Here is a 115,343-nt window from a genome sequence, read left to right on the forward strand (position 1 = left end):
ATGTTCCTAGCATGAGATACAAAAGAATAGTCAGTTTCAGGGAAGGTGAAAATCCTTACTGGCGGTAACAAAATGCGTATTTTATGCCTTTTTGAAGCCCGCGAGCGGCGTAAAAGCTGCTGATTCGGTTAAATTCCGAAGCCAACGGTTACAGTCCGGATGAAAGAAACGGAGGCCCATCATGGGCATTTCTAATACGAATAATCACCAAACTTATGCAAAGAACTCTAGCTGGTCTAGCGAAAAAATAGCAAAATACGCTCTATTCGTAGCACTTTCAATGGCAGTAAGTTTCATAGAATTTCCACTTATTCCAGACTTGTCGTATTTAAAATACGATCCTTCAGGAATCGTGTGCCTAGTTGCAGGATTCGCATACGGGCCTTCAGCTGCAGCAATCGTAAGCATACTCGGCTTTTCACCACACTTATTTACCAATCCACTCGGCACAGTTATGGCAGTGCTAGTTTCTTTAGGAGCTAGTGTTACAGCGGCAATCGTATACAAGAAAATGCATACCAGAAAAGGTGCAATCATTGCACTTTTGGTAGGCTCTGTTGTTGCAATTGCGCTCGCAATAGCAGGAAATCTTGTTATTACTCCTCTTTATTCACCAAAGATAACCGTTGCTACAGTTGCATCTCTTATTATTCCAGCATTGCTACCGTTTAATATTATTAAACTTGCGCTTCACGTTGTAGTAACAATGCTTGTTTATAAACCAGTTTCTAAACTACTTCACCACAGCAAGTAAATCTTCTAAACGGCATAAACTATGCAAAATACCAGCACAAGCAGTAGTATGAACGAAGCTCAAAATTGCGCAGTTGAAAACAATACTCTAGTAGTGTTGCGAAATATTTGCTTCAGCTACGATGATGGAAAAACTTGGACGCTTGAGCAACTAAATCTTACAATTCGCTCCGGCGAGCGCGTAGCGATTGTGGGCAAAAACGGTTCTGGTAAATCAACTTTGGCAAAAATTATTGCAGGTTTAACAGCTCCAGATAGCGGCTATGTTGAATTGTGCGGCGAAAAAGTTTTTGAAAATACTACTGCTTATGCTGATGCTTACAAAAATGCGCGAAAGCTTATTGGCGCTCTGTTTCAAAGTCCAGAAGATCAGATTGTTACTACTGTTACTGAAGATGATGTTGCTTTTGGACTGGAAAATTTAAACGTAGAACAGCATAAAATGCGAAAACTTGTTAACAATGCTTTAGAGGCTGTTCACATGCAAAATCATAGACTTTCTAACCCAAGTCTTATGAGTGGCGGGCAAATGCAGAAAGTTGCTTTAGCAGGATCTATTGCAATGCAGTCAAAGCTACTTGTGCTAGATGAGCCTACTTCTATGCTTGACTCTAAATCTCGCGAAAACGTTGACACATTATTTGATGATTTGCATAAAAACGGCACAAGTATTGTGCAAATTACGCACCGAATTGACGAATGCCAGCGCGCAGATCGCATACTTCTGCTAGAAAATGGGGTGCTTCACGAAATTTGTTTAGAAAAACTGGAATCATATTTCAACAATTCTAAATCTAGTTTTTCAAAAAAAGCGCAGGAAAATATTAATAATTACGCGAATCGAAACGAAAACATAAACAATAGCACGCATTCAAATAAAGCAATTTCAATATCACACTTAACAGTTAAATACGATGATAAATCTCCAGCTGTAATTAACGACTATTCACTTGACGTAAACGAAGGTGAAATAATTGCAATAATGGGCGAAAACGGCTGTGGAAAATCCACTCTTGCGAAAGCTTTGTGCGGACTGTTAAAAGCAGAATCTGGTTCTATAAGCGTAGAAAAAATACCTGTTAGTGGAAAAACTTCTAAAAAGAATCGTCAAAAACTTCGCGAAACTATTGGCTACGTAATGCAGCTTCCAGAGCAGCAGCTTTTTGCTAACACTGTGCACGAAGATGTTGCTTACGGTCCTAAAAATTTTGGTCTAAAAGGAGACGAACTTAAAGAACGTGTAGATGAAACGTTAAGGCTGCTTAATCTTGAAGATTTGGCTGAAAAATCGCCTTTTTCTCTTTCCGGCGGCCAACAGCGTCTTGTGGCGATAGCGGGCGTTCTTGCTTTTAGACCGAGAGTACTTGTGCTTGATGAACCAACAGCAGGATTAGATTTTGAAGCAGCATCGCATTTATTGCGAATTCTTTGCGAACTGAATAATCAAGGCGTAACAATTGTTGTTATTACGCATAATATTCATGACGTAAAAGCTTTAGGAGCAAGATTAGTAACATTAAAAGCAAACAATAGTGAAAGTTTAGAAGATACAAAGAAATCATCACAAGAAACGATTGCGATAGAAGAATCTTCGCAAGAAAAATCAACCTCACTACTTAGCTCTTTTGATCCCAGAATAACACTTATATCCTGCTTTATGCTCATGCTAAGCGCTTTTAGCATCACTCATTACACGCAGTTAGCTGTTCTTGCTTTTGCCACACTGTGTCTAATAATTGCCGCAAAAATACAATTCATAAAACTAATTTCTTCACTACACATGCTTATTGCAGTATTTACTTTTTCGGGATTGCTGAATATTCTTGCCGTTCGCACAGGCAAAATACTTTATAAACTCGGGCCGATTATTGTAACTTACGACGGAATTAATTGCGCAATACTATTTGCCACAAGATTCTCGCTTGTAATTATTATTGGCGCAATATTAGTTATGACAATAAGCCCAACAGTACTAACCGAAGCCTGCACGTCTTTACTGTCGCCACTTAAAACTATTGGAGTTCCGACGCAGGAAATATCGCTTATTATGAGCCTAGCATTGCGATTTTTACCAACGCTTTCTAACGAAGCAGTAGAAGTTGCGCACGCTCAAACTGCTAGAGGCGGAAGCATACGGGACGGCTCGATTTGCAAACGAATCCACGCAATATCTTCGCTTATTGTTCCTGCTTTTGCAGGCGTTATTCGCCACTCAGAAACACTTTCTTTAGCACTTGACACTCGCTGCTACACGCCAAGCGCAACAAGATCTCATTTGCACACGCTGAAAGTTAACGCAAAAGATGTGCTGTTATTAGTTGTGGCCGTTGCTTTTGTTAGCGCGATTATTGCAATGAGTTTATAAATGTTATACAGAATAAAATTATGCATAGCAAAATACGCATGTTGCAATTTTTGCGTGAAATAATTCGCAAGATACTGTATAATCCGTTAAGCACTTATGTAACTTATGCAATACTTTTGTTTAATTAAACTTGATTAAACTTGCATGCGAAAGGACGCCTTATGGCATTGACAAAGAAGCAGATTAAGCAGCTTCGCGCACTTGCTAATACGCTAAGCCCACTTTTATACGTTGGCAAGAACGACATTACTGATGCAGCCGTAAAGCAAGCAGACGAAACCATGCAGTACCACGAACTTATGAAGTGCGCTGTGCAAGATGGTTCCGGATTAAGCGCTAAAGAAGCAGCTGAAGCTCTTGCTCAAAAGCTTGGCGCCGAAGTCGTGCAAGTAATCGGCAATCGCTTTGTATTGTTCCGCGTATCTACACTCGACAACGTTGACCACATTATGCTTGTGCGTGAATAAATTATTTCATATGTTAGCGTTCAAGCATTAGGTTAAACATAACTAGCGCTTTGCAAATTTGCAAACATCTCTACTTTCAGTATTTATTTAAAGATTTTATGCAATAGGAAGCTTGCTCCAGTCGAAAGGCTTTTCAACCAAGTAGTATGCAACACTATCGTCTGGAGCAGGCTTAAACGGAACAGCCTTGTGCTTGTTCGTTGGCACAAACGGATTGTCTCCTATATCGCCTTTGTAAGGCTCAGCATCAACAGTTGTTTGGGTATACAGTTTCGGATTCCTGCGTAGAATAAACGGTCTTGTAGTATCCGGCTTTTTATTGCCTTTTCCTTCAAAATAGCCAGAAGATTCAATCTTATTAAGATTGGCATGAACTGGAACTACAAGGAAGAAGTCACGCATTCTAAACGAAGAGCCTTTCCAATAGCCAGGAATTTTATCAGGACTTCCATATTGCTTAATGTCTTCAGGAGGTTCAAATGAGTCAACCCATTTACCATTAACACAGATATTTCCAATATTGTCGTTAGTGGTTTCGCCACAATAAGGCAAACCCATTCCGCGGTAAAGTTCAAAAGCACCAGTGTCTCCACTTAAAAGGTGGTTTTTCATGCGATCTTCTCTACCACTCTCATAATCATGCGGAAGTGTGCAAGCGCCCGGGTCTTGAGAATAATTGCATAACGCTAGATATTCGTAGAAGCGAGAATCGTTAGAGTCAACTGGGTCATCTGGGAACTGTAAAAATGTGAATATTGGGTTTGTTTTTGGATAATAATGCGTCTGAAGTTCCATGCAATCACCATCATTAGTGCACCAAGTGCCAAACATTGCAGGAGCAGTATTAGTTGCCCAACGTACGCTATTGTCACTTGGACTATTCATTGTCATAATATTTTTAGTTTCAGAAGCGTCAACACCGTAATACAAGTCAATATGTCCACCCGAGAATTTCGTTCCTAAAGCAGGATTAGAAGCAATGATTTTGCCAAGATTCTTTTCTGACGAAAAATGCGGGTGCAATGAAACATCTTTCATCCCCAAATCTCGCAACTTATTTACTGCTTCGTCTTTATCCATTCCGAATAAGTCTGCAGGAACACCTTTGCCTTCAACTCCAACGGCTAGACGAATCACACTCTTATCACTACTTCCGTTTGAAACTGGGAAGCCAGGCATTGGATCTGTTGCAACAACTTTTCCAGTATTAGTAGAAATAATATTGTACACTTCAACCGGAACACCCATTGAGTTTGCTACTTTTTTAGCCTTTTCAATAGACTGACCAACCACTCCCTTTTTAGGAATTCCAGGGCCATTAGATTCTATAACGGTAATATGGGATGAACTTGGAACACTTTGACCAGGATGAACATTAGCAAAACGAACAAAACCGCCGCGCTTAACAGAAGAAAACTCTTTAGAAACAGTAACATTTAAACCTTGCTTACGAAGATTATCTACTGTTTTTTGCAAAGGAACACTTTTAAGAGCACTAGCTTTAGGAATAGAAATATTACGATTTGAGTGAGCGCCAAACTGTAGCCAGCAAAATATCATAATCGCTACAACAACTACAGAAGCAATAGCTGCAATTACTATTTTGCCTTGTTTTGAATTAAAGAATCCTTGTAAATTATTGTTTTTTACTGCACAATTCACAGCATCAGAATTTATACCAGAATTAGCAATAGTAGGATTTTCAGTAAGTTGAGAACCATAGTTTGCTGAAGTTGCATAGTTTTTAGATTCTGAATAATTTTCAACAGAGCTACCACATGAAGAACAGAATTTACTACCTTCATCTAATTTGCTTCCACAATTTACACAAAATGCCATAATTCCTTCTTTTAATTCTGTTTGTGCGTGAATAAATTATTTCATATGTTATCGCGCAGCAGGTCTCACGAACTTGCCTAATGTTGCTTATTTGTACTCATCTAAGCTAGGATCTAACTCCTGAATTATATATGAGCTACTGCTTAATACAGGCTGCGCCCATGGAAGATTGTTTACAGTATCATACATTCCATCTGTTGCAAAAGTAACTCTCTTTCCAACATAATTCATAATCTTGTCATGATTTGGATCGTGCACAAATGCATCATCTAATATTATTACGACCCTATTCATCAAATTACTTGGAGGTCTGTATCCGCACTCAGTTCCATTACAATATGACGATGCTGAGCGCGGATTATCTAATGCGAGCACTGTGGTAGTTGGGTTATTGTTAATACGTATAAAATCATCAAGACTAAAACCAGTATATGTTACTGGCGCACCAGGATAGTTGTATGCTTCTTCTGGAGTAAGCTGTTTTACTGTACCAGTATAAACTTGATACCCTTTTTCTTGCCATTGAAGAACTTGCTTATCGTACGCTTTTTGCTTATCGCTACGTTTATTTGAATTGATTAGCTTATTGATACCAGTTGCATCATTTATAGGAATAAAAACTGGAGCAACTACTTTATCCATTTCGCACGTATCGTTTTCATTTTTCTTAATAGGATAATCAACAACTGTAGTACTATCGTTCAGATTGTTTCCCGTAAGCGTATAAGATACTTCTTTCCACTTGAATGGTGTTTCCGGGTTAAAAGAAGGATTGTTATTAGAAAGATTGTTATACCACTCTTCACTTTCCGGAAGATAGAATACTAAACCTTTGTGATTCCTATAAAAGAAAAGTGTTGAATGCTCATATCTACCTAATAGAGTTTTGAGAACATTATTAGGAGCAACTAGCTTATTCCCATCGTATGAAAAAACTCGTGTTGACGACACTTCCTTAGTATCGTCTGAATCATTTTTCTTAACTTCGTACGTATCATTAACCAGCAAATCAGGTATTTTGTCATCATTAATATCCCATAAGGCGTAAGTATAATCGCCTTCTGGAGCATCATTGAATGAATACTTGTGAATATTTTCAAGCACCTTTTTGTATTCTTTACCAGCTTGAGAAAGAATATCGTCAGTACTGCGAGTATGCGGTTTTGTGATAGCACTTATGGCACTACTAGCAACATGATTCAGCGAAAAACCGCTGTTTTGTACAGTGTCTGCAACAAAGCGAACATACACAACCCATGTTGTAATCATGCAAATAAGCACAACTGTTGATACGCAATAATACAAAAAAGCGTTATTCTTTTTCATTGCCAACTTCTCTACTTTCTTTAGACTCATGAAGTATATTGCGAATTTGAGATAAGCGTTGAGTTAGCTCGTGCTCGTAGCCACGATTCGTTGGATGGTAGTATTCGCGGCCAACAAGCTCGTCTGGCATGTACTGTTGGGATGCTACAGCTCCCGGATAATCGTGCGCATACTGGTATCCTTCGTGGTTTCCCCAGCTTTTCATTAGTTTCGTTGGAGCGTTTCGCAAATGAAGAGGCACTTGACCAATATTTCCAGCATCAACATCTTGCAAAGCCTGATTTATAGCGTTGTAGCTTGCGTTTGATTTAGGCGCGGTTGCTACAGCAATCACAGCTTCGGAAAGAATAATGCGCGCTTCCGGCATTCCGATTAAAGCTACGGCTTGAGCTGCTGCAACAGTTACTTGCAAAATTTGCGGAGCTGCCATACCAACTTCTTCGGCAGCAGCAATCATAATTCGTCTGGCAATAAAACGCGGGTCTTCCCCAGCTCGAAGCATTCTCGCTAAGTAATGCAAAGAAGCGTCAACATCGCTTCCGCGCATCGACTTAATAAAAGCAGAAATCACATCGTAATGATCGTCGCCATCTTTGTCGTAGCGAACTGTGGTAGTGTCCATTACATTAGACACAATATCTGCAGTAATAACAGGTTTCTTTTTGCCATGCTGCAGCGCTAAATCTCCTGTTATTGCTCCTGCCGCAGCTTCTAAAATAGTAAGAGTTTTACGAGCGTCTCCCCCGCTTAAACGAATAATTGAATCTATTGCGTCTTCGTCGATTTTAAGCTGATTGTTTAGCCCATTTTCGCTAGTTACTGCTCGTTCTATAAGAGTATGCAAATCTTCAACACTAAGAGAGTCAAGTTTAACAACAACAGACCTACTTAAAAGCGGCTTAATGATTGAAAAACTTGGGTTTTCTGTGGTTGCTCCAATAAAAGTTACGTCACGATTTTCTACGCTTGGGAGCAGAGCATCTTGCTGCGATTTAGAAAAACGATGAACTTCGTCAATAAACAGAACCGTTTCTTGACCTTTGCTAACTAAACGCTCATGCGCGCGGTCAAGCACGGCACGAACATCTTTAACACCAGAAGTTACAGCAGAAAGCTCTTCAAACACGCGACCAGACTGGCGAGCAACAATATATGCTAACGTAGTTTTTCCAACTCCTGGAGGGCCAAAGAGCACAACAGAACTTGGAGCAGTAAGAGAACCTTTCGACTGAGGATTCGCAAGCCTTCGCAAAGGAGAGCCTTCTTTTAGAGCGTGATTTTGCCCCAACACGTCTTCAATGCGGCTCGGTCGCATGCGCACAGCTAACGGACGCGTTACATCGCTAGGCGCGCTACTTGCTGCAAATAAATCCTGCTCCATAAATACCAGCTTACAATACGTATAGAACAAACGTTCGATTCTAGTTGTTGGTTACAAACTAAAACAAGTTTACAACACTAGACGTGCGAAACTTGGTAATCGAAGAACACAACTTCGCCTTCATCTTGCGTTGTATCTAAATCAACAATGCCAGTAATAGCCCAATTATGATCCCCGTCAGAATCGTCTATAATCTGCCGCACTTTCCACGAGTGCTCACTCTTCTCTAGCGAATCGTCAAGAATAAACAAGTCGCCACTTCGAGCTTTGGCATCTATTCCAACATACTCATGCTCGTCGTAGTAATCGTCAAGCACATCATTCCACTCGTGAACGCTGTAACCCCAAGCCTTGTCAAGCTCTCCTAAAGCTTCCGCATCTTCCAAATCCATAAGTTGCACACGGCGGAACATTGCGTTTCGAATAAGTACAATAAGACCCCTGCGATCTTCAACCACAGATTCAGAAGTTGAAGGTGCAGCTGTAGTTACAGCATTAGCTTCAGCGTCCGAACCCCCTGCACTCTCCCACTCGTCAACAAGACTAGAATCAATAGAGCGCACAACAAGACGAAGCCACGAGATAATATCACGCAATTCTTCGTTAAGCATGTCTTCTGGCACAGTGCGAGCGAGCGAACGGTAAGCGTCCGAAAGGTAGCGAAGAAGCGTTCCCTCACTTCTAGCAATACCATAACGAGAAATGTAGCCAGTAAAATCGGATGCTGTTTCAACCATGTCTCGAAGCACAGATTTAGGCTTAATCCAGTAGTCGTTCGCCCACGGCACGTCTTTGCGATACTGCGCAAAAGCAGGAGTTAGCAAGTCTTCAAGAGGCTTAGGATAGCTAACTTCCGCCAAGCGTTCCATGCGCTCCTCGTAGTCAATGCCATCGTCTTTCATACCAGCCATTGCAGCATCGCGAGCTTTGCGCTCTTGAGCACGAAGAACAGGCTTAGGATCATCCAGAGTTGCTTCAACCATAGAAATTACGTCAAGCGCGTAGCTTTGAGACTCGGGATCTAACAATTCCAAAGCTGCGAGCAAGAACGGCGAAAGCGGCTGATCTAGCGCAAAGCCCTCAGGCATTGCAACGTCAAGCTCATAATCGCAAGAACCGTCCGCGCGCTCTATGCGTTCAATAACTTGAGTATCGAGCAGAGTTTGGAAAATATCGTCGCAACGTTCAAGAAGTTTTTCTTTATCTTGCGGCTTTTGCGCGCTATCTTCAATAAGTTTTTGCACACGCGCTTTAGCATCTCCACCTTGCGTAACTTCGTTCAAAATCATTGAGTGAGTTACAACCATGTGCGGATTTAAAGTTTCCGGCGCGCTTTCAATAAGCTTAGTAAACGTTGGCTCGCCCCAAACTACAAAGCCTTCTGGAGCCTTCTTACGCTTAACTTTTTTAAGCTTTTTAGGATCGTTACCAGCTTTTGCAATAGCTCGCGCGTTTTCAATCTCAAACTCTGGAGCCTCGCTAACCACTAAGCCCTCAGTATCAAATCCCATTCTGCCTGCACGGCCTGCAATTTGATGAAACTCGCGGGCGCGAAGCTTTCGACTACGGTTCCCATCAAATTTTGTAAGAGCTGTAAGCACAACAGAATGAATTGGCACATTAATACCAACTCCAAGAGTGTCTGTTCCGCAAATAACTGGTAGCAGTCCTTGCTGAGCCAGCTGTTCTACGAGCCTGCGGTAGCGTGGAAGCATGCCAGCATGATGCACTCCAACGCCGGTTCTAAGTATTCTTTGCAAAATTTTGCCAAAGCCTGTAGTAAACTTTGTGCCTTTAATTGCTTGAGCAATTTTATCTCGCTGCTCTTTGCTTGAAACTCCCGTACTTGCGAGCGCTTGCGCTGTTTCAAGAGCTGCATCTTGCGAAAAATGAACTACATAGATTGGCGTTAAACCCTTGTTAAATAAGAGTTCTACAGTTGCAGCAAGCGGCTTATCTGTGTACTCGTATTCAAGTGGGATTGGTCTTGGCGCGTTAGCAATAATATCAACGCTTCTTTTTGTTGTTTTTTCTAAGCGTTCCGCAATATCCGTTACGTCTCCAAGAGTTGCGCTCATAAGTAAGAATTGCGTATTTGGAAGCGTAAGTAGAGGCACTTGCCAAGCCCATCCGCGCTCAGGGTCACCATAGTAGTGAAATTCGTCCATTGCAACGCAATCAACTTCTGCGTTTACGCCTTCTCTTAACGCTTGGTTTGCTAAGATTTCCGCCGTGCAGCAGATTATTGGAGCATCCGCGTTAATATGCGAGTCGCCAGTAATCATACCAACATTGTCTCGCCCAAAAATAGCAACCAAGTCAAAGAATTTTTCAGACACAAGCGCTTTAATTGGCGCAGTATAGTAGGAGCGTCTGCCGGTAGCGAGTGCTGCAAAATGCATGCCTAGCGCTACTAGAGATTTCCCGGAACCTGTTGGAGTGTTTAAAATAACGTGGTCTCCTGCAAGCAAATCCATAACTGATTCTTCTTGATGCGGCCACAAATCTACATGTTTGTTATCTTTAACCCAATCAACAAATGCTTGAAAAATCTCGTCTTCGCTAGCATGATGCAAATCAAGAGCTAACTCGCCCAATTCAGTCATACTACGCTCCTACTTTACTTACGCTTTAATCGCGCTTTACTTACGACTTAATTACGCTTTATTTGCGCTTCTTTTTATCTCGCACTTTTACGGAGATTTGAATAGGAGTTCCCTCGAATCCAAACTCTTCGCGAAGAGATCTCTCAATAAAGCGACGGTATCCGTGCTCTAAGAAGCCTGTTGCGAATATTACGAAACGTGGAGGGCGAGTAGATGCCTGGGTTGCAAACAATATTCGCGCCTGCTTTCCGCCTCGCAAAGGATGCGGATGAGCAGACTGAATACGACCTAAGAAAGCGTTGAGCTTTCCTGTTGGAATGCGCTTATCCCAGCTGTCTAAAGCTGTTCGCATAGCGCGAGCAAGTCGATTCGTATGCCAGCCTGTTTTTGCAGAAAGATTTACACGCTCAGCCCAAGTAACGCGATCAAACTCAGTCTTCCACAAGCGTTCCATACGCTGCCTGGAAAACTCGTCCATCAAATCCCACTTGTTAAAAACAAGTACGATTGCGCGACCTGCGTCAACCGCTTGGCTCATAACTTTTAGATCCTGCTCCGCAATAGGAACGGAAGAATCAAAAAGAATCAAAGCAAGTTCCGAACGCTCAATAGCAGCCTGCGTTCGTAGCGAAGAATAATATTCGGCGCCAGTAAGCTTATGAGGCCTGCGCTTAATACCAGCCGTATCAATAAACAGCCAGTCTTCGCCGTCAACTCGCACAACCTCATCAACAGGATCTCGAGTAGTTCCAGCCAAATCGTTTACAACAGCACGCTCTTCGTGAGCTAAATGGTTCAAAAGCGAAGACTTACCAACGTTTGGACGCCCGACTAAAGCAACCCTACGAAGACCTTGTGGAGTTAAGAATCCTGAAGTTTTATTCGCTTTTTTCAAAGAGCTAATTGCCGCGTCAAGCAAATCTCCAACGCCTCTGCCGTGCATTGCAGAAATTCCGTACGGCTCGCCCATTCCAAGCTTCCAAAACTCTGCAGTCAAATATTCGCTTCTAGCGTCATCAACCTTGTTAACAGCCAAAGTAATAGGCTTTCCTGCAGCGCGAAGCATTGAAACAATGCGCTCGTCGGTGGCTGTTAAACCAACTTGACCATCAACAAGGAAAATTACAGCGTCGCTTAAACGCACTGCTACTTGAGCCTGCTGAGCAATAGAAGAATCAATTCCTTCAACGTCTGCTTCCCAGCCGCCAGTGTCAACAAGCTTAAAGTTAGTTCCAGCCCACTCGGCATCGTAGCTTACGCGGTCTCGAGTAACGCCCGGAGTATCTTCAACAACAGCAACTCTGTGACCTAAAATACGGTTTACAAGCGTTGATTTTCCAACGTTTGGTCGGCCTATAACAGCGATTACACCAACTGCTTTAGTGTTTTTCGCATCGTCTTGGTTTGCTACGTCACCTCGAAGAAGCGCTCGGTCTTCATCGTCAAGATCGTAGCCTTCAAGATTTGCAGCGTAACGATCGTACTCGTCCTGCTCAATAGCAGCATCGACAATCTCAACAAGCGCGTCAAGAGTCTGCTCAAAAGTCAAATCTGAATTATCGAGCGTTGTAACGCCGTCTGCAGCTTGAAGAAAATGCGTAACTTTAGCATCTTTAGCGTCGCGAGCGCGAATATCATCTTCCTCTAAAGATTGATTATTTTGCAAACTTTCTTTAGAAATCTCCTGCTTATTTCTGCGAGCTTGACGCACTTCCTCACGAGCAGTAAGAAGCACTCGAACTTGCGCATTAGGAGCTACAACAGTAGTAATATCGCGCCCTTCCGCAACAATGCCCTCACCTTTAGAGAAAGAGTCTTCTGTAGACTCTGCTGCAATATAGGCGCGCTGTGCTGCAATAAGCATGCGGCGAACTGCAGGAATTGAAGAAACGGTAGATACGTGCGAAGAAACTTCACAGCTGCGCAACTCTTCGCTAATATCCTCACCTTCGACAGTTACTACAGGATTTTTAGGATCTACACTAAAGTCCGCATTGCTTTCAGTAAATAATGCTCCAACAGCTTCAACAATTTGGTTAAAACGTTCGAAATCAGCAGGATTTACAGGCTGACCTTCATCGTCTAATTCAATCTGAGTGCTTAAATCAATACCCTGCTTTAAGCACCACCATGCAGCAGCTCGATACATAGCTCCCGTATCTAAATACGCAAAACCGTAGTATTGTGCTAAAGCGCGAGAAGTGGAAGACTTTCCTACTCCTGCTGGTCCATCAATTGCTACACAAATCACAGGCCAACCTCCTTAGAAAGAGAACGCACTTCTGTTTGAGAAAGCACTCTGTAAGATCCAGCTTTTAAGTCCCCCAATTTAATAGGGCCGATTTGCGTACGAACCAAGCGCTTTACAGGGAATCCAACAGCTCCAAAAATTCTACGCACAATACGATTCTTACCAGAGTGCAAAACGACTTTTACCATAGTTGTGTCATGATTTTGGTCGATTATTGCGCAACGGTCTAGCTTAATCCAACCGTCTTCAAGATTTACGCCTTGAGAAACCAAGCGGCGGCAAACCATGCCGTTAATTTTGCCTTCAAGCGTTGCAATATAAGTTTTTTCAACCTCATACTTTGGGTGCATAACATGCTGGCTTAACTCGCCATCGTTGGTCATTAAAATAAGACCTTCAGAATCGTAGTCCAAGCGACCCATGTGGAAGATTCGCTCGTACTTGTCACCAACAATATCCCTTAAAGTAAAACGACCTTTAGGATCGTCCATTGCGCTCAAAACTCGCTTAGGCTTATGCAATGCGAGAGTTACGAGCTTCGTGTTGAACTTTACTCTAGATCCGTCAACGCGCACTTTTTGACGTTTTGGATCTACGCGAGTACCAAGTGTTGTAACCAATTCGTCATCTACTTCAACACGCCCATCGAGAATAATCTCCTCACATTTGCGTCTTGAACCAAATCCCGCTTCAGCAAGCAGCTTCTGCAGTCGAATGGCGTTGTTGTCATCTGAATGCGCCTGATTGGCGCGGGAATATGCGTTTGGCATCGTTCTCCCAACGTGACCTCATGAATTGTTTAACAAAACATGCGCAAATAAGTTACTTTTAAGCGCTAAATCAAACAATTCGCTATTACTTATAATTTTGTATTACTTTCGCAATTTGTGATAAATAAGAAAATTACCACTTTTTCTATGCTACCGTATGGCATGGCCGTGATACTATAGCAGTTGTTTTAATAAGTTGCAAACTATACAGCAACACGTATTAAAGTAAGGAAAGCTATGATTGAAGCACCAGAAACAACTTCTAAAGAAGCTAAAAGCGACTCTCCACTTGTTATTAAAATAGCAACCGAGTTTATTGCTACAGCGTTAGTAACGTTCACAATTTACACTTTTTATTCACTCTCAACCGCAATGTACGGCATTAATTTGCTTATGATTGCAGTAGGCACAGGCGTTGCGTATGCTGCAGCAATTTCTATTGCCTCCAAAGTTTCTGGCGGACAACTTAATCCTGCTGTAACTATTGCATCCATGCTTACGGGACGCACATCGTACTTAGAAGGCCCTTGCTACATTATCGCGCAAGTTCTTGGATCCATTTTGGCAGCGGGCGCTTTTGTGTTCATTTTGCCGCAAACAAAAATGGTGAAAGATGCTAACTGGTTCGCTCCTGTTGTAAACGGTTTCGAGCAGGGCTCTATTTCTGCAACGCAGCTAAAGAGCGTAAACTCTTCCTTCGGCGTTATTACAGCCTTGTTGGTTGAAGTAATTGCAGTTGCAATAATTGTTGCTACAGCAATGAATTACATGAAAGATAACGGCAAGACAAATTGCGGCTATTCCACTCACATGGGTATTGCTTACGCAGCTGCAACGCTTATTACCTACCAGGTTACAGGTTCTGGTCTTAATCCTGCACGTTCTACAGGCATTGCGATTCTTGCAAACTTTAAAGAGCTTGAAGTTAAACCACTAACTCAGTTGTGGGTTTTCTGGATTGCTCCAATTTTTGCCGCCGCGCTTGTTGGTTTTATTATTCTTTTAACAAAGCTTCTTATTGTTTCGGAAGAGAAAACTTTAGCAGGATTTGAAAACGACACTAAGGCTTTGCATAAAAATAATGCTCTGGCCGATATTGAAGAGTCTGATGCTAATAACGGCAGCGAACATAAAATCGATATTGATCTCTATAAAACTGCTGAAACAAGCCAAAAATAATTAGCTTTTACAGCAATAGTGAGATTGAAGCATAAGTTATAAATAAACCAATGCCTAGCGCAATACTTATGAAAGAATCAAATCTAACAGATCTGACCTTCCAAGGACTGCGTTGACGCATTAATAAACGAATAACACCGAGAGTAACAGCCGTCACAGCAACAACAACTGTGGCGGCTGTTGCGTATCCAAGAAAAGCTAGTATTGCGCTTGTTGCAACAATAGCTGCAACAATCCACTCAGCGTAAGGTTTTCCTTCAGACTTTTCCGACACATACGGATGTTCAGTTTTACTATCCTTAGTCTGCTGCTCGCTATTTGTCATACTTGTATAATACATAACTTGCAATAATAAAACACAAGTTGTTTTACAGAAAAACAAAAAATGCAGCGCTTGAAGTTATCAAACGCTGCATTTTTAGAATATGAATTTACTTATTTTACTTACTTACTAAATTACGAGAATTTAGTGGAAGAAGTGACGAGTGCCAGTTACGTACATTGTTACTCCGGCAGAACGTGCAGCTTCGAACACTTCCTCGTCGCGAATAGAACCGCCTGGCTGAACAATTGCACTAACGCCCGCTTCAATAAGAATCTGAGGACCGTCAGCGAACGGGAAGAACGCGTCGGAAGCTGCAACAGCTCCCTTAGCACGCTCAACGCCGTCAGCCAAAGTGTTAGCGCGTTCAACAGCCAAATGGCAAGAATCCACGCGATTAACCTGACCCATGCCAATGCCAACAGTAGCATTGTCGTGCGCAAGCAAAATAGCGTTAGACTTTACGCAACGAAGCGAGCGCCACGCAAATTGCAAGTCGCGCAATGTATCAACGTCTGCAGGATCACCGGAAACCAAAGTCCAGTTTTCTGGATTGTCTCCAAAAGCGTCAATCTTATCTGCCGACTGCACTAAAGCACCGCCGTCAATAGGATGCACTTGCAAATCCAAAACAGGCGGAGTTGCAACCTTCAGAATGCGAAGATTCTTCTTTTTAGTGCGAAGCAATTCCAAAGCCTCTGGCTCATAGTCTGGAGCCACAATAACCTCTGTGAAAATTGGGCGAACACTTTCTGCCATTTCCAAAGTCACTTTGGTATTAGCGGCAATTACACCACCGTAAGCGCTTACAGGATCGCAAGCGTGAGCTTTTTTATGAGCCTCAGCTGCAGTAGCTCCAATTGCCAAACCGCAAGGATTATTATGCTTGCAAACAGCAACAGCAATTTGTGGAGCAAAATCCCAAACCGCACGCCAAGCAGCATCCGCATCAACATAATTGTTGTAGCTCATAGGTTTTCCGCCAAGAAGCTCAGCTTGAGCTAAACCACCCTTATGCAATGGATCAACATACAATCCAGCCTGCTGATGAGGATTCTCACCGTAGCGAAGCTCATGTTCCAAACGCCAGGTGCGCGTGTAGTTTGAAGGAAGCGAAATGCATTTCTTTGCTTCTTCAGTATTGCTTGCAACATTGTTTTCTGCGTTGCTTTCAGTATCTTCCTTAATTGCGCTAAGACTTTCTGGCTTTGGCCATGCGCTTGTAGTCCACTGAGAAATAGCAGCATCGTAAGCCGCAGTATGCTCAAAAGCTTTTGCAGCAAGATACTCACGCTCTTGCAAACTAAAACCTTCTCCGGAAATAATACGGTCTGCAAGAATCTGGTAGTCTTTAGGATCCGTAATAACTGCAACAGATTTGTGATTCTTAGCAGCAGCCCTAATCATGGAAGGTCCACCAATATCAATTTTTTCAATAATAGAATCTCGATCTGCGCCGCTCATTACCGTATCCACAAATGGGTAAAGGTTAACAACGACTGCATCAAACGGCTTTATATTAAGATTTTCAAGCTGCTTTACATGATCAGCATTATTCATATCCGCTAAAATTCCTGCATGAATATGCGGATCTAAAGTTTTTACCCTACCATCTAAGCTTTCTGGAAATCCAGTGACTGCAGAAACTTCAGTAACTTTTACACCAAGTTCTATAAGCTTTGACGCTGTTGAACCGGTTGACACTACTTGAGTACCTGCCTGAATAAATGCTTTAGCGAGAGTTTCAAGTCCTTCTTTATGAAAAACTGAAACAAGAACTCGTCGAACCGACCTTCCCCCTGTGGTTATCAGAACATTTGCATTTGATTCTTGGCTATGTGTCTGTTGCACGGCGGTCATCCTTCCTAAAATAGTAGTGAGGAATTTATTTTATTTTGGTCTTTGATGAAACTGTTCTAGGAGCGGCTTTTTTCAAAGACAAAGGTGATTTTCGTTGTATTAATTCGGTATCTGTTTTATTTGTATTATCTTCTGCAGGATCAGAAGTAGTTTCAGTTTCAACGGTAAGAGTTTTGTTTTGCGCAAAATTTTTATTAAGCAGCATAGAAAAAAGGTAACGAATTGCACAAGATAACAATATTCCAAGAGCTGCAATAAGCCACGCTGCACAAACAGCATAAAGAGTAAGATGGCCTACAGCCCTAGTGCTTTCAACAATGTCAACTCCAACAAAAGAAAGCCTGTACTCTCCTAAAGATCCGTTGGCTAAAGCAAAAACAATAGTAAAAATAACTGTTATTAAAGAAGCGATGCAAATACTTACTGCAGCTGCCTGAGCTAAACTTATAGCGAAAGCTTTAAGCTCTTCTTTATCTTTAATATTTTTCAAACGCAAGCCACAACCGCGCTTATGCAATATTGCTAAAAGTATTACAGCAAAACAAATTATTGGAATAATGCTCAATATTGCGTTTCGGTATAAAGAATCGGATACTGATTCAGGAAATATTCCAAAAACTGGCACTGGTGGCAAAGATTTGTGCGTTGAGGAAACCAAAGTAAAATGCGCAACTTTGCCAATACTAAATCCTGCTCCACAAATCCAAGACAAAGCCCAAATAGCTATATTTGGCAACCATACTATGCATGCAATTGACGTAAGAATACGCGAACCATTTTGCATACCGAGTTTTATGAAGAAAGAATTAACAGAACCAATATTCGTGCAGCACCAAACTATTACAGTTACTAAAGCTACAGTCGAGTATATTGTAAATAAAATAACTGCCGAGCGTTTAATTACGCGAATATTTTTTTGCACAAATTCAGGACACGTTTGCTTATAAAGCTGCTTAAAAGTTTTATAAACTAAGCTGCGTGGGAAAACAGCAATAAACAAAGATATTAAGTATATTAAAGCTGTTTTGAAAATAATAACAGGAACAGAATCAACCAAAGTTATATGCGTATTTTGTGAAAGAATTACGTTAATAGCAACCCAAAATACAGTACCTGTTACGTATGCTGTAGAGCCACCTTCAACTTTTCTAATTAAGCTAGCAAGGGAGGCTATTAGCAAAATTGTTAAGCCTAAAGGAGTTATTGTTAGCACACAATTGTCAAAAGTAAGACCAATTCCTTGAGCAAACATAAATACAGCCCAAGTCATAGACATTGCGGAATCAGAAAGATTACCAGTTCCTTCTTCAATAGAAACTACGAGTAAAGTAAGAGATAAGAAAAGTCCTATTGTAAGAGAAAAAACAAAAATTACAATAAACGGAGTAATTACACCTTTAGATACGCTGATTAAGGATGACTTAAGTTTTTCAACCATAGCTTCTCCTTTCAGTACTATTTCAAACGTGTAAAACTAATATTAGTAAATAATCCTACTGCTTTAAATTGTTTATATTTTGCTAAACTCTACGCAGGCATAGTCATTAAACTGCTGCACGGATAATCATCTAAATCGTTCATTCCACTAATGCCAGTAAGTTCAATCACAAAACTAAATCCTGCAACTTGACCTTTAGCTTTTTTAACAATATTTGCGGCAGCTTTTGCGGTGCCACCAGTTGCAATAAGATCATCAACAATAAGAACACGCTGGCCAGGTTTAATAGCATCATTTTCGATTTCAATACTAGCCTGACCATATTCAAGCATATAAGATTCGCTAATAACTGGAGGCGGAAGCTTACCAGCTTTACGAATAGCAAGAAAACCTTTGCCTAAACGTTCTGCTAAAAGTGGACCGAAAAGAAAGCCACGAGCTTCAAGACCTGCAATTAAGTCGATTGAATCAGGCTCAGTAGGCAAAGCGTCTACTAAAGAGTCAACAAGAATACGAGAAGCGCGTGCGTTAGAAAATATTGGTAGAAAATCGCGGAATATAATATGCGGATTTGGGAATCCCGGAACGGTACGAATTAATGAAGCAAGATAATCGGAATCATCTTTACTTACTGTTTTCAACGATTTTACTGTAATATCCGTTGTTGTCATAATCCTAACGTTCTTTTCTTCGCAAGATGTGTTACTGGAATATGGAAAAAATCTGCATATTAGCGTGATGTGCGAAGCAAAAACTTCACACATCACGACTTAAAATTTTTAATTATAAATTTTACTAAAAGCTTTATTTTTTCACTCTGCAGTATTTGCAGTATTTTCAGCTTCTACTGATTCTGAAGCTTGTGCATCTTCTGCAGATTCTGCATTAGATTCAGCTTCGTTAGCTTCATTAGCTTCATTAGCTGCAGCTTCTTCGTCGCTAATAAACGCAGGGCGCACATACAACCTGTTTACAGCTCTAAAGGACACGCGCATTAAGCTACCTTCAGAATCAATAACAATTTCTTCGTACTGCATATCTACGCTTACAATCTTGCCAATAATTCCGCCGATTGTAATAACCTCAGTACCTGGCTGCAAAGATTCATGGAATGAGCGCATTTCATTCTGACGCTTTTTAGCATTGCGAGTTTGGAACCACATCATAACAACCATTACTACGATAAGCGCAATAAGAAGACCGTACTGCTGGAAAAATTGAGGCACAATAAACTCCTTAAGTGTCCAACCATAAGACAGCCGAAATGCCGTCCAAGACAATTATTTTAAGCCATCTCGCTGACATTACTAGGAGCTTTCAAACCTAAATGCTCCCAAGCTTTAGCAGTTGCAACGCGGCCTTTAGGCGTGCGAATTAAGAATCCTTCACGAACCAAATACGGCTCGCAAACCGTTTCAACGGTTTCCGCTTCTTCACCAACCATTGCAGCCAAATTATTAAGACCAACCGGTCCTCCATTAAATTGGCAAACCATTGCTTTTAGAACCGCAATATCGAGCCTATCTAAACCCTGAGTATCAATTTGATACAATGCTAAAGCTTCAACAACAGCATCTTGATTTACACAATCCAAGTCGTGAACAATAGCCCAGTCGCGCACTCTCCTAAGTAAACGATTCGCAATACGAGGAGTTCCACGAGATCGCAAAGATAATTCTTTAGCAGCCTGATCTTTAAGATTAATTCCAAGAACTTTAGCCGAACGTTCAATAAGCTTTTCTAGCTCTTCGTGAGGATAAAAATCAAGATGAGCTGTAAAACCAAAGCGAGCACGCAATGGAGAAGGAAGCATGCCTTCGCGAGTAGTAGCACCAACTACTGTAAAACGTGGCAAAGTAAGCGGTATTGAAGATGCTCCAGGACCTTTACCAACCATAACGTCAACGCGAAAATCCTCCATCGCAATATAAAGCAACTCTTCGGCAGCACGCGGAAGACGGTGAATTTCGTCAATAAACAAAACTTCGCCAGTGTCCAAAGCGCTGAGAATAGAAGCTAAATCTCCAGCATGCTGAATAGCAGGACCGGAAGTAATACGAATAGGAACTTGAAGCTCGTTTGCAACAATCATTGCAAGAGTAGTTTTGCCCAAACCTGGAGGACCAGCCAAAAGCATGTGGTCAGGCGGAACGTCGCGCTTTTTGGCCGCATCCAAAAATAGTTGCAACTGTGCTTTAAGTAAAGGCTGACCAATAAAACCTTCTAAAGCGCGCGGACGAAGCTCCTCATCACTAAGCTGCTCATTAGCTAAAGGAGCAGAAGAAACCATGCGCAAAGAATCTTCCGAAACACCAGTATTTAGTGTAGATGCGTATTCATTACTCATTTCAACTCCCCCAATGCTTTATTGTAAAGTAGCATATCATCTACCTCTATCTAATGAAGCCAATGCCATGCGAAGAATATTAGGCATATCAGCATCTTTTATAGGAGTAGAAATATTATTCTCAGCACAAACCTGTTCAACAGCACGCTGAGAATCAGATTGTCTCCAACCAAGAGAAACAAGACCATCAATTACTGCATTAATGCCAGTATCAATAGTTTTGCTGCTTGAAGTTTCAGAAGCATCTGCAGATAAACTGTTAAGATCAATAGAGCCTTTAAGCTCCAGAATAATCTTCTGAGCACCTTTTTTACCCAATCCTGGCGCGGAAGAAAGAGCAGTAACATCTCCTTCGGAAATAGCTTTCAAAAGACGATCAACATTAAGAGTAGAAAGAATTGAAAGCGCAACTTTAGGACCAATACCACTTACTTTTTGAACCTGCAAAAACATGCGTTTAGCAGCTTGAGTTGTAAAAGCGTATAAAGTTATTGAATCCTGCGAAACCTGCATAGAAGTATAAACACGAACTTCCTGCCCCTCGTGCAAAGAAGACAAATCTTGAGAAGGCATATAAGTTTCGTAACCAACGCCTGAAACAACAATAAGAGCAGTGCGAGCATCAACAGACGCTACTTGACCAACAAGCATACCAATCATAAACGCTCACCTTCCAGCAATAAAAGCTCACAGCACAACGCAGCAAACAAGTCAAAAAACAGACAATAGAACATCTGTTCTATTGGTATCCTACATGCCTCGAGAGACAGAAGAAGCACCGCGAGCCGCGCGCTGAGCTAAAGCCCACTGTTTTTGAGCTGGAGTTAAATGCTGCTCGCGCTCGCCTCCTTGCAAAGCACCTTCCGGGCGAAGAGCGTGACAAATTGCCTGAGCTAAAGCATCAGCCGCATCAGCAGGAGTTGGAAGCATATTAAGACCAAGAAGACGAGCAACCATGCGCTCAACCTGAGGCTTTTGCGCCTTGCCGTTGCCAGCAACAGCAAGCTTAACCTCAGTAGGAGTGTGCAAAGCAACTGGAATATTGCGTTGAGCGGCAGCCAACATAGCAAGGCCTGCTACTTGAGCAGTACCTAGAACAGTATTTAGATTTTCCTGAGCAAAAACACGCTCAATAGAAACAGCATCCGGAGAAAAACGCTCAATCTTTTCAACTAAACCATTGTAAATCTTAAGCAAACGCAAATCTTGAGAAAGATTTGGATCAGATCTCAACACATCGACGTGAATAAAAGAAAGCCGACGCGAAACGCCGGCTTCAATCACGCCGACCCCGCAGCGTGTAAGCCCGGGGTCAACGCCCAAAATCAACATATGAAATTATTCTGCTTCCTCAAGCTGAGCCATAACTTCATCCGATGCAGTCCAGTTGCTGTAAATATTCTGAACATCATCAAGGTCGTCGAGATTATCAATCAAACGAGAAACCTTCTGAGCATCTTCAAAGCTTAACTCAACTTCGTTATTTGGATGCATAATAATATCTGCAGAATCGTAGTCGAAACCAGCATCCTGCAAAGCCTTACGAACGGTAACCAAATCGCTGGAATTAGTGTAAACGGAGTACACATCACCATCGTCAGCTACATCCTCAGCACCAGCTTCTGCAGCTACTTCGAAAAGCTTATCGTAATCAACACCTTCGGATGGAACTTCAATCAAGCCCTTACGCTCAAAGTTGAAGCTCACAGAACCGCTTGTTGCCAAAGAGCCGTTACCCTTAGTAAGGGTGGAACGAACGTCAGCAGCAGCACGATTACGGTTATCTGTAAGGCATTCAATAATCAAGCCAACACCTGCAGGAGCGTAACCTTCGTAAACAATCTCCTCGTAGTTAGCGCCGCCAGCTTCTTCACCAGAGCCACGCTTCACCGCGCGCTTGATGTTGTCAGCAGGCATGGAAGCCTTCTTAGCTTTAACGATGGCATCGTACAACGTAGGGTTACCATCAGGATCTCCACCGCCCAAACGAGCAGCGATTTCAATGTTCTTAATAAGCTTGGCAAAAAGCTTGCCACGCTTTGCGTCGATAGCGGCCTTCTTATGCTTGGTAGTCGCCCACTTGGAATGACCTGACATGATACTCCTAAAATGTACAATTAATCAAACGAAACGATTTTATTGCGCTTTCGCGACAATTTTACTTATCTTTTTGTTGAAGACCTTGCTTTACTTCGAGAATACGCTGAATAACAGTTACAATACCGCCGATAGAAAGCAGTATCATTGCGCAACTTAACCAGAAAAGTTGATTAGTTATACCAGATAACCCAATAGCAACAAGAATTATAGCTACACGATCTGCTCTAGTAATCAATCCACTTTTAGGATCAACCGAAATTGACTGACCGCGAGCGCGAGTGTACGAAGTTACAAAAGCTGCCATAAGCGCAATCATGCAAGTAAATAATCCAGCGTATTTTAACAACATTCCAATAATGGACGGTATCCACATGCACACGCTTTTATTATTTGCACGCCACAAGCAAATGAACACTGCCATAAATAAGGACCAGTCTGCAATACGGTCAAGAGTTGAGTCAAGAAATGCTCCGAATTTTGTGCCGCCTGTAGTTAGTGCAGCAACTGAGCCGTCTAAACCGTCTGCAAGTACGAAAATCGTAAGTAATATTGCTCCTGCAAAAAGTTGTCCTGTAAAAGCCGTTACGAAAGATATAACAACTACTGCTAATGTTCCAACAATTGTTACAGCGTTAGCGCTTACGTCTAGGCGAACCAACAATTTTGCAACCGGAGCAATAACACGCTTAAAGCTGCTGCGTAACGATTCCAACATTGAATCAACCTTCCTGCGCTCGCAAGTAAAACTTGTGTTCAATCAACATTCTTATAGTAACCGCGCGGCTGTAAGAAGATACAAGCACCGTTACTAACTCAGTCAAGGAACTGAGAAAATAACGGTAATAAGCTCAACACCGTTAAAAACTCAGTCAACAAACTGAGAAAGTAACGGCGTAGCGATTTAGATATAAAAAAGCCCACACAACGTTAAGAAGTGTGGGCTTTTTAGTTAAAGATTCAACTTACACAAAAACTTACGTTAGCGTTTAAGTTAGCTAACCTAAATCACTTAGTGTAACGTTCGAAATCTTCAGCAGTATTCACCTGAACGCGCTGCTTAATAATGGACAAAATCCACTCTTTAGCTTGTTCAACTGGAACGCCGTTCAATTGGCTGCCATCGCGGAAGCGGAAGCTCACAGCATTGTTGTTTACATCCTCTTCGCCAGCAATCAAAGTGAATGGCACCTTAGACTTAGAAGCGTTACGAATCTTCTTGCCAAAGCGATCGTCGGAGCTGTCCATTTCGCAACGAACCATGTTCTCTTCCAAATCGCTAATGAACTTTTGCAAGTGTGGAGCGAACTCGTCTGCAACAGGAACGCCAGTTACCTGAACTGGAGCCAACCATGCTGGGAACGCGCCCGCGTAATGCTCGAGCAAAATAGCGAAGAAACGCTCAATAGAGCCGAAGAGTGCGCGGTGAATCATAACCGGGCGCTGGTGACTACCGTCAGCTGCAATGTACTCCAACTTAAAGCGCTCAGGCAAGTTGAAGTCAAGCTGAATAGTAGAAACCTGCCAAGTGCGGCCGATTGCGTCTCGAGCTTGCACAGAAATCTTCGGACCGTAGAATGCAGCTCCACCTGGATCGTCCACGAGTTCCAAACCAGACTCTTTAGCAACCTCTGCCAAAGTGTTTGTTGCTTCTTCCCAAATCTCGTCGGAACCAACGAACTTGTGCTCATCCTTAGTGGAAAGCTCCAAGTAGAAGTCGTTCAAACCGAAGTCTTTAAGAAGACCAAGCACAAAGTTAAGCAAGCTCTTCAACTCATCGCGCATTTGCTCGCGAGTGCAGTAAATGTGCGAATCATCCTGAGTCAATCCGCGCACACGAGTTAAGCCATGAACAACGCCAGACTTTTCGTAGCGATACACGGTACCAAACTCGAACAAGCGCAAAGGAAGCTCGCGGTAAGAACGCTGGCGAGACTTGAAGATCAAGTTATGCATTGGGCAGTTCATTGGCTTCAAGTAGTAGTCAGCACCTTGGCGAGTTACGTTACCGTTTTCGTCGCGCTCTTCGTCAAGCTTCATTGGCGGATACATGCCATCCTTGTACCACTGCAAGTGGCCGGAAGTCTCGTACAAGCCGCCCTTAGTAATATGCGGAGTTTGTACGAAGCTGTAGTGATGCTTTCTGTGCTGCTCGCGAGAATAATCTTCCATTGCGTTAATAATTGCAGCACCCTTTGGATGGAATACGGCTAAGCCTGGGCCAATCTCGTCTGGGAAGGAGAACAAATCCATCTCTTGACCAAGCTTGCGGTGATCGCGCTTAGCAGCTTCTTCCATGCGAGTTGTGTAAGCTTTAAGCTCTTCCTTGCTAGGCCAAGCAGTTCCGTAAATGCGCTGAAGCATAGGATTCTGCTCCGAGCCACGCCAGTAAGCTGCAGCCACACGCTCAAGCTTAAAAGCCTTAATATAGCGCGTGTTTGGAAGGTGAGGTCCGCGGCACAAATCGCTCCAAACCTTGTTTCCTTCGCGATCCAAATTGTCGTACATGCTAAGCTCATGCTTGCTGATTTCGCCAGAGGCAGCCGGATCAAGAGCCGCTTCTTTATCCCCAATCAACTCCAACTTATAAGGTTGATTTGCTTCTTCAGCTCGCGCTTCATCTTCTGTTACAACGCGGCGACGGAAGCTTTGAGACTCTTTAATAATGCGCTGCATATGCTTTTCGATTTGCTTCAAATCGTCTGGCGTAAATGGAGTATCAACATCGAAATCGTAGTAGAAGCCGTCTTTAATTACAGGACCTACGCCTAACTTTGCGTCTGGTCGAATTTCTTGAACAGCTTGAGCCATCACGTGAGTAGCGGAATGACGCATGATTGCGATGCCATCTTCACTATCAAGTGCTACTGATTCCACGGTATCGCCGTCATGAAGAGGCGTGTACAAATCACGCAACTCGCCATTTAAACGCACGGCAATAATATTTTTATCTTCCGCGAAAAGTTGGGCGCCAGTGAAGCTTGCATCCACCTCCTTGCGTTCCTCGTTTACGGTGATGGAGATGGTATTTTCAGCCATAATTGTCCTTTTCTATCGGGGTCTTGCGTTACTAATGTGCAGACCTGGACTTGTTGTGGCGTCGATAAACTTACGCGATTAAACAATCAACAAAACGCGCAAAAAACGACGTCAATCGCGCGCATTTTTCACGCGCAATTCATTGATACTTTAGGACACTCGTAAGACTTCAACTATGCTGTAACAGATTTGCACTTGCAAATGCCGTAAACAATCCGCTCAACAAGTTTAGTTAGAAGGAAGAAAGCACCAGCGCAAATAGCAATAGTGCCTCCTGCTGAAAGCTTTAATATTACTGCAAGAGCTAAGCCTGTTAGCGCAATTAAAATAGACGAAAGTACGCAAGCTAGAACAAATTTATTAATAGAGGCGATTCTTGATTTTAAAGCAGCGGCAGGAGCAGCAATAAGAGATACTGAAACAACCGTTCCAACAGCTGGAATAATAACAGAAACTGTAATAATTATTAAAGCTAAAACCATGCCCTGTATAAAACCAGATTTTCCGCCAGCAGCGCGGTAATTGATTGGGTCAAAAGAGCAGTGCACAAGATTAGCAGCGTTAAAAATCCACAATCCTAAAACAAGCAAGAAAGCAACAGTTGCTGAAATCACATCTGCAGGAGTGCAATTAAGCAAAGATCCTGTTAAAAATCCTTCAATACGAAGCGGTAGAGGCGCAAACCACTTATTCAAAAAATATCCACTAGCAAAACCAACAGTAAGAGTAATTCCAGCAGCAGCCTGCGAAGAAATACCTTTAATATGAGAAAGCGCATGCATTACTAAGGAAAGAAATACGCACGCAATTGCAGCTCCAATAAACAATCCTAAAGAAAGCACATTCTGATCGATTGTATATAAAGATGTGCAGACTACTCCAAGAACAGCTCCAGGAAAAGCTGCGTGAGTAATAGATTCAGTAAAGAATATGCGCTGATTTAGAAGAGCTAAAGACCCTACGAAACCACATAATGCGCCGACTACAATCGCCTCAAAAATCGGGAGCGCAATAATTTGCCAAATACTTACCATTTAAGCTCCCTGCTTTTCTGAGATTGATTTATGAGATTCACGCACTTCATTTGATTCACGCACTTCATTTGATTCATGCGCAGGAATTATTGAGGAAACAAAGCGGAAAACACATCGCAATATAAGCACAACAACAAACATTGCGCACATGCTTAAAGCAATTGCAGCCTGAGGAGAAACAGGATGATCCAGCTCAAGATTCATAGCGTACATTCCAAGCAAAACGCCTGCAATACCAACAGCAATACCAACAGACACCATGCCAGAAACAGTGCGCGAAACTAAGCGAGCACTAGCACCCGGAATAACAAGGTATCCAATAACAAGAAGAACTCCGACAGCAGAAGATGCTGAAACAACAACTGCTGCAATTCCAACGTTTAGCACAATGTCGACAAGCAAAGTGTTAGCGCCCATAAGAGGAGCACTTACGCGATCAAAAGCAACTATAATCTGCTGCTTCCATGTGGCTAACATAACAATAATTGCAAAAATACAAATAAACATAGCTTGAGTCATGCGCTCGTCTGTGACGTCAAGAAGTCTGCCAAACATAAGCGATTCAAGCTGCCCAGACATATCGCCTTTTTTAAGCGAAATTACTACGCCGAGCGCAAAGAAAGTCGTAAGAACAGTAGCAATAACAGACTCGTTAATTCTAGCCGAGCGAGAAGCCCATACAAGAGCTGCAACTAAAAATATTGCGCAAATTGCAGCACCCGGAATAATACGATTAATGCCACCGTATAAAGCTCCGACCACAATTCCTGGGAAAATGCCGTGAACTATAGCTTCCGCATTAAATTCTGCACAACGAAGATTTACAAATACTCCAACAATTCCGCTAGCTATGGAAAGAACTATAAGAAGACAGAATGGGCGGAAAATGTAAGGAGCAGAGGCAATAAAATCAAAGCCTGGAATTGATTCTAACGATTGTCTTAATAACTCGACTAATTGGGCAAGCATTTAAATCAGCCTTCCGCAATTTCCGAAAAAGTAAGACCTGCAGAAGCGGCAGGCATGCTTCCGCCGTATGCGCAAGTAATATTTTCTTTAGTCATAACTTCTTTAAGCGGACCAAACGCAACTTGGCGACCAGCCAAAAGTAACGCTTTTTCGCAAATAGCATCCGCAATTACCAAGTCGTGAGTAGAAACAACAAAAGCTATTCCTTCTTGCTTAGCGGCTTTCATAATATTAAGAAGCTCACGACGATTTGGCTCATCTAAACCGTTAAATGGTTCGTCAAGCAAAATAAGAGTTGGGCGCGCAACAATAGCACGCGCAAGTAAAATGCGCTGGCGCTGACCGCCCGAAAGATCGCCAAAACGAACATCCGCGCGGTTAAGCAATCCAACGTGATTAAGAGCGTCCTCAACGGCTTGTTTTTGATCTTTTTTAAGCAAACCGAGGAATCCAGTTTTTCTGCTCAATCCCATGGCAACAACCTGACGAGCAGTAATCGGGAAAGTCAAGTCCAAATCAACCTGCTGAGGCACATAGCCAATAGACAAAGCTTTTGGCATGTTAAGTTCGCCGTGACTTACGCGCACAATCCCAATAATGGCTTGCAAAAACGTTGTTTTTCCAGAACCATTAGGCCCTATTAAAGCCAAAGCCTCTCCAGGCTCAACACTACCGTTAATACCTGTAACCACGGTTTTATAACCGTAAGCAAGGCTGCAATTTTTCATTGCAAGGACGCTCTTATTCACTATAATTCCAGTCTTTTCAGTTTATTAATAATAAGTATTCGTAACAGTAACTTCTTGCTTTCGCGACCAAAGTTACTGTTACGATACTGTTATTTTTACTGTTATTTGTATGTTACTTCTTCAATGCAGTTTTGACTGAATCTGGAAGTTCAGGAACCTTACCGTTCCAAGCCTTCACCAATGTTTCAACATTGTGAACAATGGAACCGATGTAGGTTTCACCAGCAGATCCGACTGGTCCAAGCGAATCTCCATAAAGCGCATCGTCGCCAATAACAGCCTTTACACCTGCAGCTGCAGCCACAGCCTTAATTGACTTGGAATTGTTAGAATTTTCAGCAAAGATTGCCACAGCACCAGACTTTTTAACATCTTCTGCAGCCTGCTTAATATGATCTGCTGTTGCATCCTGCTGGCTGTTAAAGTCAGAAAGTGCTGCACCAATAAACTTCACATTATAGTCACGAGAGAAGTAACCGAATGCGTCGTGAGAAGTAAATAGTACGCGATGCTCTTGTGGAACACTGTTCAAAGCTTTAGTTGCCCAAGCATCCAAATCCGTCAAAGCCTTAACGAACTTTTCAACATGCTCGTCGAAAATCGGCTTGCTTTTAGGAAGAGACTTGCCTAAGAATGCACCAATATTCTTAACCTGAATCATAGTATTCTTGGTACTTGTCCAAATGTGCGGATCGTACTGGAATTCAGGCTCCTTTTCGCCTTCTTCTGGCGGGAATGGCCACTTTTCTGCATGAACTTTAGCAATACCGCGGTCAACCTTATAAGGAAGATTCTTTTCTTTAGCAGCTTGCGCCTTTGGATCTTTGATTTCGTCTGCGGTAAGAATACCGGATGTGACGCCCATTGTTCCCTTAAAACCAGTTGCTTCTACAGCCTGATCCAAGAAGTGCTCAAGATCAACGCCAGAAACAAGCATCAAATCAGCCTTTGAAAGAGCCTTAGACTGCGCTGGAGTCATTTCGTGCTCGTGAGCAGAAGCATTTGGTGCAAGCAGGCAAGTCAAGTTAATTGTTGACTTTGCTTTGTTTGCTGGAGCTCCGATTACAGACTTTTTGCCCTGAGAATCGGTTTTATTAAGGCTTAAACCAGAATTTGCGTCTGCAGTTGACGCGATTTGGGTTACATAATCGCAAATTTGCGTTGTTGTTGCCACTACGTTTACCTGATTGCCTTTTGTATTGTTTTCTGCAGTTTTAGAAGAGCCGCAAGCGCTCATAGAAGTAGCTAAAAGTGCAACCGCAGCGGCAGTTGCGAAAATTCGTGAAGTTTTCACACTCGTTCCTTTCGGGAATCTTTACTGTTATTGCATGGGTTGATTGCGTAAAATAGCCATGAAAAATTGTTCATGAAAAAAATAATCATTCGCAATAACGCTTATAGCTTAAATAAAATATGCATGAGGGTCAACAATATTTCAAAAATTTCTTTATATTTTTTATAAAAGCGCGTGTCGCAAAATTTTTGTCTGTTATAATCACAATTTTTCTTGCATTCTGACGGCAAATAGTATATATAAAGCGAATATACAATCGATAAAGCATAGCGCACCAATCGCAAATACTTACTACAATCATATATATGAGCCCACTTGTAAATTTAGCAACAAAAGATGCTAGCAAATGCCTAAAAATACCGGATCAGTCGAGCAATAAGTATTCCAGAGGAGTTTTAGGCGTAATCACTGGATCTAACGAGTATCCGGGAGCCGCTGTATTAAGCACTCGCGCAGCAGCATATTCAAATATTGGAATGGTTCGTTATTCAGGACCTCTTCGCGCACAAAACTTAGTATTACAAGCATCCCCCGAAGTAGTAGCATCGCAAAATTTGCAAGGAAAAGTTGACGCAATAACAGTCGGCTCTGGCATACCAGACGAAAGCCATTGCAACAGCGAAAGCGCACAAGAGCAAAGAGAACAAATTGCGAACATACTTAAAAACTATGAAAACGAAAGCCAATTAAGCAATATTCAATCGCAATCGCAAAACGCACTCCCCCCAATATGTGTTGACGCTGGAGCTTTAGATTTACTTCCTAAAAAAGTTTGCGCAAAAGTAGTTTTAACACCGCACGCAGGCGAATTATGTTCACTTTTTAAAAGATACGATTTAGAAATAAGCGCTCAAGAAATATTGAAAAATCCTGTTGAGTACGCTCAAAAAGCAGCAGATCTTACTGGAGCAACAGTGCTTGTTAAAGGAGCTACAACAGTTGTTGCATCTGCAAGCTACACGCATACGCCAATATACATTGCTCAGTACGGCCCAACTTGGCTTGCAACTGCAGGATCTGGGGATGTGTTAGCAGGAATTTTAGGGGCGCTACTTGCACAGAGAGAAAAGCAAGACGAAAGCCGCACAAACTACGCGTTTATTGCAGCAAGCGCAGCGGTAATTCACGGAATTTGCGCAGTATTTGCTTCTAGAAGCAGCGGAGGAAATAGCTACACTCAGCTCGTGCAAGATATGATAAAAGCAAAAAAGCCGCTGGCTTTAGAACACCCAATTGTGGCAAGCGACATAATTAGCGCACTTCCCCACGTGCTTGGGATTCTTATAAATATGAAGTAACTTGCAAAGCAGAAACTACTAAAAGAAAGCGCATCTTAGTATGAACACCAAAAAACAGTTTGAAATTCACGACGTTATGTTTGATTATTGCAGAGTTCTACTCGAGTGGAATTGCCGCAATTGCTTGCAAAAACAGTTCCCTAATTTAGTTGACACAATCTGCCCTAACGGAAGCTTTGGAAAAGATGATTTGGCAGGATTCTACGAGTTTGAAGACCGCATGGACGGTGGCGAGCTTTTGAAAGACCTTATGCCAGAATATGAACGCAGATTTGGAAGCGAGCTTGCAGAAGCATTCCGTTGGTATTGCACAAATTACGATCAGGTTTTAACGCGAATGATGCCAGGAATGGTTTATTTGCTTCACGATTTAAAAAAAGCAGGCTACGGAGTGTGGGGACTTACGAATTGGTCGAGCGAAACATTCCCACTGGCACTTAGAAAATTCCAGGAACTTTCAACGCTTTTGCAGGGCACTATTATTTCTGGCGTTGAACACTTACACAAGCCACAGGCGGAAATTTTTGAGCTTGCAATGAGTAGATTTAATCTTGAGGCCGAACACACAGTATTCTTTGACGACAAGCCTGCAAATATTGACGGAGCTCATGCTGTTGGCATGCACGGTTTTGTTTTTACAACAGCCGAGCAGGCGCGTAAAGATTTAGCATCAATTGGCGTTGAGCTTTAATTTTTGCAAATTCTCATGGCGATGCCTTTTGCTAAATTCGTTATCGGCTCTTGTTTAACTCACTACTACTTAACTTACAAAAGTTTATAAAGGAAGCTCAATATGACTTTGCTACAGCTGAAATATATTGTGAAAATCGTCGACTGCGGTTCAATGAACGAAGCAGCGCGAGCACTTTATATTTCACAGCCTGCACTGAGCTCATCTGTAAAAGAGCTTGAACGTGAGCTAAATATTGAGATTTTTACAAGATCAACTCAAGGAATTGTTTTAACTTCCGACGGTGCAGAATTTTTAACATACGCACGACAAGTCATTGAGCAAGCTGATTTGCTTGAGGAACGCTACAAAAGCACAAAACCACGTCCACAATTGTGCAGCGTTGCAACACAACACTACATGTTCGCTATTGAAGCATTTGTTGATATGATTCGTAGCATAAATTCCGACGAATACGAGTTTTCTATTCGCGAAACGCGCACAAAAAATATTATTAAGCAAGTAAGCGATATGCGCGCAGATCTTGGACTTTTGTACCTTTCGGACTACAACAAGGATGTAATTGGAAAGCTGCTTCGCGAAAAACATTTGGAATTCCACCCGCTTTTCCGCGCAACTTTGCACGTTTTTCTTTCCAGAAACAATCCTCTTGCAGCTCACAAAAGCCTGAGCTTGGAAGACTTGAAACCATACCCGTTCATTCAGTACGAGCAGGGCGAAGAAGGAAGCTTCTTCTTTGCGGAGGAAGCAGTGTGGCCAACTCGTCCGCCGAAGAAAATCAACGTTTCCGACCGTGCAACAATACTGAACTTTATTATTGGTCTAAACGGCTACACAATTTGCACTGGAATTAACAACGGCGACTTGAACAACGAAAAAATCGTTACGATTCCGCTAAAATGCGACGATACTATGCTTGTTGGCTGGATTACCAACGAAAGAACTAAACTTTCTAAAGCCTCACTCGCCTACCTTACTCAGCTTAAGTCTGTAATAACAAGGCACGGCTACACGCTTATTGATTCGCAAAATTAGATATATACATTTGCATTGCGCAATCAATGCAAAACAAAGAGAAGCAACTCAAAGTAGTGTAGCGTACGCAGCGCAGGTTAAGACGCACAACACATAAATATGCGCGCAGCTAATACGTTATGCGTTAGCTGCGCGCTATTAATTTTAGCAATCAGAAATCAGCAATCAAGACCTCAAAACTTGCACACAAAAAACGCTAAAAGTTATCCACATTTCTTTAATCGAATTGACGCCCACTTTTGCTATTCATAAAATCTCTATTAATTCGCTGCAAAAAAGGAGGTGCGCGATGAGCATTATTAACGTAGCGGCAAAAATATTGGAAATTATGGGGCCAATGACAACCATGAAACTGCAGAAGCTTGTATATTATTCTCAAGCGCACAGCTTAGCCACAACCGGATTGTCGCTATTCCCGGAAGATTTTGAGGCTTGGACAAACGGTCCAGTCTCACTGGAATTATTCAACAGGCATCGAGGAAGATTTACAATTCGCAGAGAAGAACTACTGATTTCTCTTCCAGAAAGATGCGCAGATTTGGAAGATGAACAGGTGAAAATCATAGAGGAAGTGTGCGCGAAGCTTGGAAAGCTTACCGGAAATCAGCTAAGCGAAAGAACACACAGGGAAGATCCGTGGATTAGCGCAAGAATAGGCATACCTGCGAATCAAGGCAGCGAGGAAATAATTTCCAAGAAGTCTATTCACGACTATTACGTAAATCATCCTGTTGTGTAGGCGCGGTTTGGCGAGGAGCGGTTTGGTCAATTACCGTTGTTTTCTCAGTCTGCTAACTGAGTTAGTAACAGTGTTTGGGTTGTGAACGTTGTTTTCTCAGTTCGTTAGCTGAGATATTAACAGTGTTTTGCATTTGGCACATGACTCTAGATATCGCAGGAGCCGGCGCCCAAGATACTCAGGCAATTCCGGCTCCAACTTCCATATCCTCCGAAGAGATAGGCAATAAATTTATTGTATCAGTATGCGACAATATTGGGGTAAGCTGCAAAAGTAAACAATTAAGGCGAGCACGTTATGTTACGAGTGCCCGCCTTAATTATTAAAAACAGTTTTATTTATTTATAAACGCGCCTAAGTTGACCTAAATCAACTTAAATCGACCTAAAACGACACAAATTAACTCAAATCACTCTAAATCAACCTAAAGCGCGGTGCCATGCTCGTCTAGGCGCGGATTGCGTTTAGCGTTGCTAAAGCTAAAGAACAGCCCAAATACGCCCAAAGCAAACAACACAGCAATCGTTATAACAAGCACCATTGGCTGACTTGGGAACCACATAATCACCAAAAATGCGAATGCAGAAAGCAAAATCACAGCCCAAGAGCACACGCCAATAACCTTACGAACAGCGTTCCAAGTGTCGTCGCCTGATTCAGCTCTGCGAATGTTTCGGGCAATTTTTTCTTCTTCAGCCGTCACGTTAGAAGTTGGCTTCCAAGGGCCAGCACCCTTTTCTTGAAGCTTTCGTGAACGCTCTTGCAAATTATACTCGTCAATCATGCCGCCGCGAGCGCGACCTTTTGTTTCATCATACTGCGAAGGAATACCCCTACGATTCTGCTTATCCCTTGCGCGACGCTCTTTGCGGTTTGCCATGATTAAGTTCCTTTCTACGCTGAAATTTTCGCATACAACGCATCTATTGCACAAAACTTACACAATACGCACTATTTTAGCACGGTAAGACCTTCTTCACACGCGTCAACAATTTTTTCGATTAATAAATCGTTTAATAAACGCCCTTTTTGAGTGGCAATAATACGATTTTTGTTCAACACTGCCAAATCTTCATTACAAACTTCACATATAACTTTTTGCAAATGCGAATCGTCAAATCCGCGATTAGTCTTTCGCATCTTTGCACACAATTCATCAACACTAAGCCCTTCGCTAATGCGCAACCCAAGCATTACTTCTTCTATTAGCGCGTCTTCAACGTTTATGCACTCATAGTTTTGCCACGGCACGTTACCTGCGTTAATCGCCTGAGCCCAGCGTTTTGGGTGCAAAATATCCCATGCGCGCAAATTGTATTCTTGATTAGGATTCGCCTTTTTAGCATCCGAATCAACACTTTGCTTGCTAAGAGCGCTTGCCGCATTGTAGTGAGAGTGCGCTCCAGGTCCAATTCCAGCCCAATCAATGTTCTTCCAATATCCAAGATTGTGACGGGACTCAAAACCTGGGCGCGCCCAATTAGAAATCTCATACCACTCTAGGCCAGCAGAACTAAAAAGCTCGTCTGCTAACTCGTATTTTGCTGCTTCATCATCGTCGTTTGGCGCTTGAATTGTTCCAGCAGCAATTTGACGACCCATTTTTGTGCGCGGCTCTACCGTTAGCGCATATGCAGAAACGTGGTTTACGCCCAGCTTCAAAGCCATTTCTACCGACTTTCGCCAATCGTCCAAGCTCTCCCCTGGAGCGCCATAAATCAAGTCAACACTTGAACGCAAACCGCAAGCATTTGCCGCATTTACTCCTCGCGCAACATTTTCTGGAGTATGCGTGCGGTCCAAAGTTTTTAGCACGTGCGGCACTGCTGATTGCATTCCAAAAGATATTCGCGTAAATCCGCCTTCTGCAAGCTCCTGAATATAAGACTCATCTGCAGTATCCGGATTTGCTTCCGTAGTTATTTCCGCACCAGTTTTCAATCCCCACAAGTTGCGTATTTCTTGCAAAATTCGAACTAAGTCACGCGCTTTAAGAACGGTTGGAGTGCCTCCGCCGAAGAAAACAGATTGCGCTTTAGGCTCGAAAATTCCGTGAAATTCCTGCCATTTTTTTACAAGACGCATCTCTTGAATCGCAACATCAGCATAACCTTCGCGGCTCGCACCTTCACCCAAATCGCGAGCCGTATACGTGTTAAAATCGCAATAACCGCAGCGCCTTAAGCAAAACGGCACGTGCACATACACTTCAAAAGGCATGCTTTTAGTTTGCGTAGCTGATTTATTTAATTCAGCATCCAACTCTAAACTCATCCTTCAGACTTTTGCGCAGCGCGAATCTTATCTTTAGTATCGCGATCGTTTGCGCTCTCATCCGTAGCCAAAGCCGCAACGAATGCTTCCTGCGGAACTTCAACGTGTCCGAGCATCTTCATGCGCTTCTTGCCAGCCTTCTGCTTTTCCAAAAGCTTGCGCTTACGCGTAATATCGCCACCGTAGCATTTTGCTAGCACGTCTTTTCGAAGAGCGCTAATAGTTTCGCGAGCAATAATACGAGAGCCAATTGCCGCCTGAATTGGGATCTCAAACTGCTGACGAGGAATAAGCCCGCGAAGCTTCTTAGTCATCATAACGCCGTAAGAATAAGCCTTATCTCGGTGCACAATCGCACTGAAAGCGTCAACCTTATCTCCCTGAATAAGAATATCAACCTTCACAAGGTCAGCAGCCTGCTCTCCATCCTCGTGGTAGTCAAGAGAAGCGTAACCTTTTGTGCGGCTTTTAAGCTGATCGAAGAAGTCAAAAACGATTTCTGCAAGAGGAATCCTGTAGTGCATTTCCACGCGGTCGGCACTAATGTATTCCATTGTGCCCATTTCTCCGCGATGCTCCTGGCACAAATCCATTACAGCACCAATAAATTCTTTCGGCGTAATAATATCGGCCGCAACCATTGGCTCAATAATGCGCTTAATTTTGCCTTCAGGAAACTCGCTAGGATTCGTTACGTGATGCTCGCTGCCGTCTTCGCTAGTAACGTCATAAGTTACGTTTGGGGCGGTAGAAATAAGATCCAAGCCAAACTCGCGGCTTAAACGCTCGGAAACAATCTCCATGTGCAAAAGACCTAAGAATCCACAACGGAAACCGAATCCCAGCGCAACCGAGGTTTCTGGCTCGTAAATAAGAGCAGCGTCGTTAAGTTTTAGCTTGTCAAGAGCATCTCGAAGTTCTGGGAATTGAGCGTTATCAATTGGGAAAAGACCTGCGTAAACCATAGGTTTAGGGTCCCGGTAGCCATCCAAAGGCTCAGATGCAGGATTTACTGCGCTTGTAATAGTGTCGCCAACTTTAGACTGACTCACGTCTTTTGCACCTGTAATTACATAGCCTACTTCTCCGGCTCCAAGCGCCTTAGTTGGAGTCATATCTGGGCTAATAACGCCGATTTCAATAGGATCGTGCGTCATGCCGATTCCCATCATATGCAACTTTTCGCGCGACTTAAGTTCGCCATCAACCATACGAATATAGGTGACGATTCCGCGATACGAATCGTAGACGGAGTCAAAAATAAGCGCGCGAGCAGGAGAATCAGGATTTCCGCTTGGGGCTGGAACTTCCAGCACAATTTGATCAAGTAAGTCTTTAACGCCTTCGCCGGTTTTGCCAGACACGCGTAGAACATCTTCCGGCTTGCAGCCGATTAAGCCCGCGATTTCTTCAGCATGCTTGTCTGGCTCTGCGCTTGGCAAGTCGATTTTGTTAAGCACAGGAATAATCGTCAAATTGTGGTCGATTGCCATATAAAGATTAGAAAGCGTTTGCGCTTCAATGCCCTGAGTTGCGTCAACAAGCAGCACCGCACCTTCGCATGCTGCAAGCGCGCGCGAAACCTCGTAAGTAAAATCGACGTGACCAGGAGTATCAATCATGCCAAGCGAATACTCTTTGCCTTCAAAAGTCCACGGCACTCGAACAGCCTGAGATTTAATAGTAATTCCGCGCTCTTGCTCAATATCCATGCGATCCAAGAAACGGTCGCGCATTTCGCGCTCCGGCACGATTCCAGAAAGCTGCAAAATGCGGTCAGCTACAGTAGACTTGCCGTGATCGATATGCGCAATAATGCAGAAATTGCGTATCAACGACTGATCCGTAAATCCTGGCTGGTTATGCGGTGTAATCAAAGCAAGCATCTCCTTATTAAATACGCGGATAGTATTAAATTGCGCAAGCTACGCAAGTAATTAATCTTACCAACTCTACTACCCTAGTCTAGTGAAACAAACGCCGGGAAAATACACGGCAAATGTAGTCACACACAGACAAAACGACCACAAACGCCGGGAAAATAAACGGCAAATGTGGTCAAATGCAGACGAAACAACAACAAACGCCAGCGACTAGTAAAGTTATCCAATAATCATGATATGCTTACGCTTTGTATGTCCTTATATAGCAAACGTCGTTTGGAGTAACAGTGGCAAACATTAAGTCGCAGAAGAAGCGCGTGCTCACCAACGAGAAAGCACACAAGCGTAACGTAGCAGTAAAGTCTGCTTTGAAGACCGCTATTCGTGCAACTCGTGAAGCCATCACCGCTGGTGATAAGGCTGCAGCACAGGCCGCTTTCGCAGTAGCCGCTCAGAAGCTTGACAAGGCTGCAGGCCGTGGCGTGATTCACAAGAATCAGGCTGCAAACCGCAAGTCCGGTCTTGCTGTAGCGATTAACGCTCTGTGAAGTTTGTGCAGGTAACTGCATAACACAGCATGTAAGGAAAATCCCCAGTACCAACAGGCACTGGGGATTATTTTTATACGCGACTAAAACTCATTTAGATTATTCGCGCTTAAGATTTTTAAGACTATCTAAGACTATCTGCGCTTGCGATTATTTAATTTTAAGCGACGAATGCGCGGACGACGCACTTTAATCGGCTCAGTGCGATTCATTGCGCCAAATAAAGTCAAGTCAAATTTTACAGATAGCAAGCGCATTGCAACCACCAGCGCAACAATAAGCATGTCCAGAATAATCTCAACAGTTACGCCAAAGAAACCAGCATGTTTTGCTTTAACTACAAAAACCGTAAGAACGCAACCAACTGCAGCCGGAACAGCATACCAATGTTTATCTCGCACAATAACCGGAACTTGATTCAAAATCATGTCTCGAATAAGACCGCCTCCCAAAGCGGTTGCCATTCCTAAAAATACTGAAGTCGTGCCAGACATGTGAAAATCTAGGCCTTTTGCAGTTCCGTTTACAGCAAACAATCCCAACGCCAAGGCATCAAGCGTAAGCATAAACCAACGCCACTTATCGATCTCCGGATGCGCAATCGCAACAATTATGCCGGAAAGTAAACCAGCAATCACAAAACCGTGATCTGCAATTCCAACTGGCGGCAGTGCTCCAAGTAAAACATCGCGCACAATTCCGCCGCCCAACGCAGTAATCCAAGAAGTGGTAATAATGGCAAAAACATCGTACTTTTTGCGAATAGCCCACAGTCCGCCAACCATTCCGCAGCATCCAACAGCAACATATTCAACAATTAGAAAGAAGATGTTATCCCCTAATGCGCCTTCCACAAATTACCCCTTCGAAACAATAAATAGCAAAATAAATAGCGCGCCGCACCCACATATGAATCTACATACGGAGTACGACGCGCCAATTAATTAGTCACAAACCTTCCACATCCAGTTGTGCTTGTCTTCAACATCGCCAAGCTGAATGCCAAGGAGCTCGTCGCGCAAAGCCTGAGTCAACTCACCAACACCACCGTCGGAAACCTTAAGATCGAAATCATCTGACTTAAAGCGACCAATTGGAGTGATGATTGCAGCAGTACCGCAAGCAAAGACTTCAGTTACCTCACCGGAACGAATGTCGTCAAGCAGGCCTTGAAGCGGAATCATAGTTTCAACAACATCATGACCAGCCTCTTTAGCAAGCTGAATCAAAGAACGACGTGTAACGCCAGGAAGAATGCTGCCCGTAAGAGATGGAGTTTCCAAATGACCATCCTTGTGCAGCGCGAACATGTTCATGCCGCCAAGCTCTTCCAAATAAGTCTTAGTTGCAGCATCCACGAAGCAAACCTGCTCACAGCCATGCTCAATACCCTTGTATTCACCGAGCAAGGAAGCAGCGTAATTTCCGCCGCACTTAGCAAAACCGGTACCACCAGGGCCGGTGCGGAACCACTGATCTTCAACCCAAATGCTCACAGGCTTCAAACCACCCTTGAAGTATGGGCCGGATGGAGAAGCAATCACGCAATATTCAACCTCATGAGCTTCGCGAACTCCAAGGAATGGCTCGGAAGCAAACATGAATGGGCGCATGTAAAGCGTGTACTCGCGGCGGCTTGGAACCCACTCTCTATCCCGCTTTACCAAAGCTGCAACAGAACCAATAAAGTCGTCAATAGAAAGATCTGGCAAATACAAACGCTTAGCAGAATTTTGGAAACGAGCGGCGTTAATATCTGGACGGAACAGCCAAATAGAGCCGTCTGCGCGCTTGTATGCCTTCAAACCTTCAAAGCATTCCTGAGCGTAATGCAAAACGGATGCGCCTGGATCCATTTTCAATGGTCCGTAAGGCTCAACGCGACGATCCGACCAGCCTTCGCCTTTAGTCCAAGACATGTGAACCATATTGTCGGAGAAAATCTGACCGAAAGCAGGCTTATCAATAAGTTCGTTGCGCTTTGCGTCCGAAACTGGATTATCATTAGGCAGAACTTCAAAGTTGCCAGCTAATTTGTTCAACAGAGCAGGATCGCTATGATCATCGGATTCATAGGCGTCCGAAAACTCTGGAGCGATTTCTAAATCAGCCATTATGTCTCTTTTCTATCTGTAATATTTTTGATTGCCTTTTAACGCAATTAACGTATAGAATAATACGATTCTTGCGTTTAGCAAAACTTACACGCCAAAATATTTTAAGAAATATTTCAAAAAATATGGTTGAAAGTAAAATTTATTTAGCAAATTTACCGATTTTATAAGAAAAAGCCGCATAAGAACTGACTTATGCGGCTTAAAATTTTAAACTATTTATAAGTTATAAGTTAATTAGTAATTAAATACGATAACTTACTTTATAACTTACTTTATAACTTACTTTTCTTCTGCAGCTGGAGCAGCGGCAGCAGGAGCAGCAGCTGCATCAGCAGCAGGAGCAGCAGCTTCGGCTGGAGCAGCATCTTCAGGAACGGTGACGCTAACAACAGACTCTTCGCCATCCATGTCGAGTACAACGCCCTTAGGAAGCTTAACGTCCTTAGCAAACACCTTGGTGCCGTCGGTCAAGCCGTCAACGTTAACAACAACGCGCTCTGGCAAGTTGGCAACGTCTGCGCGAACCTTGAGCTCCTGAACGTCAACGAATGCAACAGCAGCACCCTTTGGAGTACCTTCAACGAAGACTGGAACTTCAACATCAATCTTTTCGCCAGCCTTAACCTCGTAGAAGTCAATGTGCTCAACAATGCGCTTAACAGGATTGCGCTGAACATCCTTAACAACTGCAATGCGAGATTCCTTGCCAAACTTAATAGTGAACAAAGCATTTGCGTGACGCAAAGCCAAAGTGGTCTCACGCATTGGAAGAGTGACGTGCACTGGATCAGCACCGCCAGCATAAAGGCTTGCTGGAATCAAATTTGCAACACGCAAGCGGCGAGCAACGCCCTTACCAAACTCGTTGCGAACTTCGCCTTCAAGAGTAATCTTTGTAGCCATATCGGTCTCCTTATGGTCTGGATAGTTTTGTTTGTTAATCCAGCTTCAGGCGCACCGACGCGCCGAAAACCATAAGTGGCCATCAGCCCAGTCGATAACGGAACTTTGCCAACAATCAGTCGGCATATTCCCTCGCCAAAGCAACTTTTCTAGTGTAACCACAGCGCAAGACTAATCTTAAATCTCAATTATTTAATAGATAAAAATATGCAAACACTTACACAACTTGAGCACACAAACGATTATTATAGATAACAGCACTAAGCGCACTTTAAAACTATGCGCTTTTAAGAGCCGCTAAGGCATGATTAAGGAGCAGATGTGTCCGTCTTTAATGCACTCCAACAGCAAGCGTTTAATCTTGCACGTAAAGCATTGCGTATTGGCAGCAATTTCGCACACCCAGTCAGCGACGATCGCGCAGGCGAACCAGGCTACCCAAATGAAGAACAAGAATCTTCAACAAATACTCTACTTTCGCAAAATAAGCGTCTTCCACTCGTAGAAGAGTGGGGCGCAGGAATGCCAACAACCACGTTTATTGACCCAGAAACAGGTTTGCTTACCACAAAAACGGAAAGCGCTGCCCCACTGGACGAAGGCACAAGTATTTACGACTTGTACGCAGACCGTGCTGCACGAATGGGAGACGACCCGCTTTACACTTACAAAGAAAACGATAAGTGGGTTACTAAAACAGCAAATCAGTTCCTTAAAGAAGTTAGGGATGCAGCAAAAGGCTTAATCCACTACGGTTTGCACAAGGGAGATGCTATTGCTCTTATGTGCAAAACGTCGTACGAGTGGGATGTTACAGATGCTGCTGTTATGGCTTGCGGCGGCGTGCTCGCCACTATTTACGACACGGATTCTGCAGAGCAGATTCGCAACATTGTTAATAATTCCGACTCGCGTTTTCTTATTGTTGGAACTACAGAAATGCGAGATAAAGCAGACGGCGCTATTGAAGAATGCCCAAGCTTGGAACGTATTATTTGCTTAGAAACCGGCGGATTGGAAGAGCTTAAAGCTTTTGGATCTACCGTTAGCGACGAAGAATTGGACGCGCGCATTGATTCCGTAAAGAAAACAGACTTGTGCTCAATTGTTTACACTTCCGGCTCCACAGCCGCGCCTAAAGGTGTTGAAATGACACACGAGCACTACTGCACAACCGCACTAAACCTGCCAATCTACCTGCCAGATTTGTTAAGCGAAAAAGACGGTTCTGTGCTTCTGTTCCTTCCGCAAGCACACTCTTTTGCGCGCGCAATCAACTACATTGTTGTGGCAAGTACATTGCGAATTTACATTGCTCAAGGAATTTCTACTTTAATTTCTGATTTGCAGGTTGCAAAACCTACGGTTATGATTGTTGTTCCTCGAGTTCTTGAAAAAGTGTATAACGCGGCTTCGCAGAAGGCCGGTCACGGCGCTAAAGGCTTGGCTTTCCAGGGTGCTGTTGTGACGGCTCAGCAGTATATGAAGGAAGTTCAAGAGTTTGGTGATGCTAAAGCGCTTACCAAGGCTCGCCGAACTGCTTACGATCCGCTTGTTTACCGCCCGCTTCGCCAGGCTCTTGGCGGACGCGCGCACTGGATTGTTGCCGGCGGCGCTCCACTCGACCCTGAACTACTTTCATTCTTCCGCGGCGCAGGAGTTCCAGTGTACGAAGGCTACGGTCTTACTGAAACCACTGCCCCATGCGCATTTACACCAATTGGAGTTCCTTTCCGAGAAGGCTCTGTTGGAATTGCATTCCCAGCCTTTACTTTGCGAATTGCAGAAGACGGCGAAGTGCAAATTAAGGGCACATGTGTGTTCCATAAGTACCATAAGAACGACGAAGCAACTGAAACTTCGTTCACCAAAGACGGCTGGTACGCAACAGGCGATTTGGGAAGAATTGACGACGAAGGCATGCTTTATATTACCGGCCGCAAAAAGGATTTGATTATTACGGCTGGCGGTAAAAACGTTGCGCCTGGACCTATTGAAGAGATGATTAAGAGATGCGAGATTGTGTCTCAAGCATTAGTACTTGGAGATAAGCGTCCATTTATTTCCGCACTTGTTACTTTAGACGAGGAAATTTTGCGCAACTGGCTTAAGCTTAAGGGATTAGACGAAACCATGAGCATGAGCGAAGCCGCAAATAATGCTGTTGTGCGCGCCGAAGTGCAGAAGTTCGTTGACAGTGCTAACGAAGGCGTGTCTCGCGCAGAATCCGTGCGAAAGTTCATTATTTTGCCGGAAGAATTTACGCAAGAAAATGGCTTAATGACAGCATCTATGAAGATTATTCGCCCGCGTGTTATTAAGCATTACGCAACGCTACTTAATACGCAGATGTATACTTCGCGAAAGAAGTAGGCGTAGGCAAGTTTTGTATATTGCTTCTTGCGAGAAGTAAGCGTAGGCTTTCGCAAGAAGCAGACGTTTGCAAGTTTTATATATGGATTCGCGTATGTTTAGTGCGACTTGCGCGAATCCATAAATTTTTCTTAATAATCTATGGGTATTTGATAAAATTACCGTGAAAAAACTTGATACCCCCCCCCGTTGAAGAATACAATATTTTCTTAGCACAAGTTAAAAGAAAAGCTACATTCACAGCAATGTTTCTTTTCTAAAAGCTTTGCAAGAGATATGAAAATCTTCTGATTTCCATTAACAATTAAGAGGAGAGGTTAATATGAACGCCAAACTCGCAGTAGCAATCTCATTAGGCGCAAGTTCCCTTGCATTATTCGGCATGGCAAATGTGGCCAATGCTGCAACAGCAACAACTACCGACACTGGCGCAAATCATCCTGTTGTTCAGCCAAGCAATGAGAATCCGGTAGAAAAAGCTAGAGGCGAAGCTAATAAAGCTATTGAAGATGCTAAAACGCGGAAAGAAGCCATTAATACTGAAGTCAATAAGGCAGAAGGCGAAGCTACTGATGCTAATACAGAAGCCACTAATGCCAACAAAGAAGTAACTAAAGCTCAGACTGAATTAGAAAACAAACGAGAAGAAGCTAAAACAGCTGAAGAAGAAAAAGGTAAAGCCGATAAGGAATTAGCTGACCAGCAGACTGCGGTAGATAATGCTGACAAAGAAGTTAAAGCTACGCAAGCTGCGTTTGATCAAGAAACAGAAAATCAGAAAACTGCTGAAAATAAGCTGAATAAAACCAAGGACGAAAAAGGCAAAGTTGAAGGCGAGCTTAATACTGAAAAAGAAGCCGTTAAAGCTAAAGAAACAGAACAGACTAAAGCTGGAGAAAAAGTAAAAACTGAACAAGGCAAACTAGATACCGCCAATACTCAGCTTGAAAAGGCTAAGCAAAATAAAGAGCAAGCTCAGGAAAAAGCCAATCAGCTCTCTGATGCAGCAACTCAAAAAGAGAATGAACACAAGGCAGCAGAGCAAGCTGTAACAGAAAATACAAAACAGCAGGAAGAAAAGAACAAAGAAATAAAGCGTTTGCAAGAGCATAAGTCTGCAGACGAAGATCCGAATGTAAAGAAGCTCAAGGGCGAAGCGGATCAAGCTCATGAAGCTTATACTAAAGCTCAAGGCGAGTTAAATCAAAAAACAAATGACATTGCAAATGATAATAATACAATACAAAGCGAAACTGAAAAGCTAAATAATGCAAAAACTGCTCTTGAGCAAAATGAAGACGGAAAGAAGTTCAAGAACGCTCAAGATAAAGTAGAAGAAGCGGAAAAAGAAGCAAAAGAAGCTGAAGACGCCTATAACAATGCTAACACCGAAAAACTCGATGCTAATGTTCAAAAAGGTTTCGACGGTTTCCTAGATTACATAATCTCCAAATATAAGAATGATGATTCTGTAAAAGGTAAAGCTATATACGCGGATGCTTTAAGAGCAAAGGATATACTTACTGGAAAAGATGTTGTTATCCCTGACACGGTTACAAAAACTGCAGATGGAGGAACAATAACACATCAAGGACGCACAATTAAAGCGCCAATGTGGTATAAGGATTTGGTGAAGCTTAAGCGAGTAGGTGGCGCTGATTCCTTAAAGAATTTGAAAGATGCTGTAACGTATTATGCGCCTCTTAACGCAGAGCGAACAAAAAACAACCTAAATCCTCTTAATGTGAACCTTAGCATGATTGCTGAGAGTATTGTGAATTCATACTACTCAGGAGCTGTTATTGAACATTCTGCAAACCATGCTGATTACAATTCAGCTTCATCTATGAATACTAATCCTTATTTGGATTCGTCCGAGAATCTTGCATGGGGTTCATTCGATAAGTATGATTCTTCCACACGCCTTAAGAGAGAGCACACTGGAAATGATTCTAACAACGTTGGCAACGCAATGGACGGCTGGTATGATGCCGAAAAAGCGATTTATGACAATGCTATAGAAAAAGGAACCTGGTCTAAAGGCGGAGTTACTTACACTCTTACAAACAACGATAAAGAATTCTTAAAAAATCATCGATACGACTTTACGCATCAAACATATAGTTCTGATGCAGTTAACAGTGATTTTGAATTAGCAGTTGGCCATTACCTAAACTTTGTTGATAATAAAATTAATTCTTGCGGTTTTGCTGACAGCAATAATTCCGTCGCATTGAAACAGAGTGGCGAAAATGTTGTTGTATGGCATGGCAGTAAGCAAGAATCACAGCTTAGTGTGGAAGAGTTTACAGGATCTCTAAATGAGTACATAGCCAATCTTACTGGTACGAGAGATTCAGCAAAGAAACTTGAGCCATCAAATGCAGAGAATTTGAAGTCTCTATCTGCAACGATTACTGAGAAAAATAAGAAGCTATTTGACGCTAAGTATGAGCTTCGTAAAGTTCAGTACGATTTGAATATGACTCCTGATGGAGAAAATACTCCTTTGCAAACTAGAGAAAAGGAGGATTTACAAGCTCAAAAAACAAAGATAGAAAATGCTAAAAAAGATTTAGATGATAACATAAGCGAGATAGAGAAGTTCGTTCAAGAATATGAAGCAAATCCTAATGGCAATTGGCCACCAGACACAAAAAAGAATTACGAGCATGATGTGAAGTCGTATCTTCCTTGGGCTAAAAACAAGTCCGAAGCTTATGCTGGAGAGATTAGCAGCATTAGCTCTGAACTCGAAGAACTGAACGCAAAAATTGCTTCCTCTAGCGCAAAAGGCAGTGTTGTAACATCTCTTGTAAAAAACATTAAAGATACAAACACTAAAATTACAACTGCTAAAGCAAAATTAGCTGAAGATACAAAGGCTAAGGAAGAGGCTGCTAAGAAGGCTACTGAACTGAAGACTGCTTGGACTACTGCCAATTCAGCATATGAAGCTGCTAAGCAGAAGGCTGAGAATGATGCACAGTTAGGCAAAGAAGCACGCCAGCAACAGATTAATCAGCTTACAACCGAGCTTAACGGCTTGAAAGAAACAGCCAAGACTTTGAAGTCAGAAGCTGAAACTGCAAAGCAGACTGCTAAAGCAGCTCGAACTGCTGCCAAGGCACAGCAAGAAAAAGTTGATGACGAACTTACCAAGGCTGTTAACGAAGCTCAAGTAAGGTTTGATACAGCAACTCAGGCTGTTAAAGAAGCCAACGAAGCCAAAGCTAAGGTTGATCAAGAGCTTAAAGCAGCTAATGAGAAGGTAACTAATCTGAAGCAGACGATTCAGACTCTTGAAGCGCAGATTGCAGCTGAGAATCAGAAAGTTACTGAAGCTAATGGCAAAGTTAAAGCTGCTCAGATCGCTCTTGATGGTGCTAAAGATACTCAGAACACAGTAACAGGCCAGCTTAAAGCGTTACAAACAAAAGCTCAAAATGCTGTTAAAGCGGTTAAAACTGCAAATGATGCTGTTGAAGCTGCAAAAGAAAATGTTGTTAAGAAGATTCAACTTGCTCAAACTGCTGTAGCAAATGCTCAAGCTAAGGTTAAGCATGCTCAAGAAGTTGTTGCAGAAGCTAAAACCAAGATTGAAACTATACAGAAGAATCTTAAGACCGCGGAAGAAAAGTTTAAGGCGGTTGTTACTGACCCAGCAACTCAGCAATCCTTCATGCAGTCAACATTCTTGGCAGCTTATCCAAAGTTTGAAAGCTTCGTACAAATTCTGACAGGAAAAGTTAGTACGCTGCAAACTACTGCTAACAAGCTCAGCACGTCTGCAACAACACTCGCGAAACTGCTGCCACCAGTGACACCTCCAACACCACCTGCACCAAAGCCACCGGTTGAACCAAGTCATGATGGAGAAAGCGGCCACGGTAGCACTGGTAATACAGGAAACACAAACAATACCGGAAACACTGAAAACGCTGGTAACACTGGTAACGGTAATGTTCCATTCACACCACAAGCACCGCATGTTAGTGTTCCTGCTGTTGATGTTGAACAACAGTCTAACGAGTTCGCTTCAACTACCGCAGAAAATCACGTTACACAGGCTGTTGCTAAGAGTGAAGCTGGAAAGTCTACTAAAGCAGAACGCGCGAATGCAAAGAACACGAAGCACGACAACCACACTGCTTCTGCAAATGCAGCCGCAACTTCTAGCGCAGGCGTAGCACAAAGCAAGAACGCTAAGGATTCTAAGAATGCTGAATCGAAGGAATCTGCAAAGGAAGACTCCGCAAAGCAAGAAACTCAGGATTCTAATAGCAATAGCAGCGATCAAAACAGCACAACAAACAACAGCCCAAGCAACGAGTCCAAGAATGCTCAAGCAAACGGCAGTGCTGCAAAGGCACAAAACGGTTCCAACAACACGCTTACAATTGGCGCGGTTGTGGCAGTTGTGATTGCTGGAATTGTTGCAATCGGCGGAGGTGTGACTTTCGCACGTCACCGTCGCATGTAGTTGAAACTAAATAAAACAAAAACCGCAGTCGAAATTATATCGGCTGCGGTTTTTTATAAGCGCTAAGCAGAATTCGCTAGGCAAAACGCGCGCGTCAAAACACACTAAGTAAAATTAGAAGCCCAAACGCTCAAGCTTCTTAGGGTCGCTCTGCCATCCTTTTGCAACCTTCACATGCAATTCAAGCACAGCTTTTGTGCCAGTAATGCGATTTACAGCCGTGCGTAAACGCTTCTTTACGCGCACTAAATGCTCCGCACGATGACCAATAATAATCGGCTTTTGCGAATCTCGCTCAACATAAACCGACACAAGCACATGCGCTTTGTTGTCGTCGTATTGAGTATCTTCACCACCGCCCGGATACACAATATCGTCAACTACAACAGCTAAAGAATGAGGCAACTCGTCGTCCAATTCTTCCAAAAATGCTCCGCGAATAAGCTCCGAAATCATGCTTTCTGGACTTTCCTCGCTAAGCTGATCCGCCGGATACATTTGCGGACCTTCCGGCAAGTTTTGAATCAAAACATTCTTAACTTCGTCAACATTGTCGCGTTCCAGCGCACTAACAGGCACAATATCCGTAAAATCGGCAAACTGCTGAATTTGAAGCAAATGCTCAACTAACTCGCTGCGGCTAAGCGTATCGATTTTTGTAACAATACCAATAAGCGGAACTTTCCAAGTCCAATTGCCCTTCTCATCTTTTTTAGCAAAATCGGAGCGAAGACGGCTTAAGATTCGCCTGTCTCCTGGTCCTATCTCCTGGTCTGCTGGAAGCAAGAATGCAATCGCATCAACATCTGAAAGCGACTCGTCAACAATATCGTTCAAACGCTGGCCAAGAAGCGTACGCGGACGGTGAATACCCGGAGTATCAACCAAAACCATTTGCGCATTATCGGTTGTAACAATTCCGCGAATAGCCTTACGCGTAGTTTCAGGGCGAGAAGAGGCAATAGCAATCTGTGTGCCAATAAGAGCGTTCATAAGCGTTGATTTACCAACGTTTGGCCTACCGACTACAGCTACGAATCCGGAACGGTAGCCATGAAAATCAGGAGTCGGAATCGTAGCTCTGGTTGAGGAGTCAAGATTTGCAAACATCTCATCGTCGAAGTCACTGCTATCCTCGAAGTCATCAGTGTCGTCGAAGTCGCCGCTATTGTCGAAGTCGCTATTACCCTCGAAGTCACTGCTATCCTCGAAGTCGTTTTCGTTGCTCGTAATGCTAGTATCGCTTATATTATCCACGTTTTACCATCCAGTTCTTTACTTCATTAAATTCGTTTACTTCATTAAATTTGTTTGCTTCATATTACTTGCTTGCTTAAGCGCGTTAGTTTGCTTACTTTCCAACACTTGCGGAGAAATCTTTTCAGAAATCTTTTCCGAAAGTTTTTCAGATATTTTTTCCGAAAGTTTTGCCGCGCTGCTATTTTCAGGCTGCTCGTCTTTAGGCTCTTCTAAGCCCTTAACATCGCGCTCAACCAAAATAGTTGAGACTTTCTTTCGTCTACCAGCAGAATCCACAGCAGTTAATTTTAAGCCTCTTGTAACCGCACTAGATCCCACAATCGGCACGTTACCAAGCAGCTTCGTAAGCAGACCAAACACGGTGTCAACATCGTCTTCGTCAATATGAACTTCAAAAATATCTTCCAAATCCGCAATCGGCGTTCTAGCAGGCATCTTCCACACGCCCTCGCTTACTTCTTCCGGATCCGCATGCTGAGTGCGATCATGCTCATCTTCCAGCTCGCCCACAATCTGCTCAATAGCATCCTCAATAGTAACCAAGCCTGCAATACCACCATATTCGTCAACCACTACTGCCACATGCTGGCGAATTCGCTGCATTTCGTGGAATAAATCGTCAACCGGCTTGGACTCCGGCACAAGCATAGGATCACGGCTAATAGTGTCAACAGCCCTAGAAGAAGCTGCAGGATTAAACACAGTAGCTCTTACTGCGTCTTTTAAATAAGCAACGCCAACTAAATCGTCAACCGAATCTCCAATAACAGGAACTCGAGAAAATCCGGATCTTGAGCATAATTTCAGGAAATTTTCCAGCGTTTCGTCGCTTTTTACGCAAATCATATCGGTTCGAGGAACCATGATTTCGCGAGTCAAAGTGTCTGAAAGCGTGAGCACATTGCGCATCATTTCCGAAACTTCAGGGTCAAAATCATTCGCTTCAACAAGGCGATCAATACTCGCCTTCGCTTGATCCAGCTGAATATCTTCCAAAGCCTCATCATCTGAAAGATCAACATGCTTTTTTCTAGAAGTTACGTCCACATCGCCAGCAATATGCACAAGAGGATTAATCGCCATAGCAATAGAAACAATGCGAGAAAGCCTCATCAACTTTGCCACAGGCTGAGCAGCTCCCACAGAACGCGGGCGAACAAGCATAGAAATAACAGCAACAATAACCGAAACAACAACGCCAACAACCAAAGTAAGCCACATTGGAGCACCGAAAAACGCCGAAACCGCAGCAATAATAACGCCGTCAAACACATTGCACAGAACGCGCACAAAAGCGCATGCGCTAGAAGTTGCGTAACGGTCTGAAATAAGCTTTTTTACACGATGAATTCTTGCTATTCTACGCATACGCACTATTGCGCTTGTGTCGTCATCGTGAGTTTGCGCTTCAATCATAAGATTGTTTAAGCTCGCTCGCGTAACCCTAGGCACTGCCCCTTCTGCAGCTGCCATTGCAAGAGACAGCCACACAAGAAGAATTGCAAGCAAAAGCAAAACGGCTAATCCTAGCCACACGTGCAACGGAAGTTCCGGTACCGATATATTTGTAAAAAATGCTTTAATATCTTCCATAATTATGCTCTTACATCTTACAACTGCTTGTTTGTGCTTGTTTGCGGTAGTTTGTGCTTACTTCTGCTTATTTATGCTTACTTGCTTTTGTTATTTTTGCTGCCTTTTGAATCATGCTCAGCATCGTAACGTTCAAGCTCGTTCACAGCTCCTTCCGGAAGAGTCGCGTCATACAATTCCCCAGAACGTGCAGCGAAGAAAGTAAGCAAAAGCTGACGCTGCAAACCAAACATTTGCTTTTCTTCTTCCGGATTTGTGTGATCGTAACCAAGCAAATGCAGTATGCCATGAATGGTTAAAAGCATCATCTCTTCCATTGTGCTATGCCCCGCCGCGAGCGCCTGCTGCTGAGCCACCCAAGGGCAAATCACCAAGTCTCCAAGCATGCCCTCGGAAACTTTTTCATCGCTTCCAGGAGTAAGCTCGTCCATTGGAAAACTCATAACATCTGTTGGACCTTCAAGGTTCATCCAGCGCTCGTGAAGGCAGGCAATTGGCTCAGGATCAACGAAAGTAATTGATAAATCTGACTGCGTGCTGACTTTCATCTGCTGCAACACCCACATGCCAAGATCGGAGAAGATTTTAGCGTCGATTCGCCACACGGTTTCGTTCATGACTTCAATGCTCATGATTATTTGTTATTCCTCTCGAAGTTTATTTTTTCAGGTGTTACTAGTTTAGATTTTGCTTGAAGCGCACAATTTTGTAGAAGCACGCGACTTTGTATGATTTATAAGCTGCCTTCCACAAGCTTTTCGCCAGTAAGAACATGTGCATGAACATGGAATACTGTTTGACCAGCTGCAAGACCAGTGTTAAAAACAAGCCTGTAGTCTCCATTAAACGCGTCGTTAGCAATATTTTGCGCAACACCAGCAATATGAGCTAAAGTTTCAGGAGCTTTACTAGCAAGCTCAGCAACATTCTTATAGTGATTGCGCGGCACAATCAGCACATGCACTTTTGCCTGCGGATTAATATCCTTAAAAGCGACTACCGAATCATCTTCATAAACGCGCGTGCTTGGAATTTCGCCTGCAATAATCTTGCAAAAAATGCAGTCTGGATCAGTATGGCTCGCAGCACCGTTCATAGTTGCATCGCTCATGGTTTCTCCCCTATTTTTTATTACGAAATAAAATTCATGCCAAAAGCCAAAAGCAATCGGCATACCACATACTATTTTACACAAACTTGCGCATTTTATTTATGATTTTTTCACTATTCGTAGCGGCCTAAAGCGCGCGAAAGAAGCGAAAGTGCCACAGGCCCTGCAGTGGAAGCGCGCAAAATATTGCTGCCTAAAACGCAGCTTTTAGCTCCAGCGTCAACAAACATCGAAACCTCGTCGTCACTAATACCGCCTTCTGGACCAACAAGCACGTAAACAGTGCGCTCCTTGCCATCATCCAGGCAGCGCTCGGTAAGAGTGTTCACAGCTTGCTCGATTTGACTCCAGCAGTCAGTTGCATCCTGATGCAATACCACTACTAGGTTTCCATAAACGCATGCACGCCTACATATTGCAACAATCTGCTTACTAGATACGCATTCTTGAAGCTCCGGCATCCAAGCTCTTCGAGACTGCTCTGTAGCAGCCTGCAACACCTGATTCCAACGCTTATCCGTGCGACCAGGCTTCCACTTTGCGATTGAGCGGTCAGCGCACCAAGGAATTACTTCATCTACGCCAATTTGCGTAGCCATGTCAATTGCTTGCTCATCGTGACCGGTTTTTGCTAAAGCCTGCACAAGCGCAAGACGCGTAGTGCGACGCGCTTCACTAGTGAAAGCATCGACGCGAACTAAACCATTTTCCGCATCCGTAACAGTTGCGTGAATTCGCAAGCCTTTGCCGTCGGAAAGTTGCAAAGCGTCACCTTCCGCCAATCGCATAGCGGATATTGCGTGGCGTTTTACGCTGGAAGGAAGCGTAAGCGTCCATCCTTCCTCAATCCCATCTGCAAGCACGGGAGCATTATCATGGTCAGTATCTAGCAAAAATAAAGCGTCAGTCATAATCTAAAGCCTAACGTGAGGAGCAAGACAAACTTCCAAAACAGTAATCAAGCTACAAGTTTATATTACAATTTGTTTAACGTGGCGCGAGTTTGGGGGATTTCTTTCCTCGCACGTCCCGTCCTTCGGGCGCTCTTGCTGCTAAAGGCGTTTAGGTGTTCGCCTTTCTTAAAGAATGTAGCTTCTCAGTCCTCTTTTAGTGCTCGTAAAGAAATCCCCCAAACTCTGCATGCTCATTCGTTAATAACCGTGCTAATCGCAGAGATTTTTCGATTTTTCTTCTTCACTCGGCGAATCAGCAGCCTTCGGCTCTGACGTTCGCCTCGCTCAGTGCGAAAAATCTCAAATCTCACCACGCGAATATCCACGCGACTAAATAACGACGCAATCGGTTCTAGTTCTGTGCAAGTATTGTGGCAAACTAGAACAGTACGTACTGGAGGTTGCAATGAGTAATGAGCTTGGTGATAACACTGCGCTTGTTACTTTGCGTATATCCCGCTTTGCGCCGTGCGAAGAAACGCAAAATCCGCAAGACGCTCCTAAACTCGTGCGAAAACGTCACGAAAGTCCATTTGCTCGAAAAAAGCGTAGCAATCCTTTTGCAAAAGTAGATTCTGCAGAAAACGATAATGCTGATGAATCTTTATCAACAACAATAAAACGCATTCAAGGCAAGCATTGGGTTCAAGATTACGTTTTGCGCGTTCGCTCAACGGATACTATTCTTAGCTGCTTGCTAACTATTAAGCGCACAATCGACCCGACTTTGGCTTTTCGCTACTCTTGTGGCCACGGAGTTTGCGGATCGGATGCTGCAAACGTAAACGGCATGCCAACTTTACTTTGCAGCGCAACAATAGGCGCGAACGCTCGTCCAGAAATCACAAATAACGTGCAATCTCGCGGATTTAGAAAAACCGGAGCTGCAAGTAGCGGCGAAAGCTCAGCAAAATCGCCAATTCTACAGAAAAAATCTACGAATACTGCAGCTCAAAATAATGGAAGTTTTGGCATTATTGAGCTTGCGCCTCTTGCCGGATTTGCAGTTCAGCGAGATCTTATATGCGATCTTTCGCCTATGATTTCGCAGATAAAACGTTTAGAGCCATATTTGCAATCAGCGGACGTTTCTGTGCGAAATGCCGAAGGGAAACTTAAGCTTATTGAGTTTTTGCAGCATCCTGAAGATTTACAAAAGTTTGAGCTTTTAAGTAACTGCATTATGTGCGGTGCGTGCGAAGGAATATGCCCAATCTACGCCGGCGGCGAGGCTTTTATTGGGCCTGCTGCCTTGATTAACGCGGCTCGTTTTATTTACGATTCTAGGGACAATGCAACAGAGCGTCGACTAGATTTGATTGATGGCAGTGATGGAATTAGTGCGTGCCAGTCGGTTAGAGCGTGCTCAAGGCAGTGTCCGCGCGGAATCGACGTTGGCGAAGAGATTTGGCAGCTTACCACACTCGTGAACGAGCGCAAAAACTTGTAGGTTGATTTACATCTTAATTGCGTCGTCATTCATTTGGATGTTCGTATGGTGAGATTTGAGATTTTTTGCACTGAGCGAGGCGAACGTCAGAGCCGAAGGCTGCTGATTCGCCGAGTGAAGAAGAAAAATCGAAAAATCTCTACGATTGAATGAGGTTATTAAAGATTAAGCACGCAGAGTTTGGGGGATTTCTTTACGAGCACTAAAAGAGGACTGAGAAGCTACATTCTTTAAGAAAGGCGAACACACTAAACGCCTTTAACAGCCAGAGCGCCCGAAGGACGGGACGTGCGAGGAAAGAAATCCCCAAAAACTCGCGCCACATTAAACGAATTGTAATATAAACTTATACGTAACTGTAAAGAAAATGTCGTTTTCGCTTAAAAATGCGACTCGATTAATCTTAATTAGTACCAGACGCTATGCGCACTGCTTCTAGCGGATCGTCCGTAACAGCAAACAAGTGCGGGTCAAGAGACGAAATTAATCCACGAGAAGTAACAGTTGACTGCAGCCAGTTAATCAAGCCCTTCCAATACTCAGTTCCAAACAGCACAACCGGCACGCGCGCAACCTTATGCGTTTGCACAAGAGTTAGAGCTTCAAACATTTCATCCATTGTGCCAAATCCGCCAGGACACACAATAATTCCGGAAGAATACTTCATAAACATTGTTTTTCTAACGAAGAAGTATCTAAACTGCATTCCGAGATTAATCCACTTATTCAAACCCTGCTCGTGCGGAAGCTCAATACCCAAACCAACCGAAGTGCCACCAGCTTCTGCAGCACCGCGATTCGCAGCCTCCATAATGCCAGGGCCGCCGCCTGTAATAACAGCAAAACCGCGTTTTACAAGCTCCTTGCCCATAGTTAGCGCGGCCACATATTCCGGCTCGCCCTCTTTTATACGCGCAGAGCCAAAAACGCTAACAGCAGGCCCTAATCCGGCAAGAGCGTCAAAACCGTCAACAAATTCGGCCTGAATTCGAAGCGCGCGCCAAGGGTCTGCACTTCTCCAATCCCACTTGTTATCTCGGTCTGCACCAACGCCTGCTGCAATCTGCTGACTTCTATCTTTGCGAAGAAGCGTTTCGGTTGTGCTTTCTTTAGGAATCATAGATCCGCGCATAAGCACCGAACCGCGATGATACGTATTAGACCAAGGTGGAACTTCTGAAGAATAATCTTCCTGACTATTATTCATAACTACTCCCAAAATAATCCCAAAAAAAAATAATCTCAAAGAATAATCATAAAAGCTAATACGAAAAGCTAATCTTCAATATCGTCCAATTCTTCTTCCATATGCTTTGATTGCATAGAAAGCAAGAATCCCGAAACACCAGCCGCAACAATAGAAGCAACAAGAACACCAAAACGTGCCTCTGCAGACAAATCTGCGTCCGAATATGCAAGAGAAGCAATAAGTAGCGACACTGTAAAACCAATACCGCACGCACAGGCAGTCGGAAGCAAATCAACTACGCGCAAAGAGTCTGGAACTTTTAAGCCAAGTAAGTGCTTTGAAAGCCAAGCAGTTACCATAATTCCCAAAGGTTTTCCAACAACCAGCGCAATAGTAATAGCAATAAGAATTGGAGATAAGAACAGCTCCCAAGTTAGCGTTTCAAAATGCACGCCGGTTGCAAAAAGCGCAAAAATAGGTAATGCGACTAAAGCAGATACAGGCTGAATTTTTTCGCGATAACGCTCCGCGCGCAAAGTTTTTTCTCCGTGAACTAGATGCGCAGGAGTGAGCAATCCTACCATTACGCCAGCTAAAGTTGGGTGCACTCCAGCTTCATACATCATTACCCACGCCACAATGCCAACTAGCGCCACAAGAGGCCACGGAACATGTTTAAGACGCACTAAAGTAGTCCAAATAAGACCACACACAACAACGCCAACAAACCAGTACCACGCGTTTAGCGAAGAGAAGAACACTGCAATAAGCGCAATTCCAAGCAAATCGTCAACAGTTGCGAGAGTCATCAAAAACGCGCGCAAAGAATGAGGCAAAGTTTTAGCAAATAAAGCTAATACTGCAAGCGAAAAAGCAATATCGGTTGCAGTCGGAATCGCCCAACCAGCACGAACCATGTCTAACGAAGGTAAAGCGCCGGATGTAAGACGCATAATCTCCTGACCGGCGTGAAGCTCCGAAAATACGGTTACTATTGCCACAAAAAGCAAAGGCGGAGCAATCATGCCACCAACTGCGCAAATCATTGGCATTGCAGCAGCACGAGGATCAGAAAGAGAACCTGCAATAAGCTCATGCTTTAAATCTAAGCCAACAGAAAGGAAGAAAATAGTAAGCACGCCGTCTTGAACCCAATGACTAATCGACATGTGAATATTAGTAAACGGAATACCAATATGAGTATGCGAAACAGCTTCAAATACTGGCGCGGTTAAAGGAATGTTTGCAAGCAATAAACCAGTAAGAGCAAAACCAAGCATAATTAAGCCAGAAATTCGCTCATTATTTGCTATATTGCGTACTATTATCCAGCTGCGTCGTATCATGTTGTAAATATTTCCTCCCAAAGTTATGCAAAACACATTAATTTTGCAGCACTTTTTAGTATAGCGGAAAGGGATAAACCAAGTAGCTGAGATAAAAAAAAAAACGCGAGGCAAATGCTTCGCGTTTTGTTCGTGCGCCAGACAGGATTCGAACCTGCAACCTTCTGATCCGTAGTCAGATGCTCTAATCCGTTGGGCTACTGGCGCATGTTTTCCGTCCACAAGAACAACGCTCTCGTTTTCGGCAACTTGACTAATATACAACCATCACAAACAAAACACAAACCCCGGCGTGTCGACCGGGGTTTGCTTATCTTCTACAAAACTACTCGCGATGCTCAAGCACTTTATCTACAAGACCATAAGATTTAGCTTCTGGAGCAGTTAAGATTGTATCCACCTCAATATCTTTGCGAATACGCTCAACGTCTTGACCGGTATGCTTAGCAAGAGTATTTTCTAACCATTCTCGCAATCGAAGCATTTCCTTAGCCTGAATCTCAATTTCAGTAGCCTTACCAAAATCTTGACCCATTGCAGGCTGATGAATAAGCACGCGCGCATTCGGCAAAATCATGCGCTTGCCATGAGCTCCAGCAGCAAGCAAAATTGCAGCAGCAGATGCAGCCTGACCCAAGCATACGGTTTGAACATCCGGGCCAATATACTGCATTGTGTCGTAAATAGCAGTCATTGCAGTCATAGAGCCGCCAGGAGAATTGATATACATCATAATGTCGCGTTCGCTATTCATGCTTTCCAACACCAAAAGCTGAGCCATAATATCGTCAGCAGAAGTGTCGTCAACCTGAACGCCCATAAAAATAATGCGATCTTCAAAAAGCTTCGTATACGGATCATGCGTTTTTAAGCCGTATGGGGTTTGCTCACCAAACTGTGGCAAAACGTAGCGGTTAGTAATTCGCTGTGCCGAAGAAACGCCGCCAAAACCAGCCAAACGCTCAGCACGCGCAACAAACTTTGCTTCTTCACTTGCCATAAGTTACTCCTCACCTCGCATTGAAGCAGGAGTTGTTACGATTTTATCTACAAAACCATACTCCAACGCCTGTTTAGCGGTGAACCAGTGATCATATTCGTTGTCTCGGTAGATTTCTTCTATGGTATGACCAGTCTGCTTAGCTGTTAATTCAGAAAGTGTTTTCTTCATATCCATAATCAGCTCAGCATTAATACGCACATCCGTAGCAGTGCCACCAACGCCGCCAGAAGGCTGATGCATAAGCACGCGCGCATGAGACGTAATATAACGCTTACCAGGCGTTCCAGAACTAAGCAGGAACTGACCCATTGAAGCTGCCATGCCGACTGCAATAGTTGCAACATCTGGTTCAATTAGCTGCATAGTGTCGTAAATTGCCATACCCGCAGTAATAGAACCACCAGGCGAATTAATATACAACCAAATATCCTTCTTAGGATCTTGCGCCGCAAGCATCAGCATCTGAGCGCAGATAATATTAGCATTCTCGTCTTTTACTTCAGATCCCAACCAAATAATGCGATCTTTTAGCAACCGATTAAAAATAGAATCGGTTTGCGAAGACGCTTCCGCCTGTTCCATAACAGGAGAAGCTGTAAAAAGCTCAGTCACCTTATCTCCTTACCATAAACTTAAGTATTCCTAGATTATCGTGTGCGCGTGACCGTATAGAAAATATAGTATGCAGCGAATCAGCGAAATATTCTAGACTGAATTTTTACGAATCGATTCAGATAATTATTCAACTATTATACAGATTGATATAAAATGTTTAGTATATTTTTTATTAATGCAAATTCGCTCAAAGAGGAGAAGTCATGGATTCTAACAACTTACCAAGCAACAATTACCCTCCGAATGCAGAAGCAAATAATAACAATCAGAGCAACGATTACACAAATAATGCAAATCCAGCAAATACTTATCAGAACAATACTTACCAGAATAATGGATACCAGAACGACTACCAGAATGGATACCAGAATTACTACCAGAATTACTACCAGAACGATACTTACCAGAACGATACTTACCAGAACGACTACCAGAACGACTACCAGAATGGATACCAGAACAATACTTACCAGAATAATGGCTACCAGAATAACAATAATCCAATAAACAATTACATAAACAGCGATAATTTAATAAAAACATATAAAAATGTTCAGCAACAAGTAATAAGTTTCGTAAATACGACACTAGCAGATGAGCATAAGAAAAGAATTGCTATAATTGCTGCTATTATACTAGCAGTAATACTTTTCGGCGGATTAATCTCAGGCGCTTTTAAATCACATTACAATTGCTCTGCAGAAAAAAGCGCAAACATTGAAGAGTATGTGAATTGCCATACATCAGACTTTGAAGAAAGAGGCGATGATGACATATCCGCAACGTTTGATGCTCAGGGAGATAACCTCAATATAACTATTAAATTCAAAGATCGTGTACCTGACAATGCAATTTCAAAGGCTGAAGCTACTTTCTCTGACAGGCTTTTCCTTTCAAATCTGTTCCCAGCAGTTGAAGAAGCTAAGAATAAGGTCAGCTCTCCAATACACTTGTATTACACTATTTTAAATGACGACGACAGCGTTATTTATAAAGATGACTTTATTGATGAGTAAATAATATACAGATATGCAATATGCAAGTATGCGCTTTTGCTACTAATTGAATTAGCAAAGGCGCATATTTTATTTGCGTCTAAAAATTCTCGGCAGCAACGTTACACTTCGTGCAGCAGCGCAGGAAACAATCATCGGAACGATCATAATAAGCGGAACATTCACTAGTTGCGCCACAAGTAAAAGCGCAAACCATAATGATTTTCGGCTTGCAGCCAATAGACTTGCTGCGCCAAAAATAGCAGACAATATCAATACATTAGGCTGGTTTATAAGAACGCTTCCAATAGGAAGTTTCATACTTACAGCGCACACAACAAGCCCAATGCAAGCACCCGATGAAATACTAGGCTGCAGCACGCCGCCGGAAGCACCGTAGCGCAAAACAAGCAAAGTAGCAAGCATTTTAATCATTGCAAGAATCAGCAAAACAATCGTAATATTCGCACTAGCTGCCACATGCGGAAAGCTTGATACAGAAAAAGCAAGCTGAGCAAGCGACCTACCATTGCCCATAATATGCGGAAAACGACAAGCTATAACACCAATAAGTAAGCCGGCTATTGGCATAAAACACAGCATTTTTACGCCGCGCAAAGCATGAGTGCGACACCAAATAATACCCAAGCGAAAAACACAACCAAATAAGCCACACACTATGCCAACAGCAACAGCTAAAACAAAAATTTGCCAAGAAATCGTGCAAGAAAATTGCGAAATATTGTAGTATTTGGAATGATGCAGTAAAAATTCTGCAACAAACGTGGCAACATAGTTCATAACAAGAGCAAAAGGCAAGCAATACATGCGCTCCGATTGCGCAATATTTTTAACTACATTAACCGCTACAGGACCATTTTCGCGATTTAACCACGCGTAAAGACCAAGACCTTGAGTTTTACTAAGCAAACCTAATGCAAGCACAGTGCCAGCTAAAGGCGCGTGATACACTGCCGCCAATCCAGCTCCAGCAGCAGAAGCAATAAGTACGCGCTGAGTTTTGTGAGACACATGAAAAATATGGCTGTAACGCTGAGCAATCATTGCAGCCAATTCTCGCGGAGCTACTTCCCTGCCTATTGAAATTCCAGAACCAACAATTCCGATTTGCAGCAAAACATGTGCAATAGTAGAAAAAATTGGCATAATGCTTCCGAAAACAGCTTGCGGAATTGTAACAATACGAGGATGATTCTCTCTTTTGCGCAAAAAATACCAAGCCAGTGCAGCAATAGTCATTGAAATGGTTGTAGATAGCACGTAGCGATACCAAGGAAGCCCTGAAAATACAGTGTTTTCAGCAGATTCAATTGAGCCAAAAGCAAGGTATTGTACTGCGTAAAGAATAAGCGTAAGAACTGTTGCTCCTAAGCCGGCAAGAATGCCGATAATAATAGAAGCTGCAGCAAATTGTGCTACTCGAATTGCGAGATTAAGTAAACCGCCAAATCTGCAACCAGATTCAGACTTAGTTTCAGCGCTACTATCCATAACTTCTCGCAATTCTTACGTAAATTAGCCCTTTGATTAGTTAGTTAAGCTATAAATAAGACCCTATAAATAAGACCCGGCAGAAGAATAATTCCGCCAGGTCTTACTTAAAGCCGTTACAAAGTAACGTAGAACTTAGTTACTTCTACTTGGAAAGCTCGTCAGCAACAGCAGCAGCCTTAGTTGCAGCTTCTACGCTTTCGCTTTCTTCATCTTCCTCAGACAAGAATGCGCTCAAATCAAGAGCCTCGCCTTCAGAAACAAACTTTACAGCGCGCATACCAGCAAGCAAGCCCTTAGAACGAGCAACTTCCTGAATAGCGGAACCAAGCTGACCGTTGTTCACGATTGCATTGATGAACTGGTTTGGATCCATGCCGTACTGCTGAGCAACAGAAATCAAGAAGTTAGTGACATCTGCCTGAGAAACGGATACGTCCATCTGCTCAGCCAAAGCATCGAGAACCATCTGGTCGCGAATTTCCTTTTCTGCAGCCTTCTGAGCTTCATCCTTCTGCTTCTTAGTAGCCTTTTCAGGATCTGGGGTCATGCCCTTCAAATGCTCAGCAACAGCCTTGTCCAAAACACCCTTTGGCACAGGAATTTCAACTTCTTCCTGAAGCTTAACAAGGAATGCGTCACGAGCGTTGGTGGCCTGACGACCTTCAGCAGCCTGCTCGCAAGACTTGCGAATTTCTTCCTTCAATTCCTTCAAAGTGTCAAACTCGGAAGCTTCCTGAGCGAAATCATCATCAAGCTTTGGCAATTCCTGAGTCTTTACGGAATTAACCTTAACCTTAATCTGAGCATTCTCGCCCTTATGCTTACCGGACTCAAGCTTGCCTTCAAAAGTGGTTTCTTCGCCGGCAGAAAGGCTATCCAAAGCCTCATCCAAGCCGTCAAGCAAAACGCCGGAACCGATTTCGTAGCTAACGCCTTCCTGAGCGTCAACAACTTCATCGTTAATGCGAGCTTCCAAATCAATATTGGTGTAATCACCCTTAGTAGCTGGACGATCAACGCCAACCAAAGTTGCGAAACGCTGACGAAGAGCTTCCAAACGAGCCTTAACATCCTTGTCGGAAACCTTTGGCTTCTCAACTTCAATCTCAACGCCCTTGAACTTGTTCAGCTTGAACTCTGGACGACGCTCAACGGTTGCAACAAACTTAAGAGTTGCATCAGCTTCAGTAGACGTTGGAACTTCCTGAACGTCGAACTCTGGCTGATCCATTGGGTGAATCTTCTTTTCTTCCAAAGCATTGGAATAAAGCTCTGGTACAGCGGAATTAACGGCTTCACCAGCAACGGCTGCAAAACCGACACGCTGATCTACAATCTTGCCCGGTACATGACCCTTACGGAAACCTGGCACGTTAATTTGCTTTGCAATCTCCTTACGAGCCTCATCCAAGAATGGCTTGAAGTCTTCGAGATCTGCGGTGATAGTGAGCTTAACCTTAGTTGGCTCAAGATTCCTGACGCTGATTTTCACGCTTGCGCTCCTGAAATTACGTTTTCTACCTTCTGCCGTATGGCACAACCGTTACATGATAGCGCGAGTTACGGACTCAGCAATAAGTGCAACTTGCCATGGCCTAGCGCCTTGTTCCAAAAAGAAGGAATAAACGTCAACATCCGTAATATTTTCGCACCAACATAAGTTACGAATAATTTGCGGTTTAATAATAACTTCTACTGGAGTATGCGTGTCTTGCGAAATACTTGTAAGAACTGCTCGAATTCGTTGCAAACGCTCATATCTAGCAGGATGATGATCTTTCCAATAGCGCATTGAGCGAGGGGCAGATTGCGCGTCTTGAGACTGCTGCAAACTTTTAGAATCTTTAAAATCGTCAGAATCATTATGCGCAATTTCCGAAAAATCATCCATAGCTGTTTCGCCAGATTTTGCACGATTAAGCGCTTTTTCAATAATATTCTTCCAAAGAGATGGCTTAATTTTGCGCTGAATTGGCGCGTAACGTTCAAACATTTTGTCTTGTTCGCTGCCTGTGTGAATGCGCACACGCTCGTTTAGCGAACGAATAGAACGAAAATCGCGAGCATTACGCGGCTTACGCTTTCCAGCTTCAATAATTGCTGCGTCAGAAAGCAAAAGCGTAGGCGCAATATCGTATTTTTGAGCTAAAGCGTCACGCTCTTGCCACAAGTCTTTTGCAATTATTAAGCCAACACGATCGTGCATAAGAACATTTATATGCGAAATTTTAAGCCACGGACGCGGATGAGGCGCTTTCTTTTGCGCACCCTTTATAAGCAAGTGCTTAAATTCTTCTTTAGCCCAGTCAAATTTTCCCTGCTTTTTAAGCTCACCGCGCATAACTTCTTCTAGTTCGATTAGCAACTCAACGTCTAAAGCCGCGTAATTTCGCCAATCTCGAGGAAGAGGACGATAAGACCAGTCCGCTGCAGAATGTTCTTTTGCGAGCGTCAAACCCAAATAATATTCAGTTACAGAACTTAAGCCGAAGCGCTTTCTGCCAAGTAATTTAGCCGCGATTTCAGTATCAAATAAGTCACGCGGGCGCAAACCAATGTCGAAAAATCCTGGCAAATCTTGCATAGAGTCGTGAATAATCCAAGGCGAATCCCCTATTGCCTCGTTAAACTCATGCCAATCAACACCGAGATTTTTAAGAGCCACAGGATCAAGCAATCCAATTCCTGCACCCTTGCGTTTAAATTGAATCAACCAATCTTCATGATTGTAGCGAAAACCGGAAGCTCGCTCAGCGTCCGCAGCCAAAGGCCCAGAGCCTGCTGCCAACAAACTGCAATACTCTTTATATGATTCAAGCGTATCAATGACTTCTGGAACACCTTCTCGCGGCTCTTTTAAAAGCTTTGGTTCCTCGTTCAAGAAAGCCTCCTGATTGTACGCTTAGCAAACACATGCACTTAAAACTATACGCAATATTACACACATAGTTTGCACATTGCTACAGCGAGTAACGCAACCGGATATTCTAATTACGAGATTTACGCAACAATAGTATTCCTCGAGTAATCGCAAAACCTAATACGCTTATAACTAAGGTTGGAAGCATTGCAGTAAGGAAATACGATGCGTCCAAATAGAAGAATCTTAACGATATTGAGCCAAGACTAAAGCACACATTCTCAGCTAAATTCTTAGAACCGCATGGTAAACCGAGCAAATGCAGAGGTACTGCAAAATACACTAAAAGCGCGTCGTAAATAATGCCTACAAGCACAACAATCCATCCGCCTTTGCCAGCCATTCCAGCGCACACGCACACTCCGGCCATAAGCAAGAACGGGAATATCATAAGCGAAATCATAATACCTATTCCATCGCTCAATAGCACGAGTACTGTAGAAGCAATATAGCCAATAACTAAAGTAAACCAGCAGCCAGCAAGAATCTTATGCTTAGAAATCCAACTATCTTCTTTCATAAAATCTGTTTTACGCAAACAATACTCTTTAACAGCATCCAAAACGTAATATCCAAAAGCGTAACCAACCAAGGTACCAATAATTCCGCCAAAAGCAATAATTAGAAGCGCAAGTATTAACAAGCCGAAAGAAAGATTACTGCCTACATAAGGATAAGACGCAAGAAAAATGTCGAAAAGTATGCCACATAACACGCTTAATATCGATGTGATTATCGGCAACGTTAAGCTTCTGGAACGCATCATAGCAAATAACGATTGAATAACAAAAAATATTACAACAAGTAAAACTGCTGGACCACACGCAACTGAAACACTTAAATGACTACTATGCACTAATGCGTAAGGAGCGGAAGCAAGAACAGTCACATAAAAAATAAGCGAAACAACCACAGCAACCAAAGCCACAGTATGCGCGCGATTCCAAGTACAATATTCCTTCAATTCCTTCAACTTCTTCACGATAAGCTCCTTTGCCTATAACAGTATTGTCGAAATTCTATCATAAACAAAAAAAAATGTAAATATAGAAAAATGCGCTCTTAACAGAATTATTACAACTTACAGAGCGCTATAATTTAAGCACTTCGACAATTCAATGCGCATATTTAGATTCAATACACAACAAAACCGTGGTCTTTGAACTGGTTTACAACTCGCTCTTTAAGCGCCCTAGAAGGTCCTTTTTGATTCTCAAGAGGGTACGGAATCCTAAGCTCATGCCACTTTGGGCGGCCTAGCTGATGGAAGCCAAGCACGTCAATATGCTCAACAGCATCCCCAAACGAATCGCAAATTTCGGCAACTTTTTCAACGTTTTCTTCGCTGTCGGTCAAACCTGGAACGAGCACAAAACGCACCCAAATCTTCTTACCAGCCTTCGCCAAGCGCTGACCAAAATCAATAGTTGGCTGAAGTAAGCCGCCAGTTACTTTTTTATACGTTTCTTCAGTTCCGGATTTAACGTCAAGAAGGCAAAGATCAATGTCTTCAATCATTTCGTCCGTATAATTACGATTCAAAAAGCCGGAAGTGTCCAAGCAAGTATGCACGCCCATTTCTTTTGCAGCACGAAAAACTCTAGATACAAAAGCTGGTTGCATCATGGATTCTCCGCCAGAAAAAGTGATTCCGCCACCTGTTGCCTTAAAAAGACTTTGATAACGGTCTACTTTTTTAATCATCGCATCTAAGTAGACTGGCTTGCCGTCGCGCATTTTCCAAGTATCAGGATTCTGGCAATACTGGCAGCGCAGCGGGCAACCACTCATAAACACTGTCATACGAGTTCCCGGGCCATCAACAGAAGTGTTAATATCCCACGAATGCACAAACCCAATATCGCCTGTTTTAAGAGCAACAAGGCGATCTTTACGATCTAGCCCAATTGGAGATTCAAAGCCGGAAAGTCCACCCATTAAAGTTTGACGAGCATACTCTTTTGACTCTTTGAGCATATGCTGAGTAGTAGTACGAAACGCTGTATTTTCAACCACTTTTCTGCCCTCCAAACTTATTTAGCTGTGTGTAACTATTGCAATGTGTAACTATTGCAATGTGTAACTGTTGCAACAGTAAACTTGCGTCTAACCGTTGTGCAAATAAGTAAACCGGGAGCGAAGCTAAGCTCGCTCCCGGCGCTCATAGATTAGATGAGTCAGTCAGAGACTGATCCTTGATGGAACGTACGAGAAATAACGTCGAGCTGCTGTTCCTTAGTGAGCTTCACGAAGTTAACCGCGTAGCCAGAAACTCGCACCGTCAAATGCGGGTACTTTTCTGGATGTTCAACTGCATCCTCGAGCTGTTCCTTACGCAACACGTTAATGTTTGCGTGGTACAGTCCGTGACCGTTGCCAGCATCCAGAATGCCGACCAAGTTATCAATCCTCTCACTTTCATCTCGACCTAAACCATCAGGAGTAATGGTGTTGGTCAGTGAGATGCCATCGAGGGCATCGTCATAATCAATCTTACCAACAGAAAACATAGATGGAAGCATTCCGTGAGAATCCATTCCATTTTCTGGGTTTGCGCCTGGTGCGTACGGCGTGCCTTTTTTGTGTCCAGATGGGAAAGAACCGGTGTTTTTGCCGTATTCAACGTTAGAAGTAATTGTCAAAATTGATTGTGTTGGCACGGCGTTTCTATACACAGGCAAACGCTTCACCTGGCCCATAACTGTGCTTACAACCCACTTTGCCAAGTCGTCGGCGCGATCATCGTCGTTACCGTAGATTGGGAATTCACCAACCGTCTTGTAGCCGACCACCAAATCGTCGTCTGCGCCTTCGATGTACTCGTACTCGTGGCCTTCAGTATTCTTAGCATCCTTGTTGTAGATTGGGTAAACCTTTGCATACTTCAAGGCAGCCAAAGAATCTGCTGCAATAGACAAGCCGGACATACCGCAACCAAGCGTACGGTAGACTTCCCTATCGTGCAAAGCCATTTCAATGGACTCGTAAGCGTACTTATCGTGCATGTAGTGGATTATGTTCAAAGCCTCAATATAAGTCTCGGAAAGCCATTCCAAAGCCTTCTCGTAGTTGGCCTTGACTTTCTCATAGTCGAGAGTACCGTCGGCTTCTGGGCGAATTGGTTCAATAACGCCCTTGTCAATAACCTGCATGCCGGTCATTTCGTCGCGACCACCGTTAATAGCGTAAAGCAAAGCCTTAGCGGAGTTCACGCGTGCAGCGAAGAACTGCATTTGCTTACCAACACGCATTGGTGAAACGCAGCAAGCAATAGCAGCATCATCACCCCAGTGCTCACGAATGTCTTTATCTGACTCGTACTGAATTGCAGAAGTGTCAATAGAGATTCGTGCGCAGAAACGCTTGTAGGCTTCTGGAAGCTTTGGATCCCAGAAAATGGTGATATTTGGCTCAGGACCCGGTCCCAAATGCTCAAGAGTCAAAGTGTTGAGCAGACGGAACGAAGTCTTGGTCACGAAAGTGCGACCATCCTCGCTAAAGCCTGCATCGGACCAAGTTGCCCAGTAAGGATCTCCCGAGAAGATTGCGTCGTAATCCTTAGTACGCAAGAAGCGCACAATACGAAGCTTCATAACAAGAGCATCAATAATTTCCTGAGCATCGGTTTCGTTAATTAAACCAGCCTTCAAATCGCGCTCAAAGTAGCAATCAAAGAATGCAGAAACGCGGCCGAAGCTCATTGCAGCGCCATCCTGGCTCTTAACAGAAGCAAGGTAGCCCATGTAAGTCCACTGAACAGCTTCCTTAGCAGTCTGTGCTGGACGAGTCAAATCCAAACCGTACTCGTTACCCAAGTTAATAAGCTGCTTCAAAGCCTTAATCTGCTCATCATGCTCTTCGCGGAAGCGAATCCAATGCTCAATTTCAGTCTCGGTAAAATCGTTGCGGTATGGAATCGAATCCTTATCACGCTTCTTGAACTCAATAAGCATGTTCACGCCGTACAAAGCCACGCGACGATAATCGCCAATAATACGACCACGGCCGTAAGCATCTGGCAAACCGGTTAGAATCTTGTTGTGGCGAGCAATCTTAATATTCTTGGTGTAAACACCAAACACGCCATCGTTATGCGTCTTGCGGTAAACGGTAAAAATCTTCTTAATTTGAGGATCTACTTCCTTACCAGCTTCCTTAATAGCCTGCTCAACCATACGCCAACCGCCGTTTGGCATCATAGCGCGCTTGCAAGGCTCATCAGTTTGAAGACCTACGATTACGTTATCTACTTCTGGGCTTTCAATATAACCTGCTGGCATGGCGTCAATACCTGCAGGAATATGAGTTTCAACATCGTATACGCGACGCTCACGCTCAACAGCCAAGTAATTGTCGTCAAGATACTTCCACATGTGCTTCGTTTTTTCTGTGGCATTAGCCAAGAAGCTTTCGTCGCCTTCATATGGCGTATAGTTCTTCAAAATGAAGTCACGAACGTCAATATCTTTCTGCCAGTTGCCACTTTCAAAACCGTCCCAAGCTTTGGTGCGAAGATCCTCTTCGTTGAGAACGGAAGCATCAACCGATGTCATTTTTAAGCTCCTTTTGTAATGCAGCGCACCTTCACGCTGTCTTAATAACAATATTAAGGCATACGTAGAAAAGTGCGCGAGGAGTTTTGCAAGAAATCTAGTGAGATATGTCACATTTTATTCGCGAAAAGCGGTTGTAACAGGCATTCTGCGATCCCTACCAAAAGCAATAGCGCTTACTTTTGGACCCAACGGATACTGCCTGCGCTTCCATTCGGCTCGATCTACCAAACGCATAACCGTATCTACAGTATGAGAGTCAAAACCGTCGGCAAGCAAATCAGCCCTTCCGTGAGCATGCTCAATATGAGCTTGTAAAACACGGTCAAGAAGCTCATATTCAGGCAAAGAATCGGAATCTTTTTGCCCCGGACGAAGCTCCGCACTAGGCGGTTTAACAATAGAGTTTACTGGAATCAATATGCCGTCTTTAGGAGCTTGCACCTTTTTAGCATCCTCAAAACCAACAATTTTTAACATTCCAACGCCTACTCCAGCTTTAGCTGCACGATTGCGCCAGCGAGAAAGCGCCCAAACACGCGTTTTTAGCAAATCTTTAATAGGAGCATACCCTCCTACCGCATCTCCATAAATTGTTGAATATCCGCAAGCAAGCTCTGATTTATTACCAGTTGCGAGCGCCAACACTCCTAGAGAATTTGAGTAAGCCATTACGATTACTCCACGAACGCGAGCCTGCAAGTTTTCTGCAGCAACACCTTGCAAATCAAGCTGAGACTGAAAAGCCTTAAAAATAGGCTCAATCGGCTGCACATCGTAGCAAGCACCAATGCGATTTGCTAAATCGCACGCATCATCCTTAGAGCCGTCAGAAGAATACATGCTCGGCATGGAAATTCCGTGAACATTTTCGCCGCCACACGCGTCCGCAGCCATAGTTGCAACTAAAGCTGAATCAATGCCGCCAGAAAGACCTAAGCACACGCCTTTAAAACCGTTTTTACGCATGTAGTCGCGAAGACCCAGAACGCAAGCGCTGTAAACTTCTTCGTCCGAATCTAGTTTTGGAGCAATACTAGAAGTTTTTTGAGAAGAAAGCGAAGTGTCAAAATCAATAAAAGACAAGTCTTCAGCAAACATTGGCGAGCGCTCAAGCAAAGTTCCGTCAGCATCAACAACAAAACTTCCGCCGTCAAAAACTAAATCGTCTTGACCACCAACCTGATTCACGTACACAACTGGAGCATGAACTTCCTCAGCACGCTTTTTAGCCAAGTTCAAGCGCACATGAGTTTTACCTTCCTCGTAAGGAGAGCCGTTCATTGTTATAAGAGCATCAATACCAAGTTCTGCCAAGCGAGCAACAGGTCCGCCATCTTGCCAAATGTCTTCACAAATAGCAAAGCCAAGACGCATATTATTAATCTGCAAAATTTCGCACTTATTTCCGGAAGAGAAAATACGAAACTCGTCAAAAACGCCGTAATTTGGCAAAAAATGCTTATCGTACTGAAGCACTGATTCGCCTTTGTGAAGAACAAGTAGACGGTTACGAGGCTTTCCGGCAGACTCGTCGAAACCAACAGTGCCAACCACTACGTAAAGCTCACCCAAGCCTTCTTCCGAAAGTTTTTTAGCAAGAGACTCTGCAGCTTTTTGCGCGACCGCACGGAAAGTTCCTCTTAAAGCAAGATCTTCAATCGGATATCCGGTTAATGTCATTTCTGGAAACACAACCATATTCGCACCATTATTTGCGGCGCAAGTTGCGTATTTCACCACTTTTTCAACATTGCTATCAATATTTCCAACGCAGGTATCTATCTGCGCTAATGCCAATCGCAAAAAACTCATATTTACTAGTTTAATAGCATGCGTTACGCAATTAAGCGACGTGTTGAAAAACTTATTTTTCCCCAGCCATGCCGTAAGCATGCGGATTAGTAACACGTCATAAATATTACTAATAAGCAAATTGTAGAATTCTTGATTTTTCTGGCCTATATTGAGAACTCGTTACTCGCGAAGGGGAGAAACGTAAAAACAAAATAAAAAAAAAACAAACAACAAACACAACAAACAAACAGGTAAACAAACCAAGGAGAAGAAAATATGCGCAGGATTAAAGTTATTGCATCACTCACAGCACTCGCAGCACTCGCAACTTTTGCTTTAAGCGGATGCGGAAGCACTAAAGGCGCAAACGGCGATGATAAGACAATTACCATAGCAGCAACGCCAACCCCACATGCGGAAATTCTTAACAATGTTGTGAAACCAGTTTTGAAAAAAGAAGGTTACAAGCTTGTTGTTAAGGAATTCACCGACTACGTTCAGCCAAATGCTGCAACCGAAGAAGGTGAAGTTGACGCAAACTACTACCAGCATCTTCCATACTTGGACAACTACAATAAGGAAAAGGGCTCGCACCTGATTTCAATTGCAGGAATCCATTTTGAGCCATTTGGACTTTACCCGGGAAAGACAAAAACCATTAAGGATTTGGCTAACGGCGCTACTATTGCAGTTCCAAACGATCCTTCTAATGAAGCTCGCGCACTTCTGCTTCTTCAGGATGCCGGCTTGATTAAGTTGAAGAATCCAAAGGATGTAAAATCAACAGTTAACGACATTACGAGCAATCCTAAGAATTTGAAGTTCAAGGAGCTTGACCCGTCTGCAGTTCCAACAGCTATTAAGGATGTTGATCTTGCTGCAATGAACGGAAACTACGCTATTCAGGCTGGTTTTAACCCAACTAAGGATCCTCTTACTTCCGAAAAAGTTGGTGGCATTGCCGCTAAAACTTACGAAAACATTATTGTTGTAAAGAAGGGTTCAGAAAAGCTGGCTAAGATTAAAGCCTTGATTAAAGCTTTGAAAACAAGTGCAGTTCGCGATTATATTAATAAGAACTATAAGGGCGCTGTGCTTCCAGTTTTCTAAAGAATAAAAAGTAGCCACATACTGCCACAAGGCGTGTGCTTTGCGGCAGTATTTTTAGTATTTTTTAGTTTGTAATATACGTAGTGTAGATATTTTAGTTAAGTATTGAACTTACCTAAAGTATCCTAAGAATAATAAGCTGTTAGGGAATAAGCATGATTCAGATTGAACATCTTCATAAAAGCTACGGAAAAGGTAGCGAAGCGCATGAAGCATTGCACGATATTAATCTCACCATTGAATCTGGCGAAGTATTCGGAATACTTGGCTCTTCTGGTGCCGGTAAATCTTCATTAGTGCGCTGCATGAATCTGCTTGAGAGGCCAACTTCCGGAAAAGTTATAATTGACGGCAACGATATTAGCGAAGTAAAAGATAAAGAGCTTGCTAAAGTTCGCGCGAATATTGGAATGATTTTCCAAAACTTTAGTCTTTTCCAGCAGCGAACAGTATTACGAAACGTAACTTTTCCGCTTGAACTAAATCACACTCCAAAAAAAGAACGTGAAGAGCGCGCACACTATTTGCTTGACTTAGTTGGCTTGCAAAATCTTGCAGACCGCTACCCTAGCCAGCTTTCCGGCGGGCAACAGCAGCGCGTAGCAATCGCTCGAGCCTTGGCAAATAATCCTTCGATTATGCTTTGCGACGAAGCTACAAGCGCACTCGACTCCACTACAACAGCTCAAATACTTGACTTATTGCGCCGAATTAACCGCGAGCTTAACGTGACGCTCGTTATTATTACGCACTCGTTGGCAGTTGCTAGAAATATTTGCGACCGTGTGGCAATGATTGACGGCGGAAATATTGTGGAATTAGGAGATACTGCAGAGCTTTTCGCAAATCCACAAAGCGATATTTTGCGCACGCTTATTGCAGACGACAAAGTAGAAAATCATAGAAATAAGAAGAGTTTTACCGAAAACTACACACTTGCAAGCGAGGTGAAGTAAAATGCTTGAAACTGTTACACAATTTATTGACAACTACGGCGATTTACTAATTGAAGGCGTGCAAGATACTTTAGTAATGACTTCTGTTGCAACACTTTTAGCTTATGCAATTGGTCTTCCAATTGGTGTGCTGCTTATTATTTCGGACAAAAAAGGCATTTGCCCAAACGCAACTTTAAGCGCTGTTATTGGCTGGATAGTTAATATTGTGCGCTCAGTTCCGTTTATTATTCTTCTTGTTGCTTTAATTCCGTTCACTCGCCTACTTGTTGGCACATCTCTTGGCGTTCCAGGCGCTATTGTGCCGCTTGTTATTACGGCAGCTCCGTTTGTGGCGCGAATTGTTGAACAGTCTTTGGCAGAAGTTGACGGAAGCTTAATTGAGGCTGCGCAAAGCTTTGGAGCAAGCAAGCTTCAAATTGTGTGCAAAGTGCTGCTTTGGGAAGCTTTGCCTTCGCTTATTCGCGGCGCTGCTCTTACATTCATAACGCTTTTTGGTTTTAGCGCAATGGCTGGAACAGTTGGAGCTGGCGGACTTGGAGATATTGCAATACGCTACGGCTACCAGCGCTACCAGTACGATGTTATGACGGTTGCTGTGGTTCTTTGCATTATTCTTGTGCAGATTGTGCAAAGCTTGGGAGATTTTATTTCACGCACTATAAATCACCACGAGCGCTAAAAATTTAAAACTCTAACTTTTAAAACTAAGGCATGTTGTGAAAACTTTACAAGAACGAAGTCTTCGCAACATGCCTTTAATAAAAAGTGCATGTAATCGTGTAAAATGGCTGATAATTCGACATTTGCAGGGGTGCTTTCTTTTAGAAGGCTGAGATAGGCAAAACCTAACCCTTCGAACCTGTTTAGTTAATACAACGTAGGGAGCAACGATTTTAGTATGACCTCGAATTATCCATACGCATCAATGCGTGATCAGTTCAATCTCACCGCCTGCTTTATTGCAGACCCAAAAGCTTGTAATAATCGTCCGCTTACCGATATTGTTGATGATGCTTTGCGCGCAGGAGCAACGTTGATTCGTTTGCACGCAAACAATGAAAGCGCAAAAGAAATCACAACTATTGCTCGAGATATTGCGCAAATTATTGAAGACAATAACAAGTGTGATTCAGTAACTTTTGTTATTGACGAGCGAGTTGATGTTGCTTGGCAGGCTAGAAATCAAAGCATTAAAGTTGACGGCGTTCACTTAGCTCAAAGCGACATGGAACCTCGAGAAGCGCGCGCTTTGCTTGGCGAGGATGCTGTTATTGGTTTAACAGTTGAAACAGAAAGCTTAGTTAAGGTTATTAACGAGCTTCCAGATGGTTGCATTGACTACATTTGCGTAACAGCAATGCGAAACCCAGAAGAAGGGCAAGAAAACTCTACTGCCTCTTACGAATTGGAAGCAAATCACACAACGCTGGACGAAGCAAAAATTAATACGATTTGCTCCGCAAGCGATTTCCCTGTTCTTGTTGGCGGAAAAACTCAGCTTGAAGACGTATCTATGATTGCTCGCACAAAAGCTGCAGGCTTCTTCGTTACAGAACCGATTTATGCTTCGCAAACTCCAGAATCAACAATGCATGATTTTGTTGAAAGCTGGAAGTCGGTTCGCCGAGAAAGCAAGCACGGCTACGCTAAGCGCGTAATTTCTGCAGAAAATAAGGAAGAAAAGTCTGCAGAAACTGCAGAAAAGAAACCAACTTTTATTAACGCTAAAGAAGCAAAAGAAGCAGCAAAGTTAGCTAAGCAGCAGCGTGTAGATATTGCGTCACGCGGATGCACTCAGCGAGACAAGGCTCATATTCGTAAAACTACTCCAGTTCATTTTGAATACGAGTACGGTTCTTACGATTTGGAAGTTCCATACACTGAGATTAAGCTTTCGGATACTCCTGGCGTTGGCCCTAATCCGCCTTTTAAGGATTACAATACTGAAGGTCCAAAGTGCGATCCTAAGGAAGGCTTGGCTCCGCTTCGCCTTGACTGGATTCGCGACCGTGGTGACGTTGTGGAATATGAGGGTCGCAGGCGCAATCTTCAAGACGACGGAAAGCGCGCAATTAAACGCGGTAAGGCTTCTAAAGAATGGCGTGGTCGCACGCATAAGCCAATGAAGGGCGCGGATCATCCGATTACGCAAATGTGGTACGCTCGCCACGGAATCGTAACCCCAGAAATGCAGTATGTTGCAACTCGCGAAAATTGCGACGTAGAGCTTGTTCGCTCCGAACTTGCAGCCGGACGTGCTGTAATTCCTTGCAATATTAACCACCCTGAGGCAGAGCCTATGATTATTGGTTCTCGCTTCTTAACTAAGCTCAACGCAAACATGGGCAATTCTGCCGTAACTTCTTCTATTGACGAAGAAGTTGAAAAGCTTACGTGGGCAACGAAGTGGGGTGCGGATACCGTTATGGATCTTTCCACCGGTAACGATATTCACACCACGCGCGAATGGATTTTGCGCAACTCCCCTGTGCCGATCGGCACTGTGCCAATGTACCAGGCTTTGGAAAAGGTTGAGGATGACGCTTCTAAGCTAAGCTGGGAACTTTTCCGCGACACTGTTATTGAGCAGTGCGAGCAGGGCGTTGACTACATGACTATTCACGCTGGCGTGCTTCTTCGCTACGTGCCGCTTACTGCAAACCGCGTAACCGGCATTGTTTCTCGAGGCGGCTCGATTATGGCTGAATGGTGCTTGCAGCATCATCAGGAAAGCTTCTTGTACACGCACTTTGAAGAATTGTGCGAGATTTTTGCAAAGTACGATGTTGCATTCTCTTTGGGTGACGGCTTGCGCCCAGGTAGCTTGGCTGATGCAAACGATGCGGCTCAGCTTTCCGAACTTATGACGCTTGGCGAGCTTACTAAGATCGCTTGGCAGCATGATGTACAAGTTATGATTGAAGGCCCTGGCCACGTGCCATTCGATACTGTGCGCATGAATATTGAAATGGAGAAGGCGATTTGCCAGAATGCTCCATTCTATACGCTTGGTCCTTTGACTACCGACACTGCCCCAGGATACGATCACATTACTTCCGCGATTGGTGGCGTAGAAATTGCGCGCTACGGCACGGCAATGCTTTGCTACGTAACCCCTAAGGAACATTTGGGATTGCCTAACAAGGACGACGTGAAGCAGGGCGTAATTGCGTACAAGATCGCTTGCCATGCGGCTGATCTTGCTAAGCATCATCCACATGCTATGGATCGCGACAACGCTATTAGTAAGGCTCGTTTTGAGTTCCGCTGGTTGGATCAGTTCAACTTAAGCTACGATCCAGATACCGCAATCGCCTTCCACGACGATACGCTTCCTGCAGAACCAGCAAAAATGGCGCATTTCTGCTCGATGTGCGGACCAAAGTTCTGCTCGATGGCTATTTCGCAAAATATTCGTAAGCGCTTTGGTGGAGCTGCACAGCAGGAGCAGCTTGTTGAAGAAGCTCGAAACCAAGCTATTGCTGACGGCATGAAAGAGATGAGCAAGAAGTTCCAGGAATCTGGCTCGTCGCTTTACCAAAGTGTTAAAGAATAAGCTATAGTAAGCGCGAACTTAAGCGCTGTAGGCGAAGCTTGTGTGAGCTTACAGCGCACGAATTACTTTTTAAAGTAATGAATAAAATACTTACAATGGATAATGCATAACAGAAGAAGGTTGAACAACCGAAGCGAGTTTTATAGCTAGGTTTTGCAAGGAATCTTGCAGGGCTTAACTATAAAGCTCGCTTTTTTATTGCTGATTTATTTACCAGCTTAAGCTTCACAAAACTTCAACAGAAATAATGCCAACAGGCTCAAGAGGAGCATCAGAGCGATCGGTTGCTACAGACTCGAGCTTATTAACAACAGACTTCGACTCGTCGTCCGCAACTTCGCCGAAAATCGTATGATGACCGTCAAGCCATGGAGTTGGAACGGTTGTGATGAAGAACTGCGAGCCGTTAGTGCCATGCAAACGACCGTCACGACCGCGGCGCTTTCCAGCATTTGCCATAGCGAGCAAATAAGGCTTGTTGAACTTCAAGGATGCGTCAATTTCATCGTCAAACTCGTAGCCAGGTCCGCCAGTTCCGTTACCAAGTGGGCAGCCACCCTGAATCATAAATTCCTTAATAATGCGGTGGAAAGTTAAACCATCGTAAAATGGCTCATGCGAAGGTTCTCCACTGAATGGGTCAAGCCACTCGCGCTCACCGGTAGCTAAGCCAACGAAATTTTTGACGGTTTCAGGCGCTTTGGTATCAAACAGGTTGATTTTAATATCGCCTTCAGAAGTATGCATAATAACTGTAGTCATGTGGCAATTCTCCCATATTTTCGTGACTGTTTCAATTCGTGTTAAATAAAAATATTCGCATACGAAAATGCCCCACTTCGCGGAGTGAAGAAAGATGCGAAGTGGGGCAAGTATTTATTTATTTATTTATTTATTTATTGTCTGGCAAAGCAGCAAGGCTTTACATGCTTTGCAGGCTTTGCAGCCTATCGCCTAGTTGTTGCTGTGGCGAGAAACACCGCGGCGCTTGCTCACGAAGAACGCAGCACCAGCCGCAGCAACAGTAGCAAGCAAGCCAATCACAGACACGTTGCTACCAGTCTTACTAAGCTGAGACACACCACGCTTCAACACCTGAGCGCGCACAGAAGCACGCACCTGAGCCGCATGAGCCTTAGCAGACGCCAAAGCCTTACGAGCAGCAGAAAGCTTCTGAGCTGCAGCATCCACCTGAGCCTGAGTTGCGTTAGGATCAGCCGCAACCTTCTTAGCTTCAGCCAGAGCAGAGTCCAAAGCCGCCTGAGCTTGAGCCACTTGAGCATCAGCCTGCTTCACAGCCGGCGAATTTTCAACCGCAGCATTCACAGCAGCAGAATTTGCGCCATTAGCAGCATTATTGTTGGCGTTAGCAGCGTTGGCGTTTGCGTTGCCAGCATTGTTGTTACCAGCGTTGTTGTTGCCAGCTCCAGCATTACCAGGCTGAGAATCAGCTTCAGCACTATCAATCTGAACGTTCAACTCGCCCTTATCCACAGTAGTAGGGGCATTATCATTCACACCAAAGCCAGAATCCTCATGACCACCAGGAACAGGAGTTGGAAGCGGGCTTGGAGTTGGCTTCAAATCATTCTCAGCCTTCTTCAAATCCTCAGCAGCCTGATTCACCTGATCCTGAGTTGCATTCGGATCCTTATTCACTTCGTTAGCGTGATCCAAAGCGTGATCATAAGCCTGCTTCTTATCCGAAGGAGCATTATTGTACTCATCCGAATTATGAACATCGCTACCATTGTCAATGCCCTGCTGCAAGTGAGACTTATCAACAGAAGGCGTTGGAGTTGGGGTTGGAGTTGGCTCGATTGGTTTCTTGCCTTTAAGAGCCTCTTCAGCTGCCTTAAGCTTTGCAAGAGCCTTATCCAAAGCCTTCTGCTTATTCTCCTTGGTGTCAAGATGATCATCTGTGCCAGCCTGCTTCTTACCGGTCAGCTTATCGATAAGATCCTTAGCCTCTTGAAGAGCCGTATTATAGTTATTCTGCTTTTCTTGAGAATCATACTTATACGCATCGGAAGAAGTAGTTGCAGATTCTTTATCAATCTCCTTTTGCAAATCAGTTGTGTCAACACCATCCAAAGCAAGGCGAGCCTTCACAAGCTTGTCAAGTGCAGCATCGATTTCTTTCTGTTCAGCGGCTTCTTTATCTGCAGTAGAAGTATCAGCAGTCTTGGCAGCATTCAAAACCGTTTGAGCCTCACCCAACACTTTATCAAACTCATCCTTCTTAGCCTTAGAAGACGTGTTGTAAACAGCATTGCCCGGGGTCTTAGGTTCAGTTTCGCTTGGCTTGAACTTCTTATCAGATTCAATCTCCTTGCTTAGAGCATCAGTCTTAAGACCAGCGCTCTTGGCATCAGGATCAATAGCGCGCATTGCTTTAAGAAGGTCGTTGTACAAAGTATTGACTTCAGCAGCACCCTTAGCATCGCCCTTATCAGGTGTGGTCAGAGTTGTTGCATCTTTAAGATAATTATCGAAATCATCCTTCTGCTTCTTTTCATCAGGCTTTGTAGAGTCAAGTTTAGAATACTTGCCACCTTGCTCATTCTTAAAGTCGTTGGCTTTCTTCTTAAGCTCTTCAAGACGAGCCATAGCATTATCGGTGTTTGCAGCGTTGGCAAGCGCATCGTCAATGTCGTCAGAAGTTGTTCCGTCAGCGTTCTTGTGATCAGAAGCATCAGTATCTTCAATAATCCTCTTGAAAGCTTCCTTCTGAGCATTGTTCAAATGCTCGAAGTTGTCAATAGCTTTAAGAGCAGCTTCGATCTTCTTGTGCTTCTTAGCCTGATTGACAATTGCCTCAGGATCACCCTTATGAGTAGAGTGGTCAATCAGATCCTTATACTTGTCTTTTTCCTCTTTAGACAAGCCAGGAATCTTATCGATCTCGCCCTTAGCGTCATTCTTCTCTTTCTCGAAAGCTTTAGCATCAGGATCGTTGGTGTTGCCAGTCGTATCGCGCTTAGGCGTATTCTTCTTGATGTCTCCATTCGCAGCCTCAATCTTAGTATCTACGCCATCAACAGCAGCCTTGATTTGAGAAGGCTTTGTTGCACTGTTAACAGTGTTCTTAGCATCATCGATTGCTTTAGTTGCAGCATCGTATGAAGTTTTAGCGTTCGCTTGCTGTTCAGGAGTCAATGCATTATATGCCGCAACAAGCTCTGCTTTCTTAGCTTCAAGCTTCGCAATACCAGCATTCTTGGCATTCTGCTCGTTAACCGCATTAGCACGCTTAGCAGCATTTAGAGCATCGCGGATTTCAGATGCAGATGCAGGATTTGCTTTCAGCTTATCAGCCAAAGTCTTAAGCGCAGAATCTTCTGCAGGCTTAGTGCCAAGCAACTCGTTGAGAGCAGCGTCCTCATTGTGGTTTGGATCAGACGAATCATCTTTTCCACCCTTACCGTGATCAAGGAAGTAAAGCTGTGCTTCTTTAGCTTCCTTCTTAGCGGTATTAAGCTCACTGAGCTTCTTAGCTTCATCAACAACGCTATTCACGCCATTATCTCCATCAATGCTGTTTGCTTTATCGACCTTAGTCTTAAGAGCATTCTTTTCATCAGTAGACAAATTAGGAAGGTTGTCGATAGCTTTCTTGGCAGCTTCTTTAGCGGCATCAAGCTCGTGCTGCTTCTTTTCGTCGCCACCGCCCTTATTGTTGTTGATGATTCTCTGAACCTCAGGATCAGTGTTATTCTTATTCTTTTTACCCTGTTCTTTAGCCTCATTCAGAATCTTTTGAATACTAGGCTGATCCTTAGCATCCTCAATCTGCTTCTTGTATGCCTTCTTCTGCTCAGGAGTCAAGTTTGGATTACGATCAATAATCTCCTCCGCCTGCTTCTTGAGCTTATCGAGGTCTTCAGCTGATGGAGTTGGCGCAGGAGCTGCCTTCTTCTTGTAGAGCTTATCTTTAGATACCGTGAACAGAACAGTATCGCCATTCTTAAAGTCAGCACTCGCGCTGTCATCATTATTCATGCTCACAGTAGTAATGCCATACGTTGCAGAATCTGACTTAAGCTCCAAGCAGGAAGTACCTGCCTTTGGAGTCCAACCCTTACCTGTTAGAGTTGCAGTGTTTGGAGCAAGGAAGGTAAGATTATCAATCTTATTAGCTTCAGTTGCTTTACTATCGTCGTAATTTGCATGCAAGAATTGCTTAACTGCAGCTTGGAAATCATCGTCAGTCGGTGATGCCGTTGGATTATCAACCCCGTACGGATTTGTATTGTACTTATACACAGACTTTGTGGCATCGGTAAGCTTGCGAATAAGCTCACGAAGCTGCTTCTCATTCATGCCATTGATGGTACCGTCATTCAAGTTTGAAGGGTTATCAATACCAGCTTTAGCAAAATCAGAGTCTTTAAGACCCTCACCTTTGCGCTTTGCCAAAAGTTCCTTAGCTTGCTTCTTTAGATTGTCAAGCGTGTTGTCTTGATGCTGTGCACCGCTCTTTTTAACATACAAATCTTTAGCTTCGATGGTAAACAACGTCCCTTGCATACCAGCAGACCAACCTTCATCTTCCATCCACTGGTGACCATTCACTTGGATGTCATTACCAATCAGCTGTATAGATTTTACAGGTTGAGTATTAGCTGTGCCATCCCAAGCTCCCATATTCACAGTACCTTGCTTTGGAGTCCAGGTTGTTTTAACATTAACGCTTTCAGTGACATTAGCTAGTTCATCATCAGATACGTTATTGTAATTGTCTTTTACAAATTGCTTTAGTGCCTTTACAGCTTCTTGATGAGTTGGGGTTTCCCCATCAATCTCCGTCTTTGTCACCTTATATGTGAAGGTATTGTCCGGATAATCTGGATCGGTATATTTCTTAGTTTCCGTAGAAGGCGTCTGAGACGTTTGATTATTAGCTTTCTGCTTAAAGAACATGCTCATCGGATAAGTCTTATCGTTGTAGCCGTCTGCTTTAAAAGTGACTGTGCCAGCACCAGTGGAATCGACACCATATTCAACAGTTACACCGCTAACTGCACTACCACTTTCAGCATCCTTTGCATAACCAGCTAACATACTCTTAATACTTGTAAGCTGTGAATTATTAGCTCCAGTAGTTATTTCTTGCTGAGTAGTTTTGAACGGATTGAAGTTTACATCCACAATTCTAGTAGGAGTTACTTTAAACTCTTTCTTAGTTACAGCAGGTTGTGGTGGCTGAGGTGTTGGAGCAGCAGCCTTCTTCTTTAAGAACTGCCATGAAGGAATTGTGCTAGTAGAGCCATCAGCCCAAGTGATAATAGCGTTCTTGAAGTCTTTATCAAAGCTTACAGGAGTTTTGCCGTCCTTTTTAGCTTTAGTATAGACATCCAAGTCGGCGTTTGCTTTATCGAAAGCGTCAGTAACCTGTTTCTTTTCAGTTTCGCTTAAGCTTGAAGGATTTACAACATCAATTGGATCTGGCACAACGTAAGGCGCCCAATCGGAGATTTTTGCGCCCTGATACACCAAAGAAGAATAAGGAACTGTGATTGTAGATCCATCAGTATAAGTAATAGTAAGCGTTTGTTTATCGTTATCAAACTTATAAACATCCGAATCTGTCTTAGAAACTTTGTTCAAAAAGTCTTTGCCTGCATTTTCTTTCTTAAACGCAGCAATAATCGCGTTTTGATCATCAGTGCTTAACTTCTGCGGATTGACAACGCCCATCGGTGCAGGATAGATAGGTGGGAACTTAACGTTGTCTTTTTTCTCTTCTACAACCAGCAAATTACCAGGCATGGTAAGAGTTGTATTGTCTTTGAACTTAAGCGTTGCTGTACCGTCTGCACCAACTGTTATATCAGCATTTCCGTCAAGCAAATCCTTGAAGTGTGGAGTTTGTTCATTGGCCTTATTGATCGCTGCCTTAACTTTGTCTTGTTCTTCAGTAGTCAGTGAGTTAACATTCGCAACAGGGGTCTGTGTTGGATACTGAACCTTCAAATGATCCGCAATCTTTGGAACTCGATGAATCTGACCAGTAGCAATATGCCAGTTACCAGCAAAACGGTAAACGCCAGCAGCAAAACGCAAAGGATGCTCATTGCGCTCTTTCCATGCTTTGTCGGTCAGTTCTGCAACGTAGGTCATTTGATAAAAACGCTTACCTGCAGACTCCCAATCAACGAACATGCTTTGCATACCATTAGTGGCATCATAAAAATCTTTCCAATTGCCTGCGGTATTGCCCGTATTATCGTAACCTTTGTTATCACCGCCATCGATGCCAAGCAGCGTTTTCAAACCATTCATAGAAGCAAGCTTGTGCGGATCGGTAATATAGAAGTTGGAAATGCCCTTCCAATCTTTTGGAGTATCTAAGAACCTAATACTTTTATCTGAATCTTTTTTTACACCAGGAGTAATGTGCTTGCTTCCGCCACTTGTAAGCTCTTCAAAACGTCCATATCTAATATCGTGTACGTTTTGTAAACCTTTAGGAACACCGTACCACCACATTGGACGGAATGCCCATTTATCAAATTGTCCATCTTTATTAAGATTTGCAGTGTACTTTACATGCACATACTTGCCAAGAGGATCTTGCTTTGAAACGTCATCGTTTTCAGCATCTTGTGGATTATTGTAATAATGAACTTCAATTTTAATGCGGTCTTTACTATAATCTGCGTCAGACTTGTAACCGTAGTAAATATTGTTTCCGTCAGGGCTCACATAGCCATCAGCATACGCAGGCGCAGGAGAAACGAATACCCCCCCCCCAAGCACCATAGCGCCGGCAAGCATCGCAGCGCACACACTCTTAGAAAGTGGCGCATAAGACGTACTCTTAGCAGACTTAAGTAAATCAGCGAAACTATTTGCGTTAATATTATTCTTCTTCATCATTTCTTTTACTCCGTTTATTCGACCGAGAGATTTTGCGTATTAAATCAAACTCGGCAAATTAGCGTTTTTCCTATCAATTAGTAATATCATACTGCTAAATCACCGTGCCAACGTTTTAATATGCGTTCAGCACAGCAGATTTTTAGCAATCTGAAACCAGCACAAGGGGTATTTTACTCAAAAATTCATACATTTCAAGCATTTTTATATGTGATTTTTGCTACTTTTAGAGCAAAACTAATATTGCGTTATCCATGCGAAAATTAGTTTACGCTTACTTAAGATACGGCTTTAACTCGTTAATAAGCAAACCGTTAGAAGCAACTACGTCATTTTCGCGTCGCCAATGAACGGGGCTTCCATCCCACTGGCAAACCTGACCCTGCGCCTCTAGCACAACCACAGCTCCAGCAGAAACGGCTGGAATATCCCACTGGTGCAAATGAGGCTCAAAGTAAGCGTCGTAAGTGCCGTCTGCCACCTTGCACAAGTCAAGCGAAGCCGGCCCAATGCGCTTAATATCCGCAGGGCAGCCTTCTTCAACAGAAGCAACTACGTCAAGAGCGCGCTTAGACTCGCCCGGTATATAAGACATTCCGTAGCACACAACAGATCCTTGCAAAGTAGAAGTTGTGGAAGGAGTAATCTTCTCGCGCTTTTCTCCCTGCGGAGTTCTACGAATGCGAATAGCACCCTGGCCCTTTGCAGCCAAATAAGTTAATCCCAATGCAGGAGCGTGCACAACGCCAAGCACAGGGCGAGCGGAACCTTCATCGTTAAACTCAAAAAGCGAAACTGTAAGAGTCCACTCTGCCATGTCTCGGTTGAAATTAATAGCGCCGTCAACGTTTCCAACGCACCAAAAACGATCTCCCGGATTGCAATGCTCCGGCCTAGTGCGCCAAAAACCTTGGAAAGGATTCACGTACGTTAAACGGTTTTGAATAAAGCGCACGAGCTTATCACCAAAACCAGACTCCGACTGCATAGGATCTCCCAATGCAATCGACGTCATATCTTGAGGACTTAATTGATCCTGATACGCGTGCTTACCAACGTCTTCCAAAATACGCGCAACTTCAAGCGCAACTTCTCTTAAATTCAACTTACACTCCCTACCTTCGTGCGCGAATTTCAACTTAAATTCCCGAATCTTCTGCGTTCACGCACACTTTTCTCTCAAAAACTAACTGTTATTTTACTCATCAATAGAAAGATTTACCAACACATTTATGCTCTGTGGATAAAAGCTACAGAACTTTCACAAAAATAATCATTAATCATTAATCTTTAATCATTGCTTCATTATTTTACATTGCTTATGTACATTCATCAACTTTTCGCTCTATAAATGCATTAATTCGCATTCAAAAAACGCAATACAGAGCTTAAATCGCGAGTAAGAATACGATAAGGAGTAGCCGCTTGAACCGCTGGTTTTGCGCAAAAAGCCACGCCTAATCCAGCGAATTTAATCATTGAAATATCGTTCGCCCCATCCCCCACGGCAACAGTTTGCTCGCGTTCAACACCAAGATCACTCGCCCAAGCTCGAAGCGCTTCCACTTTTGCGTTAGCATTAACAATATTTCCTAGAACGTTGCCAGTAAGCTTGCCGTCAATCGCCTCTAAATGGTGAGCCACACAAAAATCAATATTCAAACTCGGCAGCAATTCGTCCAAAATTTCGTGAAAACCGCCAGAAACTTCCCCAACTTTCCAACCGTGCGCATGAAGCGCGTCAATTAAAACATTCGCGCCTTTAGTTACGTGAATTTTGGGAATAATATGCTTTTTGCACTCGTCAATGTTTAGGCCGCGAAGCATCTTCACGCGCAAACGCAAGGAGTCGTCAAAAGTGATTTCGCCACGCATTGCGCGCGCTGTAATCGCAGAAAGCTCATCGCCGCATCCAGCTTCTGCACCGAGTAAATCAATAACTTCTTCCTCAATAAGAGTTGCATCAACATCCATAACCAAAAGCCCCGGCTTGGCTAAAGTTGGCAACAGAGAAGAAAAGTTCATGCTCATAATTTTATGCACAATAATTATGCGCAGTATGCTTCGGCAGAAAGCCTTGCTCCGCGCACCCAATCGGCCGCTTTCATAGCTTTCTTACCTTGCGCTTTTACTTCCAAAAGCTCAAGCGCGCCGCTTAAAGTGCCAACCCAAACTTGCTTTTTGCCGGCAAGCAATTTCCCAGGATCAAGCTTCATCAATTCTTCAGAATGCGGATCGTTAGCGTCTGCAGGCTTTGCGCGCAGAACATGCAAAGTAATCGGATCTGCGTTATTCTCGTCGTCCGCATGAAGCTCGCACCACGCGCCAGGATTTGGCGTGCATGCGCGAATTTGACGATCAACCGCAAAAGCTGGCGCATGAAAATCAATGTGAGCATCTTCAACCGTGATTTTTTGCGCAACTTCTTGAGGAGTCTGATCCTGCTCAACTGGCACGATTTCGCCAGTTTCCATGCCGCGAAGAGATGCTGCAAGAAGAGGCGCGCCGTCGATTGCAAGCCTAGAAAGAAGATCGCCGGAATTTTCGTGAGGCTCAATTTTCGTAGTAAACTGCGCCAAAATAGGGCCGCAATCCATGCCGCGCGTAATGCGAAAAACAGTAGCGCCCGTAATATCATCCCCAGCCCAAATTGCGCGCTGAACAGGAGCTGCACCTCGCCATTGCGGAAGAAGCGAAAAATGAAGATTGTACCAGCCGAGCGGCAACGCGTCTAAAACGTTCTGTCGCAAAATCTTGCCGTATGCCACAACCGCCGCAGCTTTAGCCCCAGTTTCGGCAAGCTTATTAAGGAAGTTAGCTTCGTCTTTACTAGGGTCAATTTCGATTACTGGCAAGCCTAGCTCAAGAGCAGCTTGTTTTACCGGGCTTGGAACGAGCTTTCGGCCGCGACCGGTTGGAGCGTCCGGGCGAGTAATAACAGCGCGAACGTCAAAATGCTCACTATCTTTGGCTAGCTCACGAAGAGACGGAACGGCAACTTCCGGAGTGCCTGCAAACAAAATTGGTAATGCCATATTTCCTCTACTATTTTAATAGACGTAAAAATTCGCCTGCAAAATCATAAACAATCTACCGGCAAAATCAGCCTGCAAAAATTATCCAGCAAAATTATCCAGCAAAATTATCCAGCAAAAGCTTCCTTTAATTTACTAAAGAAGCCTTTTCGCTCACCCGACTGCTCGTCAAGCGAATTTTGCTTAACATGCTTTACGTCACCGTCATGCAAATTAGCAAACTTACTAATAAGCGAACGCTCTTCTGCACTAAGCTTCGTTGGAATCTGAACCAAAACATGAACAATAATATTGCCGCGATCTTTAGAACGAAGCTTCGTAACTCCAAGATTTTCAAGAGTTACAGTGTCGTCGCTCTGACATCCAGCAGGAATTTCAAACTTTTGAGGGCCATCAAAAGTTTCGATTTCAACATCGTGACCAAGCACAGCCCAGCTCATAGGAACAGTAATCCAGCAATGCAAATCGTCGCCATTTCGCGTAAACTGCTTGTCGGCGCGAATGTGAATATCAACATACAAGTCTCCAGCAGGGCCGCCGCACTCGCCAACGCTACCCTGAGAAGCAAGACGCAAACGGCTGCCATCTCGAATACCTGCAGGAACGTTCACACCAACTTCGCGAACCGCGCGCACTCGTCCGCGACCACGGCAATTTTGGCACGGATTTTTAATAATTGTGCCGTGACCTTCGCACTTGTCGCAAGGCATTGAAGAAACCATTTGGCCGAGCATTGTGCGCACAACCTTCTGGCAGAAGCCAGAACCGTGGCATTGATCACACTGTTCAGGAGCAGCATTGTCGGCAGAACCGGAACCGCTGCAATCTTGGCACACTCCAAAAGCAGTTATGCGAACGCTCACATTTCCGCCAAAAATAGCCGTTTTCAAATCAATCTTAGCTTCAGCTAAAGAGTCCTCACCAGGCTGAACCCTAGAAATTGGTCCTTGAGAAGTTCCAAAAGAGCCACCGAAGAACTGGCTGAAAATATCGCCCATGCCCATGTCTGCAAAGCCCGCGCCTGAAGCTCCGGCACTTCCAGCAGAAGGATCGTTAGGGTCGACTCCCATATCTACCATTCGACGCTTTTCTGGATTAGAAAGCACGTCGTAAGCTGCGTTTACTTCCTTAAACTTTTCTTCAAACTCAGCGCCTGCAATATCCGGATGATACTTGCGGCTCATCTTACGGTAGGCTTTGCGAATTTCGTCGTCACTAGCGTTATGGTCAACACCTAAAATCTTGTAGTAGTCAGTCAATTAATTCCCCTTTTACCTTTTCCTAAATTATTTTTGCATAAGGCACAGCCAGCTATAATGCAGCTAATTTTTAAGAATTTTCGGATATAAACGAATTAAGGTATCGCGCAACAGCTTTAACAGCCGTCATCGTTGCCGCATAATCCATGTGAGTAGGGCCGATTGAGCCAATAAACGCGGAATCAGAATCTTCATTGTAGCCGTAAGCGCTTGTTACAACAGAAGCATTAAGCAAGCCCGGAGTGTGCGTTTCTGAGCCGATTGCAACACTAACGCCGCTTTCGCAATCGCTTGCTTCCTCGCTTAGCGAAGTCATAAGTCGCATAATAACAGCCTGCTCTTCAAGCGCGTCAAAAAGAGAAGCAAAATCGCCAATACTTTGCCTATGCGCAAGTTGGGAAGCTCCAGCCATATACAAGTCGTGAGTGTGTTCTCCGTCGTGCATTTCTTTTAAAGCGCTAGAAAGCTGACTAATAATTTGCAAAGCTGACGCTAAATCCTTACGATTTGCGAGAGCATAAACGCGCTTAGAAGCATCTAAAAGAGACGCTCCAACGCAACACTCGTTAACCATATTAACTAAATGCAATAAGTCGTCTGGATTTATGTTAGAAGCTTGAATCATGTGCTGGGCTACGCCTCCAGCGTCTGTAATTACAACAACAAGAAGCATAGAAGACGATACTTGAACAATCTCAATTCTTTTTACTTTTGATTTAGATAATGCTGGAGATGCGACGAGAGCAACTTGACCGGTAATACTTGCAAGAAGACGCGCAGAACGCTGCAAAGTATCTTGCAAACTAACAGATCCGCTTAAAAAGTTTCGTATAGCGCGACGCTGAGGTTCAGAAAGCGGAATAATAGCAGCCATGCCGTCAACAAAATAGCGATACCCCTTTTGGGTAGGAATGCGTCCTGCAGAAGTGTGCGGCTGAACAAGGTAGCCTTCTTCTTCCAAAGCCGACATATCGTTACGAATAGTCGCAGAACTTACTCCAAGCTGGTGATGCTTTGCAAGAGCTGCAGAACCAACAGGCTCTTGAGAACGAATATAATCCTCCACAACTGCGCGCAAAATCATCATGCGTCGTGACTGCATTACCGCTCCTTATAAATAACAAATACGTCTAAATACTATATTTTTAATATTTATATTTCTAATATTTCTAATATTTTTTAGTATTTCTAATATTCTTATAATAGTCTATTTCTTAGCACTCAACAGAGCATAAAAGCAAACTATTAGCAGAACTCAAAAGCAAACTCTCAACAGAACATAAAAGCAAACTTTTGACACACTTTGTAACATATTCGTCGCGCGCGAAAGATAGGATTGAAGGGCAATGAGAGGGTAAAAAGCCAGCGTAAGCTGTGCTTAAAAACCCGGATTATTGGAAGGAAAGTAGATCACATGACCGATTTCAACTGGTCTGCATTAGACGAGCGCGCCGTAAAGATGGCGAAGGTTCTCTCGGCTGATGCTGTTGAGCGAGCAGGACACGGACATCCTGGCTCCCCTGTTTCATTGGCACCAATTGCGTACACCCTGTACCAGCACTTCATTAAGCACGATCCTGCTGACCCAAAGTGGGCCGGCCGCGATCGTTTTATTCTTTCTGGCGGTCACGCTTCGCTTACGCAATATGTGCAGTTGTTCTTCTCTGGTTACGGCTTGACTCTTGACGATCTCAAGTATTTCCGTGGCGGCGCTGACACGCGTACTCCAGGCCACCCAGAGTATGGCTTAACCCCAGGCATTGAAATGACCACCGGCCCACTCGGCCAGGGTCTTGCCTCTGCTGTTGGTTTCGCTTACGGCCAGCGTTTTGAGCGCGGTCTTCTTGACCCAGAAGCTCCAGCCGGCACTTCCCCATTCGATCACAAGGTATGGGTTATCTGCGGCGAAGGCGACGTTGAGGAAGGCGTTTCTTCTGAAGCTGCTTCCTTGGCTGGAAACCAGAAGCTCGGCAATTTGACCGTAATCTTCGATGCAAACCACATTCAGATTGAAGGTGACACTAAGCTCACCTTCTCTGAAGATATTCTTGCTCGTTACCGTGCATACGGTTGGTACACCGATGAAGTTAGCTTCATCCAGCCAGACGGCTCCTACAAGGAAGACGTTCAGGCTTTGGCTGCTGCTATTGAAAAGGCTCAGGAAGTTACCGACAAGCCTCACTTCATTAAGGTTAATACTTTGATTGCTTGGCCAACCCCAGGCAAGACAGACAACGAAGCTTCCCACGGCTCCAAGCTTGGCGAAGAAGCTGTGAAGGGCTTGAAGGAACTTTGCGGTTTCGACCCAGAAGTTTCGTTCCCAATCGACGAAGAAGCTTTGGCTCACGCTCGCAAGGTTGCAGAGCGCGGCTTGGCTGCTCACAAGGCTTGGGATGAAGCTCTTGCAAAGTGGGCTGCCGCTAACCCAGATAAGGCTGCTCTTTACGAGCGTCTTAAGGCTGGCAAGCTTCCAGAAGGCTTCGACAAGGCTATTGACGACTTGGTTGCTGGATTCGAAGTTGGCTCTAAGGTCGCTACCCGTAAGGCTTCCGGCGCAGTTCTTAACGCAATTGCTGCTGTTATGCCAGAACTTTGGGGCGGTTCCGCTGATTTGGGCGGCTCCAACAACACCAACATTAAGGGCGCTGACTCCTTCGGTCCATCCGAAGACGCAACCCGCACTTGGCCAAACGTTTCCGAGCACGGCCGTCAGCTTCACTTCGGTGTGCGCGAGTTCGCAATGGGTGCTATTACCAACGGTATTTTGCTTGGTTCTGACACTCGCCCATTCAACGGCACCTTCTTCCAGTTCTCCGACTACGAGCGCCCAGCAGTTCGCTTGGCTGCTTTGATGGAGATTCCAAACCTCTACGTTTGGACCCACGATTCCGTAGCTTTGGGCGAAGATGGTCCAACTCACCAGCCAATCGAACACTTGGCTGCTTTCCGCGCTATTCCTCAGCTTGAGGTTGTGCGCCCTGCAGACGAGTACGAAACTGCTGAAGCTTACCGCTACTTCTTCGAGAAGAAGAACAACTACCCAACTGCCATGATTTTGACCCGCCAAGGCGTTCCAACCCTCGCTGAGACTGCTGAAAAGGCTCGCGAAGGCGTGAAGCACGGCGCTTACGTTTTGGTTGATTGCGAAGGCACTCCAGACGTAATCATCATGGCAACCGGTTCCGAAGTTCAGTGGGCTGTTGCCGGCGCCAAGACTTTGGCTGCTGAAGGCATTAAGGCTCGCGTTCTTTCCATGCCATCCCTCGAATGGTTCGAAGAGCAGGACGAAGAGTACAAGGAAGCAATCCTTCCAAAGTCCGTCAAGGCTCGCGTTTCCATCGAAGCTGGCTTGGCATTGCCTTGGTACAAGTATCTTGGCGATTGCGGCAAGGCTGTTTCTATTGAACAGTACGGCTTGCAGGGTGACGGCGGTCAGAACATGATCGACTTGGGCATTACTGCTGAGCACGTAGTAGAAGCTGCTAAGGCTTCTATCGAAGAAGCTCGCGCCTAAGATAGCTTGGCAAAAAGCAAGTAAGCAAAATAAAGCTTGATGTATCAAAATAAAATTGGTATGTCACAAAACTAGAAGTGCTAACGAAACACTTCACAAGAGACAGCGACGGCGTGTTGATGCCGAGCTACCGTTGGTTCGACATCAACCGCTGTTTCTTGTAAAAACGCCAAAATACCGACGTGCCCCAATTGGTGGAGCACAGTGTTAAGGAGATAACATGACTGAAGCAACGCAGCGCACTAGCGATTCCGGCGTTTCTATTTGGTTGGACGATTTGTCCCGCACCCGCATTGAGTCCGGCTCTTTGCAGGATTTGATTGCTAACAAGAATGTTGTTGGCGTTACCACCAACCCATCCATCTTCCAGAAGGCTTTGAGCCAGGTTGGCCCATACGATGCACAGCTTAAGGAACTCGGCAAGGTCGACGTTGAAACCGCTATCCGCGAGTTGACCACCACCGATGTTCGTAACGCAACCGATATCTTCCGCGAGATCGCTGAAAAGACCGACTTCATTGACGGCCGCGTCTCCATCGAAGTTGACCCACGCTTGGCTCACGATACTGCTAACACTGAGAAGCAGGCTGAAGAGCTTTGGGCAAAGGTTGATCGTCCAAACGTTATGATCAAGATTCCAGCAACTTTGGAAGGTCTTCCAGCTATCACCGCTACCCTTGCTAAGGGCATTTCCGTGAACGTAACCTTGATCTTCTCCCTCGAGCGCTACGAGCAGGTTATCGACGCCTTCATCGAAGGTATTGCTCAGGCAGATGCTAACGGCCACGACTTGAAGCACATTGGTTCCGTAGCTTCCTTCTTCGTCTCCCGCGTTGATAGCGCTGTTGACAAGCTCCTCGAAGCTAACGGCTCCGCTGAAGCTAAGGCTCTTGAAGGCAAGGCTGCTGTTGCTAACGCTCGCTTGGCTTACGAACTCTTCGAGAAGAAGTTCGCAGCTGATCCACGCTGGGCTGCCCTCGAAGCTAAGGGCGCTAAGAAGCAGCGTCCACTTTGGGCTTCTACCGGCACCAAGAACGCAGCTTACTCCGACTGCAAGTACGTTGACGAGTTGGTTGCTGAGCATGTTGTGAACACCATGCCAGAAAAGACTTTGAACGCTCTTGCTGATCACGGCAACGGCGCTGCTTCCGTTAAGGGCACTTACGAAGAGAGCCACGCTGTTATGAACAAGCTTGCTGAGCTTGGCATCAACATCAAGGACGTTACCGACAAGCTTGAGGCCGACGGTGTTGCCGCCTTCATCAAGTCTTGGGATTCCGTGATTGCTGACGTACAGTCCGGCATCGATCGCGTAAACGCCTGATTTTGCTAATCGTCTGATAGCGAAACTGCTAATCAGCGAAACTGCTAATCAGCGAAACTGCTAAATAACGAAAACCGCACCTTGCGTATGGATTAAAACCTGCGCAGGTGCGGTTTTTGTTTTGTGTTTTTATCAATCGTAATAAAATAATCTACCCACTGTTACTTTCTCAGCTAATAAACTGAGAAAGTAACAGTAATAAGCAAAACACCGTTACTAACGCAGTCAACCAACTGAGAAAATAACGGTAATAAGCAAAACACCGTTAAAAACTCAGTAAACCAACTGAGAAAATAACGGTAATAAGCAAAACACCGTTAAAAACTCAGTCAACCAACTGAGAAAGTAACGGTGATTACTTGCCAGAAAGAGTTCGCCAGCGAGATTTGGTTAAAACGTTGCGATGGCGCACGCGAGTTTCGTAAGCGAGCGCTTAGAGCGCGAGCATCATCTCACGTTTGTGGTCACCCAAACAAACCGTCGATTCGCTACTTAAGCGAGCTCCAATCAAACGGCTGCTCAACAAGATAGTACGCATTGCTATCATCCGGCGCAGGCGCAAACGGCACAGGCTTATGCTTGCTAGTCGGCACAAACGGATTATCTGAGGTAGAATACTCGCCATCAAACGGCACAACAGTTTCTTTGTACAGCTTCGGATCCCTACGCAAAATAAACGGACGGTTAGGATCAGGCTGCGTTTTACCTTTGCCTTTAAAATATCCGCTACTTTCCAGCTCATTAAGTTTTGCATTCACCGGAATTGCAACGAAGAAATCGGTCATTCTATAGCTCATTCCGGTCCACTTCTTATGATTGTGCAAATCCATAAATAGAGACAGAACATCGCCATCGTAATTCTTCAGATGACCAGCTTCACACACTTTTTGATCTAAAATAGGCAACAAATACAAATCATCACCGCAATAAGGCACACCAAGCGACTGATAAAATTCAATAGCGCCAGTATCTCCAGCTATAAGATGATTATGCATAAGATCCTTCATATGCGGATCAAGCTTTTCTCCACTAGTAACTGACGCAGAAGAAATAACGTCTAGAATCATTTGCATTAAATTATCTGTTGACATTTCAAGCGTATTGGGAGTGTAGCTACGTAATATTCGGTCAAATGACGAACTAAAATCATCACCCGGATACCCGTTTATAGTATAGATGCGTGTTTCCTTCTGATATTCGTTAGGAGTATAAATATTTGTTGCTCCCAAATTTATGCAGTCACCGGATTTAGTGCACCAAGTTCCAAGCAAAGGCTCCATAAATCCTATAACTTGTAGTTTTGTATTGCCCTTTTTATACTCTAAAGACTTACCTTTCATATCCGTTGCAATAGCAGTTCTTGCGCCAGACGCGTCAACGCCATAGAGAAGATCAATATGACCTCCAGTAAATTGCGATCCAAGCGAAGGATAAGTTCCCATAATTTTGCCTATCATTTTTTTAGACGCAAAATGAGGCTTTAAAGTAATATCGTTAAAACCAAGAGAGTTGAGCTTTTCCTTGGCTTTATCTTTATCCATGCCGAATATATTTACAGGAATACCCTTGTTTTTGCTTGCGACGGCAAGATTGATAACGCCCTTATTACCATTTATAACGGAATAGCCTGGCATAGGCTCGGAGCCAATCACTTCCCCAGTCGGCTTATTATCGACAACAACATTGTGGACTTTTACTTCCACGCCCATCTTTTTAAGAATCTTAGTAACTGAACCAACTTTTTTGCCAACTATGCCTTCAGATGGCACGCCCGGGCCTTTGGACTGAACAATCGTAACAGGAATAAATTTAAGCACTGAATTTCCAGGATTCGTACCGTCAAGTCTTAAGAAACTTCCGCGCTTACGCTTGTTAAATTCGCCTTTAATTCTTACGCTTAAGCCCTGCTTTTCGAGCTTTTTAGTCATTTTTGTAATGCTTGTGCGCGCAAATTCAGAAGCATTCGGCAGCTTAACTTTGTTAAGCTCAAAATAAAGAAATGTGCCAAGAGCAGCAGCAATAACTATTGAAACAGCAACAACAACTGCTATTATTACCCTCGTTTTATCTACTTTGTGTACTTCGCGATTTTCGCTATTTTCGCTATTTTCGCTATTTTCGCGATTTTTGCGGTCTTCATTTTGCGGAAGATTGTGCGAAGGATCTTGCGAAGAATCGTACGGAAGCTGCGGGTATTCCGGTTGATTGACAAACTGAGGCTGCGAATCTGCAGGCTGATTATTTACTGGAGCGCCACAATTTTCGCAAAATGACCAATTATCTTCAAGAGCGCTACCACACTGTATACAAAACGCCATAACACACCTTCTTTGCCGGCACCTTCTTTATTGGCGCCTCATATGCTCTCTTTACAAAGACCAATATACTCCAACCGCCAAAAAATGATGCGAGCCACGCAACAGCGTTACTAACGCAGTCAAGTATCTGAGAAAATAACGGTAATGGGCACAACACTGTTAAAAACTCAGTCAACCAACTGAGAAAATAACAGTAATAAGCAAAACACCGTTAAAAACTCAGTCAACCAACTAAGAAAATAACAGTAATAAGCAAAACACCGTTAAAAACTCAGTAAACCAACTGAGAAAGTAACGGTAACGCTAGAAAACAAATGCCAAGGAAACTTACTGCAAATGCTCAACAGCAGCTCTCAGTCAGGTCGTCGCGATCACAGAAACTCAGCCATAACAATCGGCAAACATTCAATCGCACCAACGCACTGATAGTCTTTAGTGTAAATCAGCAGCTCGCGCGCAATACGCGAAGAAAACTTGCGCGAGAAAACATCAAGCGAAGCATGAGTTTTATAGCCAGAACTTTTCACTTCAATCGGCACAATTTTATTATTTTCCGCAATCAAAAAATCAATTTCGTAATTGCTCCTGCCACGCTTTTCCGTACTAATCGCAGCACCAACACTTGTGCCATCACCACTTGCTAAATCGCCTTCGTCAATCAGATCCTCCGCAAAAGTGTGATAATACAACTCGTGCCCATGCGCACTCAAGATTTGTGCAACCATATTCTCATAAACGTACCCAAGATTCGCTTGCAACTTACCGCTCAACAATCGCGCGTAAATATCATTGCTCGTAAACGACTTATCCTTAAAAGCCAGCGTAATAAACAATCCAGTATCCGCAAGAAAAAGCTTAAATTTAGTCAAATCCTTATATTGAGCCATTCCTGCAGAAGGGTCAGAAGTATGATTCGCAATGAGAACGGTTCCGGAATCCTTTAGCTGTGCGAGTTGCTCAAGAATATCATCCGCACCTTTCCCAGCAAGAACACTAGAAACGTGGTATCGCGACGTGTTAGACATGAGTTGTGCCGGAATAGCGTCGAAAATCGCGGAAATTTTACCAGTTGCGTCAATCTTCCTAAAATCATCCTCATAAAGTGAAAGAATATCTCGTTTCACTTGATCCACAGCACTAAAATCGTTAGTTTCAATATAACTTTCTACAGATTGCGGCATTCCGCCAACCAGCATATAAAGACGAAAATCTCTCAGAATCTTCCTGTATGCAGCCTGACCGATTGGCTTTTTAGAAGCATATAGTTTACGCAGAAGCGGAATCGTAACTTCATCACCAAGCGCTCGAGTGAACTCCTCATAATCCATTGGGTACATTTTCAACTTGTGTTCTTCGCTCGGAATAAGAATATCCTTAACATTTTTATGAATAGAAATTAGCGAACCGGTTTCTATATAGTCGTATTTGCCGTCGCTTACTAAAGCTTTTATGGCTTGACGCGCTTTGGGGCAAAGCTGTACTTCGTCGAAAACAATGCAAGATTTTCGCTCTTTTAAGCTTGTTTTGTACGCTAGTTGCAGCTGCAAGAAAATATAGTTTACGTCCGAAAGATCGTCGAAGAGTTCCTTTACTTCTTTCGATGCGGTGTAAAAGTCAACAATAATGTAGCTTTCGTATTCATTTTGGACGAATTCTTTTACGATTGTCGATTTGCCTACGCGACGCGGGCCTTCGATAAGCAGCGCTGTTTTACCGTTGGACTCACGCTTCCAGGCGAGCATTTCGGAGTAGATTTTGCGTGGGAATTTGAGGGTTGATTTGCTACGCGACTCGCTACGTGTTTCACTACGCGACTCGCTACGTGCTGCGTCTGACGATTGTCGCATGAGGTTACGCTGAGTTTTAGATGATGTATTACCTTCGTAAACCATTGCAATTCCGCCTTTCTTCCCAAAATCGACAATTTTATTTTAGCAGATTACCCCAAAATCGACAATTTTTATTACCGTAATTTACCCCAAAATCGACAATTTTATTTCGCAAATTTACCCCAAAATCAGCATTTTACTACTCTAATATGCAATAAGCACAGGTACATATGCGCTGTACCTTCAAAAGTTACTAACGCAGAAAGCATACTGCACTAGTAACGATAATAAGCACAACACCGTTATTAACGCAGAAAGCAAACTGCACCAGTAACGAAAGGTGTGTTATTCGCAATCTACTAAAAGGTTTGAATTAAGCCAGTTAGCAACGCCGTCGTTGTTGTTGGAAGAGCAAATCTCGTCTGCAATCGCAAGCAAACGCTGGTTACTATTCGCAACCGCAACACCGTATCCTCCGGCGCGAAACATATCGATATCAATAATATCGTCGCCAAAAACAACAGTACGGCTAGGCTTCACACCCAGACGATCGCAAATAACGTTCAAAGCATGACCTTTGTTTGCAAGAGGATTCGTAAGCATCCACAACACGTCTTCGCTAATATGCAATGAAAAATCGCTCGGAAGAATACGCTGAAGCTGCTCCTTCTCGCAATCTCGCGGCACAATAATGATTTTGTCTGCAATGCCGTGCGGAACGTTAGAAAAATCGGTAATAATAAAATCCTGCTCGTTCCAAAGCATACGAACATCAAAATTAGTGTAACGAACGTCGTTCATCACAATACCAAGACGGAGCGTAGGGATTTTATCAAGCAATCGCAAGCAAACATCAGCAGCAAGATTAGAGTCAAAACCAAAGCGAGTAAGAGTATCAATGCTTCGCTGCGAAGTAAGATCACTAATAGTACTATGCGCGCAATCAAAATCAATAAGAGCACCGTTTAGATACGCACAAACTTGAGCATTCAAATCGTGAACAAAATCAAAAGCACTTCCAACAGGACGAGCCGTAATAATAGCAAGCGGAATACCAGATTCGCGCAAACGCTTAGCAGCGCTAACAGTTTCTTGGCTTAAATATCTGCCTTCAAAAGTTTGTGAATCATGAAGCATAGTGCCATCAAGATCGGCAATAATGAGCGATGGAGAAAAACGAAGCATACGTACCTCAATGTTTAATGCGCGCACAATCAACACAATGCGTTTTAATAAAATAAAAGCGCGCAATCTTTCGACTACGCGCTTAAAAGAATACTTAGATAAGTGAGAACTTAGTCATTAAGTTCAAAATAACAATTACCGCAACCCAAATCAGTGCAATAATCACTGTCCAACGGTTCAAATTCTTTTCTGCAACACCAGAACTACCGGCGTTCTTCGTTAAACCGCCGCCGAACATGTCGGAAAGGCCGCCGCCCTTGCCCTTGTGCATCAAAATTAACAGTGTGAGCAAAATGCTAGTAAGCACAAGCAATACCTGCAAAACGATTTTCAGAGCGGACACAAGTAACCTCCTGTCTTAGAGTACCCGACTAATCTTAATAAGAACCGTTGACCTATAGACGCGATTGTGCTGCGGTGAGTCGCACAATATTCGACAACTCCTCTGCATCCAAAGAAGCTCCGCCAACCAAAAATCCGTCAACATCAGGCTCAGCAATAAGACTTGCAGCGTTGGAAGAAGTCACAGATCCGCCGTAAAGAATACGAACAGTATCCGCAACGTCACTTCCAAAAGTTGCGCGCAAATCTTCGCGAATAGCAGACGCCGCTTCCTGCGCCGACTGAGCAGTAGCAACCATGCCCGTGCCGATTGCCCACACAGGTTCATAAGCAATAATCAAGCGCTTAGCTTGTTTTGTGTCCAAATCGCGCGTTACGTCATGAACCTGACCAACAGCAAAATCAAGCTCAATACCCTGCTTGCGTTCCTCAAAACTTTCGCCGACGCACAAAATTGGAGTCATTCCAGCAGCAAGAACCGCACGCACCTGGTCTACAATATTCGCATCGTCTTCCGGATGATACTTTCGGCGCTCAGAATGCCCAACAATAACCATTGAGCATCCAAGACTAGCAAGCATATCTGCAGAAACATCGCCTGTAAAAGCGCCTTGAGCAGTAACGGAAACTGCTTGCGCTCCGTACAATATTGGCAGACGATCAGACTCAACAAGAACCTGCACGCTTCGTATAGAAGTAAAAGAAGGCATAAGAGCCACTTCGCAATCGCGGTAGTCGTAGTGCGCGTCACGCAAAAGCCACGCAAATTTTTGTATAAAATGCGTTGCTTCGCGGTGATTGAAGTTCATTTTCCAATTACCTGCGACTAGCGGCTTTCTTTTAACAACCATAATCACCCTTAAAAATTGAGGATTGAAGATTAATAGTATTACGCAATATTTTACGCGAATTAGTATTATGCCGACTCCGATTTACAAAAGATTCATAAAATCGAAAGCCGGCATAATTGAAAACATTTAGTTTACTTACGACTTGCGTAAAATTTATTTACGACTTGCGTAAAGCTTATTTACTCAAGCACGCTCAAGCCTGGAAGAGTCTTGCCTTCCAAGAACTCGAGGGAAGCGCCACCACCAGTGGAGATGTGTGAGAAGCCATCTTCCGCAAAGCCAAGATTACGCACTGCGGAAGCAGAATCGCCGCCGCCAACAATGGTGAAAGTACCGTTCTTAGTTGCGTCAACCAAGCCCTGAGCTACAGCACGAGTGCCAGCAGCAAACTCTGGAACTTCAAACACACCCATAGGACCGTTCCACACAACAGTCTTGGAATCGACAATCTTGTCGTGGAAAAGCTTCTGAGAATCAGGGCCAATATCCAAGCCCATCTTGTCCGCTGGAATAGCGTCAGCTGGAACAACTTCTGGAGCAACAGGAGTATCTCCTGCTGGGAAGCCAGCGTTCACAACAATATCGGTTGGAAGAACAAGCTCAACGCCGTTCTTCTTAGCGGTTTCAATGTAGCCCTTAACTTTTTCGAGCTGATCTTCCTCAAGCAAGGAAGTACCAACTTCGTGACCCAAAGCCTTGAGGAAGGTGAACACCATGCCGCCACCAATAACAAGACGATCAGCCTTAGAAAGCAAGTTTTCAATAACGCCAAGCTTGTCGGAAACCTTGGAGCCGCCGAGAACAACAGTCAAAGGACGCTCTGGATTTTCGGTTGCACGAGAAAGTGCCTTAACTTCCTTTTCAACAAGCAAGCCGGCAGCTGCTGGAAGATCTGCAGCAACATCGTAGTTAGAGCCCTGAGCGCGGTGAACAACACCGAAACCGTCGGAAACAAATACGTCACCAAGAGCCGCAATCTTCTTAGCGTAAGCTGCGCGCTCGGAAGCATCCTTGCTGGTTTCTTCTGCGTTAAAGCGCACGTTTTCAAGCAAAACAACGTCACCGTTGTTCATTGCGGCAACCTTAGCTTGTGCATCCTCACCGTAGGTGTCTGCAGCCAAAGCAACTTTCACGCCGAGAAGCTCACCTAAACGAGCTGCAACTGGAGCCAAAGAAAGCTCTGGAACAACCTGACCCTTTGGACGACCAAGGTGAGCCATCAAAATCACCTTCGCACCCTGCTCGCGCAAAGCCTTAATTGTTGGCAAAGCAGCACGAATACGACCATCATCGGTAATCGTAGTACCCTTGAGAGGAACGTTAAAATCTGCGCGAACCAAAACGCGCTTGCCGCTCAAATCTCCCAAATCTTTCAGTGTCTTCATTGGTATCCTTTCCAGATCTATTGGCTTACCATACTGGCTTAATGCGTTCAAAAAGACTTAAAATCAGCCTAAACATTAACTCAATGCCGTGTGCAATTATACCGCAAGTCTTCAACAATCCCCTATGAGCCACGCAGCTTTGCATCAATGCTTCTGAGAGCATTTATTCCTATTGATTAGCGGCACTAGCATTATTGCTGCCGCACACGCCACGCCAAGAATAATTTCCCAACCTCAAAACCACCCGCAGCTTAATTTCGCTACTCTAGTTGCACTTAGTAAACCATGCACTTTGCGTAACTTTCTGCACGAGTCTATGAGTTTTGTGTTGCGGTTTAGTGTGTTGAGAGGCTGGAAAAATTGTGTTCAGTGCTAAAAGAGGACTGAGAAGCTACATTCTTGAAGAAAGGCGAACACACTAAACTCTTTTGGCAGCCAGAGCGCCCGAAGGACGGGACGCACGCAAACACAAATTTTCTAGTCTCGTCAAAGCAAAAGAACAAGAACGTCAGTCAAAACTCATAGACGTAACTCAAGAACATCACAAGCAAAACAGTTACGCACACAGACCAAGCAAAATCAAAATTAAAGCTGCTGCATGCGCAACTTCTCAACCTTCGCCGAAAGCTGCAAAAGTCTACGAATTCGTCCTGCAATAGCATCCTTCGTAATTGGAGGATCAGCCAAATGACCAAGCTCTTCCAAGCTTGCGTCACTGTGCTCCAAGCGAAGCTTTCCAGCCATCAGCAAATTATCTGGAATATCGTCGCCCAAAATGTCGAATGCGTGACGAACTTTTTCGCAAGCTTCGGCAGCAGCTTTTGCGCTACGTCGCATATTTGCATCGTCAAAGTTTGCAAGACGATTAGCTTTTCCGCGGGCTTCACCGTCTGAGCGCTTGCCTGTCCATTCGCGAGCAGAGCGAGGAGCTCCGATTAAGTTCAGCATGCGTTCGATTGCGTCGGAATCGCGCAAGGTTACACGCTCGGAACTGCGCACTTGGCGAGCTTTAGCTGTAATACCTAAGCGAGCTGCCATAGTTTGCAAAGCGTTTGCAGCTTCGTGAGTTGGGCACACGACTTCCAAGTAGCTTGCTTTGCCAGGATCGGAAATTGCGCCATGAGCTAGGAATGCACCACGCCATGCTGCCTTAATTTGAGCGATACTTCCGCCGATAATTTCTGGGGCAAGGCCTGCAACAATGCGCATGCGACGGTCAAGTAAACCAGATTGTAGTGCTAATGCTGCAGCACCGTGATCAACAACTACGTCGTAACGAAGAACAGTACCAGTTGGAGTCTGACGCGAAACCTGCGAAATGGTCGCCTCGCGCTGGAAGTGCGTCTTTAAGACCTCTACAAGCCACTGTGCGGAACGCTGAGAGTCAAACTGAGCGCGAATCACAGCTTGGTTATTTACTGGCCTTAAACCGCCAGCAAAGCGCATCATAGCTGCCGCTTGAGCCATAATGACCGTCGGGAGCTCATTGTTGTTGGAAACGAGTTCATTTTTGACGTCGTCAAGAAGAGCCAAGGGACAACCTCCTACTTTTGTTCTTCTTAAAATATGCGTGCTGTTGGATACTCGCATGATGCGTTTGAACACGACATGCCCGGCTTTCTGTGATACAGAATACGTTGGACATTTTAGCGTTATTTGCACACGTTTGCATATACTTTTAGCACAAAATTTTTGCGTTTACTAAATTACTTGTTTTATTACTTACTTTATTACCTACTACCTGCGCTGCAATTCGCGTGCAGATACCGTAACCTGCAAACCGTGCAATCGCAAGCGTCTTGCAAGCTCAATGCTTGTAGCAACTGAGCGATGCTGCCCGCCTGTGCAGCCTACTGCAATCGTAACGTAATGCTTATCTTCTTTAGCAAAACCGTCGATAGCGGTAAGCAGCGCCTTTTCGTAAGAGTCCAAAAAAGCGACTGCTGCAGGATTAGAAAGCACGTAATCGCTTACAGCTTTGTCTTTTCCAGTTAAATCACGAAGAGCCGGAACCCAGAATGGGTTAGGCAAAAATCGCATATCAACCACAAAATCAGCGTCCATTGGCATGCCGTACTTAAAGCCAAAGCTGAAAATGTGCACGGCCACAGTGGAAGAGCCTTTGCCAAGTAGACCTTCGTAAAGCTTGGTTGAAAGTTGATGAATACTAAGAGTTGAAGTATCGATAATAATATCCGCGCAATCTTTCAAATGGCTGAGCAACTCTCGCTCTTCTAAAATGCCGTCAATAAGTCTTCCGCCGCGCTGCAAAGGATGAGGCCTTCTAACGGACTCGTAGCGTTTAATAAGCACGGAGTCTGAAGCGTCTAAGAACAAGATTCGCGTTTTTACGCCAAGCTCGTCAATATGCGCAAGAACCGCAAACAGGTCGTCGAAATATCCTCTAGAGCGCACGTCAATAACAGCAGCAAGCTTATGCACTTTTGATCCGGATGACGTCATCATATCTACCAGAGGTATGAGCAGTTTTGGAGGGAGATTATCAATAACGTACCAACCCATGTCTTCCAACGCGTTAGCCGCGTGCGAGCGCCCAGCTCCGCTCATGCCGGTGATTAGCATAACTTCAAAACCGTCTGCTAATTGCATGTTGATTGCGCCGTGAGCATTTGCGTCTAATTCTTGATTCGCGCTATTTTGCGAGCTATTTTGCGCACAATCTTGCGAGATATTTTGCGCGCTATTTTGCATATCGCTTTTCGCATCAGCTTGATTTTCGGCGCTCATAATGCCTCCTGTAATGCTTTTCGCATGCAATCAATTAAATCTTTAGGATCTTTAGAATTATCGTAATCTTCGGTCTTGTCAGAATCATTATTAGAAATATTTTCCGCGATTACTTCAGATTTTACTTCAGCTTTTACTTCAGCTTCTTCTTTAGAATTTCTGTACTCAAACGTCATAAGCTTTACTTGCTCTAAAGCTTGATACAAAAGCATTTCTTCGCCGCCAATCCCCAATCCGTATTGCCTCCACGCGCTAAGAAGCATGCTTGGGCGAGGATCGTACACTACGTCAAGCAGTGTTCCTAGGCTTTTTACGCGCCTATTTTTGCAGTATGCTTTTAGTGCTATTGCCAAGCCGTCTGCAACGTGCGCAGGAACGGTGCTTATTACAATATCTGCTTCTGCAATTGCGCGAATTGCGTCTAAGGAACTTAAAGATTGCAAAATGAGAGATTCGTCACATTTTAATATTTCTTCGCTAATTTTTGGAAACTCAATCCCTATAACCGATTCGTAATTTGCGTCGGTTTCATTGCTTTTCTTTTCACTACTTTCATTTTCGCTACTTTCTAAGCACGGCTCTATGCTTCTGCTATTTGGAGAATCAGCGCAATACGCGCGCAGAAGATTATTAAAACGCTCTACACCTTTTACGCTACCGTCATTTTCAGTTCTAGCAACAACTTTTACCTGCTCAAGTTTTGAGGCTTGCGCGATTTCTATAAGTGCCGCCATTGCTGAAGATGCCGTGTTGCCGCTGCCAATAATAACAGCCTTTTTCACGCCGCTTATTCTCTCATGCAACGCTACAATAAAAGCCATAATTATGCCGCTCACGTCCGTATTGCACAGTTCAATTTGTGAAGGCGAGGCGGTTGCTGGATTGCTGGTAAAAATCGCCGTGTTTGCTACGTTAAGCACTTTAGACCAGTAGTCGCAAGGAGTGCCGAGTTTCATTACGGTTTTTTTAAGCGGCATTGTAAGGCTTAAGCCTTTCCAAGAATCGTCAAGATTAGATATAAAATCAGCTAGCTCAGCTTCGCTTACCTTTTCTTTGCTGTATTGCCAATTTGTAAGTCCTAAAGCTTTATAAGCAGCGTTGTGCAATACGGGAGATAGCGAGTGCGAAATAGGATCTCCTAAAACTGCGCAATGATATATTTTTGGCATAATCACCTCTCAGTACGCTAATAAATCTTTGGGATCAACACAAAAACGCAACTCCCCTGCAGCACGCTTTGCCACGTGATTCGCCACTTCCTTGTGTAATCGGTTCACTAATTCTTGTCTTAAATAAAGCGGAACTCTTACTACAGCTTTTACACGGTCGTAAATATCGTCAAAATGCTGGTATCTGTCTGTAACAGGAGGATGCATTGGAACAATGCCTAATAATGGAGAAATCGTTGAAAAATCAGCATCTTGACTAATTTCGCACCCAAGATTTTCCTTCATTGCCCCAATATTTTCAAGCGCGCGCATAACAGCATCGCGCTCTCCCCACACGCATGCTGCAGTCACAAATGGCGGCAAAATAGCCTGTTTGCGCTCCGAAAGCTCGTTTAGCGAAAGTTGCGTTGTGTCCCACAAAGTAAGCGCTCTAGCCAAAATTGGGTACGTTTCGCCAATCAAAAGCACGCTTCCACCGCGAGTTCTAGGAGCGCACAAGCTTGCAGCTTTCATCCAAGCGGTAAGTGTGTCAATTCTGGAATCGAGCCCCGAGGCATACAAGCTCACCCATGTGTCTAGTATTGCCACAACGCCATACGAGCCGCTTTGCATGCCGTTTTGAGATTGAACGCGCGGCTCTGCGCCGGAAGTTGCCACAACAATTACAGGCTTTTTATCTATGCTATGAATAATTCCGTTCGGCTGATGCGGCGAAGAAAGCAAAATAGGCACGTTTCTAAACAGTTTTGACACTTCTTGCGCAATACCTGCAGCACCTACGCGTATAGCACGCAAATTAGTGCTTCCGCAATTAGCACAAGACCAATTGACTGCGCTTGCACCACACCATAAGCATCGAAGCGATTTAATACCATCGCTAATATCCAAAGGACCAGTGCAACGCCTACAACGCGCCTGATGAAGGCAAGAAGAGCACATTGCAGACTGAGTAGCACCATCTTGAGCAATAGAAAGCAGCACAGGATTTCCGTCTGCAAGAGCCTCGTTTATTGCTCTTACAGCGGTATGCGGTATTCTAGCTCCAATGCTTGGGTCAGCAAGTTTTGACAAAGTTTCTCGATTAAGCCAGCGAACCCACGGAACTATTTTTTCGCGCAATTCTTTGCGCACTGTTACAGGAACGCTACTTCCACTTACTTTTTTTGCAACTTGCGTATTGGAAGAATACGAATCTACTTCGCTTTGACTTAACGCGCTTCTGGAATACGACATTGCCACAAAAACGCCACCGTGCTTTTTTGCGCGAAGTCGCATAACTCCACGAGCTTGAGCGTAAGGCATCATTCCGTCCGCATACTGGTATGCGGTATCTTCAACAATAGCGAATAAAGCATCCCCCTCAACCGGAGCATACATTGCAGCGCGCGTTCCAAGCACGCAAGGAACTATTCCGGAAGCTACAGCACGCCAAGCTCTATAACGGTCAGCCGGAGCATCCGCCGCGCAAAGACGCGCAACATCTCCATCAAAGCCGCCGGCAGAAAAACCACGGTGATTTTCACTAACACGCTTATAAGGTTTTAATCCGTAAGCCATAAGCGCGCGCATAACGTCATTTACTTCCCTAAGCGTTGGCAAAACGGCAACAGCTTGCTTTCCTTGACTTACAGCCGTTACAATCATCCAAGCTAAATCTTGAGCCATTCTTAAAGAGCCGGCAGGTGCGTCAACTACAAAAGATTTAGCATCAGATTTAGCGTTAGTTTTAGCATTATTATTCTCGATTTTTTCGCAGTCAAAATCCGCGTTACTAGCTTTTTTAACTAAAGCATCATGCAAAATATCCGCATTTTCGTAAGATTCAATCATTCTAGCGAAAGTAGCGATGGAAGAATCAGCTTCATCCGCTTCATTAGCTTCATTAGATTTATAGGCTTTATTATTGCTTTCCAAACGCTTTTTAAGATTTATGCACCAATCTTTTCTGCGATGCAAACGTATGCTATCAAAAACTTCCTCATGCTCAACTCTTGCAACTCTTTGAGGCACAGCAAGGCGAAGAATATTCGCGCTAGTTCCACCATAAGCTTTTGCAATAGCGTCAATATCTTCGCGCAAAGACTTAGAAATCAGCACATCTGAAGGAAACACACGCTCTAAAAATCGCAAAGCAGAAGAAGGAGTATCGCTATTAGAAGAACGAGACCAAATAACGCCTGTAAGCCTTTGCGCACCAAAACGTACGCGCACGAAAGCTCCCGGTTGAGCAGCATCATCTTGATCCTTGGATACTAAATAGTCAAAAGTACGACCTAAATGTGAAGCTTGAACATCTAACATTACGTGAGCAATAGCACAATCGTCTGCAGGAACGCGCGAAACAGCATTACGCTTGCGTTTAGTTTTACGCGCGAATCCGTCTAACGAAGGTTGCTCTGCCATTTTAGCTTCTACTTTTAGCTCGTACTTTTAGCTTTTTAGATTCTAAATTAGATTCTAATTAAGATTCTAAATTAAATTCTACTTAAGATTCTACTTAAGATTTAATGCGGCTAGAAGCTGATCAGTTCTATTCGTTTCTTCCCAAGGGAACTTAACATCTGTGCGACCAAAGTGGCCATAAGCCGCGGTTTTAGCGTAAATTGGGCGAAGCAAATTAAGCTCGTCAATAATTGCAGCCGGGCGCAAATCGAATACTTCACGAACAGCGCGAGCAATATCAGCACGCGTAATACCGTCAGCTTCAGTACCAAAAGTCTCAACGTTTACGCTTACAGGATCAGCAATACCAATAGCGTAAGCAACCTGCACTTCTGCCCTATGGGCAAGACCAGCTGCAACAATATTCTTAGCAACCCAACGCGCTGCATAAGCTGCGGAACGATCAACTTTACTTGGATCTTTTCCAGAAAATGCTCCGCCGCCATGATGAGCCGCACCGCCGTAAGTGTCAACAATAATTTTTCGACCAGTCAAACCAGAATCTGCAGCAGGACCGCCCAAAACAAAAGAGCCAGTAGGGTTCACAAGCATACGGTATGAATCGTGCGCAACTTTTTGAGCAAGAACTTCGTCCAACACAGGCTTAACAACATGCTCAACAAGCTGTAACTTAAGCCAATCGCTGGAAACTTCAGAATCGTGCTGCGTGGAAATTAAAACAGTATCCAAACGCTTAGGCGTGCCTTTGGAATCGTACTCAATAGTAACCTGAGTTTTCCCATCTGGACGCAAATGCGGCACAATACCGTCTTTGCGAACTTTAGAAAGCCTTTGCGCTAAACGGTGAGCAAGATAAATTGGAAGCGGCATTAAAGTGTCAGTTTCGTCACTTGCGTAGCCAAACATAACACCTTGATCTCCAGCACCTTGAGCAGCATAACGCTCCTCGCGAGAAGCAGCACTTTCGCTATTTGCATCCAAACGAGTAACGCCTTGATTGATTTCATCACTCTGCTCAGTTAAAGAAACCATCACTCCGCAAGAATCAGCGTCAAGACCAATAGTGGAACTCGTATACCCAACATTACGAACCACAGAGCGCAAAATTCCTGGAATATCGCTATAAACTTCTCCTCTAACTTCACCAAACACCACAAATTGGCCTACAGAAGCGCAAACTTCTACGGCAACGTGAGCGTGAGGATCTTGACGAAGCATATCGTCCAAAATAGCGTCAGCAATCTGATCGCACAACTTATCCGGATGACCTTCAGTAACAGATTCTGCAGAAATTAACTTAAGTTCTTCCACAATCCCCTCCAATACAAATACTCGTAAAGTGAAAAACGCAGCCGCACATCCGAGTTTCAAGCACAGATGATACGACTGCGATTATGCGCATAAAAAGACGCTAAAGCAATAAGTATAAGCTTTATCAATCAATCAATCACTTAATCGATTAATAAATAAATTAATTGCCTTCGCTTAAATCGTCTTCACCAAGCGTCTCTTCAAGCAAGCCTCTATTAATCTCACGGAAAGCAATAGACAAAGGTTTTTCTTGATTTTGATACTCAACTAATGGACCAACATTTTGAAGCAAACCTTCATTAAGCTGCGTGAAATAAGAATTAATTTGACGTGCTCGTTTTGCAGCAAATAAGGCAAGCGCATACTTGGAATCCGCATGTTGCATAAGATCATCAATTGGTGGATTCGCAAGACCCGTAGGTGTTGGCTGAGTGCCTAATGCCATAATATTCTCCAAATTCTATGGTGCCACAATAGTTCCAAAACGCCTATTATAGGCTATAGATTGGATATTGCGCTAAGTTCTATTTATAACTTATTTATGAACTATTTATAAGTTGTTTATAAACTATTTACAGCTCGTATTCGCGAGCAATAACGTTCCAAAGTTCATCCGCCGCGCGCTCAGCATTGTCGTTCACAATAACAACATCAAACTCGCTGGCTGCAGCAATCTCAACCTTTGCGGTTTCCAAACGTTTTGCCTGCTGCTCAGGAGTTTCAGTGCCTCTGCCAATAAGACGACGCTTAAGCTCTTCAAAACTTGGAGGCGCAATAAACACGTACACAACTTCCAAACCAAGCCTAGAAGCCTCTTGCTTTACTCGCCTAGCGCCTTGCAAATCAATTTCCAGCAAAGTTGGAATATCCTGCTCAAGATGTTCCAAAACAGGCTGCAGCAAAGTGCCGTAATGTGCCATTCCGTGAACAAGAGCAGTTTCTAAAAATTCGCCATTGCGTTTACGACGCTCAAACTCTTCCTCATCCAAGAACCAGTATTGGATTCCGTTAAACTCACCAGGTCTAGGCGCGCGCGTAGTTGCAGAAACAGACAACCAAATATGAGGATGCTTCTCGCGAAGTATGCCTTCTACCGTACCTTTACCGGCTGCAGTAGGACCAGTTAATACGATTAGGCGACGCTTAGTCTGTAAAGACTCAGAAGCAGCCGAATCATCTTTGGTAGACATTTCCCTCACCTCTCAATTACGCACGTTCGTCTGAATCAATAAGAGCCTGACGAATATCCCACGCTATTCGCTCTGTTGCGGCAGACAGTTCGCCAATACTTGGCCCATGAGACGCAATAGAGCGAGAAACAGTTACCAACACATTACCATGCGTACCGGCAAAAACACGCTTTAAGTCGTTAGCTTCAGCACCCTGCCAACCGTAGCCTGGGGAAAGAATTGGGCCGGTAAAACTTGCAACGTCAATTCCGCCGCCGTTCATCCAGTCGCCAATAGTAGCGCCAACAATCAAGCCAACCGAACCCATGCCCTTTGTATTGTTGTTAAAAGTTTGAGCAGTTTGAGCAATTCCGTGAGCTACTGTAGTTCCGCGGTAAGTTCCACTTTGGCGGATTGCAGTTTGCAAGCTTGCGCCTTCGCGGTTAGAAGTTAGCGACGCAATAAAAACGCCGCGACCGTTATTAAGCGCTTCGTTAATTAAGCCGCCCATAGATCTAGCGCCGTAATACGGAAGAAGCGTAATAGCGTCGGCAAGAAGAGGCGCGTCCGGCTTAAAATATGCGTCCGCAAGAGCAGAAATCGTAGTAGACAATCCGCCATGGCCGCTGTCAACAATCGTAATAACGTCCATTTGACGAGCCGCGTAAAGAACGCGTTCAAGCGCTGCGAAACCTTTAGAACCGTAGCGCTCAAACATGCTGGACTGGAATTTTACTGCCGCTGCCCTGCCGTTCATGGCTTGAAGCATGCGCATTGAAAACAGTTCAGCGCCGAGAGCATCCATGTTGTATCCCCAATTAAGCAACATTTTGCGATGAGGATCAATACCAACGCATAGAGGACCATACTTGGCCATAGCATTCTTCAAACGCAAGCCAAAATCGGATCGCTGCGCTTGTAATTCTTGATCACGTATGCTCTCGGTCATGTATTAAGCCCGACTTTCTTCGTTTTCTGCCTTTTCGATTGCAAACAGTTGCTTTGCATGCTCTTGTATGCTCATCACCTGATAATCGTTGTTCTTAACGGCCTCAATAGCCATCAATACTGGCGCAAATTCGGTAATAGTTGTGAATTGCGGAAGGTCTGCTGCAACAGCTGCTGCGCGAATAGCGTAACCGTCTGTGCGAGACCCTCTTGAATTCGGTGTATTAAGCACCATATCAATCTTACCATTCTCAATAAGCTCCACAACATTCTTGCCGATTCTTTCGTGAGCTTCCTGACCATTTGTTACATCTTTCGCCGTGTCGCCGCGACTAGAAAGCTTGTCTACAATCACAGAATCAATGCCGTAGCGTCGAAGCACAGAAGCTGTACCTTCAGTAGCCCAAATAGTAAAACCAAGTTCTACTAAGCGCACTGCAAGAAGCGGAAGCTGACGCTTATCTGCATCGCTTACAGATACAAACACGTTGCCACTGGTTGGCAAACCGCCCTTGTATGCTGCAAGCTGACTCTTAGCAAAAGCGTGCGGGAAGTCACGGTCGAAGCCCATAACTTCGCCGGTTGAACGCATCTCTGGGCCGAGCAAAATATCAACCGTGCGTCCAACAGGAGTGCGGAAACGCTTGAAAGGCAGCACAGAAGCTTTAATAGCAACCTGCTGGCCTGGGTGAATGTCACCACCGTCTCCCTTTGGAAGAAGAAGTCCGCGCTTACGCTGCTGGGCGATTGTTTCGCCAGCCATAATTCGAGCAGCAGCTTTAGCAAGAGCAACGCCCGTAGCTTTAGAAGCAAACGGAACTGTGCGAGACGCTCGAGGATTTGCCTCAATTACGTACAAAGTATTTGCCATAAAAGCGTACTGAACGTTAATAAGACCGCGAACAGAGCAGCCGCGAGCAATCGAAAGCGTACCCTCACGAAGACGACGAATTTGATCGTCCGAAAGCGTGCTTGGAGGAAGCGTGCAAGCTGCGTCGCCAGAGTGTACGCCAGCTTCCTCAACATGCTCCATAATGCCGCCAATATAAAGCTCGTTGCCGTCGTAAAGCGCGTCAACGTCGATTTCAATAGCGTCCTGGAGGAACTTATCAATCAAAAGCGGCGAAGGCAAGCGACCAGAAACAACAGTGTCTGCACGAGCCTCATCCAAAGCGCGCTCAACATATTTTGCAAGCTGAGCATCATCGTACACGATTTCCATTCCGCGTCCGCCAAGCACGTAGCTTGGGCGCACAAGAACCGGGTAGCCGATTGCGTGAGCTGCATCTTTTGCTTCCTCAAGGCTCAAAGCTGTGCCGTAGCGAGGAGCGTTCATGCCTTCTTGGCGAAGAACCTCGCCGAAAAGCTCACGGTTTTCCGCCAAATCAATAGCTTCAGGAGTTGTTCCCAAAATTGGAACTCCTGCAGCTTTAAGACGAGCAGCAAGCGAAAGTGGAGTTTGGCCACCAAGCTGCACAATCACGCCCTTAACAGGACCAAGCTTCTTTTCTGCCTCGTAAATTTCAAGCACGTCTTCGAAAGTAAGAGGCTCAAAGTAAAGGCGGTCAGACATGTCGTAATCTGTAGAAACTGTTTCAGGATTGCAATTAACCATAATGGTGTCGTAATCCTTGCCCAATTCCTGAACAGCGTGAACGCAAGTGTAATCAAACTCAATACCCTGGCCGATTCGGTTCGGACCAGAGCCAAGAATAATCACAGCTTCGCGATCGCGCTTCTTCAACTCGCTTTCATCAGCGTAGCAAGAATAGTAGTACGGAGTTGCTGCGTCGAACTCGGCTGCGCAAGTGTCAACAGTCTTGTAAACAGGACGCAAGCCGTAAGCCCAACGAAGCTCACGAACCATGTTTTCGCCTTCGTCGCCAAGATTACGCAAATGCGCAATTTGAACGTCTGAAAGGCCTGCAAGCTTAGCGCGCTTCAAAACTTTAGGAGTTAAAGTTTCAGCTTCACGAACCGCGAGCGCAGTTTCGTTAATTTGAGCCAGCTGCTCAACAAACCAAGGGTCGATTTTTGTTGCTGCAAAAATCTGCTCCGGCGTAGCACCACCCCAAAGCGCGCGCTGAATTTGCAAGTAGCGGTGCTCTGTTGGAGTGTGCATTTCTTCAAGAAGCTTGACTACTTCTTCCTTACTTGGACGCTCACCATCCCAGCTAAAGCACGCGTGACGCTTGTCGATTGAGCGCATTGCTTTTCCAAGGGATTCCTGGAAGTTTCCAGCCAAAGCCATTGCTTCACCAACAGACTTCATGGAAGTTGTAAGAGTGGTGTCTGCTCCTGGGAACTTTTCGAAAGCAAAGCGCGGAATCTTCGTTACAACATAGTCGATTGTTGGCTCGAAGCTTGCAGGAGTTGAACGCGTAATATCGTTTTGAATTTCGTCCAAAGTGTAGCCGAGAGCAAGTTTCGTTGCGATTTTTGCGATTGGGAAGCCGGTTGCTTTAGATGCGAGCGCGGAAGAGCGAGATACGCGCGGATTCATTTCAATTACGATAATGCGACCGGTTTGAGGGTTGATTGCGAACTGAATATTGCAGCCGCCGGTGTCAACGCCTACGCCTCGAATAATAGCGATACCAATATCGCGCATCTTCTGGTATTCGCGGTCTGTAAGCGTAAAGCATGGAGCAACGGTAATTGAGTCGCCAGTGTGCACGCCTACAGGATCAACGTTTTCGATTGGGCAAACAACTACGACGTTATCTTTTGCGTCGCGCATAAGCTCAAGCTCAAACTCTTTCCAGCCTTCAATGCCTTCTTCAATAAGCACTTCGTCTGTTGGAGAATAGTGAATGCCGGCTCCTGCAATGCGGTGAAGCTCTTCCTCATTATGAGCAATACCAGAGCCGAGTCCGCCCATTGTAAAGCTTGGGCGTACTACTACCGGGTATCCTAAAGTTTCAACAATTTTGTCTACTTCTTCGATTGAGTGAGCAATAAAGGATTTTGCGCTTTCCGCTCCAGCTTTTTCAACGACTTTTTTGAAAAGCTCACGGTCTTCGCCGCGGTCGATTGCTTCCAAAGAAGCACCAATAAGCTCAACATTATATTTTTCGAGGATTCCTGCACGACCCAAATCCATTGCAGCATTAAGCGCAGTTTGACCACCAAGCGTTGGAAGAAGCGCATCCGGACGCTCCTTTGCAATAATTCGCTCCAAAATCGAAGTGTCAATTGGCTCAATATAAGTTGCGTCAGCAAGCTCCGGGTCCGTCATAATCGTAGCCGGGTTTGAATTAACCAAAATTACGCGAATACCTTCTTCGCGAAGAACTCGGCAAGCCTGCGTTCCCGAATAATCAAATTCTGCAGCCTGACCAATAACAATCGGGCCGGAACCAATTACCATAACCGACTTAATATCAGTACGTTTTGGCATAGTAAACTTCTCTTTCCGTAAATATTAAAATCTTACTTGCTTTTTCGAGTATTACTTGCTTTTTCGAGCGTTTTCGCGCATCAATTGCACAAAGCGGTCAAACAGGTAGGAAGCGTCGTGCGGGCCTGCTGCAGCTTCCGGATGATATTGCACCGAGAACGCTGGAATATCAAGGCATTGTAAGCCTTCTACAACGTTGTCGTTCAAGTCAATATGCGACACCATTACGCGACCAAAGTGGCCGTTTTCGTAAGGAGATTTAACAGGGCCGTCAAGAGGAGCGTCCACCGCAAAGCCGTGATTGTGAGCAGTAACTTCCACTTTTCCGGTTGTAACGTCTTTCACAGGCTGATTAATACCGCGGTGACCAAACTTCAGCTTGTAAGTGCCAAAGCCGAGAGCGCGACCAAGCAGCTGGTTTCCAAAGCAGATACCAAAGAACGGATAGCCTGCGTCCAAAACTTTGCGCAAAAGCTCAACTTCGCGATTTGCTTGGCCAGGGTCTCCAGGACCATTCGAGAAGAATACGCCGTCTGCATTAAGCGCTTGCAGCGATTCAAAGCTGATTGAGGAGCTTACAACGTGCACGCGGCAGCCGCGCTCAGCCAAACGGTGAGGAGTCATGGATTTAATACCAAAGTCGACTGCTACAACCGTGTAAAGCGGATCTTTTCCTTCAAAATCACCGCAAGGCTCAATCGTGTAAGTTTCTTTAGTGCTTACTTCGTCCGTTAAACGCAAGCCCTGCATTTGAGGAGTCTGCTTAATTTCGTCAACGAAAGAAGCAACGGTACGAAAAGCCCCGGTTGACGAATCAACCAGGGCCCTATTAGAAAAAATGCCGGCACGCATAACGCCTACCGAGCGTAAATGACGTACCAGCTTTCGAGTATCAATACCACTAATGCCAACGATACCTTGCTTTTGTAAATCGTCTTCCAAAGAACCTTCAGCTCGCCAATTGCTAACTACTGGGCTAGGCTCCTTAACCACGTAACCTGCAACCCAAATGCGATTAGATTCAGGATCTTCGTGGTTCATTCCCGTATTACCTATGTGTGGGAATGTTTGAACTACGATTTGTTGATCATAACTTGGATCAGTTAACGTTTCTTGATAACCAGTCATGCCCGTGGAGAACACAATCTCGGCGCGCGTAGAACCTTGCGCACCAAAAGGCTTACCAACGTAAACCTGACCATCCTCCAACACCAATACTGCATCATCACTGCCGAATCCGGCGAAGGTGTCGTTATAATCCACCTTAACCCCCTTATGGCTTTAGGATATTCGTGGCAAGTTTACTCAGGTTGGCGGACGGACGACGCGCCGGCGATAAGTTATTGCTTCTTACTCAGCAGCAGGTTCAGTAGTGCCAGCCGCATCTACAGAGTCTTGCGCTTCGCCGTTAAACTTTGCCAAGCAAGCGTCTTTATCTGCCATAATCGCGCTTAGAAGTCCGTGAATAAACGCAATAGCTTCGTCGTCACTATACATTTTCGCGAGCGCAATCGCCTCGTCAATTGCAACCTTGTCTGGAATTTCCTCGTTAAGAAGCATTTCCCACACCGCAATGCGCAAAATATTGCGATCGATAACAGCCATTCTTCCAACTTTCCAGCCGGTTGAATAACGGTTAAGCGTCTTGTCGATTCTGTTGCGTCGCTCTCCTACGCCTCGAACAATCTCAACAGCGTACTCTGGTAGCGGAGTTTGAGCGCCAGGCTCTTTAACGCGCTCCTCTAGCAAAGAAAGAATAGGCTGATTCTTTTCATCCGCCTCATAAAGCGTATTCAAAGCCCTCTTACGAGCGGTGGAACGTGCCATAATAGCGCCCTTCTGTTTAAAGTATTAAAAAATTACGCGACCCAGTAACGAATAATCGCCACCGGGTCACACTATAAAAATTATTTAGA

At 44.1% G+C, this 115,343-nt stretch carries 86 protein-coding genes, 1 tRNA gene, 1 pseudogene and 2 riboswitches; of the genes and pseudogenes, 19 read left to right on the forward strand and 69 right to left on the reverse strand.

What is annotated here, in order from left to right:
* Nucleotides 1–28: 28 nt before the first annotated feature.
* Nucleotides 29–175: riboswitch (FMN riboswitch) on the forward strand.
* Nucleotides 176–181: 6 nt separating this feature from the next.
* The 3 genes from ACLD6A_RS01720 to ACLD6A_RS01730 all read left to right on the forward strand — a co-directional run bounded on the left by ACLD6A_RS01720 (nt 182) and on the right by ACLD6A_RS01730 (nt 3,585).
* Nucleotides 182–754 carry an ECF transporter S component gene (locus ACLD6A_RS01720; RefSeq protein WP_410313402.1) on the forward strand — a complete coding sequence of 191 codons (573 nt, stop codon included), beginning with the start codon at nt 182–184 and terminating at the stop codon, nt 752–754.
* 48 nt (nt 755–802) lie between these two features.
* A complete protein-coding gene (locus ACLD6A_RS01725; RefSeq protein ID WP_410313403.1) occupies nt 803–3,118 on the forward strand; it encodes an energy-coupling factor transporter ATPase in 2,316 nt (771 codons plus the stop codon).
* 161 nt (nt 3,119–3,279) lie between these two features.
* Complete coding sequence (locus tag ACLD6A_RS01730) at nt 3,280–3,585, forward strand: YhbY family RNA-binding protein (protein ID WP_119521168.1); 306 nt, start codon at nt 3,280–3,282, stop codon at nt 3,583–3,585.
* A gap of 96 nt (nt 3,586–3,681) precedes the next feature.
* Here the strand turns inward: ACLD6A_RS01730 and ACLD6A_RS01735 are convergent, their stop codons facing one another.
* From ACLD6A_RS01735 to ACLD6A_RS01760, 6 genes are all read right to left on the reverse strand, one after another.
* Complete coding sequence (locus tag ACLD6A_RS01735; protein WP_410313404.1) at nt 3,682–5,424, reverse strand: PASTA domain-containing protein; 1,743 nt, start codon at nt 5,422–5,424, stop codon at nt 3,682–3,684.
* An 87-nt stretch (nt 5,425–5,511) separates the two neighbouring features.
* Nucleotides 5,512–6,750, reverse strand: coding sequence for a hypothetical protein (locus ACLD6A_RS01740; RefSeq protein ID WP_410313405.1), 1,239 nt, complete (start codon nt 6,748–6,750; stop codon nt 5,512–5,514).
* Nucleotides 6,737–8,131 (reverse strand): replication-associated recombination protein A, encoded by a 1,395-nt coding sequence (locus ACLD6A_RS01745; RefSeq protein ID WP_004135090.1) that lies wholly within the window; start codon nt 8,129–8,131, stop codon nt 6,737–6,739. The genes ACLD6A_RS01740 and ACLD6A_RS01745 overlap by 14 nt, the downstream gene beginning before the upstream one ends.
* A 77-nt stretch (nt 8,132–8,208) precedes the next feature.
* Nucleotides 8,209–10,737 (reverse strand): DEAD/DEAH box helicase, encoded by a 2,529-nt coding sequence (locus ACLD6A_RS01750; RefSeq protein ID WP_410313406.1) that lies wholly within the window; start codon nt 10,735–10,737, stop codon nt 8,209–8,211.
* Nucleotides 10,738–10,795: 58 nt separating this feature from the next.
* A complete protein-coding gene (gene der, locus ACLD6A_RS01755) occupies nt 10,796–12,988 on the reverse strand; it encodes a bifunctional cytidylate kinase/GTPase Der (protein WP_410313407.1) in 2,193 nt (730 codons plus the stop codon).
* A complete protein-coding gene (locus ACLD6A_RS01760; protein ID WP_019261037.1) occupies nt 12,985–13,758 on the reverse strand; it encodes a pseudouridine synthase in 774 nt (257 codons plus the stop codon). The genes der and ACLD6A_RS01760 overlap by 4 nt, the downstream gene beginning before the upstream one ends.
* Nucleotides 13,759–13,995: 237 nt before the next feature.
* Between ACLD6A_RS01760 and ACLD6A_RS01765 the strand changes: the two genes are divergently transcribed.
* Nucleotides 13,996–14,937, forward strand: coding sequence for an MIP/aquaporin family protein (locus ACLD6A_RS01765; protein ID WP_019261038.1), 942 nt, complete (start codon nt 13,996–13,998; stop codon nt 14,935–14,937).
* Between the two features lie 7 nt (nt 14,938–14,944).
* Here ACLD6A_RS01765 and ACLD6A_RS01770 read toward each other — a convergent pair whose 3' ends face one another.
* The 15 genes from ACLD6A_RS01770 to ACLD6A_RS01840 all read right to left on the reverse strand — a co-directional run bounded on the left by ACLD6A_RS01770 (nt 14,945) and on the right by ACLD6A_RS01840 (nt 30,086).
* Entirely contained in the window at nt 14,945–15,262 is a 318-nt protein-coding gene (locus tag ACLD6A_RS01770; RefSeq protein WP_032841794.1) for a hypothetical protein, read from the reverse strand.
* Nucleotides 15,263–15,403: 141 nt separating this feature from the next.
* Entirely contained in the window at nt 15,404–17,110 is a 1,707-nt protein-coding gene (gene purH, locus ACLD6A_RS01775; protein WP_410313408.1) for a bifunctional phosphoribosylaminoimidazolecarboxamide formyltransferase/IMP cyclohydrolase, read from the reverse strand.
* 34 nt (nt 17,111–17,144) lie between these two features.
* Complete coding sequence (locus tag ACLD6A_RS01780; protein WP_410313409.1) at nt 17,145–18,557, reverse strand: DUF6350 family protein; 1,413 nt, start codon at nt 18,555–18,557, stop codon at nt 17,145–17,147.
* Nucleotides 18,558–18,646: 89 nt separating this feature from the next.
* Nucleotides 18,647–19,228, reverse strand: a complete 582-nt coding sequence (locus ACLD6A_RS01785) for an adenine phosphoribosyltransferase (RefSeq protein WP_246905270.1) — start codon at nt 19,226–19,228, stop codon at nt 18,647–18,649.
* A 141-nt stretch (nt 19,229–19,369) separates the two neighbouring features.
* Nucleotides 19,370–19,783, reverse strand: a complete 414-nt coding sequence (gene yajC / locus ACLD6A_RS01790) for a preprotein translocase subunit YajC (protein ID WP_410313410.1) — start codon at nt 19,781–19,783, stop codon at nt 19,370–19,372.
* A gap of 59 nt (nt 19,784–19,842) precedes the next feature.
* Nucleotides 19,843–20,904 (reverse strand): Holliday junction branch migration DNA helicase RuvB, encoded by a 1,062-nt coding sequence (gene ruvB / locus ACLD6A_RS01795; RefSeq protein WP_004135109.1) that lies wholly within the window; start codon nt 20,902–20,904, stop codon nt 19,843–19,845.
* 36 nt (nt 20,905–20,940) lie between these two features.
* On the reverse strand, nt 20,941–21,564 hold the full coding sequence (gene ruvA, locus ACLD6A_RS01800; protein ID WP_004135111.1) for a Holliday junction branch migration protein RuvA: 624 nt from the start codon (nt 21,562–21,564) through the stop codon (nt 20,941–20,943).
* 90 nt (nt 21,565–21,654) lie between these two features.
* Nucleotides 21,655–22,236: a crossover junction endodeoxyribonuclease RuvC gene (ruvC, locus tag ACLD6A_RS01805; protein ID WP_004135112.1), complete on the reverse strand. Its 582-nt coding sequence runs from the start codon at nt 22,234–22,236 to the stop codon at nt 21,655–21,657.
* A 6-nt stretch (nt 22,237–22,242) separates the two neighbouring features.
* Entirely contained in the window at nt 22,243–23,001 is a 759-nt protein-coding gene (locus tag ACLD6A_RS01810) for a YebC/PmpR family DNA-binding transcriptional regulator (RefSeq protein ID WP_004129193.1), read from the reverse strand.
* Between the two features lie 61 nt (nt 23,002–23,062).
* The gene (locus ACLD6A_RS01815; protein WP_410313411.1) at nt 23,063–23,719 is read right to left on the reverse strand and encodes a CDP-alcohol phosphatidyltransferase family protein; all 657 of its coding nucleotides are present in this window, start codon (nt 23,717–23,719) and stop codon (nt 23,063–23,065) included.
* A 290-nt stretch (nt 23,720–24,009) separates the two neighbouring features.
* Nucleotides 24,010–26,040: a threonine--tRNA ligase gene (thrS, locus tag ACLD6A_RS01820; protein ID WP_410313412.1), complete on the reverse strand. Its 2,031-nt coding sequence runs from the start codon at nt 26,038–26,040 to the stop codon at nt 24,010–24,012.
* A 173-nt stretch (nt 26,041–26,213) separates the two neighbouring features.
* Nucleotides 26,214–27,074 (reverse strand): metal ABC transporter permease, encoded by an 861-nt coding sequence (locus ACLD6A_RS01825; RefSeq protein WP_019261044.1) that lies wholly within the window; start codon nt 27,072–27,074, stop codon nt 26,214–26,216.
* Nucleotides 27,075–28,043, reverse strand: a complete 969-nt coding sequence (locus ACLD6A_RS01830) for a metal ABC transporter permease (RefSeq protein WP_410313413.1) — start codon at nt 28,041–28,043, stop codon at nt 27,075–27,077. It abuts the gene before it with no gap.
* 5 nt (nt 28,044–28,048) lie between these two features.
* Nucleotides 28,049–28,771 (reverse strand): metal ABC transporter ATP-binding protein, encoded by a 723-nt coding sequence (locus tag ACLD6A_RS01835; protein ID WP_410313414.1) that lies wholly within the window; start codon nt 28,769–28,771, stop codon nt 28,049–28,051.
* A 133-nt stretch (nt 28,772–28,904) separates the two neighbouring features.
* Nucleotides 28,905–30,086, reverse strand: a complete 1,182-nt coding sequence (locus ACLD6A_RS01840; protein WP_410313415.1) for a metal ABC transporter substrate-binding protein — start codon at nt 30,084–30,086, stop codon at nt 28,905–28,907.
* A 305-nt stretch (nt 30,087–30,391) separates the two neighbouring features.
* On the opposite strand from ACLD6A_RS01840, the gene ACLD6A_RS01845 reads away from it, so the two are divergent.
* The 4 genes from ACLD6A_RS01845 to ACLD6A_RS01860 all read left to right on the forward strand — a co-directional run bounded on the left by ACLD6A_RS01845 (nt 30,392) and on the right by ACLD6A_RS01860 (nt 33,849).
* Nucleotides 30,392–31,384, forward strand: a complete 993-nt coding sequence (locus ACLD6A_RS01845; RefSeq protein WP_410313416.1) for an NAD(P)H-hydrate dehydratase — start codon at nt 30,392–30,394, stop codon at nt 31,382–31,384.
* 40 nt (nt 31,385–31,424) lie between these two features.
* Entirely contained in the window at nt 31,425–32,075 is a 651-nt protein-coding gene (locus ACLD6A_RS01850; RefSeq protein ID WP_410313417.1) for an HAD family hydrolase, read from the forward strand.
* A 102-nt stretch (nt 32,076–32,177) separates the two neighbouring features.
* The gene (locus ACLD6A_RS01855; RefSeq protein ID WP_004135136.1) at nt 32,178–33,110 is read left to right on the forward strand and encodes a LysR family transcriptional regulator; all 933 of its coding nucleotides are present in this window, start codon (nt 32,178–32,180) and stop codon (nt 33,108–33,110) included.
* A gap of 289 nt (nt 33,111–33,399) precedes the next feature.
* Complete coding sequence (locus tag ACLD6A_RS01860; RefSeq protein WP_246905299.1) at nt 33,400–33,849, forward strand: Panacea domain-containing protein; 450 nt, start codon at nt 33,400–33,402, stop codon at nt 33,847–33,849.
* 424 nt (nt 33,850–34,273) lie between these two features.
* Here the strand turns inward: ACLD6A_RS01860 and ACLD6A_RS01865 are convergent, their stop codons facing one another.
* The 3 genes from ACLD6A_RS01865 to lepA all read right to left on the reverse strand — a co-directional run bounded on the left by ACLD6A_RS01865 (nt 34,274) and on the right by lepA (nt 38,000).
* On the reverse strand, nt 34,274–34,729 hold the full coding sequence (locus tag ACLD6A_RS01865; RefSeq protein WP_004135140.1) for a tripartite tricarboxylate transporter TctB family protein: 456 nt from the start codon (nt 34,727–34,729) through the stop codon (nt 34,274–34,276).
* 71 nt (nt 34,730–34,800) lie between these two features.
* The gene (hemW, locus tag ACLD6A_RS01870; protein WP_410313418.1) at nt 34,801–36,123 is read right to left on the reverse strand and encodes a radical SAM family heme chaperone HemW; all 1,323 of its coding nucleotides are present in this window, start codon (nt 36,121–36,123) and stop codon (nt 34,801–34,803) included.
* The gene (gene lepA / locus ACLD6A_RS01875) at nt 36,120–38,000 is read right to left on the reverse strand and encodes a translation elongation factor 4 (protein WP_032843669.1); all 1,881 of its coding nucleotides are present in this window, start codon (nt 37,998–38,000) and stop codon (nt 36,120–36,122) included. Before lepA ends, hemW begins: the two co-directional genes overlap by 4 nt.
* Nucleotides 38,001–38,293: 293 nt before the next feature.
* Here lepA and rpsT point away from each other — a divergent pair, with 293 nt between their 5' ends.
* Nucleotides 38,294–38,554: a 30S ribosomal protein S20 gene (gene rpsT / locus ACLD6A_RS01880; protein ID WP_004127335.1), complete on the forward strand. Its 261-nt coding sequence runs from the start codon at nt 38,294–38,296 to the stop codon at nt 38,552–38,554.
* Between the two features lie 134 nt (nt 38,555–38,688).
* Here rpsT and ACLD6A_RS01885 read toward each other — a convergent pair whose 3' ends face one another.
* From ACLD6A_RS01885 to ACLD6A_RS01895, 3 genes are all read right to left on the reverse strand, one after another.
* A complete protein-coding gene (locus ACLD6A_RS01885) occupies nt 38,689–39,408 on the reverse strand; it encodes a trimeric intracellular cation channel family protein (RefSeq protein WP_410313419.1) in 720 nt (239 codons plus the stop codon).
* A 90-nt stretch (nt 39,409–39,498) separates the two neighbouring features.
* On the reverse strand, nt 39,499–40,668 hold the full coding sequence (locus ACLD6A_RS01890; RefSeq protein WP_004135146.1) for a branched-chain amino acid aminotransferase: 1,170 nt from the start codon (nt 40,666–40,668) through the stop codon (nt 39,499–39,501).
* 282 nt (nt 40,669–40,950) lie between these two features.
* Nucleotides 40,951–41,574, reverse strand: a complete 624-nt coding sequence (locus ACLD6A_RS01895) for a 50S ribosomal protein L25/general stress protein Ctc (RefSeq protein WP_004127323.1) — start codon at nt 41,572–41,574, stop codon at nt 40,951–40,953.
* Nucleotides 41,575–41,895: 321 nt separating this feature from the next.
* On the opposite strand from ACLD6A_RS01895, the gene ACLD6A_RS01900 reads away from it, so the two are divergent.
* Together ACLD6A_RS01900 and ACLD6A_RS01905 are read left to right on the forward strand one after the other, a co-directional pair.
* Complete coding sequence (locus tag ACLD6A_RS01900) at nt 41,896–43,947, forward strand: AMP-dependent synthetase/ligase (RefSeq protein WP_004135148.1); 2,052 nt, start codon at nt 41,896–41,898, stop codon at nt 43,945–43,947.
* Between the two features lie 322 nt (nt 43,948–44,269).
* Nucleotides 44,270–48,430, forward strand: coding sequence for a hypothetical protein (locus ACLD6A_RS01905; protein WP_410313420.1), 4,161 nt, complete (start codon nt 44,270–44,272; stop codon nt 48,428–48,430).
* Nucleotides 48,431–48,544: 114 nt separating this feature from the next.
* Here the strand turns inward: ACLD6A_RS01905 and era are convergent, their stop codons facing one another.
* The 6 genes from era to ACLD6A_RS01935 form a co-directional block, all read right to left on the reverse strand.
* Nucleotides 48,545–49,540, reverse strand: a complete 996-nt coding sequence (gene era, locus ACLD6A_RS01910) for a GTPase Era (protein WP_410313611.1) — start codon at nt 49,538–49,540, stop codon at nt 48,545–48,547.
* Nucleotides 49,541–49,723: 183 nt separating this feature from the next.
* On the reverse strand, nt 49,724–51,283 hold the full coding sequence (locus tag ACLD6A_RS01915) for a hemolysin family protein (protein WP_410313421.1): 1,560 nt from the start codon (nt 51,281–51,283) through the stop codon (nt 49,724–49,726).
* 77 nt (nt 51,284–51,360) lie between these two features.
* On the reverse strand, nt 51,361–51,915 hold the full coding sequence (gene ybeY / locus ACLD6A_RS01920) for an rRNA maturation RNase YbeY (RefSeq protein ID WP_004135153.1): 555 nt from the start codon (nt 51,913–51,915) through the stop codon (nt 51,361–51,363).
* 101 nt (nt 51,916–52,016) lie between these two features.
* Nucleotides 52,017–52,394, reverse strand: a complete 378-nt coding sequence (locus tag ACLD6A_RS01925) for a histidine triad nucleotide-binding protein (RefSeq protein ID WP_004135154.1) — start codon at nt 52,392–52,394, stop codon at nt 52,017–52,019.
* Between the two features lie 113 nt (nt 52,395–52,507).
* Nucleotides 52,508–53,305 carry a 16S rRNA (uracil(1498)-N(3))-methyltransferase gene (locus tag ACLD6A_RS01930; protein WP_004135155.1) on the reverse strand — a complete coding sequence of 266 codons (798 nt, stop codon included), beginning with the start codon at nt 53,303–53,305 and terminating at the stop codon, nt 52,508–52,510.
* Nucleotides 53,306–53,538: 233 nt separating this feature from the next.
* A complete protein-coding gene (locus ACLD6A_RS01935; RefSeq protein ID WP_410313422.1) occupies nt 53,539–53,754 on the reverse strand; it encodes a hypothetical protein in 216 nt (71 codons plus the stop codon).
* On the opposite strand from ACLD6A_RS01935, the gene ACLD6A_RS01940 reads away from it, so the two are divergent.
* Nucleotides 53,754–54,797 (forward strand): succinate dehydrogenase/fumarate reductase iron-sulfur subunit, encoded by a 1,044-nt coding sequence (locus tag ACLD6A_RS01940; RefSeq protein ID WP_410313423.1) that lies wholly within the window; start codon nt 53,754–53,756, stop codon nt 54,795–54,797. The genes ACLD6A_RS01935 and ACLD6A_RS01940 overlap by 1 nt on opposite strands.
* Nucleotides 54,798–55,200: 403 nt before the next feature.
* Here ACLD6A_RS01940 and ACLD6A_RS01945 read toward each other — a convergent pair whose 3' ends face one another.
* From ACLD6A_RS01945 to ACLD6A_RS01965, 5 genes and pseudogenes are all read right to left on the reverse strand, one after another.
* A complete protein-coding gene (locus ACLD6A_RS01945; RefSeq protein WP_410313424.1) occupies nt 55,201–56,004 on the reverse strand; it encodes a TIGR00730 family Rossman fold protein in 804 nt (267 codons plus the stop codon).
* Nucleotides 56,005–56,093: 89 nt separating this feature from the next.
* A pseudogene (locus tag ACLD6A_RS01950) lies at nt 56,094–57,332 on the reverse strand (Na+/H+ antiporter NhaA); the annotation flags it as partial.
* A 133-nt stretch (nt 57,333–57,465) separates the two neighbouring features.
* Nucleotides 57,466–57,539 (reverse strand) — tRNA-Arg (locus tag ACLD6A_RS01955).
* A gap of 118 nt (nt 57,540–57,657) precedes the next feature.
* On the reverse strand, nt 57,658–58,332 hold the full coding sequence (locus tag ACLD6A_RS01960) for an ATP-dependent Clp protease proteolytic subunit (RefSeq protein WP_004135168.1): 675 nt from the start codon (nt 58,330–58,332) through the stop codon (nt 57,658–57,660).
* 3 nt (nt 58,333–58,335) lie between these two features.
* A complete protein-coding gene (locus ACLD6A_RS01965; protein ID WP_410313425.1) occupies nt 58,336–58,947 on the reverse strand; it encodes an ATP-dependent Clp protease proteolytic subunit in 612 nt (203 codons plus the stop codon).
* 206 nt (nt 58,948–59,153) lie between these two features.
* Here ACLD6A_RS01965 and ACLD6A_RS01970 point away from each other — a divergent pair, with 206 nt between their 5' ends.
* The gene (locus ACLD6A_RS01970; RefSeq protein WP_410313426.1) at nt 59,154–59,966 is read left to right on the forward strand and encodes a hypothetical protein; all 813 of its coding nucleotides are present in this window, start codon (nt 59,154–59,156) and stop codon (nt 59,964–59,966) included.
* 69 nt (nt 59,967–60,035) lie between these two features.
* Here the strand turns inward: ACLD6A_RS01970 and ACLD6A_RS01975 are convergent, their stop codons facing one another.
* From ACLD6A_RS01975 to ACLD6A_RS02005, 7 genes are all read right to left on the reverse strand, one after another.
* A complete protein-coding gene (locus tag ACLD6A_RS01975; RefSeq protein ID WP_410313427.1) occupies nt 60,036–61,457 on the reverse strand; it encodes a chloride channel protein in 1,422 nt (473 codons plus the stop codon).
* A 145-nt stretch (nt 61,458–61,602) separates the two neighbouring features.
* A complete protein-coding gene (gene tig / locus ACLD6A_RS01980; protein ID WP_004135179.1) occupies nt 61,603–62,952 on the reverse strand; it encodes a trigger factor in 1,350 nt (449 codons plus the stop codon).
* A 51-nt stretch (nt 62,953–63,003) separates the two neighbouring features.
* Nucleotides 63,004–64,341, reverse strand: a complete 1,338-nt coding sequence (locus tag ACLD6A_RS01985) for an HRDC domain-containing protein (RefSeq protein ID WP_410313428.1) — start codon at nt 64,339–64,341, stop codon at nt 63,004–63,006.
* Nucleotides 64,342–64,447: 106 nt separating this feature from the next.
* Nucleotides 64,448–65,362 carry a hypothetical protein gene (locus ACLD6A_RS01990; protein WP_410313429.1) on the reverse strand — a complete coding sequence of 305 codons (915 nt, stop codon included), beginning with the start codon at nt 65,360–65,362 and terminating at the stop codon, nt 64,448–64,450.
* 152 nt (nt 65,363–65,514) lie between these two features.
* Nucleotides 65,515–66,396: a pyruvate formate-lyase-activating protein gene (gene pflA / locus ACLD6A_RS01995; protein WP_004127262.1), complete on the reverse strand. Its 882-nt coding sequence runs from the start codon at nt 66,394–66,396 to the stop codon at nt 65,515–65,517.
* A gap of 161 nt (nt 66,397–66,557) precedes the next feature.
* Nucleotides 66,558–68,933, reverse strand: coding sequence for a formate C-acetyltransferase (pflB, locus tag ACLD6A_RS02000; protein WP_004137380.1), 2,376 nt, complete (start codon nt 68,931–68,933; stop codon nt 66,558–66,560).
* 117 nt (nt 68,934–69,050) lie between these two features.
* Nucleotides 69,051–70,748: an NAD+ synthase gene (locus ACLD6A_RS02005; RefSeq protein ID WP_410313430.1), complete on the reverse strand. Its 1,698-nt coding sequence runs from the start codon at nt 70,746–70,748 to the stop codon at nt 69,051–69,053.
* A gap of 258 nt (nt 70,749–71,006) precedes the next feature.
* Here ACLD6A_RS02005 and ACLD6A_RS02010 point away from each other — a divergent pair, with 258 nt between their 5' ends.
* From ACLD6A_RS02010 to thiC, 4 genes are all read left to right on the forward strand, one after another.
* Nucleotides 71,007–71,840, forward strand: coding sequence for a MetQ/NlpA family ABC transporter substrate-binding protein (locus tag ACLD6A_RS02010; protein ID WP_410313431.1), 834 nt, complete (start codon nt 71,007–71,009; stop codon nt 71,838–71,840).
* Nucleotides 71,841–71,995: 155 nt separating this feature from the next.
* Nucleotides 71,996–72,796, forward strand: coding sequence for a methionine ABC transporter ATP-binding protein (locus ACLD6A_RS02015; protein WP_410313432.1), 801 nt, complete (start codon nt 71,996–71,998; stop codon nt 72,794–72,796).
* Between the two features lies 1 nt (nt 72,797).
* On the forward strand, nt 72,798–73,478 hold the full coding sequence (locus tag ACLD6A_RS02020; RefSeq protein WP_004135189.1) for a methionine ABC transporter permease: 681 nt from the start codon (nt 72,798–72,800) through the stop codon (nt 73,476–73,478).
* A 118-nt stretch (nt 73,479–73,596) separates the two neighbouring features.
* A riboswitch (TPP riboswitch) is annotated at nt 73,597–73,700 on the forward strand.
* A complete protein-coding gene (thiC, locus tag ACLD6A_RS02025; RefSeq protein WP_410313433.1) occupies nt 73,698–76,355 on the forward strand; it encodes a phosphomethylpyrimidine synthase ThiC in 2,658 nt (885 codons plus the stop codon). (Overlaps the previous riboswitch by 3 nt.)
* A 225-nt stretch (nt 76,356–76,580) precedes the next feature.
* Here thiC and ACLD6A_RS02030 read toward each other — a convergent pair whose 3' ends face one another.
* The 7 genes from ACLD6A_RS02030 to hrcA all read right to left on the reverse strand — a co-directional run bounded on the left by ACLD6A_RS02030 (nt 76,581) and on the right by hrcA (nt 88,618).
* Nucleotides 76,581–77,117 (reverse strand): peptidylprolyl isomerase, encoded by a 537-nt coding sequence (locus ACLD6A_RS02030; RefSeq protein WP_410296124.1) that lies wholly within the window; start codon nt 77,115–77,117, stop codon nt 76,581–76,583.
* 192 nt (nt 77,118–77,309) lie between these two features.
* Entirely contained in the window at nt 77,310–83,234 is a 5,925-nt protein-coding gene (locus ACLD6A_RS02035) for a sugar-binding protein (RefSeq protein ID WP_410313612.1), read from the reverse strand.
* Nucleotides 83,235–83,511: 277 nt separating this feature from the next.
* Nucleotides 83,512–84,342, reverse strand: a complete 831-nt coding sequence (locus tag ACLD6A_RS02040) for an inositol monophosphatase family protein (protein WP_004137393.1) — start codon at nt 84,340–84,342, stop codon at nt 83,512–83,514.
* Nucleotides 84,343–84,593: 251 nt separating this feature from the next.
* Nucleotides 84,594–85,268: a phosphoserine phosphatase SerB gene (gene serB, locus ACLD6A_RS02045; RefSeq protein WP_410313434.1), complete on the reverse strand. Its 675-nt coding sequence runs from the start codon at nt 85,266–85,268 to the stop codon at nt 84,594–84,596.
* A gap of 17 nt (nt 85,269–85,285) precedes the next feature.
* Nucleotides 85,286–86,272, reverse strand: a complete 987-nt coding sequence (gene fmt / locus ACLD6A_RS02050; protein WP_410313435.1) for a methionyl-tRNA formyltransferase — start codon at nt 86,270–86,272, stop codon at nt 85,286–85,288.
* Between the two features lie 107 nt (nt 86,273–86,379).
* Complete coding sequence (dnaJ, locus tag ACLD6A_RS02055; protein WP_410313436.1) at nt 86,380–87,531, reverse strand: molecular chaperone DnaJ; 1,152 nt, start codon at nt 87,529–87,531, stop codon at nt 86,380–86,382.
* 70 nt (nt 87,532–87,601) lie between these two features.
* Nucleotides 87,602–88,618, reverse strand: coding sequence for a heat-inducible transcriptional repressor HrcA (gene hrcA / locus ACLD6A_RS02060; protein ID WP_410313613.1), 1,017 nt, complete (start codon nt 88,616–88,618; stop codon nt 87,602–87,604).
* Nucleotides 88,619–88,945: 327 nt separating this feature from the next.
* On the opposite strand from hrcA, the gene tkt reads away from it, so the two are divergent.
* Together tkt and tal are read left to right on the forward strand one after the other, a co-directional pair.
* Nucleotides 88,946–91,045, forward strand: a complete 2,100-nt coding sequence (tkt, locus tag ACLD6A_RS02065; RefSeq protein ID WP_019261077.1) for a transketolase — start codon at nt 88,946–88,948, stop codon at nt 91,043–91,045.
* Nucleotides 91,046–91,265: 220 nt separating this feature from the next.
* Nucleotides 91,266–92,369: a transaldolase gene (tal, locus tag ACLD6A_RS02070; RefSeq protein ID WP_410313437.1), complete on the forward strand. Its 1,104-nt coding sequence runs from the start codon at nt 91,266–91,268 to the stop codon at nt 92,367–92,369.
* A gap of 488 nt (nt 92,370–92,857) precedes the next feature.
* Here the strand turns inward: tal and ACLD6A_RS02075 are convergent, their stop codons facing one another.
* The 17 genes from ACLD6A_RS02075 to nusB all read right to left on the reverse strand — a co-directional run bounded on the left by ACLD6A_RS02075 (nt 92,858) and on the right by nusB (nt 115,254).
* Nucleotides 92,858–94,687, reverse strand: coding sequence for a PASTA domain-containing protein (locus tag ACLD6A_RS02075; protein WP_410313438.1), 1,830 nt, complete (start codon nt 94,685–94,687; stop codon nt 92,858–92,860).
* Between the two features lie 371 nt (nt 94,688–95,058).
* Entirely contained in the window at nt 95,059–96,429 is a 1,371-nt protein-coding gene (locus tag ACLD6A_RS02080) for an ATP-binding protein (RefSeq protein WP_029600205.1), read from the reverse strand.
* A 432-nt stretch (nt 96,430–96,861) separates the two neighbouring features.
* Nucleotides 96,862–97,701, reverse strand: a complete 840-nt coding sequence (locus ACLD6A_RS02085; protein WP_410313439.1) for an HAD hydrolase family protein — start codon at nt 97,699–97,701, stop codon at nt 96,862–96,864.
* Nucleotides 97,702–97,795: 94 nt separating this feature from the next.
* On the reverse strand, nt 97,796–98,044 hold the full coding sequence (secG, locus tag ACLD6A_RS02090; RefSeq protein ID WP_004127207.1) for a preprotein translocase subunit SecG: 249 nt from the start codon (nt 98,042–98,044) through the stop codon (nt 97,796–97,798).
* Between the two features lie 52 nt (nt 98,045–98,096).
* The gene (gene tpiA, locus ACLD6A_RS02095; RefSeq protein WP_004137410.1) at nt 98,097–98,894 is read right to left on the reverse strand and encodes a triose-phosphate isomerase; all 798 of its coding nucleotides are present in this window, start codon (nt 98,892–98,894) and stop codon (nt 98,097–98,099) included.
* A gap of 179 nt (nt 98,895–99,073) precedes the next feature.
* Nucleotides 99,074–100,279 (reverse strand): phosphoglycerate kinase, encoded by a 1,206-nt coding sequence (locus ACLD6A_RS02100; protein ID WP_308582693.1) that lies wholly within the window; start codon nt 100,277–100,279, stop codon nt 99,074–99,076.
* 585 nt (nt 100,280–100,864) lie between these two features.
* Nucleotides 100,865–101,812, reverse strand: a complete 948-nt coding sequence (gene whiA, locus ACLD6A_RS02105) for a DNA-binding protein WhiA (protein ID WP_410313440.1) — start codon at nt 101,810–101,812, stop codon at nt 100,865–100,867.
* A gap of 204 nt (nt 101,813–102,016) precedes the next feature.
* Complete coding sequence (gene rapZ / locus ACLD6A_RS02110; RefSeq protein WP_050543669.1) at nt 102,017–102,889, reverse strand: RNase adapter RapZ; 873 nt, start codon at nt 102,887–102,889, stop codon at nt 102,017–102,019.
* 134 nt (nt 102,890–103,023) lie between these two features.
* Nucleotides 103,024–104,196 carry a shikimate dehydrogenase family protein gene (locus ACLD6A_RS02115; RefSeq protein ID WP_410313441.1) on the reverse strand — a complete coding sequence of 391 codons (1,173 nt, stop codon included), beginning with the start codon at nt 104,194–104,196 and terminating at the stop codon, nt 103,024–103,026.
* Nucleotides 104,197–104,205: 9 nt separating this feature from the next.
* Nucleotides 104,206–106,599 (reverse strand): primosomal protein N', encoded by a 2,394-nt coding sequence (locus ACLD6A_RS02120; protein WP_410313442.1) that lies wholly within the window; start codon nt 106,597–106,599, stop codon nt 104,206–104,208.
* Nucleotides 106,600–106,689: 90 nt separating this feature from the next.
* Nucleotides 106,690–107,910 carry a methionine adenosyltransferase gene (metK, locus tag ACLD6A_RS02125; RefSeq protein WP_410313443.1) on the reverse strand — a complete coding sequence of 407 codons (1,221 nt, stop codon included), beginning with the start codon at nt 107,908–107,910 and terminating at the stop codon, nt 106,690–106,692.
* 160 nt (nt 107,911–108,070) lie between these two features.
* The gene (gene rpoZ / locus ACLD6A_RS02130; RefSeq protein WP_004127189.1) at nt 108,071–108,355 is read right to left on the reverse strand and encodes a DNA-directed RNA polymerase subunit omega; all 285 of its coding nucleotides are present in this window, start codon (nt 108,353–108,355) and stop codon (nt 108,071–108,073) included.
* A 127-nt stretch (nt 108,356–108,482) separates the two neighbouring features.
* A complete protein-coding gene (gmk, locus tag ACLD6A_RS02135) occupies nt 108,483–109,100 on the reverse strand; it encodes a guanylate kinase (RefSeq protein WP_246905412.1) in 618 nt (205 codons plus the stop codon).
* Between the two features lie 16 nt (nt 109,101–109,116).
* A complete protein-coding gene (gene pyrF / locus ACLD6A_RS02140; RefSeq protein WP_410313444.1) occupies nt 109,117–110,028 on the reverse strand; it encodes an orotidine-5'-phosphate decarboxylase in 912 nt (303 codons plus the stop codon).
* 3 nt (nt 110,029–110,031) lie between these two features.
* Nucleotides 110,032–113,427, reverse strand: a complete 3,396-nt coding sequence (gene carB / locus ACLD6A_RS02145; RefSeq protein ID WP_410313445.1) for a carbamoyl-phosphate synthase large subunit — start codon at nt 113,425–113,427, stop codon at nt 110,032–110,034.
* Between the two features lie 51 nt (nt 113,428–113,478).
* Entirely contained in the window at nt 113,479–114,690 is a 1,212-nt protein-coding gene (carA, locus tag ACLD6A_RS02150) for a glutamine-hydrolyzing carbamoyl-phosphate synthase small subunit (protein ID WP_102694672.1), read from the reverse strand.
* Nucleotides 114,691–114,777: 87 nt separating this feature from the next.
* Nucleotides 114,778–115,254, reverse strand: coding sequence for a transcription antitermination factor NusB (gene nusB, locus ACLD6A_RS02155; protein ID WP_410313446.1), 477 nt, complete (start codon nt 115,252–115,254; stop codon nt 114,778–114,780).
* Nucleotides 115,255–115,343 lie beyond the last annotated feature (89 nt).

It is taken from the genome of Gardnerella sp. Marseille-Q9691 (assembly GCF_046507715.1).
GTDB lineage: Bacteria > Actinomycetota > Actinomycetes > Actinomycetales > Bifidobacteriaceae > Bifidobacterium > Bifidobacterium greenwoodii.

What these genes read in the sequence shown, in the direction of transcription:
- ACLD6A_RS01720 (WP_410313402.1), top strand. Translation starts at nt 182, where the DNA reads ATGGGCATTTCTAATACGAATAATCACCAAACTTATGCAAAGAACTCT.
- ACLD6A_RS01725 (WP_410313403.1), top strand. Translation starts at nt 803, where the DNA reads ATGAACGAAGCTCAAAATTGCGCAGTTGAAAACAATACTCTAGTAGTG.
- ACLD6A_RS01730 (WP_119521168.1), top strand. Translation starts at nt 3,280, where the DNA reads ATGGCATTGACAAAGAAGCAGATTAAGCAGCTTCGCGCACTTGCTAAT.
- ACLD6A_RS01735 (WP_410313404.1), bottom strand. Translation starts at nt 5,424, where the DNA reads ATGGCATTTTGTGTAAATTGTGGAAGCAAATTAGATGAAGGTAGTAAA.
- ACLD6A_RS01740 (WP_410313405.1), bottom strand. Translation starts at nt 6,750, where the DNA reads ATGAAAAAGAATAACGCTTTTTTGTATTATTGCGTATCAACAGTTGTG.
- ACLD6A_RS01745 (WP_004135090.1), bottom strand. Translation starts at nt 8,131, where the DNA reads ATGGAGCAGGATTTATTTGCAGCAAGTAGCGCGCCTAGCGATGTAACG.
- ACLD6A_RS01750 (WP_410313406.1), bottom strand. Translation starts at nt 10,737, where the DNA reads ATGACTGAATTGGGCGAGTTAGCTCTTGATTTGCATCATGCTAGCGAA.
- ACLD6A_RS01760 (WP_019261037.1), bottom strand. Translation starts at nt 13,758, where the DNA reads ATGCCAAACGCATATTCCCGCGCCAATCAGGCGCATTCAGATGACAAC.
- ACLD6A_RS01765 (WP_019261038.1), top strand. Translation starts at nt 13,996, where the DNA reads ATGATTGAAGCACCAGAAACAACTTCTAAAGAAGCTAAAAGCGACTCT.
- ACLD6A_RS01770 (WP_032841794.1), bottom strand. Translation starts at nt 15,262, where the DNA reads ATGACAAATAGCGAGCAGCAGACTAAGGATAGTAAAACTGAACATCCG.
- ACLD6A_RS01780 (WP_410313409.1), bottom strand. Translation starts at nt 18,557, where the DNA reads ATGGTTGAAAAACTTAAGTCATCCTTAATCAGCGTATCTAAAGGTGTA.
- ACLD6A_RS01785 (WP_246905270.1), bottom strand. Translation starts at nt 19,228, where the DNA reads ATGACAACAACGGATATTACAGTAAAATCGTTGAAAACAGTAAGTAAA.
- ruvB (WP_004135109.1), bottom strand. Translation starts at nt 20,904, where the DNA reads ATGAGTAATGAATACGCATCTACACTAAATACTGGTGTTTCGGAAGAT.
- ruvA (WP_004135111.1), bottom strand. Translation starts at nt 21,564, where the DNA reads ATGATTGGTATGCTTGTTGGTCAAGTAGCGTCTGTTGATGCTCGCACT.
- ruvC (WP_004135112.1), bottom strand. Translation starts at nt 22,236, where the DNA reads ATGTTGATTTTGGGCGTTGACCCCGGGCTTACACGCTGCGGGGTCGGC.
- ACLD6A_RS01810 (WP_004129193.1), bottom strand. Translation starts at nt 23,001, where the DNA reads ATGTCAGGTCATTCCAAGTGGGCGACTACCAAGCATAAGAAGGCCGCT.
- ACLD6A_RS01815 (WP_410313411.1), bottom strand. Translation starts at nt 23,719, where the DNA reads ATGTTGGAATCGTTACGCAGCAGCTTTAAGCGTGTTATTGCTCCGGTT.
- thrS (WP_410313412.1), bottom strand. Translation starts at nt 26,040, where the DNA reads ATGGCTGAAAATACCATCTCCATCACCGTAAACGAGGAACGCAAGGAG.
- ACLD6A_RS01825 (WP_019261044.1), bottom strand. Translation starts at nt 27,074, where the DNA reads ATGGTAAGTATTTGGCAAATTATTGCGCTCCCGATTTTTGAGGCGATT.
- ACLD6A_RS01830 (WP_410313413.1), bottom strand. Translation starts at nt 28,043, where the DNA reads ATGCTTGCCCAATTAGTCGAGTTATTAAGACAATCGTTAGAATCAATT.
- ACLD6A_RS01835 (WP_410313414.1), bottom strand. Translation starts at nt 28,771, where the DNA reads ATGAAAAATTGCAGCCTTGCTTACGGTTATAAAACCGTGGTTACAGGT.
- ACLD6A_RS01845 (WP_410313416.1), top strand. Translation starts at nt 30,392, where the DNA reads ATGAGCCCACTTGTAAATTTAGCAACAAAAGATGCTAGCAAATGCCTA.
- ACLD6A_RS01850 (WP_410313417.1), top strand. Translation starts at nt 31,425, where the DNA reads ATGAACACCAAAAAACAGTTTGAAATTCACGACGTTATGTTTGATTAT.
- ACLD6A_RS01855 (WP_004135136.1), top strand. Translation starts at nt 32,178, where the DNA reads ATGACTTTGCTACAGCTGAAATATATTGTGAAAATCGTCGACTGCGGT.
- ACLD6A_RS01860 (WP_246905299.1), top strand. Translation starts at nt 33,400, where the DNA reads ATGAGCATTATTAACGTAGCGGCAAAAATATTGGAAATTATGGGGCCA.
- ACLD6A_RS01865 (WP_004135140.1), bottom strand. Translation starts at nt 34,729, where the DNA reads ATGGCAAACCGCAAAGAGCGTCGCGCAAGGGATAAGCAGAATCGTAGG.
- hemW (WP_410313418.1), bottom strand. Translation starts at nt 36,123, where the DNA reads ATGAGTTTAGAGTTGGATGCTGAATTAAATAAATCAGCTACGCAAACT.
- ACLD6A_RS01890 (WP_004135146.1), bottom strand. Translation starts at nt 40,668, where the DNA reads ATGGCTGATTTAGAAATCGCTCCAGAGTTTTCGGACGCCTATGAATCC.
- ACLD6A_RS01895 (WP_004127323.1), bottom strand. Translation starts at nt 41,574, where the DNA reads ATGGCTACAAAGATTACTCTTGAAGGCGAAGTTCGCAACGAGTTTGGT.
- ACLD6A_RS01905 (WP_410313420.1), top strand. Translation starts at nt 44,270, where the DNA reads ATGAACGCCAAACTCGCAGTAGCAATCTCATTAGGCGCAAGTTCCCTT.
- era (WP_410313611.1), bottom strand. Translation starts at nt 49,540, where the DNA reads ATGTTTGCAAATCTTGACTCCTCAACCAGAGCTACGATTCCGACTCCT.
- ACLD6A_RS01915 (WP_410313421.1), bottom strand. Translation starts at nt 51,283, where the DNA reads ATGGAAGATATTAAAGCATTTTTTACAAATATATCGGTACCGGAACTT.
- ybeY (WP_004135153.1), bottom strand. Translation starts at nt 51,915, where the DNA reads ATGAGCATTGAAGTCATGAACGAAACCGTGTGGCGAATCGACGCTAAA.
- ACLD6A_RS01925 (WP_004135154.1), bottom strand. Translation starts at nt 52,394, where the DNA reads ATGAGCGATGCAACTATGAACGGTGCTGCGAGCCATACTGATCCAGAC.
- ACLD6A_RS01930 (WP_004135155.1), bottom strand. Translation starts at nt 53,305, where the DNA reads ATGACTGACGCTTTATTTTTGCTAGATACTGACCATGATAATGCTCCC.
- ACLD6A_RS01940 (WP_410313423.1), top strand. Translation starts at nt 53,754, where the DNA reads ATGAGTAATGAGCTTGGTGATAACACTGCGCTTGTTACTTTGCGTATA.
- ACLD6A_RS01945 (WP_410313424.1), bottom strand. Translation starts at nt 56,004, where the DNA reads ATGAATAATAGTCAGGAAGATTATTCTTCAGAAGTTCCACCTTGGTCT.
- ACLD6A_RS01960 (WP_004135168.1), bottom strand. Translation starts at nt 58,332, where the DNA reads ATGGCAAGTGAAGAAGCAAAGTTTGTTGCGCGTGCTGAGCGTTTGGCT.
- ACLD6A_RS01970 (WP_410313426.1), top strand. Translation starts at nt 59,154, where the DNA reads ATGGATTCTAACAACTTACCAAGCAACAATTACCCTCCGAATGCAGAA.
- ACLD6A_RS01975 (WP_410313427.1), bottom strand. Translation starts at nt 61,457, where the DNA reads ATGGATAGTAGCGCTGAAACTAAGTCTGAATCTGGTTGCAGATTTGGC.
- pflB (WP_004137380.1), bottom strand. Translation starts at nt 68,933, where the DNA reads ATGACATCGGTTGATGCTTCCGTTCTCAACGAAGAGGATCTTCGCACC.
- ACLD6A_RS02005 (WP_410313430.1), bottom strand. Translation starts at nt 70,748, where the DNA reads ATGAGTTTTTTGCGATTGGCATTAGCGCAGATAGATACCTGCGTTGGA.
- ACLD6A_RS02010 (WP_410313431.1), top strand. Translation starts at nt 71,007, where the DNA reads ATGCGCAGGATTAAAGTTATTGCATCACTCACAGCACTCGCAGCACTC.
- ACLD6A_RS02015 (WP_410313432.1), top strand. Translation starts at nt 71,996, where the DNA reads ATGATTCAGATTGAACATCTTCATAAAAGCTACGGAAAAGGTAGCGAA.
- ACLD6A_RS02020 (WP_004135189.1), top strand. Translation starts at nt 72,798, where the DNA reads ATGCTTGAAACTGTTACACAATTTATTGACAACTACGGCGATTTACTA.
- thiC (WP_410313433.1), top strand. Translation starts at nt 73,698, where the DNA reads ATGACCTCGAATTATCCATACGCATCAATGCGTGATCAGTTCAATCTC.
- ACLD6A_RS02030 (WP_410296124.1), bottom strand. Translation starts at nt 77,117, where the DNA reads ATGACTACAGTTATTATGCATACTTCTGAAGGCGATATTAAAATCAAC.
- ACLD6A_RS02035 (WP_410313612.1), bottom strand. Translation starts at nt 83,234, where the DNA reads ATGAAGAAGAATAATATTAACGCAAATAGTTTCGCTGATTTACTTAAG.
- serB (WP_410313434.1), bottom strand. Translation starts at nt 85,268, where the DNA reads ATGAGCATGAACTTTTCTTCTCTGTTGCCAACTTTAGCCAAGCCGGGG.
- fmt (WP_410313435.1), bottom strand. Translation starts at nt 86,272, where the DNA reads ATGGCATTACCAATTTTGTTTGCAGGCACTCCGGAAGTTGCCGTTCCG.
- hrcA (WP_410313613.1), bottom strand. Translation starts at nt 88,618, where the DNA reads ATGATGATTTTGCGCGCAGTTGTGGAGGATTATATTCGTTCTCAAGAG.
- tkt (WP_019261077.1), top strand. Translation starts at nt 88,946, where the DNA reads ATGACCGATTTCAACTGGTCTGCATTAGACGAGCGCGCCGTAAAGATG.
- tal (WP_410313437.1), top strand. Translation starts at nt 91,266, where the DNA reads ATGACTGAAGCAACGCAGCGCACTAGCGATTCCGGCGTTTCTATTTGG.
- ACLD6A_RS02075 (WP_410313438.1), bottom strand. Translation starts at nt 94,687, where the DNA reads ATGGCGTTTTGTATACAGTGTGGTAGCGCTCTTGAAGATAATTGGTCA.
- ACLD6A_RS02080 (WP_029600205.1), bottom strand. Translation starts at nt 96,429, where the DNA reads ATGCTCGCCTGGAAGCGTGAGTCCAACGGTAAAACAGCGCTGCTTATC.
- ACLD6A_RS02085 (WP_410313439.1), bottom strand. Translation starts at nt 97,701, where the DNA reads ATGCTTCGTTTTTCTCCATCGCTCATTATTGCCGATCTTGATGGCACT.
- tpiA (WP_004137410.1), bottom strand. Translation starts at nt 98,894, where the DNA reads ATGGTTGTTAAAAGAAAGCCGCTAGTCGCAGGTAATTGGAAAATGAAC.
- ACLD6A_RS02100 (WP_308582693.1), bottom strand. Translation starts at nt 100,279, where the DNA reads ATGAAGACACTGAAAGATTTGGGAGATTTGAGCGGCAAGCGCGTTTTG.
- rapZ (WP_050543669.1), bottom strand. Translation starts at nt 102,889, where the DNA reads ATGCAATTAGCAGACGGTTTTGAAGTTATGCTAATCACCGGCATGAGC.
- ACLD6A_RS02115 (WP_410313441.1), bottom strand. Translation starts at nt 104,196, where the DNA reads ATGCCAAAAATATATCATTGCGCAGTTTTAGGAGATCCTATTTCGCAC.
- ACLD6A_RS02120 (WP_410313442.1), bottom strand. Translation starts at nt 106,599, where the DNA reads ATGGCAGAGCAACCTTCGTTAGACGGATTCGCGCGTAAAACTAAACGC.
- rpoZ (WP_004127189.1), bottom strand. Translation starts at nt 108,355, where the DNA reads ATGGCATTAGGCACTCAGCCAACACCTACGGGTCTTGCGAATCCACCA.
- gmk (WP_246905412.1), bottom strand. Translation starts at nt 109,100, where the DNA reads ATGTCTACCAAAGATGATTCGGCTGCTTCTGAGTCTTTACAGACTAAG.
- pyrF (WP_410313444.1), bottom strand. Translation starts at nt 110,028, where the DNA reads ATGACCGAGAGCATACGTGATCAAGAATTACAAGCGCAGCGATCCGAT.
- carB (WP_410313445.1), bottom strand. Translation starts at nt 113,427, where the DNA reads ATGCCAAAACGTACTGATATTAAGTCGGTTATGGTAATTGGTTCCGGC.
- nusB (WP_410313446.1), bottom strand. Translation starts at nt 115,254, where the DNA reads ATGGCACGTTCCACCGCTCGTAAGAGGGCTTTGAATACGCTTTATGAG.